At 49.4% G+C, this 115,343-nt stretch carries 92 protein-coding genes and 1 tRNA gene (1 of these 93 running past the window's edge); 55 read left to right on the plus strand and 38 right to left on the minus strand.

Features of this window, described 5'->3' with window-relative positions; translation table 11 throughout:
- The 7 genes from ABWW03_RS14895 to ABWW03_RS14925 all read left to right on the plus strand — a co-directional run.
- On the plus strand, nt 1–2,928 hold a 2,928-nt coding region (locus ABWW03_RS14895), incomplete at its 5' end, for an Ig-like domain-containing protein (protein WP_353409500.1).
- 109 nt (nt 2,929–3,037) lie between these two features.
- Nucleotides 3,038–3,235, plus strand: coding sequence for a Trm112 family protein (locus ABWW03_RS14900; protein WP_353409502.1), 198 nt, complete (start codon nt 3,038–3,040; stop codon nt 3,233–3,235).
- A gap of 38 nt (nt 3,236–3,273) precedes the next feature.
- Nucleotides 3,274–3,624 carry a histidine triad nucleotide-binding protein gene (locus ABWW03_RS14905; RefSeq protein ID WP_353409504.1) on the plus strand — a complete coding sequence of 117 codons (351 nt, stop codon included), beginning with the start codon at nt 3,274–3,276 and terminating at the stop codon, nt 3,622–3,624.
- Nucleotides 3,625–3,856: 232 nt separating this feature from the next.
- A complete protein-coding gene (gene alaS / locus ABWW03_RS14910) occupies nt 3,857–6,484 on the plus strand; it encodes an alanine--tRNA ligase (protein WP_353409506.1) in 2,628 nt (875 codons plus the stop codon).
- A 130-nt stretch (nt 6,485–6,614) separates the two neighbouring features.
- Nucleotides 6,615–7,850, plus strand: a complete 1,236-nt coding sequence (locus tag ABWW03_RS14915) for an aspartate kinase (RefSeq protein WP_353409508.1) — start codon at nt 6,615–6,617, stop codon at nt 7,848–7,850.
- A 215-nt stretch (nt 7,851–8,065) separates the two neighbouring features.
- Complete coding sequence (gene csrA, locus ABWW03_RS14920; protein ID WP_166843460.1) at nt 8,066–8,257, plus strand: carbon storage regulator CsrA; 192 nt, start codon at nt 8,066–8,068, stop codon at nt 8,255–8,257.
- A 165-nt stretch (nt 8,258–8,422) separates the two neighbouring features.
- Nucleotides 8,423–8,513 (plus strand) — tRNA-Ser (locus tag ABWW03_RS14925).
- Nucleotides 8,514–8,664: 151 nt separating this feature from the next.
- Here ABWW03_RS14925 and ABWW03_RS14930 read toward each other — a convergent pair.
- From ABWW03_RS14930 to ABWW03_RS14965, 8 genes are all read right to left on the minus strand, one after another.
- Entirely contained in the window at nt 8,665–9,942 is a 1,278-nt protein-coding gene (locus ABWW03_RS14930; RefSeq protein ID WP_353409511.1) for a glycerate kinase type-2 family protein, read from the minus strand.
- Nucleotides 9,943–9,987: 45 nt separating this feature from the next.
- A complete protein-coding gene (ubiM, locus tag ABWW03_RS14935) occupies nt 9,988–11,202 on the minus strand; it encodes a 5-demethoxyubiquinol-8 5-hydroxylase UbiM (RefSeq protein WP_353409513.1) in 1,215 nt (404 codons plus the stop codon).
- Between the two features lie 481 nt (nt 11,203–11,683).
- Nucleotides 11,684–11,911, minus strand: a complete 228-nt coding sequence (locus tag ABWW03_RS14940; protein WP_353409515.1) for a hypothetical protein — start codon at nt 11,909–11,911, stop codon at nt 11,684–11,686.
- 79 nt (nt 11,912–11,990) lie between these two features.
- The gene (locus ABWW03_RS14945; RefSeq protein ID WP_353409517.1) at nt 11,991–13,214 is read right to left on the minus strand and encodes a ribonucleotide-diphosphate reductase subunit beta; all 1,224 of its coding nucleotides are present in this window, start codon (nt 13,212–13,214) and stop codon (nt 11,991–11,993) included.
- A gap of 185 nt (nt 13,215–13,399) precedes the next feature.
- A complete protein-coding gene (locus ABWW03_RS14950; protein ID WP_353409519.1) occupies nt 13,400–16,282 on the minus strand; it encodes a ribonucleoside-diphosphate reductase subunit alpha in 2,883 nt (960 codons plus the stop codon).
- Nucleotides 16,283–17,222: 940 nt separating this feature from the next.
- Nucleotides 17,223–18,269, minus strand: coding sequence for an ABC transporter ATP-binding protein (locus ABWW03_RS14955; protein WP_353409521.1), 1,047 nt, complete (start codon nt 18,267–18,269; stop codon nt 17,223–17,225).
- A gap of 140 nt (nt 18,270–18,409) precedes the next feature.
- Nucleotides 18,410–19,318, minus strand: a complete 909-nt coding sequence (gene argF, locus ABWW03_RS14960; protein WP_353409523.1) for an ornithine carbamoyltransferase — start codon at nt 19,316–19,318, stop codon at nt 18,410–18,412.
- Between the two features lie 24 nt (nt 19,319–19,342).
- Entirely contained in the window at nt 19,343–20,509 is a 1,167-nt protein-coding gene (locus ABWW03_RS14965; protein WP_353409525.1) for an acetylornithine transaminase, read from the minus strand.
- Between the two features lie 292 nt (nt 20,510–20,801).
- On the opposite strand from ABWW03_RS14965, the gene grxD reads away from it, so the two are divergent.
- Complete coding sequence (gene grxD, locus ABWW03_RS14970; protein ID WP_353409527.1) at nt 20,802–21,134, plus strand: Grx4 family monothiol glutaredoxin; 333 nt, start codon at nt 20,802–20,804, stop codon at nt 21,132–21,134.
- Nucleotides 21,135–21,375: 241 nt separating this feature from the next.
- Nucleotides 21,376–21,729: a DUF805 domain-containing protein gene (locus ABWW03_RS14975; RefSeq protein ID WP_166843450.1), complete on the plus strand. Its 354-nt coding sequence runs from the start codon at nt 21,376–21,378 to the stop codon at nt 21,727–21,729.
- A gap of 61 nt (nt 21,730–21,790) precedes the next feature.
- On the opposite strand, the gene ABWW03_RS14980 is transcribed toward ABWW03_RS14975, so the two are convergent.
- From ABWW03_RS14980 to ABWW03_RS14995, 4 genes are all read right to left on the minus strand, one after another.
- A complete protein-coding gene (locus tag ABWW03_RS14980; protein WP_353409529.1) occupies nt 21,791–22,423 on the minus strand; it encodes a Tll0287-like domain-containing protein in 633 nt (210 codons plus the stop codon).
- A gap of 79 nt (nt 22,424–22,502) precedes the next feature.
- Nucleotides 22,503–24,335, minus strand: a complete 1,833-nt coding sequence (locus ABWW03_RS14985) for a putative bifunctional diguanylate cyclase/phosphodiesterase (protein WP_353409531.1) — start codon at nt 24,333–24,335, stop codon at nt 22,503–22,505.
- Between the two features lie 181 nt (nt 24,336–24,516).
- Complete coding sequence (gene bfr, locus ABWW03_RS14990; protein ID WP_353409533.1) at nt 24,517–24,984, minus strand: bacterioferritin; 468 nt, start codon at nt 24,982–24,984, stop codon at nt 24,517–24,519.
- Nucleotides 24,985–25,288: 304 nt separating this feature from the next.
- The gene (locus tag ABWW03_RS14995) at nt 25,289–25,498 is read right to left on the minus strand and encodes a bacterioferritin-associated ferredoxin (protein WP_353409535.1); all 210 of its coding nucleotides are present in this window, start codon (nt 25,496–25,498) and stop codon (nt 25,289–25,291) included.
- Nucleotides 25,499–25,819: 321 nt separating this feature from the next.
- Here ABWW03_RS14995 and ABWW03_RS15000 point away from each other — a divergent pair, with 321 nt between their 5' ends.
- From ABWW03_RS15000 to ABWW03_RS15015, 4 genes are all read left to right on the plus strand, one after another.
- Nucleotides 25,820–26,422 (plus strand): peroxiredoxin, encoded by a 603-nt coding sequence (locus ABWW03_RS15000; RefSeq protein WP_353409537.1) that lies wholly within the window; start codon nt 25,820–25,822, stop codon nt 26,420–26,422.
- A 393-nt stretch (nt 26,423–26,815) separates the two neighbouring features.
- The gene (locus tag ABWW03_RS15005; RefSeq protein WP_353409539.1) at nt 26,816–30,103 is read left to right on the plus strand and encodes a TonB-dependent receptor domain-containing protein; all 3,288 of its coding nucleotides are present in this window, start codon (nt 26,816–26,818) and stop codon (nt 30,101–30,103) included.
- Nucleotides 30,104–30,198: 95 nt separating this feature from the next.
- Nucleotides 30,199–32,163, plus strand: coding sequence for an alpha/beta hydrolase family protein (locus ABWW03_RS15010; RefSeq protein WP_353409541.1), 1,965 nt, complete (start codon nt 30,199–30,201; stop codon nt 32,161–32,163).
- Between the two features lie 110 nt (nt 32,164–32,273).
- Nucleotides 32,274–34,229: an alpha/beta hydrolase family protein gene (locus ABWW03_RS15015; protein WP_353409543.1), complete on the plus strand. Its 1,956-nt coding sequence runs from the start codon at nt 32,274–32,276 to the stop codon at nt 34,227–34,229.
- A 61-nt stretch (nt 34,230–34,290) separates the two neighbouring features.
- Here ABWW03_RS15015 and ABWW03_RS15020 read toward each other — a convergent pair whose 3' ends face one another.
- From ABWW03_RS15020 to pyrC, 3 genes are all read right to left on the minus strand, one after another.
- A complete protein-coding gene (locus ABWW03_RS15020) occupies nt 34,291–36,300 on the minus strand; it encodes a methyl-accepting chemotaxis protein (protein ID WP_353409545.1) in 2,010 nt (669 codons plus the stop codon).
- A gap of 298 nt (nt 36,301–36,598) precedes the next feature.
- The gene (gene rnt / locus ABWW03_RS15025) at nt 36,599–37,252 is read right to left on the minus strand and encodes a ribonuclease T (protein WP_353409869.1); all 654 of its coding nucleotides are present in this window, start codon (nt 37,250–37,252) and stop codon (nt 36,599–36,601) included.
- Between the two features lie 33 nt (nt 37,253–37,285).
- Complete coding sequence (gene pyrC / locus ABWW03_RS15030; RefSeq protein WP_353409547.1) at nt 37,286–38,320, minus strand: dihydroorotase; 1,035 nt, start codon at nt 38,318–38,320, stop codon at nt 37,286–37,288.
- 186 nt (nt 38,321–38,506) lie between these two features.
- On the opposite strand from pyrC, the gene ABWW03_RS15035 reads away from it, so the two are divergent.
- The 16 genes from ABWW03_RS15035 to pcaF all read left to right on the plus strand — a co-directional run bounded on the left by ABWW03_RS15035 (nt 38,507) and on the right by pcaF (nt 56,649).
- Nucleotides 38,507–39,436: a flagellar protein MotY gene (locus ABWW03_RS15035; protein ID WP_353409549.1), complete on the plus strand. Its 930-nt coding sequence runs from the start codon at nt 38,507–38,509 to the stop codon at nt 39,434–39,436.
- A 378-nt stretch (nt 39,437–39,814) separates the two neighbouring features.
- Nucleotides 39,815–41,038 (plus strand): argininosuccinate synthase, encoded by a 1,224-nt coding sequence (locus ABWW03_RS15040; RefSeq protein ID WP_353409551.1) that lies wholly within the window; start codon nt 39,815–39,817, stop codon nt 41,036–41,038.
- Nucleotides 41,039–41,314: 276 nt separating this feature from the next.
- Nucleotides 41,315–42,757, plus strand: coding sequence for a cytochrome-c oxidase, cbb3-type subunit I (ccoN, locus tag ABWW03_RS15045; protein ID WP_353409553.1), 1,443 nt, complete (start codon nt 41,315–41,317; stop codon nt 42,755–42,757).
- An 18-nt stretch (nt 42,758–42,775) separates the two neighbouring features.
- On the plus strand, nt 42,776–43,387 hold the full coding sequence (gene ccoO, locus ABWW03_RS15050; protein ID WP_353409555.1) for a cytochrome-c oxidase, cbb3-type subunit II: 612 nt from the start codon (nt 42,776–42,778) through the stop codon (nt 43,385–43,387).
- Nucleotides 43,388–43,404: 17 nt separating this feature from the next.
- A complete protein-coding gene (locus ABWW03_RS15055; protein WP_353409557.1) occupies nt 43,405–43,596 on the plus strand; it encodes a cbb3-type cytochrome oxidase subunit 3 in 192 nt (63 codons plus the stop codon).
- A gap of 15 nt (nt 43,597–43,611) precedes the next feature.
- Nucleotides 43,612–44,505 (plus strand): cytochrome-c oxidase, cbb3-type subunit III, encoded by an 894-nt coding sequence (gene ccoP, locus ABWW03_RS15060; RefSeq protein ID WP_353409871.1) that lies wholly within the window; start codon nt 43,612–43,614, stop codon nt 44,503–44,505.
- 407 nt (nt 44,506–44,912) lie between these two features.
- Complete coding sequence (gene ccoG / locus ABWW03_RS15065; RefSeq protein WP_353409559.1) at nt 44,913–46,343, plus strand: cytochrome c oxidase accessory protein CcoG; 1,431 nt, start codon at nt 44,913–44,915, stop codon at nt 46,341–46,343.
- 278 nt (nt 46,344–46,621) lie between these two features.
- The gene (locus ABWW03_RS15070) at nt 46,622–47,137 is read left to right on the plus strand and encodes a FixH family protein (protein WP_353409561.1); all 516 of its coding nucleotides are present in this window, start codon (nt 46,622–46,624) and stop codon (nt 47,135–47,137) included.
- Nucleotides 47,134–49,515, plus strand: coding sequence for a heavy metal translocating P-type ATPase (locus ABWW03_RS15075; RefSeq protein ID WP_353409563.1), 2,382 nt, complete (start codon nt 47,134–47,136; stop codon nt 49,513–49,515). The genes ABWW03_RS15070 and ABWW03_RS15075 overlap by 4 nt, the downstream gene beginning before the upstream one ends.
- A gap of 53 nt (nt 49,516–49,568) precedes the next feature.
- Nucleotides 49,569–49,799, plus strand: a complete 231-nt coding sequence (gene ccoS, locus ABWW03_RS15080; RefSeq protein ID WP_353409565.1) for a cbb3-type cytochrome oxidase assembly protein CcoS — start codon at nt 49,569–49,571, stop codon at nt 49,797–49,799.
- 6 nt (nt 49,800–49,805) lie between these two features.
- Nucleotides 49,806–50,648, plus strand: a complete 843-nt coding sequence (locus ABWW03_RS15085) for a sulfite exporter TauE/SafE family protein (RefSeq protein WP_353409567.1) — start codon at nt 49,806–49,808, stop codon at nt 50,646–50,648.
- Between the two features lie 421 nt (nt 50,649–51,069).
- Complete coding sequence (locus ABWW03_RS15090; RefSeq protein ID WP_353409569.1) at nt 51,070–52,650, plus strand: methyl-accepting chemotaxis protein; 1,581 nt, start codon at nt 51,070–51,072, stop codon at nt 52,648–52,650.
- A 370-nt stretch (nt 52,651–53,020) separates the two neighbouring features.
- Nucleotides 53,021–53,971 carry a helix-turn-helix domain-containing protein gene (locus ABWW03_RS15095; protein WP_353409571.1) on the plus strand — a complete coding sequence of 317 codons (951 nt, stop codon included), beginning with the start codon at nt 53,021–53,023 and terminating at the stop codon, nt 53,969–53,971.
- A gap of 179 nt (nt 53,972–54,150) precedes the next feature.
- Entirely contained in the window at nt 54,151–54,942 is a 792-nt protein-coding gene (paaG, locus tag ABWW03_RS15100; RefSeq protein ID WP_353409573.1) for a 2-(1,2-epoxy-1,2-dihydrophenyl)acetyl-CoA isomerase PaaG, read from the plus strand.
- Nucleotides 54,943–54,945: 3 nt separating this feature from the next.
- Complete coding sequence (gene paaI / locus ABWW03_RS15105) at nt 54,946–55,419, plus strand: hydroxyphenylacetyl-CoA thioesterase PaaI (protein ID WP_353409575.1); 474 nt, start codon at nt 54,946–54,948, stop codon at nt 55,417–55,419.
- 27 nt (nt 55,420–55,446) lie between these two features.
- Nucleotides 55,447–56,649 carry a 3-oxoadipyl-CoA thiolase gene (gene pcaF, locus ABWW03_RS15110; protein ID WP_353409577.1) on the plus strand — a complete coding sequence of 401 codons (1,203 nt, stop codon included), beginning with the start codon at nt 55,447–55,449 and terminating at the stop codon, nt 56,647–56,649.
- A gap of 49 nt (nt 56,650–56,698) precedes the next feature.
- Here pcaF and ABWW03_RS15115 read toward each other — a convergent pair whose 3' ends face one another.
- A complete protein-coding gene (locus ABWW03_RS15115) occupies nt 56,699–57,841 on the minus strand; it encodes a sterol desaturase family protein (protein ID WP_353409579.1) in 1,143 nt (380 codons plus the stop codon).
- 477 nt (nt 57,842–58,318) lie between these two features.
- On the opposite strand from ABWW03_RS15115, the gene paaA reads away from it, so the two are divergent.
- The 5 genes from paaA (at nt 58,319) to paaE (ending at nt 62,172) form a co-directional block, all read left to right on the plus strand.
- Nucleotides 58,319–59,284 (plus strand): 1,2-phenylacetyl-CoA epoxidase subunit PaaA, encoded by a 966-nt coding sequence (paaA, locus tag ABWW03_RS15120; RefSeq protein WP_353409581.1) that lies wholly within the window; start codon nt 58,319–58,321, stop codon nt 59,282–59,284.
- 48 nt (nt 59,285–59,332) lie between these two features.
- A complete protein-coding gene (gene paaB / locus ABWW03_RS15125) occupies nt 59,333–59,623 on the plus strand; it encodes a 1,2-phenylacetyl-CoA epoxidase subunit PaaB (protein WP_435372763.1) in 291 nt (96 codons plus the stop codon).
- A gap of 25 nt (nt 59,624–59,648) precedes the next feature.
- Nucleotides 59,649–60,416, plus strand: a complete 768-nt coding sequence (gene paaC, locus ABWW03_RS15130; RefSeq protein ID WP_353409583.1) for a 1,2-phenylacetyl-CoA epoxidase subunit PaaC — start codon at nt 59,649–59,651, stop codon at nt 60,414–60,416.
- A gap of 32 nt (nt 60,417–60,448) precedes the next feature.
- Complete coding sequence (gene paaD, locus ABWW03_RS15135) at nt 60,449–61,021, plus strand: 1,2-phenylacetyl-CoA epoxidase subunit PaaD (protein ID WP_353409585.1); 573 nt, start codon at nt 60,449–60,451, stop codon at nt 61,019–61,021.
- A 71-nt stretch (nt 61,022–61,092) separates the two neighbouring features.
- Nucleotides 61,093–62,172, plus strand: coding sequence for a 1,2-phenylacetyl-CoA epoxidase subunit PaaE (paaE, locus tag ABWW03_RS15140; protein WP_353409587.1), 1,080 nt, complete (start codon nt 61,093–61,095; stop codon nt 62,170–62,172).
- Between the two features lie 106 nt (nt 62,173–62,278).
- Here paaE and speB read toward each other — a convergent pair whose 3' ends face one another.
- Entirely contained in the window at nt 62,279–63,196 is a 918-nt protein-coding gene (gene speB, locus ABWW03_RS15145) for an agmatinase (RefSeq protein WP_353409589.1), read from the minus strand.
- A gap of 175 nt (nt 63,197–63,371) precedes the next feature.
- Between speB and ABWW03_RS15150 the strand changes: the two genes are divergently transcribed.
- Nucleotides 63,372–63,758 (plus strand): GFA family protein, encoded by a 387-nt coding sequence (locus ABWW03_RS15150; RefSeq protein ID WP_353409591.1) that lies wholly within the window; start codon nt 63,372–63,374, stop codon nt 63,756–63,758.
- 106 nt (nt 63,759–63,864) lie between these two features.
- Here ABWW03_RS15150 and cmoB read toward each other — a convergent pair whose 3' ends face one another.
- Together cmoB and cmoA are read right to left on the minus strand one after the other, a co-directional pair.
- A complete protein-coding gene (gene cmoB / locus ABWW03_RS15155) occupies nt 63,865–64,836 on the minus strand; it encodes a tRNA 5-methoxyuridine(34)/uridine 5-oxyacetic acid(34) synthase CmoB (RefSeq protein ID WP_353409593.1) in 972 nt (323 codons plus the stop codon).
- Nucleotides 64,833–65,543 carry a carboxy-S-adenosyl-L-methionine synthase CmoA gene (cmoA, locus tag ABWW03_RS15160; RefSeq protein ID WP_353409873.1) on the minus strand — a complete coding sequence of 237 codons (711 nt, stop codon included), beginning with the start codon at nt 65,541–65,543 and terminating at the stop codon, nt 64,833–64,835. Before cmoA ends, cmoB begins: the two co-directional genes overlap by 4 nt.
- A gap of 258 nt (nt 65,544–65,801) precedes the next feature.
- Here cmoA and ABWW03_RS15165 point away from each other — a divergent pair, with 258 nt between their 5' ends.
- The gene (locus ABWW03_RS15165) at nt 65,802–67,451 is read left to right on the plus strand and encodes a response regulator (protein WP_353409595.1); all 1,650 of its coding nucleotides are present in this window, start codon (nt 65,802–65,804) and stop codon (nt 67,449–67,451) included.
- A 34-nt stretch (nt 67,452–67,485) separates the two neighbouring features.
- Entirely contained in the window at nt 67,486–68,166 is a 681-nt protein-coding gene (locus ABWW03_RS15170; protein WP_353409597.1) for a sensor histidine kinase, read from the plus strand.
- Nucleotides 68,167–68,220: 54 nt separating this feature from the next.
- On the opposite strand, the gene ABWW03_RS15175 is transcribed toward ABWW03_RS15170, so the two are convergent.
- The 3 genes from ABWW03_RS15175 to ABWW03_RS15185 form a co-directional block, all read right to left on the minus strand.
- Complete coding sequence (locus ABWW03_RS15175) at nt 68,221–68,613, minus strand: acyl-CoA thioesterase (protein ID WP_353409599.1); 393 nt, start codon at nt 68,611–68,613, stop codon at nt 68,221–68,223.
- 63 nt (nt 68,614–68,676) lie between these two features.
- Nucleotides 68,677–71,598, minus strand: coding sequence for an insulinase family protein (locus tag ABWW03_RS15180; RefSeq protein WP_353409601.1), 2,922 nt, complete (start codon nt 71,596–71,598; stop codon nt 68,677–68,679).
- Between the two features lie 152 nt (nt 71,599–71,750).
- Nucleotides 71,751–72,380, minus strand: coding sequence for an arylesterase (locus tag ABWW03_RS15185; RefSeq protein WP_353409603.1), 630 nt, complete (start codon nt 72,378–72,380; stop codon nt 71,751–71,753).
- Nucleotides 72,381–72,569: 189 nt separating this feature from the next.
- Between ABWW03_RS15185 and ABWW03_RS15190 the strand changes: the two genes are divergently transcribed.
- The 4 genes from ABWW03_RS15190 to tsaA all read left to right on the plus strand — a co-directional run bounded on the left by ABWW03_RS15190 (nt 72,570) and on the right by tsaA (nt 77,465).
- Complete coding sequence (locus ABWW03_RS15190; protein ID WP_353409605.1) at nt 72,570–73,259, plus strand: ABC transporter ATP-binding protein; 690 nt, start codon at nt 72,570–72,572, stop codon at nt 73,257–73,259.
- A complete protein-coding gene (locus tag ABWW03_RS15195) occupies nt 73,253–75,742 on the plus strand; it encodes an ABC transporter permease (RefSeq protein WP_353409607.1) in 2,490 nt (829 codons plus the stop codon). Before ABWW03_RS15190 ends, ABWW03_RS15195 begins: the two co-directional genes overlap by 7 nt.
- Before the next feature lie 218 nt (nt 75,743–75,960).
- Nucleotides 75,961–76,677, plus strand: coding sequence for a glutathione S-transferase C-terminal domain-containing protein (locus ABWW03_RS15200; protein WP_353409609.1), 717 nt, complete (start codon nt 75,961–75,963; stop codon nt 76,675–76,677).
- A 44-nt stretch (nt 76,678–76,721) separates the two neighbouring features.
- Entirely contained in the window at nt 76,722–77,465 is a 744-nt protein-coding gene (tsaA, locus tag ABWW03_RS15205; RefSeq protein ID WP_353409611.1) for a tRNA (N6-threonylcarbamoyladenosine(37)-N6)-methyltransferase TrmO, read from the plus strand.
- A 45-nt stretch (nt 77,466–77,510) separates the two neighbouring features.
- On the opposite strand, the gene ABWW03_RS15210 is transcribed toward tsaA, so the two are convergent.
- Nucleotides 77,511–77,963, minus strand: a complete 453-nt coding sequence (locus tag ABWW03_RS15210) for a hypothetical protein (RefSeq protein ID WP_353409613.1) — start codon at nt 77,961–77,963, stop codon at nt 77,511–77,513.
- Nucleotides 77,964–78,127: 164 nt separating this feature from the next.
- Between ABWW03_RS15210 and ABWW03_RS15215 the strand changes: the two genes are divergently transcribed.
- The 8 genes from ABWW03_RS15215 (at nt 78,128) to ABWW03_RS15250 (ending at nt 89,282) form a co-directional block, all read left to right on the plus strand.
- Complete coding sequence (locus ABWW03_RS15215) at nt 78,128–80,107, plus strand: sensor domain-containing diguanylate cyclase (protein WP_353409615.1); 1,980 nt, start codon at nt 78,128–78,130, stop codon at nt 80,105–80,107.
- Nucleotides 80,108–80,343: 236 nt separating this feature from the next.
- Nucleotides 80,344–81,729 (plus strand): S41 family peptidase, encoded by a 1,386-nt coding sequence (locus ABWW03_RS15220; protein ID WP_353409617.1) that lies wholly within the window; start codon nt 80,344–80,346, stop codon nt 81,727–81,729.
- Between the two features lie 371 nt (nt 81,730–82,100).
- Entirely contained in the window at nt 82,101–83,375 is a 1,275-nt protein-coding gene (locus tag ABWW03_RS15225) for an imelysin family protein (protein ID WP_353409619.1), read from the plus strand.
- Nucleotides 83,375–84,805, plus strand: coding sequence for a di-heme oxidoredictase family protein (locus tag ABWW03_RS15230; RefSeq protein ID WP_353409621.1), 1,431 nt, complete (start codon nt 83,375–83,377; stop codon nt 84,803–84,805). The genes ABWW03_RS15225 and ABWW03_RS15230 overlap by 1 nt, the downstream gene beginning before the upstream one ends.
- An 18-nt stretch (nt 84,806–84,823) precedes the next feature.
- A complete protein-coding gene (locus tag ABWW03_RS15235) occupies nt 84,824–85,942 on the plus strand; it encodes an imelysin family protein (protein WP_353409623.1) in 1,119 nt (372 codons plus the stop codon).
- Nucleotides 85,929–87,065, plus strand: coding sequence for a DUF1513 domain-containing protein (locus tag ABWW03_RS15240; RefSeq protein WP_353409625.1), 1,137 nt, complete (start codon nt 85,929–85,931; stop codon nt 87,063–87,065). Before ABWW03_RS15235 ends, ABWW03_RS15240 begins: the two co-directional genes overlap by 14 nt.
- Nucleotides 87,066–87,109: 44 nt before the next feature.
- On the plus strand, nt 87,110–88,498 hold the full coding sequence (locus tag ABWW03_RS15245; RefSeq protein WP_353409627.1) for a multicopper oxidase family protein: 1,389 nt from the start codon (nt 87,110–87,112) through the stop codon (nt 88,496–88,498).
- A gap of 37 nt (nt 88,499–88,535) precedes the next feature.
- Nucleotides 88,536–89,282: a carbon-nitrogen hydrolase family protein gene (locus ABWW03_RS15250; RefSeq protein WP_353409629.1), complete on the plus strand. Its 747-nt coding sequence runs from the start codon at nt 88,536–88,538 to the stop codon at nt 89,280–89,282.
- 54 nt (nt 89,283–89,336) lie between these two features.
- Here ABWW03_RS15250 and ABWW03_RS15255 read toward each other — a convergent pair whose 3' ends face one another.
- The 13 genes from ABWW03_RS15255 to ABWW03_RS15315 form a co-directional block, all read right to left on the minus strand.
- Nucleotides 89,337–91,556 carry a TonB-dependent hemoglobin/transferrin/lactoferrin family receptor gene (locus ABWW03_RS15255; protein WP_353409631.1) on the minus strand — a complete coding sequence of 740 codons (2,220 nt, stop codon included), beginning with the start codon at nt 91,554–91,556 and terminating at the stop codon, nt 89,337–89,339.
- Between the two features lie 17 nt (nt 91,557–91,573).
- Nucleotides 91,574–93,073, minus strand: a complete 1,500-nt coding sequence (locus ABWW03_RS15260) for a DUF2271 domain-containing protein (protein WP_353409633.1) — start codon at nt 93,071–93,073, stop codon at nt 91,574–91,576.
- Nucleotides 93,074–93,115: 42 nt separating this feature from the next.
- A complete protein-coding gene (locus ABWW03_RS15265) occupies nt 93,116–94,117 on the minus strand; it encodes a hypothetical protein (RefSeq protein WP_353409635.1) in 1,002 nt (333 codons plus the stop codon).
- Between the two features lie 12 nt (nt 94,118–94,129).
- Nucleotides 94,130–94,930: a DUF4198 domain-containing protein gene (locus ABWW03_RS15270; RefSeq protein WP_353409637.1), complete on the minus strand. Its 801-nt coding sequence runs from the start codon at nt 94,928–94,930 to the stop codon at nt 94,130–94,132.
- Between the two features lie 149 nt (nt 94,931–95,079).
- A complete protein-coding gene (locus ABWW03_RS15275; protein WP_353409639.1) occupies nt 95,080–95,658 on the minus strand; it encodes a PepSY-associated TM helix domain-containing protein in 579 nt (192 codons plus the stop codon).
- 3 nt (nt 95,659–95,661) lie between these two features.
- Entirely contained in the window at nt 95,662–97,041 is a 1,380-nt protein-coding gene (locus ABWW03_RS15280) for a tetratricopeptide repeat protein (RefSeq protein WP_353409641.1), read from the minus strand.
- 8 nt (nt 97,042–97,049) lie between these two features.
- On the minus strand, nt 97,050–97,736 hold the full coding sequence (locus ABWW03_RS15285; RefSeq protein ID WP_353409643.1) for a hypothetical protein: 687 nt from the start codon (nt 97,734–97,736) through the stop codon (nt 97,050–97,052).
- Nucleotides 97,737–97,738: 2 nt separating this feature from the next.
- The gene (locus tag ABWW03_RS15290) at nt 97,739–98,149 is read right to left on the minus strand and encodes an ExbD/TolR family protein (protein WP_353409645.1); all 411 of its coding nucleotides are present in this window, start codon (nt 98,147–98,149) and stop codon (nt 97,739–97,741) included.
- A 4-nt stretch (nt 98,150–98,153) separates the two neighbouring features.
- On the minus strand, nt 98,154–98,537 hold the full coding sequence (locus ABWW03_RS15295; protein ID WP_353409647.1) for a MotA/TolQ/ExbB proton channel family protein: 384 nt from the start codon (nt 98,535–98,537) through the stop codon (nt 98,154–98,156).
- The gene (locus ABWW03_RS15300; protein ID WP_353409649.1) at nt 98,534–99,889 is read right to left on the minus strand and encodes a MotA/TolQ/ExbB proton channel family protein; all 1,356 of its coding nucleotides are present in this window, start codon (nt 99,887–99,889) and stop codon (nt 98,534–98,536) included. The genes ABWW03_RS15295 and ABWW03_RS15300 overlap by 4 nt, the downstream gene beginning before the upstream one ends.
- Nucleotides 99,886–100,656, minus strand: a complete 771-nt coding sequence (locus tag ABWW03_RS15305; RefSeq protein ID WP_353409651.1) for a DUF3450 family protein — start codon at nt 100,654–100,656, stop codon at nt 99,886–99,888. Before ABWW03_RS15305 ends, ABWW03_RS15300 begins: the two co-directional genes overlap by 4 nt.
- Nucleotides 100,653–101,138, minus strand: a complete 486-nt coding sequence (locus ABWW03_RS15310; protein ID WP_353409653.1) for a DUF2271 domain-containing protein — start codon at nt 101,136–101,138, stop codon at nt 100,653–100,655. Before ABWW03_RS15310 ends, ABWW03_RS15305 begins: the two co-directional genes overlap by 4 nt.
- A gap of 233 nt (nt 101,139–101,371) precedes the next feature.
- Nucleotides 101,372–103,258 carry a hypothetical protein gene (locus tag ABWW03_RS15315; RefSeq protein WP_353409655.1) on the minus strand — a complete coding sequence of 629 codons (1,887 nt, stop codon included), beginning with the start codon at nt 103,256–103,258 and terminating at the stop codon, nt 101,372–101,374.
- A 340-nt stretch (nt 103,259–103,598) separates the two neighbouring features.
- Here ABWW03_RS15315 and ABWW03_RS15320 point away from each other — a divergent pair, with 340 nt between their 5' ends.
- Nucleotides 103,599–105,545 carry a diguanylate cyclase gene (locus ABWW03_RS15320; RefSeq protein WP_353409657.1) on the plus strand — a complete coding sequence of 649 codons (1,947 nt, stop codon included), beginning with the start codon at nt 103,599–103,601 and terminating at the stop codon, nt 105,543–105,545.
- A gap of 36 nt (nt 105,546–105,581) precedes the next feature.
- Here the strand turns inward: ABWW03_RS15320 and ABWW03_RS15325 are convergent, their stop codons facing one another.
- Both ABWW03_RS15325 and ABWW03_RS15330 read right to left on the minus strand, forming a co-directional pair.
- Nucleotides 105,582–106,955: a class II fumarate hydratase gene (locus ABWW03_RS15325; protein WP_353409659.1), complete on the minus strand. Its 1,374-nt coding sequence runs from the start codon at nt 106,953–106,955 to the stop codon at nt 105,582–105,584.
- Nucleotides 106,952–107,356: a hypothetical protein gene (locus ABWW03_RS15330; RefSeq protein WP_353409661.1), complete on the minus strand. Its 405-nt coding sequence runs from the start codon at nt 107,354–107,356 to the stop codon at nt 106,952–106,954. Before ABWW03_RS15330 ends, ABWW03_RS15325 begins: the two co-directional genes overlap by 4 nt.
- A 285-nt stretch (nt 107,357–107,641) precedes the next feature.
- On the opposite strand from ABWW03_RS15330, the gene bacA reads away from it, so the two are divergent.
- The 5 genes from bacA to ABWW03_RS15355 all read left to right on the plus strand — a co-directional run.
- Entirely contained in the window at nt 107,642–108,271 is a 630-nt protein-coding gene (gene bacA, locus ABWW03_RS15335) for a biofilm formation regulator BacA (RefSeq protein ID WP_353409663.1), read from the plus strand.
- A 14-nt stretch (nt 108,272–108,285) separates the two neighbouring features.
- Nucleotides 108,286–108,972 carry a PspA/IM30 family protein gene (locus ABWW03_RS15340; RefSeq protein ID WP_353409665.1) on the plus strand — a complete coding sequence of 229 codons (687 nt, stop codon included), beginning with the start codon at nt 108,286–108,288 and terminating at the stop codon, nt 108,970–108,972.
- A 49-nt stretch (nt 108,973–109,021) separates the two neighbouring features.
- The gene (locus ABWW03_RS15345; RefSeq protein WP_353409667.1) at nt 109,022–109,720 is read left to right on the plus strand and encodes a DUF1449 domain-containing protein; all 699 of its coding nucleotides are present in this window, start codon (nt 109,022–109,024) and stop codon (nt 109,718–109,720) included.
- 40 nt (nt 109,721–109,760) lie between these two features.
- Nucleotides 109,761–111,707: a hypothetical protein gene (locus ABWW03_RS15350; protein ID WP_353409669.1), complete on the plus strand. Its 1,947-nt coding sequence runs from the start codon at nt 109,761–109,763 to the stop codon at nt 111,705–111,707.
- Nucleotides 111,708–111,833: 126 nt separating this feature from the next.
- On the plus strand, nt 111,834–115,343 hold the 5' portion of the coding sequence (locus ABWW03_RS15355; RefSeq protein WP_353409671.1) for a DNA repair ATPase. Its footprint extends 1,809 nt past the window's final position; the window shows 3,510 of its 5,319 coding nt (coding positions 1–3,510); the start codon lies at nt 111,834–111,836; the stop codon falls past the right edge of the window.

Genomic DNA, 115,343 nt, shown 5'->3' on the forward strand with positions numbered 1-115,343 from the left:
AGTATTACGGCGGCTGCACTCAACAATGCTTCAACCACCAACATTACTGTCAGCAACAGTAACGGTGTTCTAACCATCACCGATTACAACGCCGCCACCGGTGAGGTCACTTACAGCTACGATCCAAACGGAACATCAAAGGATCATAGTAGTGGTGAGGTCGTCGACAGCTTGGCTGTGATTGTCACGGACAGCGACGGCAGCACAGCAAACGGCACGCTGGATATTTTAATTACCGATACCGCACCGGTTGCCAATGCCGACACAGACACAACCGATGCCGATACCAATGCAACGGGTAATGTGAGAACCGATGTCGGCGGGGCCGATGTCGATGGTGCCGATGCCGCAGAAATTACGGGCGTTGTGGCGGGTACGCAAACAGGCGATATTACTGGTGGTGTAAACACCCCAATTGCCGGCAGCTTAGGTTCACTCACGATTCAAGCGGACGGTTCCTACACTTATACCCCAGGCGCGGGTGCAGCCGCCTTGGCCGAAGGTGCAACCGCGACGGACACCTTTAGCTACACCTTAAAAGATAACGATGGCAGTTTCTCAACCACCACCGTAACGATCACTGTGACCGGAACGACCGATGGTGCACCAACCGTAACCATCATCGACAACAACGCTGGCGCCACCGGTGACGAAAGTGTTGTTGAAGATGGCACACTCACTGGAAACACCTTTACGATTGCAGCACCGGACGGTTTGGGTTCACTCAGCATTGCGGGTCAAAGTATTACGGCGGCTGCACTCAACAATGCTTCAACAACCAACATTGCCATCAATGCGCCAGAAGGCGTGTTGACCATTACCGACTTTAACGCTTCAACAGGTGAGGTCACTTACAACTACGATCCAAACGGAACATCGAAGGATCATAGTAGTGGTGAGGTCGTCGACAGCTTGGCTGTGATTGTCACGGACAGTGATGGCACTACAGCAAACGGTACGCTGGATATTTTAATTACTGATACCGGACCAACAGCGAATGCTGATACTGAGACAACAGGGGAATCAACCCCGATCACTATCGACGTGCTCAACAACGATGATTTTGGCGCTGATGGTGCAGCTGGACTCAATGCGGGCGTTGTCTCGGCAACTGTAGATGCGGCTCAAGGCTCCGTTTCAATTGCTTCAAATGGAGAATTACAGTTTACGCCGGCTTCGGGGTTCACGGGTACTGCGACGGTGGCTTACACGATTCGTGATGGCGATGGAACGGAATCGAGCAGTACGGTTGAAGTCAATGTTATTGGTGTGAGCAGTGTCAGTAATGCAAATGCAGAAGAAGGTGAGGTGCTTGAACACACCGTAACCCTCACTGCTGCGACCACAGCAGATACCCTTATATCGTTTACGATTGGCGATGCAGCGGACAGTGCTGATGCATCCGATTACGATGCAGCCTCGTTGGTGTTCAGTAATGGGGTAACTTATGACGCTAGTAATAATCAAATTACAATTCCTGCAGGCGTGACAAGCTTTACCGTAACCGTGCCAAGCACCGAAGATCGCGATGTGGAATCTGATGAATCCTATACCTTGAATGTCGGGCAGGTTTCAGGAACAGGGACCATCGAAAATGAAGACGCTGATGTGATTATGGCGCCTACCACCCAGGTTTTGGATCCTCAGGATATCGGTTTGCAATCCTCCTACTTCGGTTATAACGACAATCGAACCGGCAGCAATTCGGATCCTCTGTTTAGTTCAAACGGTCAATTTCGTTGGCACAGCGATGATGGTATTGCGGGTGATGCCGGTGGCAATAACAATCGACTGGATCGAGTAATTGATGCCATTACCGTTATTGAGGGTCGGAATAATGACAGCAATTTAGTGGGTAGCGGGAATGCGGGCAGCGCGGCTGCGGCCGATGCTACTTTCATAGCAAATCGAGTCGAGTTTGGTTTCAGTTCCCCAGGTTCCAACTCAGTGGCTTTTGGTAATAGCTTGGGGACTAACCCCCATTTTGATGCCGGGGACACAATAAGCTCTGGAAACTTCAACGCCTTCCTGGCCGGAAATGCCTCCAATGTTACTGTGACAACCGGGGTAGCTCGCACTCGCAGCGCTGTTGTGAGAATGGTGGGGTATATTCATTTGCCTGCTGGTGATTACGATATTCGGATCAGGGCCGATGACGGGTATCGTGTTCTTCTGGACGGGCTCAACGCGGCCGAGGTAAATCATAACCAGGGGCCAACGACAGATGTGTATTCCGGTAATAGTGTCAGCGGTGGTTTGGTTCCGATCGAAGTGATTTATTGGGACCAGGGTGGTGCGGCGGTATTTCGTATCGAAATCAAACCCAATGGCTCCCCGAATTCATCTTATCAAACACTGGATACAGATGACTTTTTGATGTTGACGCCCGATCAAGCTGCCAACCTTCCCGACGATGCCAGTTTTTCACAGGATGCCAGTGGCAACTGGGTAGTGAGCTCAGGTTCCACTCATACGGGTGATGCAAACGATGAGGACATTACCGGTACCGCTTTTGCCGATACCATCATCGGCGGTGCAGGCGAAGATATTATGTTTGGTGGTGCTGGAGCGGATACATTTGTCTTCCGAAGTCAGGATGTTTCTGGCTCCAATGGTATTGATGTCGAACAGGATATTATCCGTGATTTTAATGCCAGTGAAGATATTCTGGATTTAAGCGATCTATTGAATACGGCGGAAAATTCTGGAAACCTGGATGGCTATCTGCATTTTGAATTGGATGCCGCTACGGGTGATATTCTTGTGCATATCAATGTTGAAGGTGATTCCAGTGCAAATACTCTCGAGACCAATAAAGTCGATCATGTGATTCGTATCGAAAATCCCGATGCAGCAGTCTTTACCGGAACGGATCAGCAAATCATCGACAACCTTTTAAACAACGGTGCGTTGGATACCTTGCTTTAGTGTTGAGGGTTTACCTTGGCGGGACGGGAGGGTATGTATCGCCTTGCTTTTGCTTTTTCTTGGGCCTTGCTACAATCTCGTCACCCTTTGAACCGCTGTGAAGAGCCCTATGTTAGATAAAAAACTCCTATCCATTCTGGTCTGCCCTGTTAGTAAAGGTCCGCTAGTGTATCGTGAAGAAGATCAGGAGCTGATTTGCTACGCCAGCGGCCTGGCTTACCCTGTACGTGATGGCATTCCCGTCATGTTGGAAGGGGAAGCTCGCGAGCTAAGCCTGGAAGAGCGCGAAGCTGGCAATAAACAGTAATTCTGCCAATTACGGCACAGCATAAGGAAACCAGAAACATGGCAGAAGAATCCATCTTTACCAAGATCATTAATGGCGATATTCCTTCGGATATTCTGTATGAGGATGATGACTGCATCTGCATTAAAGATATTTCGCCGCAAGCCCCCGTCCATGTATTGTTGATTCCACGCAAGCCGATCCCTCGATTGGTCGATGCCACGGCTGAAGACCAAGCCTTGTTAGGTCGTTTGATGTTGCGTACCGGAGATATTGCCCGTCAGCTCGGTATTGATGAGGCATTTCGCTTGGTTGTGAACAATGGTGCTGGGGCAGGGCAAACAGTTTTCCACCTTCATCTTCATTTGTTGGCCGGGAAAGAATTTACTGAAGGCGGTCTGGGTTTTTAATAGTCGTTCTCAATAGTGCGATGCCCATTTCTGGTATCGCACTCCTGTATCTTAAAAGTGCACCTTTTTGGTGCTTTTACCATCGCTCCAGTCGGTGGTAAGCCCCCCAATTTCCTGGCTTTCCGCGTTTTTAATACCCGTGTAATAGTCGACAAATGACGCTATAATTGCGGCCTTTTGACTACTATACATCCAGCTGGCCGCTGGATCCTATTGAACTGTGGAACGCCAAATGATGAAGAGCGCTGAAATACGCCAAGCATTTCTCAATTTTTTCCAATCCAAACAGCACCAAATTGTTGCGAGTAGCTCCTTGGTGCCTGGAAATGACCCAACCTTATTGTTCACTAATGCCGGAATGGTGCAATTTAAGGATGTTTTTCTTGGTGATGATCAGCGTAACTACAGCCGAGCAACCAGTTCACAGCGTTGTGTGCGCGCCGGTGGTAAACATAACGATCTGGAAAATGTGGGTTACACCGCTCGCCACCATACCTTTTTTGAGATGCTAGGTAACTTCAGCTTTGGCGACTATTTCAAGCGTGATGCGATCAGCTTTGCCTGGGAGTTTCTGACTTCGAAAGAGTGGTTGGGCATTCCCCAAGACAAACTGATGGTGACGGTGTACCAGGAAGATGATGAAGCATTTGATCTCTGGCACAAGGAGATGGGCGTGCCGGTCGAGAAAATTGTTCGCATTGGCGACAAGGGCGGCCGCTACCAATCGGATAATTTTTGGTCGATGGGCGATACCGGTCCTTGTGGCCCTTGTACTGAAATCTTTTATGATCACGGTGAAGGTATCTGGGGTGGCCCTCCGGGTAGCCCGGAGGAAGATGGCGACCGCTTTATCGAAATCTGGAACGTGGTTTTCATGCAGTTCAATCGCAGTGCCGATGGCACAATGACACCTCTGCCCAAGCCTTCCGTGGATACAGGTATGGGACTGGAACGTATTGCAGCAGTTATGCAAAACGTCCACAGCAATTATGAAATTGATCTGTTTCAATACCTTTTGCAGGCAACCGCAAATGCAACCCATACCGACGATATGGAAAACAAATCCCTGCGGGTGATTGCGGACCATATTCGTTCCTGCGCCTTTTTGATTGTGGATGGCGTTATTCCTTCCAATGAGGGGCGTGGTTATGTCTTGCGTCGTATAATTCGTCGCGCCATTCGTCATGGTCACAAGCTTGGACAGAAGCAAGCTTTCTTCCACAGCCTGGTACAGGCTCTAGTGGATCAAATGGGCGATGCCTACCCCGAGCTGAAACAACAGCAAGCGCAAATTGAAAAAGTGCTGCTTACGGAAGAACAGCAGTTTGAGAAAACGCTGGATAAAGGCATGGCGGTTCTTGAATCAGAGTTGTCTGATTTGACTTCGAAAGAAATTCCTGGCCAATTGGTTTTTGCCCTTTACGACACTTACGGTTTCCCGGTTGATCTCACTAATGATATCGCTCGCGAAAGGGAGATGAGTATCGACCTGGATGGTTATGAAACCTTGATGGAGCAGCAGCGCCAACGAGCACGCGCCGCGGGCTCTTTCAAAGTGGATTACAACGACAGTTTGACCATTGAGGGTGATACCGAGTTTACGGGTTACGGTGCTCTGGATGGGGCGAGCAAAGTCGTGGCGTTGTTTAAAGACGGTGAGGCTCTTGAGCAGTTACAAGCCGGGGACCGAGGTATTGTTGTACTTGATGCAACCCCTTTTTATGCCGAGTCGGGTGGTCAGGTGGGTGATCAGGGAGAGTTGCTCGTCAAGGGGGCTCGCTTCGTTGTTGAGGACTGTGCAAAGCAGGGTAATAACCATTTGCATATTGGTGAGCTGCTTGAAGGTAGCCTGTCGCTGGGTGATTCCGTCGATGCTACTGTGACTCCCGGAACACGCCAATCAACCACGCTAAACCACTCGGCAACGCATTTACTGCATGCCGCTCTACGCAAAGTATTAGGTGAGCATGTCACACAGAAAGGTTCTTTGGTTGACGCCGAGCGTTTGCGTTTTGATTTCTCGCATTTTGAAGCGGTTACTCCTGCTGAATTGAAAGCCATCGAAGCCATGGTGAATGAGCAAATTCGAGCGAACACCCAGGTTCAAACGGATGTTTGCGATATGGAAACGGCTAAAAACAAAGGCGCTATGGCCTTGTTTGGTGAAAAGTACGGCGACACTGTGCGCGTGTTGTCCATGGGAACGGAACAGTTTTCTGTCGAACTGTGTGGCGGTACTCATGTCGAACGTACGGGCGATATTGGCTTGTTCCGCATCACCTCTGAATCTGGCATTGCCGCTGGCGTGCGCCGTATCGAGGCGCTCACTGGTGAGGCCGCCATGCGGAATCTCGACGAGCAACAAACTCAGTTGCAGGACGCTGCCAAATTACTGAAGAGTAAGCCGGAAGAGCTGGTGAGCAAATTACAAGGATTGCTGGAGCAGCAAAAAAACCTGGAAAAAGACCTGAAAGCCGCGAAAGCGAAGCTGGCGAGTGCCGCTAGTGGCGATATGCTGAGTAAAGCGGTTGAGATTCAGGGGATTAAGGTCTTGGCTGTCCAGTTGAATGATGTGGAGCCCAAATCTCTGCGGGACAGTGTTGATCAGTTTAAGAATAAGCTGGGCAGCTCGATCATTATGGTCGCTGTGGTCGAGGGTGAAAAGATCTCCCTGGTTGCGGGGGTAAGCAAAGATTTGACTGATCGATTCAAAGCTGGGGACCTCATGAAACACGTTGCAAATCAGGTCGGTGGTAAGGGCGGTGGTCGCCCGGATATGGCTCAAGGCGGCGGCGATCAGCCTGAAAATCTGGATGCAGCTCTGGCTTCCGTGAATGCTTGGGTAGAAGAGAAAATTTAACGATAAAATTGTTTTAAAAGCGACCACTAAACTGGTTAACTTTTGCCAATTTTTAGTGTTTAATGGCCCGCTTTTGAAAAAGTAAGACAACCATAGCAAGCCGCTAAAAGCGGTAAGAAATAGCATAATTATGAGTTTAATTGTTCAGAAATATGGCGGTACCTCGGTGGGCTCGGTTGAGCGCATTAAGGCGGTGGCGGAAAAGGTCGCCAAATTCCGTCAGCAGGGCGACGATATCGTCGTGGTTGTCTCCGCTATGAGTGGAGAAACCAATCGACTGATTTCCCTGGCCCAAGAGATGCAGGAATCCCCAGACCCCCGGGAAATGGATGTTCTGGTTTCCACTGGCGAGCAGGTGACTATTGCCTTACTGTGCATGGCGCTGAAAAGTCTTGGTTGGGAAGCTCGATCGTATACGGGTGCTCAAGTGAAAATTACCACTGACAGTGCCCATACCAAGGCGCGGATTATGGATATCGATGAGGCGCCTATGCGTGCCGACCTCGATGCGGGTCGGGTAGTGGTGGTCGCTGGTTTCCAGGGCGTAGATGAGAATGGTTCTATTACCACCCTTGGGCGGGGAGGATCGGATACCACGGGAGTGGCATTGGCAGCGGCCTTAAAAGCGGATGAGTGTCAGATCTATACCGACGTTGATGGTGTCTATACCACAGACCCGCGGGTTGTCGATGGTGCTCGTCGTTTGAGCCGAATTACCTTTGAAGAAATGCTGGAAATGGCCAGTCTGGGCTCAAAGGTATTGCAAATCAGGGCGGTAGAATTTGCTGGTAAATACAATGTGCCACTGCGTGTGCTGCACAGCTTCCAGGAAGGCCCAGGAACATTAATTACTCTAGATGAGGAAGATAACGATATGGAGCAGCCCGTTGTTGCTGGTATTGCCTTTAACCGTGATGAGGCGAAATTGACGGTGCGTGGTGTGCCCGATATCCCAGGTGCCGCTTCCAAGTTATTGGCCCCCATTGGTGAAGCGAATATTGAAGTCGATGTTATCGTGCAAAATGTGGCGGCTGATGGCACCACAGATTTGACTTTTACTGTGCATCGTAATGATATGGATAAAGCTGCCGCTATCCTGCGTGAAGTCGCTGAATCCTTGCAGGCAAAAGAAGTGACATTTGACGACAAAATCGCTAAGGTATCTATAGTGGGAGTGGGCATGAGATCCCACGCCGGTGTGGCCTCCCTGATGTTTAATACCCTTGCAAATGAAGGGATTAACATCCAAATGATCACGACGTCTGAAATCAAAATTTCGGTGATCATTGAAGAGCGTTATTTAGAGCTTGCAGTGCGCAGTTTGCACTCAGCCTTTGATCTGGATAAAGAGCCAGAGGAAGAATGAGGATAGCTATGGATTTGTGAGTTTCTCGTGACAGCTGAACTTACAGTCCATCGCATAATCGAATTATAAAAGACCGCTCCGGGATATACTCGAGTTAACGAAAGCTCTGGAGAACCCCGGAACACAAGGTATGTGAGCCGTGTGGCGGTCAAAAGAATCATAGCGATGTAAAATCGAAGTGGTAAGGCCTGCCGGCAAATAACAGGAGAATCAAGATGTTAATTTTAACTCGCCGTATTGGTGAAACCTTGATGGTAGGTGACGATGTAACCGTCACTGTACTGGGTGTCAAGGGGAACCAGGTGCGAATAGGTGTGAATGCACCCAAAGAGGTAGCGGTACACCGTGAAGAGATCTACCAAAGAATCCAGCGCGAAAAGCAGGAGCCCAACGGGAACGTATCCTAGGGCGGAGCCAAGCGCTTATGCCTGGGCATGGATACTGGGTGTAAAAGATCTCTACAAAAGCGGGATAGGATCCCGCTTTTGCATTTCTGGGTCTAAATTTTTTAGAAAAAAATCAAAGTAAGTCTATGATTTCGTAAGGATTGTGGTATTATGCCGCCCTCGTTTGGAGAGGTGGCCGAGTGGCCGAAGGCGCTCCCCTGCTAAGGGAGTATACCCTAATCCGGTATCGAGGGTTCGAATCCCTCCCTCTCCGCCATATACAAAAAAACCCCAGTGCTTAGGTGCTGGGGTTTTTTTGTATATGGCGAGTAAGGGCTGTCGAAATTCACTTGATTCGAGTCATGCGGCGGGATTTTGGGAGTGACAGTGACGAGCTTGAATCAAAAGACGCTTCAATACTTTCTGTATCAGTGCTTCTCAGGTAAGACCAAAATGACCCTAAAGTCATTCACGTTGGTGTAGGTCGGCCCGCACAGCAATAGCCCACCAAAGCGTTTAAAAAAGCCATAGCTGTCATTGTTCTGAAGGTATTGCTGGGCTTCGGTTTTATTCTGAGCGAGCGTCTGAGGGCCGATTAGGGCGCCTGCATTGTCGCCACAGCCATCAATCCCATCGGTGTCAGCAGCCAAACCATAGATTCCGCTCTGGCCATCAAGGGCCAAGGCCAGGGCAAGCGCGTATTCGGTATTGGGGCCACCGCGCCCGTTGCCTTGGACATCCACTGTTGCTTCTCCGCCTGACAAAATCAGTTGAGGCTTTTGTGGGCGGCAAGCGGCGATGTTCAATGCCACCTGTGCATGTTCTCGAGCTAGATCTTGGGCGTCATCTTCCAGTTCGGAGCCGAGGTAATGCAGTTCAATATGAGAATGCTCTAGCTGGAATATTTGAGTAAATTCAGCAAAAGCCTGAGCAGGGCTGAGTAGAATATCGAAGTGGTTGTCAGCGAAACATGGATCGCCGGGTTTGGGGGTTTCGTTATGAGCATTGGACAAGTACTTCGCTACGCTGTCAGGAAGTTCGATGTTGAAGCGTTTCAAGATATCCAGAGCCTGAGCCTGGTGGCTTGGATCAGCGACAGTGGGGCCGGATGCAATGACATCGGCTTTGTCCCCCACCACATCCGATATCGCATATGTGTTCACTGTGGCAGGGTAGGCCAGTTTGGCCAACTGCCCGCCTTTTACATAGGAAATGTGTTTGCGTACACAGTTAATGTCTTCGATATTTGCACCGCTTAGCAGGAGTGCCTGACAAATGTGTCGTTTTTCTTCTGGCGCGATTCCACTCGCGGGATAACTGAATAACGAAGAGCCGCCACCGGAAAGCAGGCAGATTAATTGATCGTCTTTTTGCAAGCGTTGCGTTGCGTTGATGATGCTTTGAGCTGCGACCAATGAGCCTTGGTCGGGAAGTGGGTGAGCGGCAAAAAAAGTACGAAAGTGTTGGCAGTTGTTGTGTTCCCCTTGGCGGCAAAGCAATATTCCTTGCGCAGGAAACTCGCCATCAAAGCGTTTTAGTAGCTGTGTCTCACAGGCCTCTGCCAGTTGTACGGCGGCTTTCCCTATAGCGAGAATCAGTGTCTTTCCATGAGTTGAAATTGGCAGCTGAGGCAGGCGGTCCTCAAGCTGGCAACCTTGAATAAAACGGTTGAACAGTGATTCCAAAAAAAGGTCGGTTTGATCCATAAGAGCGAATACATTGGTCGAGGTGAGTGACCAATGTACCACAGATTACAGAAACCCTTGTGATTCGGCGTGACGAGTTAGGCGATGGCTAATCAATTTTTTAAAAGGACCAATGTGTGATGCCAACCCCAGTGCAGTTTTGCGTAGAATTTTAGCGCTTTGTCGTTCATCGTTGAACAGTTTTACGATCAAGTTGGTTGCCTCATAGATGGGCTTGGCCATCAGTTGGTGTTCGAGTGCATAGGATTTTAACACCCGTGGGTGAGCAATATTTCGCTGGTGTTTCTGAGCACGCTTAATATGTTTGGATAATATCTGGGCCGAGTGCAAACCCAAATTGAATCCATGTGCAGTGACGGGGTGCATGCCCACAGCGGCATCGCCTACTAATGCAAAACTTGACGACACAAAGTGATCGGCATAACTGCCAATTAATGGGTAGAAATAACGCTCTGAAGCCAAGGTCATATTACCGAGGCGTCCGTTGAGCATATTCATTGCGACATGGGTGAACGCTTGGGCATCCAGCTGCCGAAGCTCTTGCGCTTTTGCAGCATTCACGGTAATTACAATAGACGATTCATTTGGTCCTAGAGGCAGAATTGCGCAGGTATGGCCGTAATGAAAACACTCTTGAGCCGTGTGTTGATGATCCACTTCGTGTCGCATATTGCAAACTATCATTGTGCGGCCATAGTCTTTCATGCGTGCACCAATGCCCATCATTTTTCGGGTGCTGGAAAAACGACTGTCGGCAGCAACCAACAGACGACAACTCAATGTATTGTTTTCTGGGAGAATAAGTTGCACGCCATGCGATTGGGGCTCGACGGATTGCAATTCGGTGTTGGTGAACAGCTCAATGTTGCCTGAAGTGGATGCTTGTTCGAAAAGGCTTTTTCGCAAACGATGATTGGCAATTAAATAGCCCAGAGGTTCATCGGTAGGGTGTGGCTGTCGAAATTCCAATGCCAGGGGGGAGTGGCCATTTTCTACTCTGGCTTCGTTCAGAGGGTGAATGTGCTGTTCTTCGATGCGTGACCAAGCGCCCATGCCTTGCAATAGCTCTTTGGATGCATGATTCAGCGCGATGTCCCGACCATCCATTTGAGGTTGTGCCAATTGCTCGTGACTGAGAGTGTCAATGAGTGTAATTTTCAAACCGGTATCAGCCAGCATGCAGGCGAGGCTAAGGCCCGTAGGCCCGGCGCCCACAATGGCTATATCCGATTGCGGTGTGGCTCGTGAGTGTGTGCTCATGATTTGCCTTATGAGTGGCATTGGAGAGGAAAGACAGTAGCACAAGCTGTTGCTCCCGGAGCTGACCGGAATCAAAAGAATCGGCGTTGTTACTTCAGTGGAGAGAATGAGAGGCGCAAGTTTATGTATTGTATAAAGCGAGGTTTATGGAGTTGTGTGCTGAGTGTAATGCGATGGAAAATGAAGTGGGCCAGCGAGCGCTAGCCCGAATCCTTTCCCTAAAACCCGATCCAATCCTAATCCCTGATCGTTATGATCTTCCCTGCAGCCTTCCTTGTGTACGCTTCCCTTAACCCTGCTTGGTTGTCTGTGGGCTTCCTAGCCACATTTGCCCGCTGGCTTCACTGCCGGCTGCAAACGCATGTGAATTGTAGGGGCTTGGGGCGAGTTGATGCAAGCGTCATTGGTCGCTATAGGCTAGCGAAATGGAATGGTTTTTAAAGCCAAAATTTAATGGAAAAGAACCAGTTTCCAATTAAGGTTAGTGCAGGGTTCGCTTCTGATTTGAATTCGATTCGGTATGTTGAGCGCGACTCGCAGCCTCAGCTTTGGGGGGCACAGTTGGTTTTGTTGATGGTGCAGCGTGTTGGTTCTGATCCAAACTCATCTTGAGTCGACGTACCAGACCATTCATCACTTCAAGGGTTTGAGCAAGTTGGTCCAAGGCCATCAGTGTGGCTTCGCGTTGACTGTTTTTGTCGTTGCTCATACTGAATTCCTTGCATTGAACGGTCGTGAAGTAAAAAGATAAGTGGCTCGGCTTAATGCCGGAGCCACTGTCTGATTGATCAGTCCCAGGAGAGGGCGCCGGCCTGCTGGTACTCGGTGACTTTGGTTTCAAAGAAATTTTTCTCTTTGCGCAGGTCCATGATTTCGCTCATCCATGGGAATGGGTTTTCAATGCCTTTCCACAATTCTTTCAGGCCCAACTGGGTCAAGCGTCGATTGCCAATAAACTTGAGGTATTGCTCAATCATGTTGGCATTCATACCCAATACGCCGCGTGGAATCATATCGCGAGCGAATTCGCATTCCAGCATAACGGCTTCAGCAATCAGGCGAGTTGAAAGATCCTGCATGTCTTGGTCCCACAAATGTGGGTTTTCGATTTTGATCTGGTTGATCAGATCGATACCGAAGTTCAGGTGCATGGATTCGTCACGTAAAATATATTGGAACTGTTCGGCAACGCCCGTCATTTTATTTTGACGACCCATTTGCAGAATGGCCGCGAAACCACAGTAGAAGAAAATACCTTCAGCTCCGACGTAGTAGCTGATCAGGTTTTTCAAAAACTCTTTGTCAGCTTCTGGAGTACCGGTGGCAAAGTCAGGTTTGTTAATGACTTCAGTGTGCTTCAGGCTCCAGGCGGCTTTACGGGCAACGGAGGGCTGTTCACGGTACATGTTCCAAATTTCACCGTCATCCATTGCCAAGGATTCGATGCAGTACTGGTAGGCATGGGCGTGGATCAGTTCTTCACGGAATTGTAGGCCGATGTAGAAGCGACACTCTGGTGCGGTAATGTGCTTGTAGATCGACAGCAACAGATTATTGGCGACCACGGTGTCGGCGGTGGCAAAATAACCGAGACCCATTTTTACAATACGGCGCTCATCTTCGCTCAGACCGTTCGGGTCTTTCCACAATGCCAAATCGGCCGCCATAGAAATTTCCTGGGGCATCCAGTGGTTTTGCGAACCGTCCAGGTATTTTTGCCAGGCCCAATCGTATTTGATGGGGACAACCTGATTGACATCGCTGGTGGCGTTGATGATGCGCTTATCTTCGGCGCGCACACGAGCACCCGTCATCTCGAGATCTTTTAAACCGGCAGTAATTTCGTCGGCATCAAGATCGACACCGTTAAAAATATCGCTGGCTGCTGAAACCGTATTGCCGGCAGGGGGTTCAGTAACTGCAGGTGCTGCAGTACTGGGGGCCGCAGGTGCGGCTACGGTCGGATTAGTTGGCGTGTTGGCGTCTTCGCTGTAATCATCCCAACTTAACATAGAGTGATCCTTTAATGCTTGTATGTGCTCGTGTGGTCTTGTGTAAATGCGATCTTTTATATAGCGCTTGAGCTCTAAATCAGCCAATGGTGGTCATTGTTTCTTGTCGAACACAATGATCGCTGCGCTTGAAAGGTCTTGGGTAGGGGCCTTACGGCCCCTACCCAGACGCTCTCCCCCAAAACTTATTGGCAAGCCTCGCAATCTGGATCGTCCAGGGAGCAGGCTTTTGGTACTTCGGCTGGTCCGGCTGCAGCTGCAGGCTCAGAAACAGCGGCGGAAACCGCATTCATAGTGCCAGTGTCGATGGTGGACTTCTCGGCGCTGGTTGCTGCCAGAGCGCGCAAGTAATAGGTCGTTTTCAATCCGCTGAACCAAGCCATGCGGTAAGTGATATCGAGTTTTTTACCGTTTGCTTCAGCGATATACAGGTTTAAGCTCTGAGCCTGGTCGATCCATTTTTGGCGACGACTAGCCGCTTCAACAATCCAGCGTGGCTCGACTTCAAATGCGGTGGCGTACTTGGCTTTCAGATCGGCCGGGATGCGATCGATCTTCTGTACCGAACCTTCGTAGTATTTCAGATCATTGGTCATCACCTGATCCCAGAGGCCGCGTTCTTTCAGTTCGCGTACCAAGAATGGGTTTACCACAGTAAATTCACCGGACAAGTTCGACTTTACGTACAGGTTCTGATACGTCGGCTCGATTGACTGGGATACGCCGGTAATATTGGCGATGGTTGCAGTGGGTGCAATGGCCATGACGTTAGAGTTGCGCATGCCTTGCGCTTTAATTTTCTGGCGCAGGCCGTCCCAGTCCAAGGTCTGGCTGCGATCCATTTGCAGATATTTTTCGCCACGGTGTTGAGCCAGTAGTTCGATAGAATCGATTGGCAAAGTGCCCTGGCTCCAGAGTGAACCGTCAAATGTGGAGTAAGCACCACGTTCGGTGGCCAGATCACTGGAGGCTGAAATCGCGAAATAGCTGATGGCTTCCATAGAACGGTCTGCAAACTCAACCGCTTCTTTTGAGCCGTAGGCGATGCCTTGCTTGTACAGTGCATCCTGGAAGCCCATCAGGCCTAAACCAACAGGACGGTGACGCATATTGGAAGTGCGCGCCGTTTCCACTGAGTAGTAGTTAATGTCGATCACATTATCCAGCATGCGAACCGCAGTATCGATAGTGCTCTTCAGTTTGTCGGTGTCCAGTTTACCGTCAACAATGTGTTGAGCCAGGTTAACAGAACCCAGGTTACATACGGCAATTTCTTCGTTTGGTTTGGTGTTCAGGGTGATCTCTGTACACAAGTTGGAAGAGTGCACCACCCCAGCGTGTTGCTGAGGGCTGCGCAGGTTACAGCTGTCTTTAAAAGTGATCCATGGGTGGCCGGTTTCAAACAACATGCCCAGCATCTTGCGCCACAGATCTTCCGCTTTTACTTTGCGGAACAGTTTGATTTCACCGCGCTCTGCCATCGCTTCGTATTCGGTGTAACGCTCTTCGAACGCCGTACCGTAAATATCGTGCAGATCGGGTACATCATTTGGTGAGAACAGAGTCCACTCCTGACCTTCAAACACGCGCTTCATAAACAGATCGGGCACCCAGTTGGCGGTGTTCATGTCGTGGGTGCGGCGGCGGTCATCACCGGTATTTTTACGCAGTTCGACAAACTCTTCGATGTCCAAGTGCCAGGTTTCCAGATAAGCACAGACAGCGCCTTTACGCTTGCCACCCTGATTCACCGCTACAGCGGTATCGTTGGCAACTTTCAGGAAAGGAACAACGCCTTGGGATTTACCGTTGGTGCCTTTAATGTAAGCACCCAGTGAGCGAACCGGAGTCCAGTCATTGCCCAGACCACCAGCCCATTTGGATAGCATGGCGTTGTCCTGCATCGCCCCGTAAATACCATGCAGATCATCGGGAACCGAGGTGAGGTAGCAAGAAGAAAGTTGAGGGCGCAGGGTGCCAGCATTAAACAGAGTTGGTGTGGAACTCATGTAGTCAAAGGAAGACAGCAGGCGATAGAACTCAATAGCGCGCTCGTTTTTGTTTTCTTCTTCGACAGCCAGACCCATAGCAACACGCATGAAGAAGATCTGAGGCAGTTCAATGCGAGTGCCTTCCGTATGAATAAAGTAGCGGTCATACAAGGTTTGCAGGCCGAGGTAAGTAAATTGCGCATCGCGACTTGCGTCCAGTGCTTCCCCTAAAAGATCCAAGTCAAAGTCGCGCAGGGTAGGGGACAGCAAATCGAGCTCAATACCTTTGTCGATATAGGCGGGCAGGGCTTTTGCATAGAGTTCAGCCATATCAGCTTGCGTAGCAGATTCGGCGACATTCAGGTAAGACAGAGCTTCGCTGCGCAGTTTGTCCAGAAGCAGGCGAGCTGTGGCGAAGCTGTAATTCGGTTCCTGTTCTACCAGAGTACGGGCGGTGATGACCAGTGAGGTATTAACATCATCCAGAGAAACGCCGTCGTATAGGTTACGCATGGCCTCATCGAGAATGACCTTGGGCTCAACTTCTTCCAGACCAGCGCAGGCATCATTAACGATGGTGCGAATACGGGCGATGTTTAGAGACTCACTCTCGCCCTTGGCATTGATAACGCGAATGGCAGGGTAATCCGGATCAGCTTCTGGTTCGGCCTTGTCACCGCGCAAGCGAGCATGCTCTTCGCGGTACAGCACATAGTCACGGGCAACTTTCTGTTCGCCGGAGCGCATCAGGGCCAGCTCCACCTGATCCTGAATATCTTCAATATGCATCGTGCCACCGGAAGGCATACGACGTTTAAAAGTAGCACTGACTTGATGGGTCAAACTGGAAACGGTTTCGTGGATACGCGAAGACGCAGCTGCAGTGCCGCCTTCAACGGCCAGAAAGGCTTTGGTCATGGCGACAGCAATTTTGCTGTCGTCATAGGGCACAACAGTACCATTGCGTTTGATGACCCGTAATTGTCCTGGGGCCGTCGCCGAAACGGTCGAGCTGCTCGACTCCGTAGGTGCCGGAGCGGCTTGGCTGGATTCGTTTACTGAAGTGTCAGTTTGCATTTAGTTCTCCGCGATAAAGCTGCAAATTCTTGTTTGAAATTCTGGCCATTCTTTTTAGTGTGGGAATGGGCTACCACAGCATAAACTGCCAAAGCTGACTGGCAGCTTACTGTCCAAATTGTCTGGTATTTTTTTGATCGACAGATCAAAACGCTCTGAGTAAAAGCGTGGTTTGGTACCGGGCTGGTGACGGTCGTTCCACGACCATAGAGTTTGAACAACAGAAAAGGTGGCTCTCCAGAACGTCCTGTACTGTCGATTAGCCTGTCCATGTAAGAATAAGCTTGCCAAGCTGTTCATTGATTCTGTACTACCCCTGACCCTTCCATTTGCCAACACACGTGGTGTGCTGTGCGGTTATATGCATTTGCTCTATTGTTTATGCTCACATCGGATACTGATGGTGATCAATATGAATCACGAATGTGGGCACACCTCGGTTTATACCGAGTAAAGCCTTTACGTCTTTCCTTAACGTTGCTAATCCTGGTTATTATTCCGCTAGAGTCGTGTTTCACCAGATCCGAGCTTTCCTTCCGAACTCGTCTCCAGCCCTGATCACAGCGAGGTTTGTGATAATTACACTTGTGCTTTGTAGGGCTATGAAACACTAAAACCCCTACATCTAGGGGCTCAACGATCAATACACACAAGATAATGCGCTTGGCTCTGAAAAGCAATAGAAAGATTTTGGGGGTATGTTGTGGATAAGTTGTGATTTGATGACCGCGTCAGTGATTGCTAATCTCTCGGCCTAAGTAGCCCTAAGGGCTGCCAAGGGGGATGGCTTTATCCCGGGCTGGGGAAAAAATTTATACTTTCTCGGTATGAATTTTTGAAAATTTATAATGAAATCTTTGTTTATTCCAAAGCTGTCATTTGAACAAACATTGGCGCCGATAAACCTGTCGCGAAAGTCCGCGAAACAGCCTTGAATCTTTTAGAGCGTGAAAGCAATACCGTGATCGGCACTGAGTTCAATTGGCAGCTGTTCACCCAATTCGCAATCTATGTGGCTACCAAGTGCCGCTTCGACCGTGCTGCCTGTAGGTAGGCGCAGGGTGTATAGGTTAGCGGTACCGGTAAAGACTTTGTGAATGACTTCTGCTGGTTGGCCCTGATTCTTATTGGAGACAATATCATCCGGACGAAGCAATACATCGACTCGGGTACCACTGGGTTCGTTTAGGTTGCAGGGTACGGGACCCAGTTCCGTATCGATGTGCCCGGAATCATTGATGATGCCGGGCACAAAAGCTCCACGCCCAATAAAATTGGCGACAAAGCGGGTTTGAGGTTGATGGTACAGCTCGTAGGGGCTGGCCCACTGCTCGATTTTCCCTTGGTATACCACACCAATATGATCAGCAAACGCGAAGGCCTCCTCTTGATCATGGGTGACCAGGATGGCGGTGGTGCCTTGTTGCTTTAATATCTCCCGAACTTCCAGGGCAAGTTTTCGCCTCAATTCCACATCAAGATTAGAAAAGGGTTCATCAAGGAGCAACAGCTGGGGCTTCGGTGCCAGAGCTCGGGCCAGAGCAACGCGTTGTTGTTGACCGCCGGACAGCTCATGGGGGTAGCGTTCTGCCAGGCCGTGCAAGCTCACCAGTTCCAGCAGTCGATGCAGTTCGCCATCTTTGTACTGCTGACTTTCCCCGTTTAACCCAAAGCTGATGTTTTCGGCCACGGTCAGGTGGGGGAACAAGGCGTAGTCTTGAAACACCATGCCGATCTCACGTTTTTCCGGTGCCAGACTGTGGCCTGCTGTACTGATCTGTCGACCTGCAAGATTGATCTGACCTTCTGCTAGCGGGTGGAAGCCTGCGATGCTGCGTAAAACTGTGGTTTTGCCGCAGCCACTGGGTCCGAGCAGGCAGGCGATATCACCTTCTTGCATGGCAAATGAAAACCCGTCTACAACGGGTTTGTCGTGATGACCATTATAAAAACAGCGTAATTCGTCAACGTGTAGATGTTTGCTCAAGGTGTGTCCCAAAAGGTGTGGTCGTTTCAACCTGACAGAGGCCGCCGATTATAGACCGATTTTTCTATGGGCTAAACTCGGATGTGTGTGAAGAGGATTGGCAGAGGAGTTGTTGTCCTCTGCCAGGGAAACATTGCTTGCTAGCGTTGTGCCAGAAGGAATTCCATCAATGCTTTTTGAGCGTGTAGGCGGTTTTCAGCTTCATCCCAGACGACGGAGTCTTCGCGGTCAAGAATGGTGTTGCTGACTTCCAGGCCTCGATAGGCGGGCAAACAGTGCATCATCAAGGCGTCGTTGTTGGCCATGCTCATCAACGCTTCATTGACCTGATAGCCGGCGAATGCTTGTTCACGGGCGAGCTTCTCCTCTTCCTGGCCCATGGAAGCCCAAGTGTCGGTGACAACGAGATCGCTGCCTTTTACCGCTTGCTGTGGATCTCGGAACAACTCAACACGTTCCTGATTAGCTTGCATCAGCTCATGATCAGGCTCATAGCCTTCCGGGCAGGCAATGTTCAGCTTGAAATCAAACTGGCGGGCTGCATTGATGTAGGACTGACACATATTATTCCCGTCCCCAATCCAGCTGACGGTTTTGCCACTGATATCACCACGATGCTCCCAGTACGTTTGCATGTCGGCGAGCAACTGGCAGGGATGGTAACTGTCGGTCAGTGCATTAATGACCGGTACCGTCGAATTTTCTGCAAATGTTTCAACCGTTTCATGGCCAAAAGTTCGAATCATCACAATGTCGACCATGCGGGACAACACTCTGGCTGAATCAGCAATGGGTTCTCCGCGGCCGAGCTGAGTATCGTTGGATGACAAAAACAGGGCGCTTCCGCCCAGCTGGGCCATACCAGCCTCAAAGGACACTCGGGTTCGTGTGGATGACTTTTCAAAGATCATTCCCAGGACTTTTCCTGGTAGAGTTTCTTCCGAAACGTCTTGCTTGCGCAGGGCCTTCAATTCCACGGCGCGTTCGATAACTTGCTTTAGCTCAGCTGGGCTAAGATCCAAAAGCGTTAAAAAATGTCTTGGCTTCATGGTGATGTCTCTCCGCTGTGACCTCTACTGGAGGCCACGTACTAATTCGCTGACCGTGCTGATGATTTGCTCGATTTGCGCTTCGTTAATAATAAGGGGCGGTAGCAACCGAACGGTGTTGCCTGCAGTTACATTGATGATCAAACCTTTTTGCCAGGCTTGCTCGACCAGTTGAGTGCAACTTTGATTGAGTTCAATGCCGACCATCAAACCTTTGCCTCGGATGTCTTTGACTCCTTCACAGCCTTTGAGTGATTGCTTGAGTCCCTCAAGCAGCTGTTGGCTTCTGGCATTGACGTTATCGAGTAGACGGTCAGTTCGCAGTTCGGTAACCGTGGCCAGTGCTGTAGCGCAGACCAGAGGATTGCCACCGTAGGTAGAGCCGTGGGTGCCGGCCTGCAGCAGTTCTGCCGCGACACCGGAAGCAAGGCAGGCTCCAATCGGTACACCGTTGCCTAGGCCTTTCGCTGTGGTCAATACATCTGGGCGAATGTCGCTGTGCTGGAAAGCGAAATAGCGACCGGTGCGCGCGTTCCCTGTCTGAATTTCATCGAGCATCAGCAGGCAATCGTGCTGATCACAGACCTGTCGTAGCTGGGACAGATAATCGGCATCGGGTACCCGTACGCCACCTTCACCTTGTACCGGCTCAACCAAAACCGCGACCACATTTCCCTGTTGACATTGCTCCGCAACAGCAGCGGCGTCGTTATAGGGTACATGCTTAAAGCCTTCTACCAGAGGAGCAAAGCCCTGTCTTACCTTAGGATTGCCGGTGGCAGACAGGGTAGCCATGGTACGACCGTGGAAGCTGCCTTCGGTGACGATCACAACAGGGTTCGCAATGTCTTTTTTTCGGGCATACAGTCGCGAGATTTTGATCGCGGCCTCGTTGGCTTCGGCGCCGGAATTGGAAAAGAAGGCCTTTTCCATTCCACTGATATCACAGAGTGCTTGTGCCAGTTTTTGTTGCTTTTCAATATTGAACAGATTTGAAGTGTGCAACAGGGTTTGCGCTTGCTGGGTAATCGCTTGGGTGACCTGGGGGTGACAGTGCCCCAGCCCACACACAGCAATGCCACTGAGGGCATCCAGGTAGGTTTGTCCGGTATCGTCGAAGAGGTAACAGCCTTCGCCCCGGTTTAAACTATGGCTGCGCTCGCCATAGTTATTCATCAAATGTTGGCTCATGGTAGTAACTACTTGCTATGTTGCGCGAATGTTGTTGTTTTCAATGTTATATAAGCTGCCTAAAGCAGAATGACCAGCAATTCGCTGGCCAAGCCCTCCATCATAAAGGAAAGGCTATGTCAGCAAAAGGATTGAAATAACTGGTTTGTAGGGGGAGCTTTCAGGTAGAATACCGCAGCTTAGAGCTGGGGTATTACCCATGACCGTTCGTGCGATCGACCTAGTCCTGATTGGGACTCGCAGAGGGGACTCCAGCCGCATTACAACTAGACAGCGTTAAAAAGGTTAGCCCATGGATATTTTGGATACCATCAAACAGCAAATTGAAGAGAATACCGTACTGCTCTACATGAAGGGCTCTCCGAATGCACCTCAATGCGGATTTTCCATGAGAACCTCTCAGGCCGTTATGGCTTGCGGTCAGCGCTTCGCTTATGTTGATGTGTTGTCGAACCCGGAAATTCGCGAAAACCTGCCAAAGTACGCCCAGTGGCCAACGTTTCCCCAGTTGTGGGTGAATGGTGAGTTGATTGGTGGTTGTGACATCGTCACTGAAATGCACGACAACGGTGAGCTTAAACCCTTGTTGGAAGAAGCGGTTGCAGCTAATGGCGAGGACAGCTGATACGCTTCTATATGCGAGACATAAAGATAAACTGAAAAGCCGGCCATTGCGCCGGCTTTTTTGTTTTTATCAAGTGTCTAACGAATTTTGGTGGTGTTGCCTGATTTAATAATTAGGACTAACTACCAAGGTATTGTTTATCCCTTTTGCTGATGTATGATGTTTGCCTTGTTCATACTGAACAATACAAGAAAGTGCCTGAGGTGCGGGCGCTAATATATGCTGTCATTAGGAGGAAGGTATGGAATATTTTATGGATGCCATTAAGCGATATGCTGATTTTAGCGGTCGTGCAAGGCGTAAGCAGTACTGGATGTATATTCTGTTTTACATTATTTTTTCAATCGTAGTGTCGATTGTTGATAGTATTCTTGGTACAGCCTTTTTAGGGGCTATCTACGGTTTGGCCTTATTGGTTCCTTCTTTGGCGATAGGTGCACGCCGTCTGCATGACACTGGCCGCTCGGGTTGGTGGCAATTGCTTTACTTAATCCCGTTGATTGGTTTGATCGTCATGATTGTATTCCTGGTTCAGGATAGCCATCCGGACAATGAGTACGGCCCAAACCCAAAAGCGGGTGAAGCGGCAGCTTAATCCTTTCGGATTACTGTTAAATAAAAAAGCCGGCGTTTGCCGGCTTTTTTATGTCAGCAAGTCAGTGTCTATTCTTTTCATTCATCGACTCATCTAACCAGCTGCGGATAATAAAAGCGCCACGAATATCTCCGGCCCGATAACCTTGAGCCTGATCGTTTGGGTAGAGTGTCTTGAGAGTATCTAGAACTTCTGGGCTGAGTTGTTCGCCGTGGCAGTTTAAGCACAGGCCCTGAGTCGGGATAGGGCTCATGTATTCCAAAGCATAACGACCATTCAGATTAACGAACCGATAACGATAAGCGGGTTTGTGTCCTAGAGACGAGCTCTGATCAAAATCACGCAGCTGGATTTCTTGCCAGGGCGTCGCTTGATTGTTGGGGTTTCGGATTTTTAAGGACGTTCTGCCAGCACTGATAAGCTTCGATGGGTGTTGTTTTTGCAGGCGTGCAGAGATGTTCGGTGCAACGATTCGACACTGCTCAATGCCTCCGGATAACCCTCCATGCTTGATCGCATCCATCAATGTTTGCTTTAAACTGCTCGCAAGTTGTTTACTGACGGATTGGCTGAATTGAAGTTCTTCTTGCAGTTGATCTTCACTGAATTCGAGCTTGATCGGAGCAGGGCTGTGGGCTCCGATATGCAAGCTGAGGCAGAGCGACAGGCTGCCAATGCTGATTTGGCGAATCATGGGTGTATTCCTTTAACTCATTAAATTAGTATATTCTAATATACTAAGCCTTATATTAAAAGGAGATGCTCGTCTGTACTTATTTGGCTAGTTTAAAAACGGTAGGGCGTTTGGCGCTTTGTTCAAGCAGGGCCACAAACTCTTCTTCCGGCAGTGGCCGGCTCAATAAATAACCTTGGATCATCTGGCAGCTGTGTTGGCTCAACCATTGCAATTGCTGGGTTTCTTCGACACCTTCGGCGACCAATTGAAGTTGAAGCTTTTGGGCAAGGTCGACAATAAATTCGGTTACGGTTGGATTTTCCAACAGTTTGTCGACAAAAATTTTGTCTATTTTCAGTGTGTCCAAAGGCAGGTCTTCCAGCTGCCCCAGATTTGAGAAGCCAGTACCAAAATCATCCATGGCGATAGAAATGCCCATACCTCGTAACACTTGCAATTGATTTTTAATGTCTTCCCCGTGAGCCAGATAGCTTTCTGTGATCTCGATTTCAATTAGCTTAGGGTCGAGATTATTTTCACTGATGATGTCCTGCACCATATGCTGCAATGACACGCCATTTAACAGGCTGGTGGGAGAAAAGTTCGCAGCAATTTTAATCGGGATGCCTTTTTCCTGCATGCGTTTTCCAAGTAGCCAGGACTTCTCCATTATGACACGGTCCAGATCGGCAATCAGCTTGCACTCTTCAGCAAGTTTAATAAATTCGAAGGGGGAAATGTTTTCGCCTCGGTATTGCCAGCGGGCGAGCGCCTCAGCGCCGACGATATGATCTGGTTGTTTACAATCGTATTTGGGTTGAAAGTGAACCTGCAGAGTTTTGTCGGTGATTGCTTGGCGCAACCCTTGTTCCAGATCGTTACGTCGATTGACACTTTCTAAAATGGCATCGTTAATAAATGTGTGACTGAGTTGTTCTGATACCGCAAACTGTAATGCCGCCGATGCGGATTGCAGGCATTGACTAAAACTGTCTTTAGCGGCTTCGTTGAAGACCAGGCCGCAGTGAATACCCATGCTGACGTTATGCTTGTCAATGGATTCAATGCTGCGAATGTTTTCTTCCAGAGTCTTTATTAATTCGCTTAACTCTTCTTCTTCGCGTTCTGTAACGATGACAAATTCTTTTGCAAAGTTGCGTCCCAGAAAATCCTCAATGCCCACGGTGGATAGCATTTTTCGGCTGGCAATCCAAATTGCGCTGTCTCCCGCAGCAAAACCGTAAGTATCGTTAATTTGTTTAATACCATTCAGGGTAAAGAGTATCAGGTAGTAACTTTGTCCGCGGGCAGCCAGCGCGGCGGCGTGTTCATTGAGGCAGCGGCGGTTGGGCAGTTGTGACAATGGATCGCTGTTGGCTTGCACATAAAGCTTTCGGTTAAGTGCGTAAAGAGCGACGGCGCTAAGACTCAAGCTCAGTAAGAGATAAGCGATGAGATGAAAAATGATGAGATCCGCGTGTAAACCCGAGAGACCTACAGTCAGTAAAAAAAGTGCCGGTGCCCAGTGATACTCACTACGGCATTGCTTCGTAAGAATGGTCAGTGCAATACCGCTCATTGTGAGAGCAATGACGTAGGGCGTCCAACTCTCAGGGCTGAAAGCCAAGATCAAGGTGATTGTGGCGATTAAAATGACGGTTTTGGTTGTGTCGATGTACTTACGGTTTTGTAGATAGCTGGCGGCCAGGCAACCATTGGCAAGCCCCAAGGGTAGCTGCATAAAAAATGGGGTTATTGGGTAGAGTTGCGTGAAGAAGTAACTGGCAAAACTGACGCAAGAAGCGATCAATAGACGGCCAGATATGTCCTGTTGTTGTCGGCAGACAAGTAAAACGATCAGCAAGAGCCCGAATGCAGCCGCATTGCTTGCGTTTAAAAAGTGTTCCACCACCAGTTGATCTCCAATCATCGACGTAAGGAGCCGTCCTGGTTGGCTTACATCTTTTATCGTCCCTTGTCTTGAGTATAGTTAGTGATTATCTGTCTGCGATTGGGAAGACTGCAGTTGGTCGGAAAGTTGGTGTGAAGTGAGGGAGAGAATGACAAAGAGGAAGGGTACCCCCGTAGGAGAGGGCACCCTGATCAGGATATTAGGATGCCTTTGACTGAATGTAATTTTGCAATCCCATTTTATCGATCAGATCCAGCTGGGTTTCCAGCCAGTCAACGTGTTCTTCTTCCTCATGGAGGATTTTTTCCAGAAGGTCACGACTGACATAGTCTTGTACGGACTCGCAGTAAGCGATTGCTTCACGCAGATCGGGGATGGCTTGTAACTCCAAGCGCATATCGCATTTCAGCATCTCTTCGGTATTCTCGCCGATCATGAGTTTTCCGAGATCTTGCAGATTGGGGATGCCTTCCAGAAACAAGATGCGCTCGATGATGTCATCGGCGTGCTTCATCTCTTCGATGGACTCTTTATATTCGTGTTCGGCCAGCTCTTTGATGCCCCAGTCCTTAAACATGCGTGAATGTAAAAAGTACTGATTAATGGCAATCAGTTCATTGGCCAGAACCTGGTTCAAGTGCTCAATTACTTTGCTGTCGCCTCTCATGATGAATTTCCTGTCTTATCAAGGTTTAACACGATTTTGGTATTACACGGTTTTTGGGGTACCCATGGCGGGTAAGCCTTGCAAGTGTGGATCTCAGGTGCGGGCAAGTCAAGGGGTATTTCTTTCTAAGTGATTGATTTTAAAATAAAAATTAATGGTATTGAATATGATTATCAGGTGCTTTTAGCTTAGGGGAGTGGCTATTTCACTTTTTCCAGAGGGATTTACACGGAGTAACAGACTATCGCTTCGCCTTGAGCAAAGATGAAGAGGGTATGGATATGAAAAGAGTGGAAAGAAGAGCCTAACAGGCCGCGTAAAACAGGGATTCGCCGGCGTCGAGGTTACGTTGTTCAACCGTTTCCTGAACAATTTCCTTGGTCAGGATGCCACATTTACCGCACTGGGACATAACCCCTAACTGCTTGCGCACTTGGCGCACAGAGCTGGCACCTGCGCAAACCGCATCGCGGATTTGGCTATCGGTGATTCCTTTACAGAGGCATACGTACATGGGCAAATTCAGGGTTGTTGAACAATATGGGTGCTATGGTATTGTTAATGATAATGAGTGTCAATTGAATTCGCAGCTGAAGTTGATTTTCATCAAGAATATTGATGGGAGGCGCTATCGATACTATTAAAAAAAACAATGGGACAGGGAAAGCAGGGGGTGTATTATAGTTTTCAGCTATCACCCAATAGAGTGCTGATTGTTTTTTGCGCGAGGAGCCTCGCTGCAATCGCTTTTAATTGGTGTTGGCGCACGAGATTTTCAGGCTCAGCGTTTGCTGGGCCTTTTATATACCTGTTTCTTATTTAAGGGAGAACAAATATGGGCGTTTTAGTTGGTAAGCAAGCTCCAGACTTTACTGCAGCAGCCGTTTTGGGTTCTGGTGAAATCGTCGACAGTTACAACCTGGCCGAAGCCACTAAGGGCAAGAAAGCCGTTGTTTTCTTCTACCCACTGGACTTCACCTTTGTATGTCCTTCTGAATTGCTGGCCTTCGACCACCGTATCGAAGAGTTCCAAAAGCGCGGTGTTGAGGTGATTGGTGTTTCTATCGATTCTCACTTCTCTCACAACGCATGGCGCAACACTCCAGTAAACGAAGGTGGTATCGGTCCTGTTAAGTACACCTTGGTTGCTGATATGAATCACACGATCTGCCAGGCTTACGATGTTGAGTCTGAAGGTGGCATGGCTTTCCGTGGCTCTTTCCTGATCGACGAAGATGGCCTGGTACGTCACCAGGTAGTTAACGATCTGCCTCTGGGTCGTAATGTTGATGAGATGTTGCGTATGGTTGACGCTCTGGCGTTCCACCAGGAGCACGGTGAAGTATGTCCTGCTGGTTGGCAGGACGGTGATAAGGGCATGACCGCTTCTCCGGACGGTGTTGCTGCTTATCTGAGTGAGAATGCTGACAAGCTGTAATTGTTGTCACATTCGCTTCAAGAAAGGCCGCTTGCGACAGTAAGCGGCCTTTTTTATTGCCCGCATTTTGGGCTAGCTGGCGAATAATAACTCACCTTATTGTCTTATGGTGAAAATGGACTAAAAGGTGGTGTAAATGGCCAGTTTTGAAAGGTGAGGAGAGAGTTGCTACGAAACAATCATGATATAAATGATTGAAATGCCAATAAAATTCGGTGTTAACTTATATATGACGGTGTATATAGTAAAAAAGTTTCAAATTTTGAAATTTTATTGAGGGAGGGGTTTTTACTTTCGTTAACTTTACGTTAACCCTTTATGAAATTTTTGTCATGTGCAGGCAATGTGTTTTGTAAATGGGGGAATAAAAACTATAAACATTGGAGAGTATGTATGATCAACCGTCATAAGACCGCAAAGTGGCAGCGTAAGCCTCTGGCGGCCGGTGTATCTGTTGCAGCTCTGATCTCTGCGGTATCTTTCCCGGCTTATGCCCAGGAAATTACTCAGCAGCAGGTTGCAGCCGCAGACGAACAGGTAGAGCAAAGCTCAGGCCGTCTGGCAAAGAAAAGAGACATTGAAGAGGTTGTAGTAACGGGTTCTCGCCTTAAGCGTGATACCTTCAGCAGTGTATCCCCTTTGCAGGTAATTGACGCCGAAGGCGCCAAGGATGTGGGTTTGATTAACCCCGCCGATATTCTGCAATCTACCGGCGCCGCTGCCGGTCAGCAAATCGATTTGACCTTCTCTGGTTTCGTACTGGATAACGGCCCTGGTGCGACCACTGTCGACCTGCGTGGTCTGGGTGCAGGTCGTACTCTGGTTCTGTTGAATGGTCGCCGTTTGGCTCCAGCGGGTGTTGAGGGCGCGCCTTCTGCCCCTGACTTGAGTCTGGTTCCCTCCGGTCTGGTACAACAGTATGACTTGCTGCTGGATGGCGCATCTTCCATTTACGGTTCTGATGCGGTCGCTGGTGTGGCTAACATGATCCTGAAGAAGGATTTTGATGGTCTGGAAATCAGTGGCTTTTCGACTCAACCTGAGCACAGCAATGGTGAAGAAAACACCTTGACGGTAACTTGGGGTAAAAACTGGGACCGCGGCTTCATTGGTTTCGGTCTGGATTACTTCAATTCTGACTCCGTATCATTCGATGATCGTCCTTGGACTGAGGGTTGTGAGAAGCACCGCGAAATTGGCTTAGACGGCAATATTTACCAGGAAGAGCGTTTCTATACCGAAACTCTTGGAATGGAAACAACGGGTGGCTGTCTGGCGACTGAGCGACTGGTAGGTCGTGTATCTGTACCGAGTGCGGGTAGTATTTACTACACTCCTGGCAGCTCAAATGGCGGCTGGCCAAACTTTACCGAAACCGACCGTTTTGGTATTGGTATTGATATTGATGGCGACGGTGTTGCCGATACTTCCTATCAGGATTATGCCCTGAACGGCACCAACCAGGGTTACGCACACTTGTTCCCGGATCAAGAGCGTACCAACGCGATGTTCTACGGTGAGTACACCTTTGATGGTGATATGAACCTGACACCTTACTTTGAGACTCTGTACTCAAAGCGTGAAACTTCTATTCGTGGCCGTGAAGGTCAGTTGTTTCCAAGTGTTCCGGCCAATAACCCATTCAACCTGTGTAACCCTAATGGTGTGAATGGCGTTGATTGTGGTCTGGCTTATGATGAATTGCTGACTAACCCAGCGTTTGCTGAGCAAGTGCGTGCGCGCTTTGGTGGCACTCCGGCTGATTTCGGTCTCTTGGTAGGCCCAATTGGTCCAGCTGCATCGACTCCGATCGTATCGGTTCGTGGTGATCGAAACATCACCAACGTTGAGATTGAGCAGTTCCGCTTTGTTGGTGGTTTGCGTGGTGACTTGCCACAGTTCAATATCGGTACTCTGAATGATTGGACCTTTGATACTTACTGGTCGTTCAGCAAGTCTGAGGGTGATTCCAGTCGTCCTGGTATTCGTGCCGACCGTTTGAACCTGTCTTTGGCAACCACTATTGAAGATCCGAATAACCCAGGTCAGTTCATCTGTGGTGCGGATAATAATGGCGACGGTATTCCAGATGGTACCGACGGTTGTGTACCTGTGAACATGTTTGCACCGTCTCTGTATGTTCCTGGTGGTGTGGGTGATTTTGCGACTCAAGCTGAGCGCGATTACCTGTTCGACACTCGCGACTTTAAAACTGAGTACTATCAGTCAATCTTCTCAGCTTTCTTTACTGGTAACCTGTTTGAATTACCTGCGGGTAATGTGATCGCTGGTGTCGGTGCTGAAATTCGCTATGACCGCATCAAGTCAATTCCTGATGATGTGGCTCGTGACGGTTTGCTGGTGAGCTTCTTCTCTGATGGTGGTGCTACTGGTAGCAAGTACACTCGTGAATTGTACGGTGAGGTTGAATTACCATTGTTGGCCGACAAGTTCCTGGCCACTGAGTTAACGGCTAACGTATCTGCGCGTTACACCAAGGATCAGTTGTACGGAAGTGCTTCTACTTACTCCGGTAAGTTGGCTTACCGCCCAGTAGATTCTTTATTGCTGCGTGCGACTTTTGGTACTTCATACCGTGCGCCAAACCTGCGTGAAAACTTCTTGCAGGCGCAAACCGGCTTTAACGATGTATTTGACCCATGCTTGATTCCTGATGCTGCACTGGATCCAATCTCCGGTGGTTATAACCCATCTTTGGATACTCGTTCACCAGAAGTTTTGGCGAACTGTGCTGCACAAGGTGCGGATCCAACAACATTGTCAAACAATGGCTTCAATACTTACAGCGTTGAAATCGCTCGCGGTGGTAACCAGAACCTGGTGGAAGAAACTTCTGATTCTTATACCGTCGGTTTCAGCTTTGAGCAGCCATTTTTCGACGAGTTCGATCTGACTCTGGGTATGACTTACTACGATATTGACATCGACAACTCTATTATTGAGCCGACTGGTCAGTTCCTGGTGAATGATTGTTATACCACGAATACCGTAAGTACTTTCTGTGGCAACATCCGTCGTGGTGACGATGGTTTGATTGACTATCTTGATGCAGGCTTTATCAACCGTGATAACGAAACCGCTCGCGGTATCGACATCAACCTGTTGTGGAAGCAAACCATCACTATGTTCGATCTGCCTTTTGATGTAAGTGTTGATGCTCGTTTCAATCGTTTGATTGAGCGCTCAATTACTTTCACCAATGACGAAGGTCTGGAAGATTACGACAATGATGTAGGCGAGTTCGGTTTTGCAGAATGGCGTAGTAACACCGCTTTCCGTGTAGAGTATGGCGACTATCGCTTTACTTGGGCTGTGCGTTACGTTGGTTCTGTTGAGCAAGAGTCCGAAGGCATCGATGAGTTCAGTGATGTATTCGACACCAACGGTACCGGTTTCACCTCTGATACATGTGTGGGTGTAGCGAATGGCGGTACTGACTGTCGTGACGTTGGCTTCGCTGACAACTACTTCAAGCATGATGCGTCGTTCTACTACAATGGTGATGTTTGGACCATTGGTGGTGGTATCCGCAACGTATTTGATGAAGCGCCTCCGCAGGTAGACGGTAACGAAGTCTTTGCTCTGAACAACACTCCAATCGGTGTTGGTTATGATCTTCGAGGACGTACCTTCTTCTTCGAGCTGGGCCGTAAGTTCTAATTCGGCCTGAAAAAAGCCCGCATCAGCGGGCTTTTTTTTCCTTGCTATTTCTTTGTCTGCTCTTCTTAGGGCATAAAATAACAATGGTGTGATGTATGAAAACACTAAAATTGGCTCAGCTATTGATGCTGTCGGTTTTGGTTCTCGGTTCCTCGATCGTGAGTGCTGGGGATCCTTATCCACTGGATTACTTCGCCTTGCGCTCTGCGGTGTCTAATGTAGAGGTGTCTCCTGATGGAAAGCATGTCGCGATGCTGTCGAACCCATCAAAAGAAGGTGATCCGTTTATTGAGGTATACAAAACAGGCAACCTCAGCGCTAAACCTTTCCGATTAAATGCAGACCCCATGGAGATTGTGAGTATCTACTGGGCGTCTGATGACGTTATCGTTTTCCGCGCTCGCCAAAAAGTGCGTGATAAAATTGAAGGCTTTAACCAAGGTGTTTACGAATTTGTTCTGGCTTCTGTAGATATCAAAAAGAAGAAGATCAAAAAATACGAAGATATCGGTGCCGATATCGAAAATATTCTGCCGACCAAAAAGAACAAGGTGATTTACTCCTTTGTTCCCGGTAATTTTAAAGGTTCAAAGCTGTCTGAAGCGTTCCGCCCAAGGGCTTATTACGAGCTGAATTTGAAAACCGGCGGCAAGAGCCTGGTTGCTCGAGGTAAGATTGCTTTAGGGCAAATCGAAACTAACGGTAATGGTAAGCCATGGCTGGCTCGCGGATTTGATATCCAGAAAGGTGATTTGGTCTGGTATGCGCGAGTGAATGGTGAAGGCGATTGGGTTGAATTCCATCGTCAGCACGAAGACAGCTTTGAGGAATTCTCTGTTCAGGGCTTCGATACTGAAAACCCACATATCTATTTTGTTGTTGCCAACAATGGAAAGGACAAAGCAGGTCTTTGGGAGTTTGATGTCAATACGAAGAAGTTTGGTGAGCTGATTTACGCTCGCAAAGACGTCGATATTGCCGGGACGTTACCTCACAGTAATGCTTGGACACATCCCGATACTGAGGTTGCGGTAAGTTACACCACTGATCGTACCCATCGCGAGTTTTTCGACGGTCAGGAAGCCGCAGTTTATGAGCAGTTGCGTGGCATTGTGCCAAACGCTCAGTACATTCGCGTGAACAGCCGTTCTCGTGATGGTAATACTCTGACTGTTTACAATCAGGGCCCGCGTGACCCAGGTACTTATTATCTGTTGCACAAAGGTAAGTTCAGCAAAATCGGTAGCACTTACCCCTTGCTGAAAGCAGAAGAGTTGGCCGATGTTAAGTACATTAAGTACAAAGCTCGTGATGGCCGCACCATTCCAGCTTACATCACCATTCCAAATGGTAAGCCACCGTTTCCAGCGATTGTGATGCCTCACGGTGGTCCTTTTGTTGCTGAGGGTATTCGTTACGACGAGTGGGCACAGATGCTGGCGAACAACGGTTATCTGGTTCTTCAGCCTCAATATCGTGGTTCTAAAGGCTACGGTATGGAGCACTACATGACGGCATTTAACACCGAGGCTGGTGGCCAGGGTGGCTACAAAATGCAGGACGATAAAGATGACGGCATGATGTATCTGGTTGAGCAAGGCTTGGCTGATAAAGATCGTCTGGGCTTCTATGGTTGGTCCTACGGTGGTTACGCCGCTTTGATTGCTGCTGCTCGCACGCCTAACATCTATCAGTGTTCTATTGCGGGCGCGGCGGTATCGGATAACCAGTATCAGGTGAACTTCTATCGTGCGCGCATTCGCGGTGCGGGTGCTATTGAGCAGCTGCGTATGTGGGATGACAGTATTTCCCCTATTGAAGAAGTGGCGAAGGTGAATATTCCTTTGTTGGTAATCCATGGTTCTGTAGATCAGCGTGTACCACCGGCTCATGCGCATCGTTATATGGACGAAGTGAAAAAGTTAGGTAAAAAGGTGTCGTACATTGAGTTGGATGGCGCCGATCATTTCTCCAACACCTTGTTCTACAACCATCAGAAGCAATTGTATGAATCTATTATTGGCTTCTTGAAAAATGATTGCGGTCCGGGTGGCTTATAAGTCTTTGGATTCGGTTACATGAAAAGGGGCGTAAGCCCCTTTTTTTATGCCTGTATGATTGATAAAGTGATTGTATGAAAATCACTCGCTTAATGAGCAATGGAGGCTGTATGGTTAAGTATATTTCATGCATAGTGCTGCTGAGTGCAACTTGCTTGTGTTCGGTTTTTGCGTTGGCTAATCAACCTTATCCACTTGATTACTTTGCGTTACGCGAAGTGGTGATGGACGCTCGGCTTTCCCCTGACGGAAAGCGTCTTGCAGTATTAACCATTCCCTCAAAAGATGGCGATCCGGTTGTGGAAGTCTATAAAACCGGAAATATGTCCGCCAAGCCTTTCCGTATCAATGCTGACCCGATGGAAGTCCGGAATATTTACTGGGCAACGAACGACGATATTGTTATGCGTTTACGTCAAAAAGTGCGTGACAAAATTGAAGGCTTTAATCAGGGGGTTTTTGAATTCAAACTGGCATCGGTGAATATTAATAATAAGAAGTTCAAAGAGTACGAGCAAATTGGCGCTTCGATTGTGCACTTGTTGCCGAATAAGCCACGAAAAGTTATTTATTCCTTTATCCCTGGAGAGTTTGAAAACAATCGGCTTTCGGAACCTTTTCGGCCAACCGCGTATTATGAGCTGGATCTGAAAACGGGTAGAAAGCGTCTGATACTGCGAGGAAAAATTGCCTTAGGGCAGGTGGAGTTTGATAACAGCGGAAATCCCTGGTTGGCGCGCGGCTTTGATCTTAAAAAAGGGTATTACGTTTGGTATTACCGCCAGTCGGGCAGCTCCGACTGGACAGAGTTGTATCGCCTGAGTGAACACAGCTACGAGAATTTCGAGGTGGTGGGTTTTGATGTCAATAATCCCCATTTGTTTTTTGTTGTGGCAAACAATGGTCACGATAAAGAAGGTTTGTGGGAATTTGATTCAAACAAGAAAGCGTTTACAGAGCTAATTTATCGTCGCAATGATGTCGATGTGCGAGGGGTTCGTTTTCACAGCAATGATTGGACGTCAGGTGATGAGGTCGTTGCTGTCAGCTATGCGACGGATAAATTGCATTATGAATATTTTAATGCACAGGAAGCCGCAGTTTACCGGCAGTTAGAGGGGTTGGTTCCCAATGCTTACAATGTGAGAGTGTTGAGTCGGACCAAAGATAATCAATCCTTGATGATTTACAACACCGGCCCTCGAGATCCGGGCTCCTTTTACTTGTTGCATCGAGGTAAGTTTCAGAAAGTGGGCAGTGAGCAACCTTTACTTGAAGCAGAGAAGCTTGCCGATGTTAAATACATAAAATTTAAGTCTCGCGATGGACGTGATTTGGCAGCCTATGTAACTGTGCCCAATGGTAAGCCTCCTTTCCCCGCGATTGTATTGCCTCATGGCGGCCCGTTTGTGGATGAGCTTGTGATCTATGATGAGTGGGCGCAGATGCTGGCGAACAATGGATATATGGTTGTTCAGCCTCAGTATCGCGGTTCGTTTAACTATGGTATTGATTTCCATAAGTCGGCGTTTATTGAAGGCAGTGAGGCTGGCTTTAAAATGCAAGACGATAAGGATGATGCTGCGTTGGAACTGGTGAAGCGCGGCTGGGCAGAAAAAGATCGTCTGGCCATGTATGGATGGTCCTATGGAGGGTATGCAGCGCTGGTTGCGGCTTCGCGTACGCCACAGATTTATCAATGCAGTATTGCCGGTGCTGCCGTTGCGGACATGACCATGCAAGTGAATTATTATCGTTCGAGGTTGCGTGGTGTGCAGAAAGAGCGACAGCTGAAGTATCGCTTGGGAGCGATTAATCCCATAGATGAAACCAAAAAGGTGAATATTCCTTTGCTGATGATTCATGGTGATGTTGATCAGCGAGTGCCCGTAACTCATGCCGTGAAGTACCGAAAGGCAATTGATGATCAAGGCAAACCCTTCAAATATGTAGAGCTGAAAGGTGCAGATCATTTCTATGATACATTGGAGTATGAGCACCAAAAACTTCTATATGAGTCGATTATCTCATTCCTGAAGAATGAGTGTGGACCGGGTGGTTTATAATTCATTGCTTGATTGGGTATTTAAAAAGGCAGCTTTAGCTGCCTTTTTAAATACAGGAAGCTCAAAGGGAGGGGAGTGTAAAATTTTTCAAAACCTGGTTCAGTTTATGACTGTATTCCTCCACCAGTTGTGCGGCTTCGTCCGTTTCTCGCATATTGTTAATGGCTTGTTGGGTCTCGCAACGAATTCGTTCAATACTATCGTTCATGTTTTTTGCTGCAGCGTTCTGTTGTTCTGTGGCTGAGGCTATTTGAGTGTTCATGGAGTTGATTGTGCTCACCGACTGAGTGATGCTTTGAAGAGAATTGCTGGTGCTTTCAGCACTTGCGACGCTCTCATGGGTCTGCTGTTGCCCCTGTTTCATGACATTCACCGCTTGCAGTGCGCCATCTTTTAATTTCTCCAGAAGGGCATTGATTTCGCCCGTTGAGTCTCGAGTGCGACCGGCGAGTGTTCTCACTTCGTCTGCCACAACAGCGAATCCGCGCCCTTGTTCGCCTGCACGGGCTGCTTCAATCGCGGCATTTAGGGCAAGCAGATTGGTTTGCTCGGCGATGTCGTTGATCACTTGCACGATAGCGTCTACGCCTTTGGTGTCTTCTTCCAGAGTTTCGATGGTGATTGATGCCCCTTCAATCCGCCGGGCCAACATGTTGATGGAAGACATATTGTTTTCCATGATGGCGTAGCCATCGCGAGATTCCTGGTCGGCGGAATTTGCAGCCTCAGCGGCCATAGATGCACTTTGTGCCATGTTTTCTACGGTTCGAAACATTTCCGTCATGGCGGTAACAACTTGTTCACTGATCTTCTCCTGGTTCTCCATTCCCTCATTGGTTCTCATTGAGCTGTTGGCAAGTTGTTTTGCGGCGCAGGCCAGACTGCTGGTCGCGTTTTGTACTTCGTGTAACAGCTTGCGCAGGCTGTCGGCCATCGTGTTGGTGGCTTTGGCAAGGTCAACCAATTCATCATCGCCATTCATGTTTATATCCTGAAAATCTAAATTTCCGTTTGCGATGCTTTTATTGACAGCGAGTATTTGTTGTATTTTTCCGACAATAAACCGGCTCAAGCTGACTGCGATAAGCAATCCCAGAAAGAATGCAAGAATAGCAGCTGTGGCCAAAGTAACTCGTGAGAATCGGATGTTGTTGGCTAATGTGTCGACATCACTTTTCATTAATTGGTTTTGGTTGTCGCGCATCTTCCGTAAAGTTTCTTGAATGGCGATGGCCTTGGGGGCGGCCTTGCTGCCTAGCCAGTGGTTGGCTAAATTCCAGTTGGGCATCTGTCTCAATTCAATAATATGGTCCGCGCTGTTTTTGAATTGCAGTCGGCTTTCTTTGTAGCGTTCCCAATGGTGGGCATCTAATCGATTGCTTGAGTGATTAAGTGTCTCGAACAGTGTGTGGTTTTCTTGCCATTGATGGTGGTGCATGTCGAGATCGACCTGTCTACCGCTTTGCACAAAGGCGCGTAGACTCGCCATGCTTGAATGCAGGCTGCGAATACTGAGGCTGAGATTCTCGGTAATATGCGGACTTTGACCTGAGTGGATTGATGCCTGAGTCATTTGGGTCAAAGCATCGGCGCCCATGTTGACTGCAGGATGAGTGGTTGAATTCAGTTGCGCCAATGCAGGAATGTTACCATTGGTGTGGGCGATGGTTTCAATCTCTTGTTGAGCTTGGCGAAACGCTTCTATGGTGTTCTTCATGTGTTGGAGCCGTTGGACATTGCTGGGATCGGTCCAATGAGTTGAGAGTTGTTCCAGTTCAGACATGCTGCGGTCGATCAATGCCCAGCCATTGGCGCGGTCAGTTTTGAATTTTTGTGCTTTGGCCGTGTCGTTACCCAATATGATATACCCGCGTAAACCAGCAAGCGTGATGTTAATGCCGTTTTCCAACTTAAGCCCAGAAATGACCGTGGGTTTACGCAAATGATTCAGGCGCGATTCTATTTTGGCAATGTTGCTAATGTTGTAGAACAGGTAACCGTTACTGATCCCGGTTAAGATTAAAAGCACCGCAAAGCCCGCGAGCAGTTTCGCGTGAATTGATAAGCGCATATTGATCACCCTAATCTTTAAATTATGTTGTATTAATCACTATAGGATGGCTTTCGCTAATGAACAAAAAGCTGGCGATAAATTTTACTTTGCTTAGGCCATTAACTTAGGCCTTTTGACGTTCGCTTTTAAGGCGCAGTAATTTGCAGATTGTTGTCAAAAAAATAACTGCGTAAATACGACTGCCATATGGAGTGAGAAAGAAAGGGGGAGGAATCGGGTGCTAAAAGAAAGGAATTCGTGGGGCTAGGCTATCAGTCCAGGCGGCCACAGTGGCTGCCTGGATACCATCAAGAGATTAGCCATTTTCAGGCAGAGGCCAACCGCCCATGGATTGCCATTTGTTCACGATCAGACAAAACAGGTCTGCCGTTTTTTCAGCGTCATAAGCCGCGCTATGAGCTTGGCTGTTGCTGAATTCCATGCCTGCTGCGACACAGGCTTTCGCTAGTACGGTTTGCCCAAAGGCGAGACCGGCCAGTGTGGCGGTGTCGAAACATGAGAATGGGTGAAAGGGGTTGCGCTTAATCTGGCAACGATCGGCGGCGGCATTGATAAACCCAAGGTCGAAGTGGGCATTGTGTGCAACCATTACCGCTCGGGTGCAGCCATTGGCTTTCACCGCTTTGCGAATCGAGGAAAAAATTTCCGGTAGGGCAATCATTTCAGGTTGTGCATCTCGATCCGGACTGGATGGGTCGATGCCCGTAAAATCCAAAGCCGATTGCTCAATGTTGGCGCCCTCGAATGGATCCAAATGGCAGGCGAAAGTTTCATCGCGATGAAGTGTCCCGTCGTCATCCATGCGTAGGGTCACCGCGGCGACTTCTAGCAGGGCGTCGGTATGGGCGTTAAAACCGCCGGTCTCAACATCCACGATCACGGGTAAAAATCCGCGAAAGCGTTGTGCAAAAAGCGTTTTAATTTCCGGTGTTTCTTCGGCCGGGGTCATGACTGCCACACTTGCTCCTTAGTGAATCCGTTTTTATTGGGCTACACGCCAGCGTAGAGTTTCACCTGCGCGCAGGGGCACAAGGTCGCTGTCGCCAAAGTCCATGCTGTCGGGCACTGTCCAGTCTTCACGAACCAGGGTGATGGTATCGTCATGACGGGGCAAGCCATAGAAATCTGGGCCAAAGTGGCTCGCAAAACCTTCCAGCTTATCCAGAGCGTTGGCGTCTTCAAAGGCTTCCGCGTACAGCTCGATTGCCGCATAGGCGGTGTACGCTCCAGCGCAACCGCAGGCCGCTTCTTTGGCGTGTTTGGCGTGCGGGGCTGAATCAGTACCCAGGAAGAATTTTGGGCTGCCACTGCATGCAGCGGCAATCAAGGCGTCCTGATGACTGGAGCGCTTGAGAATTGGCAGGCAGTAGTAGTGCGGGCGAATACCACCGGCCAGCATATGGTTGCGATTGTAGAGTAAGTGGTGGGCGGTAATGGTCGCCGCCATGTTCTCGCCTGCGGCATTGACGAAGTCTGCGGCGTCTTTGGTGGTGATATGTTCCAGAACCATTTTCAGCTCCGGAAAATCTTTATTCAGCTGCTGCAAGGTTGAATCGATGAACCGTTGTTCGCGATCAAAGATGTCGATGCTGCTGTCTGTTACTTCGCCGTGCAGGCAAAAACGAATGCCGTGTTTTTGCATCGCTTCCAGTGCGGGATAGACGTTTTTAATGTCGGTCACGCCGGAATCGGAATTGGTTGTGGCTCCGGCTGGATAGAGCTTGCAGGCAACAACGCCGGCTTCTTTGGCTCGGGCGATATCTTCGGCACGGGTGTTGTCAGTGAGATAGAGCACCATCAAAGGATCGAAAGAAGAGCCTGCTGGGCGTGCTGCGAGGATACGTTCTTTGTAGGCCAGAGCTTGTTCAGCTCGAATCACCGGTGGAACCAGATTGGGCATGATAATGGCGCGTCCAAAATAACGGGCGGCATCAGGTACTGTATGCTCCAGAACTTGGCCATCACGTAGATGGATGTGCCAATCATCGGGGCGACAAATAGTAAGGCTTTGGCTCATGCAGGGTCCTTGTGTGCTCTTAGGCTGAATCAGGTCTCACAAATGGCAGTAATGTCTGCGCTGTGACGCGGCATCCTACCAAAATCAAGGCTAAAGCACATTAGCTAGATGCCGATATTCTTAGTCGAAGGCACCGAAATCGCTTATTAGCGAGCATTTTACGACATAGATTGTGAGGGTAGGGGTATGACAAGGCAGCAAGTAAAAATTATGCGCCGTTTGGACCTTGGTCTGCCAGCCTTGTGTTTATTGGTGTTTTTCTGTTTTCTCCTGGTGGGTCGAGCCGAGGCCATGCGTTACGAGGCCGGTTTTGATAAGGCTAATTGGGAGAGTGAATCTTCCATCTTTGAATGCCGCATGAGTCAGATGGTACCGGAGTATGGTCAGGTGGTGTTCTATCGGCGAGCTGGCGAGAAGCAGCAATTCTTTTTAGACACCAAAACCGTTTTCTTCAAGCGGGGCAAGGGGGCGCTGCAAATCACCGGTCCGGTCTGGAAGCCGCGGTCGGCCGTGCAGAATCTTGGCTATATCGATGTGGTGGAATCCAAGCGTCCTGTCACATTGGGCCCCAGGCTCTCTGAGCGCATCATGGCGGAGCTGGGCCGGGGGCAGCAGGTAGTGATTACCCGCAAGCCTTGGTATGGCGCGAAAGAATCGCTGTCCGTAGCGTTTAACTCTTTGAACTACCGCCCGGTTTACGACAATTATCTGAGCTGTGTTGCTGGCTTGTTGCCAGTTAATTTTGATCAGGTAGAGAGAACGACTCTGCATTTTGGCGGCTCGAGAGAAACCCTGAGTGCAGGGCAGAAGGCCTCCCTGGATCGCATTGTGATCTACGCGAAGGCCGATAATGAAGTCTCTACCTATTACATCGACGGCCATACCGATAGCCGAGGTATTATGGCGGAGAACCTTGAGTTGTCGAAAAAACGTGCAGAGCAGGTGGCTGACTATCTGCTGAGGGCCGGCTTGGATAAAAATAAAATTCAGGTGCGCTGGCATGGTGAGCGTTACCCGGTGGCTTCTAATCGCAGCGCCAAAGGGCGCGCAGCCAATCGGCGGGTTACGGTAAGACTGGAAAAGGGTGAGGCCTCTCTGGACGTCGCTTCGCGCTGAAATCTGATATTAAGCTGTTTCCCCTTCTGTTTTTCCGGCGCCGCAGGTGCTGGATGGAAACTTTTCTGTAAGCTTTGGTCTTCAATATGGCTTGCTGAGCATTCTTCTCGGTGGGCCCTATCCCATTTGTAGTAGAAGTTTTGCTCTAATGTATAGGGATATTTCTGTGAAATATTTATCCTCCTATGTATAATACGTGCGCCAAATTTTAGGTCAGATTTGCGCAAAATGCTTACTTTTAGACCATAATTTGGCCTGAGTTGAAGACTGCGAAACGAAATGGCGACCAACAGCCATCCGCCCGAGGGAAGAACCTGGGGCAATAATCGGCTTTGTAAGATGCAAGCCAGAATTATCGATCCATAGCGGGAGACAATTATGTCCTCAGTAAAGAAAGTTGTGTTGGCCTATTCCGGTGGTTTGGATACGTCCGTCATCGTACGTTGGTTGCAAGAGACCTATAACTGTGAGGTAGTGACCTTTACTGCCGACATCGGCCAGGGCGAAGAAGTGGAGCCGGCGCGAGCCAAGGCCGAAGCCCTGGGCGTGAAAGAAATCTATATTGACGATCTGCGCGAAGAATTTGCTCGCGATTTTGTCTTCCCGATGTTCCGTGCGAACACCATCTACGAAGGTGAGTACCTGCTGGGTACCTCGATTGCCCGTCCGCTGATTGCCAAGCGTTTGATCGAGATTGCAAATGAGACCGGTGCTGATGCGATCTCCCACGGTGCGACCGGTAAGGGTAATGACCAAGTACGCTTTGAGCTGGGTGCTTACGCACTGAAGCCGGGTATTCAGGTTATCGCCCCCTGGCGTGAGTGGGACCTGACCTCCCGCGAAACTCTGATGAAATACTGTGAAGAACACAATATCCCTGTGGACTTCGCCAGCAGTAAAAAGAAATCCCCGTATTCCATGGACGCTAACCTACTGCACATCTCCTATGAAGGTGGCAATTTGGAAGATCCATGGTGGGAAGCTAATGACGCCGAAATGTGGCGTTGGAGCGTTTCTCCAGAAGAGGCGCCAGATGAGCCTACCTATCTGGAATTGACCTACGAAAAAGGCGACATCGTTGCGATCAATGGCGAAGCCATGAGCCCGGCCACGGTTATTGAGTACCTGAACAAGGTCGGCGGTGAAAACGGTGTGGGTCGCCTTGATATCGTTGAAAACCGCTACGTCGGCATGAAATCCCGCGGTTGTTATGAAACTCCCGGTGGCACAATCATGCTGAAAGCGCACCGTGGCATCGAATCTCTGACATTGGATCGTGAAGCCGCTCACTTGAAAGACGAGCTGATGCCCAAGTATGCGGAATTGATTTACAACGGTTACTGGTGGAGCCCCGAGCGCAAAATGCTGCAAGCCGCCATTGATGAGTCCCAGCAGCATGTGAACGGTGATGTGCGTGTGAAGCTATACAAAGGCGGCGTATCTGTCGTCGGGCGTCGCAGTGCCGATAGCCTGTTCGATGAGGCGATCGCAACCTTTGAAGATGATGCAGGCGCCTATGACCAGAAGGACGCTGAGGGCTTTATTCGCTTAAATTCTCTGCGTTTACGAATTGCGGCCGATAAAGGTCGAAATAACTTATAAAAGCTGGCAACAGTGAATAATTAGCCCATACTCCATGGATGGAGTGGGATAGACCGCATTTAGCCTGCAGGCCATCTAGGAAGAAAATTGCTCGCCGGTAGCCGGTCTTTGTTGATCGTAATCAAGTGATATAAACCTGACATCGTAGATAATTTGCGGTGCATTGGGGTAATTAAAGAAGTATCCAGTGACAGCCTGAGTCCCCCCACGGTGAAACAGGACGTTGTTTGATCAAAAAAGAATCCTCAATTCTTAAAATCAATTAGGAAAGTCGCTATGAGTAGTAACTTGGCAACCGCTGGTGAGCAGCCGGCATACAACTACGATATAGTACGTAAATTCGCCGTGATGACCGTCGTTTGGGGCGTGGTCGGAATGTCGGTGGGCGTACTGATCGCGTCACAGCTAGCCTGGCCGCAGCTGAATGACATTATGCAACCGTTTACGCACTTTGGTCGCTTGCGCCCATTACACACCAATGCGGTTATTTTTGCGTTTGGTGGCTGTGCTCTGTTTGCAACCTCTTATTACGTAGTACAACGTACCTGTCAGGCACCTTTATGGGGTGGCTTTTTGGTACCGTTTACCTTTTGGGGTTGGCAGCTGGTGATTGTATTGGCCGCCGTGACGCTGCCATTGGGGATGACCTCTTCCAAAGAGTACGCTGAGTTGGAGTGGCCGATTGATATTCTGATCACGTTGGTCTGGGTGTCCTACGGTATTGTATTCTTCGGTACGATCATCAAACGAAAAACCTCCCACATCTATGTGGCGAACTGGTTCTTCGGTGCCTTTATTCTGACCGTAGCGATTCTGCACGTAGTGAACTCAGCGGCGATTCCTGTCACGTTGACCAAATCCTACTCGGCCTACGCCGGTGCGATGGATGCAATGATCCAGTGGTGGTACGGCCACAATGCGGTAGGCTTCTTCCTGACAGCGGGCTTCCTGGGTATCATGTATTACTTCGTACCGAAGCAGGCTGAGCGTCCGGTTTACTCCTATCGTCTTTCCATCATCCATTTCTGGGCCTTGATCTCTCTGTACATCTGGGCTGGTCCTCACCACTTGCACTACACGGCTTTGCCTGACTGGACTCAAGGTGTTGGTATGGTGATGTCCCTGATTCTGTTGGCTCCGTCCTGGGGTGGCATGATTAACGGCATCATGACCCTGTCTGGCGCATGGCACAAACTGCGCACTGACCCAACACTTCGCTTCTTGGTGGTTTCATTGTCTTTCTACGGTATGTCTACCTTTGAAGGTCCAATGATGTCTATCAAGACAGTAAACGCTTTGTCTCACTACACTGACTGGACAATTGGTCACGTACACTCCGGCGCGCTTGGCTGGGTTGCTATGGTGTCTATTGGCGCTTTGTATCACTTGATTCCTGCTTTGCTGGGTCGCAAGGATATGTGGAGTGTGAAGTTGGTGAATATGCACTTCTGGATGGCAACCATCGGTACTGTACTGTACATCGCCTCCATGTGGGTAAACGGCATTATGCAGGGCTTGATGTGGCGTGCATTCAATGCTGACGGCACCTTGACCTACAGCTTTGTAGAATCTGTAGAAGCCAGTTACCCCGGTCACTATGTTCGTGTACTGGGTGGCTTTATCTTCCTGCTGGGCATGTTTTTTATGGCGTATAACACCTACCGCACATTCCAAGCTGAATCTGAAAATGCAACGGCTGCACAGCCTCAGTCAGCGTAAGGTAGAGGAGAGATAACCGTGAAGAATCACGATAAAGTAGAAAAAAATATCGGCCTGATGATGATCCTGATGGTCGTGGCCATCAGTTTCGGTGCGCTGGTTGAAATCGTGCCTCAGTTCTTTAACAAAGCGACGACTGAGCCGATTGAAGGTCTGAAACCATACACTGCCTTGCAGCTGGAAGGTCGTGATATTTACATCCGTGAAGGTTGTAACGTATGTCACTCCCAGATGGTGCGCCCATTCCGCTCTGAGACCGAGCGTTATGGACACTATTCAGTGGCGGGTGAGTCGGTCTATGACCACCCATTCCTGTGGGGCTCTAAGCGTACCGGTCCAGACTTGGCCCGTGTTGGCGGTCGTTACTCTGATGAGTGGCATCGTGCACACTTGTACAACCCACGAAATGTAGTCCCTGAATCCAACATGCCTGCTTTCCCTTGGTTGTTTGACAATGTGTTAGATCACAAGGTCACACCTAAGAAAATGGAAGCATTGCGTGCCTTGGGTGTGCCTTACACCGATGCAGATATTGCAGGTGCTGAGGAAGCTGTAAAAGACAAAACCGAAATTCAAGCTTTGGTGGCGTATTTGCAGAACCTGGGTTTGTTGTTGAAACAGAAGCGTTAATAACTGGGTAAAGCGTTATGGATATTAACGATTGGCGTGGCATATCAACCGTCTTTTTGATGATTGTTTTTATTGCAACCTGGATTTGGTTGTGGAGTAGCAAGCGTAAGAAGGGATTTGATGAAGCTGCAAACTTACCGTTCGCTGACGAAGAGGAACATCAACAGTCGGCAACAGAAAAAGACGCTCGTTCCAGCAACGCTGAATAAAGGTATTTGAATATGTTGACTACATTTTGGAGTTGGTGGGTAATTTTACTGACCTTGACCAACTTAGTTTTGATCTGCTGGGTTCTGTTCGCGAACAAGAAAGTTGCTGTGAACGATGAAGACGATCCAGAAAACGAAACCACTGGCCACGTTTACGATGGCATTGAAGAGTATGACAACCCACTGCCCAAGTGGTGGTTCCAGATGTTTGTGATCACTCTGATTTTCGGTGCTATTTACTTTGCTTTGTACCCTGCGTTGGGTAACTGGAAAGGTTTCCTGGGCTGGACCTCTATCGGCCAGTGGGAAGCTGAAGTTGAAAAAGCCAATGTGAAATATTCCGAGACTTTTGGCCAGTATCAGGACATGTCTATCGAAGACATCGCTAACGATCCGAAAGCAATGAAGATCGGTACGCGTTTGTTCTCTAACAACTGTGCGGTCTGCCATGGCGCAGATGGTGGCGGTAACGTGGGCTTTCCGAACCTGACCGACAAAGATTGGTTGTACGGCGGTTCACCGGCTGAAATCGAAATGAGTATTACCCATGGTCGTAACGGTGCGATGCCACCTTGGGGTGATGTGATCGGTGAAGACGGTGTTGTTGCTGTGGCTGAATACGTTCTGAAAATGTCCGGCCAGGAGCATGATGACAGTAAAGTCGAGAAAGGTATGCAGGTTTACAATACGACCTGTGTGGCTTGTCATGGCCCGGATGGTACCGGTAACAAAATGTTGGGTGCGCCCAACTTGACCGACAGCATCTGGTTGTACGAAGGTACCGGAGAAGGCATTCGTCACTCGGTACGTAGTGGTCGTGCGAACGTTATGCCAGCTCAGGCTGACAAGCTTCGTGCCGACAAGATTCGTATGTTGACCGCGTATGTATACAGCTTGTCTCAAGATTAATTTTATTAATCGATAGCGAGCAAGGCGCCACCCTGAGTGATCAGTGTGGCGTTTTTTGTATCTGCAATCATTCAGTTAATACACAAGCTTGCCGATAGCGTAAAAATAACGGGGGAAAGGATTCGGGTTTTACTTGATCCAGTGCAAGCAAATGCATGTATATAAGCTAGTGTTAAAGTACCAAAAGGTTTAACATTCGCGCCATAAAGTCTGAGTCTGTGAACGGGAGAAAAAGCCCTTGGAGCACAGCTTTTACAATGGTGTCATTTCTATCAACCTTGGCGTCAAACCGGGCGATCAGGGCACAAGAACCGCTAAAGCGGCACGAGCGAATGATGAGAAGCATGTCAAAACATGCGACAGCCGTGATACCCGGATAAACCGGGTAAATCTGAAGAGGTCTCGTTGTGACTGATAAGATTCCTACCACTGAAGTGGATAGTAAACCCCAAAAGCAGTACATCGATCTGTACGCTGGATCGAATAAAATTTATACCCGTAAAGTTAAAGGCTTTTATCAGCGTCTGCGTCGATACACGGGTATTCCGTTGTTGCTAGGCTTCTTGTTGTTGCCCTGGTTTAACATTGAAGGGCGTCAGGCTGTGCTGTTTGATTTGCCCGAGCGAAAATTCCATATTCTTTGGACGACCTTTTGGCCACAGGATTTTATGCTGCTGGCTTGGTTGCTGATTATTGCGGCCTTCGCTTTGTTTACCGTTACCGTTCTGGTTGGGCGAGTGTGGTGTGGCTTTACTTGCCCGCAGACAGTTTGGACTCTGATGTACATATGGGCTGAGGACAAATGTGAAGGTGACCGCAATGCCCGTATAAAGCTCGATAAAGCGCCTTGGAGTTTTGAGAAAATCCGCAAGAAAGCGTCCAAGCATGGTTTGTGGTTGTTGATTGCTTTTGTCACCGGTTTTACGTTTATTGGCTATTTCTATGGCGCCAGGGATTTAATCGTTGATCTTTTTACTTTTGACGCGCATCCGGCCGGCGTTTTCTGGGTCTTCTTCTTTACCGCAGCCACCTATGGAAATGCGGGCTTCCTGCGTGAGCAGGTGTGCAAATACATGTGCCCGTATGCTCGATTCCAGTCGGTTATGTACGACCGCGACACCATGTTGGTCACTTACGATGAAGCCCGTGGTGAAACTCGAGGTAAACGAAAAGCTCGTGAAGATTACAAATCCAAAGGTTTGGGTGATTGTATTGATTGCGGGTGGTGCGTGCAGGTTTGCCCGGTAGACATTGATATTCGCGACGGTCTGCAGTACGAGTGTATTGACTGTGGTTTGTGTGTGGATGCCTGTGACAGTGTGATGGATCGCATGAAATATCCACGAGGCCTCATTCGTTTTACGACACAGGATGCCCTGGAAACCGGAGAAACCCATGTATTGCGTCCGCGCTTTATCGGGTACGTGGCAGCAGTTGTCGTCATGATTGGCTTGTTCGCCTATACCATTGGCACTCGCACGCCATTGAGCGTTGATGTGATTCGTGATCGTGGTGCAAAGTTGTTCCGTGAAACCCCGGAGTATATCGAAAACGTTTATATGGTAAAAATTAACAACATGGGGCGCGGCGAAAGCTATTTCAGCGTGGCGGTGCAATCCGATGAAACCGGCAGTGCGTCTAGCGACTACCGGATGAAGAAAAAATATCGGGCCTTCCTTGAAGAAGGAGAAATTTTCTCCTTGCCGGTAAGTGTGCGCATCGATCGTGACAAACTGGGCTCTTCCAAATCAACCATTTATTTTGTGGTTGAGGCTGAAGACGATCCATCGGTTCATGCGATCCAGAAAGCCAGCTTCATTGGGCCGAGCAACAACTGACGTATTTGTGATACAAGGGGCTGTCGCATCAAAGCTATAGCCCTGATTTCCCTCTGGAATAGGGTCGCTGACATGCGGCCCTATTGCATTCTGGGAGGGCTGAAAAGTTACGCAAAACTTCACCCATAAGGGAATACGATTCTACTTGATCCAGATACAGCACTTTCAGCGGGCTTCGTTTATAATGCCCGCACTTTTAGAGCTCTGTCGTGAGCCGCTGGGCCGAGTGCCCATATTCAATCTAGCCAGTAATATGCTTTTGTAATTAGGATGCTGTTATGCCTGCACCCATTGAAGATACTGTACCTTGGTACAAGCAGTTCTACCCTTGGTTTTTAATTGCTTTACCCGGTTCTGTCGTTATTGCCTGTGCCATCACCATTTATCTGGCCGTCAATGCCGACGATTCGGTGGTCAGTGATAACTACTACAAAGATGGTCTGATGATTAACCAACGTCTGGAGCAGGACGAAAGAGCCAAGGCTCTGGGTTTGGCTGCGCAGCTGGAGTTTGACCTGGAAGTGGGGGATATCCTGATGGACATTACCGGCCTGGTCCAAGACCCAGAGCAATTGCAGCTCGAAATCATTCACCCGACCAATCACGAGTTCGACCGTATTGTTGTGCTGCACCGTTTGCAGGGTAACCGTTATCGTGGTGATCTGGAGCATCAGCTAACCTTCCGCCAATATTTGCGCTTGTCCCCGGTGGGCGATATCAACGAAGTTGAGTGGCGTCTGAATGGTGACATCAACTTTAAAGATTCCAAAATTGCTACGCTGGGGGCCCAGTGAACCAGGCTGCTGAAGAGCGCTGTTATCACTGCCAGTTAGACATTCCCGCCGGTGCAGATTTCCCTGTAGAAATTGAAGGCACCCTACAGCCCATGTGTTGCGTGGGCTGCCAAGCTGTCGCCAGTGCCATCGTTAGTGGTGGCTTGGCTCAGTTCTATCAATACCGCAGTGAAAGCGCCGACCGACCCGATGAAGACAAGCAACAAAGTTGGGCGGTTTATGACTTGCCGGAGGTGCAGCAAGACTTTGTGCTTTCCATGGAGGGCGAGGAAAAACAAGCACAGTTACTGCTCGGTGGGATTACCTGTGCGGCTTGTGTCTGGCTTATTGAGCAACATGTTCAGCGCTTGCCTCAAGTCAGTAAGGTTCGAGTGAATTCCAGCACTCATCGTTGCTGGATCAGTTACGATGAATCCAAAGGAGCACTCAGCGAAATCTTTGCCAGCCTGAGCGACATTGGTTTTCGCCCCCAGCCGGCAACCGATGAAAACCAGAATCGACTGCTTGATGACGAAAATCGTAAAGCGCTGCGTCGTTTGAGCATTGCCGGTCTCGGCATGATGCAAGTGGGCATGGTTGCTATTGCTCTCTACGGCGGCGAAATGTTCGGTATCAGCGAACAGTGGCAGGGTTACTTGCGTTTTGTGAGTTGGTTGTTTGCCAGTCCTGTGGTTTTTTACAGTGCCGTGCCGTTTTATCAGGCTGCTTGGCGAGCCATTAAAACCCGCCATTTAGTGATGGACGTTCCTGTCTCCATCGCGATTCTTCTGGCGTATTTTGCCAGCGTTTGGGCAACGATCAGTAACGGACCCGATGTCTATTTTGACTCGGTGTCGATGTTTACATTTCTACTGCTCATTGGCCGTTATTTGGAAATGCGCGCTCGTCACCGTGCGGGCTTTGCCGCTGGTAATCTGGCGCAGCTCTTACCGCCTACCGCCCATCGTTGTGACGAAGACAAGAATATTGAAACCGTGCCACTGAAACTGATCAAACCCGGCGAGACAGTGATGGTGATGTCAGGGGAAACCATTCCCTGCGACGGTTATGTGTTGGAAGGTCGAAGCCAGGTTGATGAATCCCTGTTGACCGGCGAGTCCATGGCAGTAGCCAAAACCGTCGGGCAAACGGTTGCGGCGGGTACGGTGAATGGCGAAAGCCCGCTCTGGATTAAAGTCAGTGCTCTTGGGGATAACACCCGCTTGTCGTCTATCTCACGCCTGGTGGCACAAGCCGAGCAGGAAAAACCGGCCCAGGTAGCGATTGCCGATCGGGTTTCAGCGTATTTTGTGGCAGCGGTGCTTTTGATTGCCAGTGCGGTATTTCTATTCTGGTGGCAGCACAAACCCGAAGACGCCTTGTGGATTACTCTCTCAGTTCTGGTGGTGACTTGTCCTTGTGCCCTGTCTTTGGCAACGCCGGTCGCGCTCACCGCAGCGACCAACCGATTGCGCCGGCAAGGCCTGTTAATTGTCAAAGGGCATGTAATCGAAACACTGACGAAACTTGATCGCGCTGTTTTTGATAAAACCGGCACTTTGACGGAAGGGCAGCCAACTGTTGAAAAAGTCGTATGTCATGGTGAGCTTGAGAACGACGACGTGTTGTCTTTGGCTGCGGCCCTTGAGCGAGGCAACAGTCATCCCATTGCGAAAGCGTTTCGAGGTTTTGAGCAACATCTCGATGTGGGTGACGTACAATCCCATACCGGTGCGGGTGTTAGCGGAACTTGGAAGGGAAAAGAAGTACGCCTGGGGCGTGCGGCTTTTGTGCTGCCTGCCAGCACTCTTGATACGCGAGCGATTGTGCTGGCGGTGGACGGACAGCTGGTCGCCGAAATATTTTTAGCCGATGCTTTGAGGGCAAGTGCTGCGCCAGCATTGAACGCTTTGCAGGACGACAACATCCATATTGAATTATTGTCTGGCGATGCCACTGCGACGGTATGCCACATTGCGGAACAGCTCAATATTCGCGATGCTAGCGCTATGGTGTCTCCCGAAGAGAAACTGGCGAAAGTGCAGTCTTATCAGGAACACGGTGATATTGTCATGATGGTGGGCGACGGCATTAATGATGTCCCCGTGTTGTCGGGTGCGGATGTTTCTGTAGCGATGTCGGGCGCCAGTGATATTGCCCAAACCCATGCCGACAGTTTGTTGCTCAGTGGCGATTTACAGGCCTTACCCAGAGCCATTGAAAGTAGCTTTTTAGCTCGTAAAATAATTGCTCAAAACATGACTTGGGCGATTGCTTACAATGTGTTGGCATTGCCTCTGGCGGCCGCCGGCTGGGTTCCCCCATACGCTGCTGCGATTGGAATGTCAGCGAGCTCGTTGATCGTGGTACTGAATGCACTGCGTTTAAACAAAGCGTAATTTTGAAACAGCAACGCTTGGCCAGCGTTTTATAAATAGCTCCAGAGGTATCAATGGACAGTTTGTATATCCTAATCCCCATTGCGATTGTGTTTGTCATTATCGCCGCCAAAGTATTTTTCTGGGCGGTTGATAATCATCAGTTTGATGATCTGGACACCGAGGGGCAGCGCATCTTATTTGATGATGACGCACCTGCAAAGAAGCGCGACAGTGCATCGAAGACCTCAAACTCCAACTCGGCTGATGCCAAATACGACTCCAGCGATAACGAGTCTCCTTAGAATACTATGAGCGATTTACTTTCCCTGTGGCCGGTGTTTCTGGCGACATTCAGTGTGGGCCTGCTGGGCAGTGGTCATTGCCTGGGAATGTGCGGTGGTATTGCCTCGGCGTTGGGTTTTGCTATTGGGCCCGAACAGCAGGGCAAGCGAACCGCTATTCTGTTCAGCTATAACCTGGGACGTGTATCGAGTTATACCCTGTTGGGCACAGTGGCCGGGATTCTTGGCAATCAAATTGGCGCAGCGTCGGTGCTGAGGGTGATTGCGGGCGCATTATTAATTGCCATGGGCTTGTACCTCGCGAACTGGTGGCGTGGGCTGAGTTATCTGGAAAAGCTGGGTGGCGTTTTATGGCGGTACATTCAGCCAATTACCAAATCATTATTACCCGTTCAACGTCCAGGCCAGGCTGTTTTACTGGGTTTGGCTTGGGGGCTATTGCCTTGTGGCATGGTCTACAGTGCTTTGGCGTATTCTGTAGCACAGGGCAGTGCAATGGGTGGGGCAGTTGCCATGTTGGGTTTTGGCATGGGAACTCTCCCGGCGGTTGTCGCCAGCGGTTGGGCAGCTCAGGGCTTTAAATCCGTTTTTCAAAATACTTGGGTTCGTCGCCTGTTTGCCATCAGTATTATCGTTTTTGGTATTTGGACACTCTGGATGCCACTGTCACACAGTGGGCATGATGCACACGGGCATCACGGTGCCCCAAGTAAGAGCGACATGCATCATGAGGGTATGAACCATCAAAATATGAATCACGGTAATATGAACCATGAAAATATGAATCATGAAGGCATGAATCACGACAAAATGGGCCATTCCAACAGCACCGATGAGGAGACCCAATAGGTCAAATTTGACCTCATCACATGCACCTCTTTCAACACCGTTTAAACGGTGTTTCCTAGGCTTATTCCATCAAAAGCGAATATAAATCACCTACTTCATTTGCGGTTAAATTCGTTGTTCGACGCTGGAAGCGTGGCGCGCCATTCGTCGCCTTGTGCAACTTTTGACTTGTCAGGAATGACACCTTATACATCGTGTGGACTTTTAAGTCTTTGATTTTAAAAGAGTCTCTCTCTACGCAAAATGCGCTTTTGTACAAAAAAATGCAGCCGGAAATCGACGAAAAAAACTGTGCTACTTTGAGTAAAGAAGTTTTTTTTCTGCCGATAGCAGGGTTACGAGGTACTTAGGGATTTCAGGCACGGAGCGCTACAAAAATTAAAGTGATTGCAAATTGAAATGAGCGGGAAGTGACAGTGCCATGAGAAAAAATTTACCAGTCAATGATAATGAGATTGAATTGCTGGAATCGTCGAACATTCTTTCGACCACTGATTTCCAGGGAAAAATCCGTTACGTAAACGATGACTTTATTAAAATCAGTGGTTTCGAAAAAGACGAACTGATTGGTGAAGATCATAATATTGTTCGCCACCCCGATATGCCGCCAGCTGCTTTTGCCAGCCTTTGGGGCTCGTTGAAATCCAATCGATCTTGGAAAGGCATAGTGAAAAACCGTTGTAAGGACGGTAGCTATTATTGGGTCGATGCTTATGCCATTCCGATTGTGAACGGCGACGATATTGAATACCAATCGGTTCGCCAGAAGGCTAAACCTGAGGTTATTGCCCGGGCAAAAGAAACGTACAGCAAAATTAACGACGGTGGTGGCCTGCCGTTTTTTCTGTCGACTCGAATTCAAAATGTGTTGGCATTGAGTGCGGCGAGCTTGCTGTGTGCAGGACTATCTGCCGCGTTATTTCCCGTGTCCTTGGTACAAGCGGGCATGTTGGCAGTGATGATGTTTATTGCCTTTGCTGGAGGCTTATATCTCTGCAATAAACCTATCCTTAATGCGATTGATGAGTGCAATAAGGTATCAGACGATATTCTGGCGCGTTACATCTACACGGGACGTCAGGACGATGCGGGCGGGATTTCATTTGCGCTGCAAATGTTGCGTTCCGAAGCGTCTGGTCTCATTGGGCGTATGCAGGCTACCTCAAAAGATTTTCAACATAAATCCAGTTTTGTCAGCGACTTGCTGAAGCAGAGCAAAGAGGAAACGCGTAAACAGTTTTCAGAAACAGATTCGGTTGCTACCGCTGCAAATGAAATGAGTGCAAGCATTCAGGAAGTGGCCAGCAATGCTCAATTGGCTGCCGATTCTGCTGTCGGCGCCCGAGATTCGGCTCTGTCTGGAAAATCCGTCGTACAAGATACTCAAGCTTTGATTGAATCGTTCAAAAATGAAATGGAAAGTGTGTCTACTTCGCTCAACAAAGTGGAGCAGGACGGAAATAACATTAGCTCCATTTTAGATGTGATTAAAAACGTCGCCGAGCAAACCAATTTGCTTGCACTGAACGCGGCGATTGAAGCGGCGCGTGCCGGGGAAATGGGCCGAGGGTTTGCGGTCGTAGCCGAAGAAGTGCGTACATTGGCTAATCGTACCCAGGATTCTACAGCACAAATTGAATCGATGATTGTCGCATTACAGAGCAGTACCAAAGAGTCCGTCAGCATGATGGGGCAGGGTATTGCTCAGGCCAGCGAGTGTATGGAAAAAGCGACCCAGGCTGTGGATTCGCTGGAAGCCATTGAACGAGCAATCGACAGTATCAATGGCATGAACCAACAGATTTCCGCCGCGGTTGAACAACAATCCAATGTTTCTGATGATATCAGTCGCAGTGTGACCCATATCCGCGACAGTTCTGAAACCAATCTCCAGAGTGCCGAAACCTCGGACAGCGAAAGTCAGGAGATTGATCACTCAGCGAAAGGTCTACATTATCTATCCGAATTCTTCTGGGATAGAAATCGTCGCTTGAGTCGCTAAATTTAACGGCATAGCTTCGCTGTGTCGTTAGTGCCTGCCGTCATTATCAGGGCCTTTTAGGGTGTGAAAGCGCGAGGAAACGATATTTGCTTCGGCGAGTTTCCTCTGCCATTTGGGGGAGTCAGTGGTTAAACCCAGGACCCGGAGCGGTTCTGGGTTTGTCCATTTCCGGCCTTTCAATACCTAATCAACGGTGGCCGCTGTCATCGGTCTGTCATTCTTTTACCTGTAAAGTGACTAGACCTCCGAGCCTCATTCTGCCAGTATTGTGCCCAGACAATAAAACCTTTCCTGAGATAAAGGTCATGCCACTTTGTTGGGTATCACGCTGTAGATGCCTTATGAGTAGGTTCTAGCCCGAGATAGTCCTATGTCCACACATATTGAAGTTCTGGAATCGTTTGATAGCTTTCAAAGCCATGTGAGCAACACCTTTTTTGATATGAGTTGTGTGCCCGTGGAAAATGACAGCGGTCGCTTTCAGAGTCGGATTGAGGCCCGGGAAATGAGCAAGCTGGGCGTTGTGGACATCACCAGTAGTGCAATCAATGTCTTTCGTCGCAAAGCTCATATGTCGACGATTGAAACCCCCCAGTATTTAGTGAAATTCCAGACCTCTGGCGAAGGCCTGGTGCGTCAGCGAGGTCAAGAGGCTCATCTTAGGCCCGGCGATTTTGTCTTGTGCAGCAACACCGAACCCTACGAATTGCACTTTCCTGAGTTCTACCGCCAAATTGTGTTGGCAGTCCCCCAGGCCGCTCTGCAGCAGGCCGTACGAGAACCCGACAGCTTTCTCGGGCAACGCATGGCGGCCGACGTTGGCGCCAATGGGCTCCTGAGTCAAATGGTTCACAGTATGGGGCCCATGTTGGACAATATGGACCCACTGCTGGCTTCCAAGCTGGAAAACAATGTATTTGATTTGCTGGCCACCGCATTGGAGCATGGCCAGACCCGGCCCCGCATCGACAATGATGGTGTCAAAACAGAGCATTTGTTCCGAATTAAAGCCTTCATCCGAAAGCATCTGGGCGATTCCCGCCTATGCCCTGATTGGATTGCCAAGGCACACGATATCAGCACGCGTTATCTCCATATGCTGTTTAATGATGAGAATACTTCGGTATCTCGCTACATTCAGAGAGAGCGAGTGGAAGCTTGCAAGAACTGCTTCGACGACCCCGGTATGGACATCTACACCATTACTGAAATTGCCTTCCGTTGGGGGTTTAACGACGCCTCTCACTTTAATCGGGTGTTCAAGTCGGCCTATGGTATTACCCCTCGTCAGTATCGCCAACGCCACCACCTTCAGGGCTAATCCGTCAAAGTGAATTCGTGTACCGAGTACTGTTTTTGGTTAAAGTGATACGAGAAATCTATTTTTTCTATCTATTTTGTATCTTTATGTGTAATCTAAGTGCTTTGCAATCCGAGCAGACCGTTCGCTGAATTGGCGGTTTGGCCAGAGACATGCCCACAGAATAATGAGGAGTGATTATGAGCTTTGAAACCATTGAGTTCTCCATAAACAACGGTGTCGCGGTTTTGACGTTGAACCGTCCCGACAACCTCAACAGCTTCAATACCCAGATGCACGAGGAGGTACGGCAGGCGATTACGCAAGTGCGTACGGGTGGTGAAGCCCGTTGTCTGCTGATTACCGCCAATGGGCGTGGCTTTTGTGCGGGGCAGGATTTGGGAGATCGTTCGGTCTCTGCTGATGGTCAGATGCCAGATTTAGGTGATTCTGTAGAGAAAAACTACAACCCTCTGATTCGTTCAATTCACAATCTGGACATGCCAGTGGTGTGTGCCGTCAATGGTGTGGCGGCGGGCGCTGGTGCGAGTATTGCTCTGGCTTGCGACATTGTGTTGGCGGCGAAGAGCGCCAGCTTTATTCAGGCCTTCTGTAAAATCGGATTGATTCCGGATTCTGGGGGGACCTGGGCTTTACCTCGTTTGGTGGGTTTGGCGCGTGCAAAAGGCTTAGCCTTACTCGGCGATAAGTTGTCTGCTGAGCAAGCGGAAAAATGGGGGCTGATCTGGGAGTGCGTTGAGGATGCGGAGTTGATGGAAAAAGCCAACGCTTTGGCGACCCATTTTGCCAGTCAGCCCACGAAAGGTTTAGCCATGACCAAGCGCGCTTTGCGTGAGTCCACTTCGAACAGTTTGCACGAACAATTGGAACTGGAAAAAGAATATATGCGCATTGGTGGCCGCACGGAAGATTACAAAGAAGGCGTTGCGGCTTTTAAGGAAAAGCGCAAGCCAGAATTCAAAGGGCGTTAAGACATGGCTGAACAATACCGTGCAGCAGACGTCGCGCAAATGAGCCCGGAAGCATTGGCTCAGGCATCGGCTAATGCCTTGTTTGAGCGGGATATTGCTGCCCAGGATATGGGCATTGATATCGTTAGCGTAGGGCCTGGTCGAGCTGAATTGAGTATGACCGTTCAGAATCGCATGCTGAATGGGCATGCGACTTGCCATGGCGGTTATTTGTTTGCTCTGGCCGATACGGCCTTTGCCTACGCTTGCAACAGTCGTAATCAAAATACTGTGGCTGGCGGTTGCTCTATCGAATACCTCGCGCCGGGTCGTGAAGGTGATCGCTTAACCGCCGTGGCGGAAGAGCGTTCTCTTGCCGGCCGTACCGGTTGTTACGATATTTCTATTTATAATCAGGACGAAACTCTGCTCGCATTGTTTCGTGGTAAGTCTTACAAAATTCGCGGCGCGGTGATTGCTGGCAGTGACGCGGAATAAAAGCAATAGTTCTAGCTTGAGGAAATTATGAAAGACGCATTTATTTGTGACGCTATTCGAACCCCGATTGGTCGCTATGGTGGCAGCTTATCGAAAGTCCGTGCCGATGACTTGGGTGCAATTCCAATGAAGGCGTTGCTGGAGCGCAACCCCGGTGTTGACTGGACGCAATTGGATGAGGTGTTTTACGGCTGTGCGAACCAGGCGGGTGAAGACAACCGCAATGTTGCACGCATGTCGGCGTTATTGGCGGGCCTGCCCATTGAAGCGCCAGGTTCAACCATCAACCGATTGTGCGGCTCAGGCATGGATGCGGTTGGTATGGCCGCCCGCAGCATTAAAGCCGGCGAGGCGGACCTGATTGTTGCCGGTGGTGTTGAATCCATGTCTCGTGCTCCGATGGTGATGGGCAAAGCGGAAACGGCGTTTAGTCGCAATGCTGAAATATTCGATACCACAATCGGTTGGCGATTTGTGAACAAACAAATGAAGTCACAGTATGGCATCGATTCCATGCCGGAGACGGCCGAAAATGTTGCGGAAGATTTTAACGTTTCACGCGAAGATCAGGACAAGATGGCGCTGGCCAGTCAAATGAAAGCCGCTGCGGCACAGCGTGAAGGACGTTTTGACGATGAAATTGTTTCGGTCACCATTCCTCAGCGTAAAGGTGACCCGATTGTTGTCGACAAAGATGAGCATCCTCGCGAAACCAGTCTCGACGCGTTGGCGAAACTGCGTGCACCTTTCCGTGATGGTGGTAGTGTGACAGCGGGCAATGCCTCAGGTGTGAACGATGGTGCTTGCGCATTGCTGGTGGCGTCTGCTGAAGCCGTTGAACAGCATGGGCTGACTGCAAAAGCGAAAGTTGTCGCTATGGCGACCGCGGGTGTTGAGCCGCGCATTATGGGTATCGGTCCGGCACCTGCGTCCAAAAAAGTGTTGGCTAAAGCCGGCTTGAGCATTGATGACATGGATGTGATTGAGCTGAATGAAGCCTTTGCAGCTCAGGGCTTGGCCACTTTGCGTGAACTGGGTGTGGCAGATGATGATGCTCGAGTGAATCCAAATGGCGGAGCAATTGCATTGGGTCATCCTCTGGGGATGTCGGGTGCACGTCTGGTGACGACGGCAATGTATCAGTTGCATCGCACGGGCGGTCGCTACGCCTTGTGCACGATGTGCATTGGTGTGGGACAAGGCATCGCTTTGATCATCGAGCGAGTGTAATCGCGAGTAAGAAGCTCGTTACCGCGAGCTCCTTATGCTGAGGCTTGTATTACAATGTTAAGCTGTATTGCCAAAACAGATAGATGGGAAGGCAAGTCAACAGCCTGACACATTCTCTGTTCATTATCCCTTCTCGGTTCTCCAGTGATTTCCCTATCCAATACAAGTGCATGGCGAAACAACTGCTCATAATTGCATTGAAGGCCAGGCTTTGTTGATCCGCAACGGACAAAAAAGCCATCAAGCCTAAAATCACCATAAAAAATTGCAAAACAAAATACCACTGCAGCCATGGCTGTGGGTGAGCATCAAATTTTTGATAGTGCTCGTCACGCTTTTCCAAAGGGAAGCGGTCGTTAACATCCGCAGGGCGCCAACCCGTAGGCATAAACCAAATACGCAATTTGTCTCGCCAATGTGCGGTATACCAGCTGTCTCTGGCAAGTTGATGATAAAAAGCCACATTCGCCCAGATAGGGTTCCAGCTTCTCAAAGGCGTTGAAATTCCGTATCGCACAGGTTCATCTTCTAGCTCTTCCTGATAGCTGCCGAACAAGCGGTCCCAGATTATAAATACACCACCATAGTTTTTATCCATATAGCGTGGGTTGCAGCCGTGATGCACTCGGTGACTGGAGGGTGTGACCATAATGTTTTCAAGCCAGCCCAATTTAGGAATGTGGCGTGTGTGAATCCAGAACTGATACAACAGATCCAGCGTACCGGCAAAAATAAACACGTACAGCGGAATTCCGGCCAATGCCATCGGGACGTAAAACACCCAGCTGAAGACCCAGCTAAAACTGGTTTGGCGGAAAGAGGTGGCCAGATTGTACTCTTCACTTTGGTGGTGCACAGAGTGGGCGGCCCAGAGAATATTGCGTTCATGTCCCAGGCGATGATTCCAATAGTAGCAAACGTCATAGGCAATAAAACCCACAACCCATACCCACAGCGCAGAGCTGGGCAGTTCCTGCGGAGCAAATTGCAAGAAGAAGTTATAGATGGCGATGGTCATGAATTTGCTGAGCGTGTTACTGCTGATATTCAGCACTCCAGTGGAGAGGGTGTTGATGGTATCGGTGATTCGATACCAGTCCTTCTTTCGAAGTACCGTAGCAATAATCTCGATAAGAAAGAGCAGCATGAACAGAGGAATGCCCATGGCGAAGAGGTCGGGTGCTTGATCCATTGTGAGCCGTCTTTATTGTTTTCTTTTAGTGTACCTGAAGCGATTGGAAGGGCATTGGGTCAATAACGCTATTTTTTTGCTTTATCCATGCGGCCCTGATTTCCCTAAAGATATCGCTTGTCGGGCTTGACGACGTCGGGGCAGAGGTGGCGATGGTCGGGCTTCGGTGCTGCTTGGGAGATTGCTGAGTTGGTTGAATGGGCTGTTGTTTGGGTACTTTTGGTCAATGAAAGAGAGTCGAATTAAGAATAAGGGTGGGCTGCTTATTCTTAACTTATTGATTTTATTGGATAAAATGACCTTAAAATAAAATGATACACAAATATTGACTAAATCCTGCAAAAACGTATCATAAACGCATAAAGTAAATTCAGCTGGTGCATCTGCTCAGTCATTGTTTCAAGTGTGTTGTCTTTGAAGCAGGGTGGAGTGAATGACCAGGCTAACGCAGTGATAAGCCCAGGAGGAACGACAATAATGACTCCGCAAGATCAAGTCGTCGATATCGACGCATTGGAAAAAGAGTTTCAGGATCGCGTTGACGCCGAAAAGAAAATCGAGCCCAAAGATTGGATGCCTGAGGCTTACCGCCGTACGTTGATTCGTCAGATTTCCCAGCACGCCCACTCAGAGGTGGTCGGTCAGTTGCCGGAAGGTAACTGGATTACCCGTGCTCCATCCCTGCGCCGCAAAGCCATTTTATTGGCCAAGGTTCAGGACGAAGCGGGCCACGGTTTGTATTTGTACAGTGCGGCCGAAACTCTGGGTTCTTCTCGTGAGCAAATGATTGATGATCTGCATGCGGGTAAGGCGAAGTACTCCAGTATTTTCAACTATCCGACGTTGAGTTGGGCCGATGTACCGGCTATTGGTTGGCTGGTAGATGGGGCGGCGATCGTAAATCAGGTGGCCTTGTGTCGGACATCTTATGGGCCCTATTCTCGCGCAATGATTCGTGTCTGTAAGGAAGAAAGCTTCCATGCCCGTCAAGGTTTCGAAGGGATGCTGGCTCTGGCTCGTGGTAACGAGGCCCAGAAGAAGATGTGTCAGGATGCGATCAATCGCTATTGGTGGCCCGCCTTGATGATGTTTGGTCCTAGCGACGCCGAATCACCCAACTCTGCACAATCCATGAAGTGGAAAATCAAACGTTTTTCCAACGATGAGCTACGCCAGAAGTTCGTCGACCAGACTGTTCCCCAGATCGAATACTTGGGAATGGAAGTGCCTGATCCCGATTGCAAATGGAACGAAGAGCGTGGTCACTATGATATTGGTGAAATGCCATGGGATGAGTTCTTTGCCGTAGTTAAAGGCCATGGTCCTTGTAACCATGAACGTTTGCAGGCTCGCCAAAAAGCCCACGATGAAGGCAATTGGGTTCGTGAAGCTGCATTGGCTTATCAGAAGAAGCAAGCCAATAAAAAACAATCCGTCGCCTGAGCGATATAGCTGAAATTAGCGCCGAAGATGGCGACTGAAAGGAGAAGAATGATGGTTGATCAGTATTTACCACTGTGGGAAGTTTTTGTACGCAGCAAGCGTGGTATGGATCACAAGCATTGTGGCAGTGTTCACGCCGCTGATGCCGAGCAGGCTTTGCAATACGCTCGTGACGTTTATACCCGCCGTAGTGAAGGTAACAGCATTTGGGTGGTTGAGGCCAAGCATATTGTTGCCAGCCAGCCAGACGATCAAGAGGCGTTTTTCGAGCCAGCAGACGATAAGGTGTATCGCCATGCGACCTTCTACGATGTGCCTGCTGACGTAAAACACATGTAAGCCCGTTGATGATTAGGTAAACGCTATGAGTGATTTGACACAAAAAGAAGCTTTGTTCACCTACACCCTACGGTTGGCGGACAATGCTCTTATTCTGGGCCACCGTCTATCCGAGTGGTGTGGTCACGGCCCGTTTCTGGAAGAAGATATTGGTGTAATTAACACGGCTCTGGATTTACTGGGTCGCTGCCGCATGTTGTACAGCTATGCGGGTGAAGTCGAAGGTAAAGGTCGTGATGAAGATGAATTGGCTTTCCATCGTGATGAGCGTGAATTTACGAACTACTTGTTAATGGAACAGCCAAAAGGTGATTTTGCCTACACCACCATTCGCCAGTTTTATGCGGATGTCTGGAATCTGCATTTCTATACTGAACTGTGCAATTCCAAAGACGAAACCCTGGCGGCAATCGCCAAGAAAGTTGTGAAGGAGTGCCGTTATCACTTCCGCCACAACGCTGAGTGGGTGAAGCGCCTGGGTGACGGCACCGAAGACAGTCATCAACGCATGAGCGATGCTATTTCCGAAACGTCTCGTTTTGTAAATGAAATGTTTGAGATGGACAGCATTGATCAAATGATGGTGGATGCCGGTATTGGTGTTGATTTGAATGTGGTGAAAGAGAAGTGGATCGCCAGCGTTGATGATGTGTTCGCTGAAGCCACGTTGCAGCGTCCTGAACCTGAGTATGATCGCAGTGGGGGTCGCAAAGGTTTGCACACTGAGCAGTTAGGCTTTCTATTAGCCGAAATGCAATATGTACAGCGTTGTCATCCTGGCCTGCAGTGGTAGGCCAATAGCAACTGCATTTGCGGGAGCATGGTATGGACTATAACCCAGTAGGTAGCTTTATTAATGGCAACCTGATCAGCAGTGACCGGCCACCGATGTTAACGGTGGCCGAGGCACAAGCGATCGAGATGAGTGATATCGAGGAAGCCTTAAGTACGGTTGTCGATCCGGAAATTCCGGTGTTATCGGCGCGTGAACTGGGGGTGTTGCGTGATGTCGAGTGGCAGGGGGATACCCTCGTCACGACCATCACGCCAACCTATTCAGGTTGTCCTGCCATGGGACATTTTGAAGACGATATTCGAGTATGCCTGGAAAAATTGGGAATACCGAACATCAAAATTGATACTCGATTGTCTCCCGCCTGGACAAGTGATTGGCTCAGTGATGAAGCCAAACAAAAATTGCGAGACTACGGTATTGCGCCTCCAATGGAATCGACCAGTAGCCTGAAAGTGCTGTTGGGGCACGCGCCTGAGGTGAGTTGCCCCAAGTGTCAGTCTTCTGAGGTTCGGGAAGTCTCGCGGCACGGCTCTACCGCCTGCAAGGCCTTGTATCAATGTGATAGCTGCCAAGAGCCCTTTGATTATTTTAAATGTATCTAGCGCTTCGCTCCTGGCAAAGCACAATAATGAGCGGTGAACATTCATCGCCAATAAAAGACGAGTGATTAACCATGACCGACCATCATTTTCATGACCTAACGGTTGCCAAGATTCAGCAGGAAACCAGTGATGCGGTTTCCATTGTTTTTGATGTGCCTGGTGAGTTACAGGACCTGTATTTGACGTTTACCCAGGGGCAGCATCTGGTGATGAAAACCGATATCGAGGGCCAGGAAATTCGCCGTAACTATTCAATTTGCAGTGGCGTAAACGACGGCGAGTTGCGTGTTGGGATCAAAAAAATTGACGGTGGTTTGTTTTCGACCTTTGCCAACGATGAATTGAAAGAAGGCGACAGGCTGGCCGTCATGCCACCCGAAGGGAGCTTCAATACCCCTCTGGACCCATCCGCCCGTAAACACTACTTAGGTTTTGCAGCCGGCTCCGGTATTACGCCGATTCTCTCCATTTTGAAAACCACACTGGAAACTGAGCCAGACAGCGTGTTCACCTTGGTTTACGGTAACAAAAATGTCGCCAATATGATGTTCCGCGAAACCATTCTGGGCATTAAAAACCGATATCCGGAGCGTTTTCAGCTGCTGAATGTCTTGAGCCGTGAGGAGCAGGAATCCGAAATTCTGAACGGCCGTATCGACGCCGAAAAAGTGAATATGCTAGCGGATAAGGTATTGGATGTTGCCAGTGTAAACGAGGTCTATATTTGCGGTCCTCAGGATATGACTGAAGCGATTCGTGACACTTTACAAGCGCGTGGCATGGATAAAAAGAATATCCACTTCGAACTCTTTGGTGTTGCCCCCACAGCTGCCAAGAAAGTTGTTGTAAATCCAGAAGATGCCGGTCCCGTTCGTCAGGTGTCCGTTATCGTTGATGGCATGCAAACCAATCTGGAAGTGGCCGAAGGCGGTGTGAATATTCTGGACGCAGCCTTAGATGCCGGTGCCGATCTACCTTTCGCTTGTAAGGGTGGTGTGTGCTGTACTTGTCGCGCAAAAGTGGTCGAAGGTGAAGTGAAAATGGATGTGAATTACGCGCTGGAAGAGTGGGAAGTCGAAGAAGGCTTTGTGCTGACTTGCCAGTGCCACCCGGTAACTGAAAAAGTCGTAATCGATTTTGATGAGAAATAGTCCGCAATTCAATATCTTGCGTATCTCATAAAAAAGCCCGGCAATGCCGGGCTTTTTTATGATGTTTGTTTTGGCTTAGCGTCAGCGCAGTACCTGGGAAGCTGTCCTATCGCTTCGCGGCGATGACATGCAAGAGTTCCAACACAATGGTTGCGGCCGCCAGGGACGTAATTTCGGCATGATCATAGGCCGGCGCGACTTCCATGACATCCGCAGCAACAATATTCAGATCCTGAAGGCCACGTAAGATTTGCAGGGCTCTATCGGCCGTTAATCCACCGCTGACGGGAGTACCGGTACCCGGGGCAAAGGCCGGGTCCAGGCAATCGATATCAAAGCTCAGATAGACGGGCATATTCCCAACTCGCTGTTTGATTTCAGCCAATACCGTGTCTAGAGATTGCTCGTTGACCCACGAAGCATCAAGTACCTTGAAAGGGTGATCGTCATAGTTGTATTCAGTGCGTATGCCAACCTGAATGCTGTGATCGGTATCGATGAGTCCTTCCTTTGGTGCATGATAAAACATCGAACCATGGTTATATTTTGCATCGCTGACTTCATTGTCGGTATGGGCATCGAAGTGAAGGAGTGCCAGCTGGCCGTGGTGCTTCACCGCCGATCTCAACAAGGGCAGTGTTAAAAAGTGGTCCCCGCCCAGACTCAGCAATGTTTTGTCAGCTGATAGGATGGTATCGGCCATGTCAGTCAGCTCGGCGATCATGCTCTCGCTGTCGCCATCGGTAAAACACACATCTCCATAGTCCAAGCAGCGTAATTTGTCGCTTAGCTTAAATGTCCAAGGCCAACGTTTTTCTTCCCAGCGCAATTGGGCCGAGGCCTGGCGGATACCGTTTGGGCCATAACGAGTGCCAGAGCGACCGGACGTTGCCAAATCGTAGGGAATTCCCAGAATGACGGCATCTACGGCGTCGTCAAGTTCACGGCCGAGTGGCAAACCCATGAAACTGAAAATATTGGCGTAGGTATTCGGATCATTTCCGAAGTGATTGCTAAAGGACATAGACTCTATACACTCGTTCATTATGTAATTGTGAGTTTCACACCAGACCATCTAATACTTGGGTGATGCTCAGACATTAAGATTTTGAGATAAAACTGTCGATACCACCCTGGGGGTAGAGGGTTTGAGTTTACGCTCTGGGGTATCTCTTATCACGCTGAATATGGAGAAACAGATGGCTGGAGGAAGTTGTCTATGCAGAAAGGTTCAGTATCAAATATTGACTGAGCTGATAGAGGTGACGCATTGCCATTGCGTGACTTGCCGAAAGGCCCATGCATCGGCTTTTTCCAGTGTTGCAATGATTGATGTCGATGAGTTTTCCTTAATGGGAGAAGAACATCTGTCTTCCTATGAATCATCGCCGGGAAAACACCGTTATTTTTGTTCGAGCTGTGGAAGTCAAATTTATGCGAAACGTGATAATAAACATTATATCGTGTTGCGTTTAGGTACCCTTGATGAGCCTATCGATAATCGAGAGAAGGAGCATATATGGGTTTCCGAAAAGGCTCACTGGTATTCACTTGAACGTTCTCTACCGATGAAACCCGAGTTTTGAGTCGTCGATTTCTAATTCTTTGGGGGAGAAATGACTGAGCTGATGCGCAAACACGGGTGAAATACGCACAGGAGGCATGGCCTCCTGTGCCGTTGCAAAGATCGGTTTACACTTCAGCGATCAACACCGCCCGCCTGGGTGCGGGGTGACCTTCGGCGGTTTTGCTTTTATCTTCCGGGTCCAGAAATTCGTTCAAAGAGTGAAACAGCATCCAATCGGTGCTGCGCTGTTCTTCGCAGCTGGTGACGCTCTCATCGACCACTCTTGGGTTTTTAAAACCGCATTTTTTCATCCAGCTCAGCAGGGTGGCGGTGCTGGGAAGGAACCATACATTGTTCATCATGGCGTAGCGGCCTTCGGGAACTAAACATTCGCCCAGTGCGCCTTCGATCACCAGGGTTTCCAGCACCAGCTGGCCACCGGGTTTAAGTGTCGATTTGAGCTCGCGCAGATGATCCATAGGGGAGCGTCGGTGGTAGAGAACACCCATGCTGAAGGTGGTGTCAAATGCTTGCAGGTTGTCCGGCACCTCTTCGATACCAATAGGCAGCAGGTCCACAGGTGCCTGACCAATCAGCTTTTTCAACATGTAAAACTGCACAACGAAGCGTGGGGAAGGGTCGATGCCAATAACGCGGCTAGCGCCTTCACCTAGCATGCGCCAACAGTGATAGCCGTTGCCACAACCGACATCGAGCACACTGCGATTTTTCAGCGGTGCCAGATGCGGTAGTACACGATCCCATTTCCAATCTGAACGCCACTCGGTGTTAATAAAGGTATCAAACACCTGATATGGGCCTTTGCGCCAAGGAATGAGAGCTCGCAGTTGTGTTTCCAGAGCGGTCTGTGTCTCTGTATCGAGTTCACAGGCCTCACCAATGTGAACAGCATCCTTAAGGTTCAGGTACTGGGCTTGCACCTCAGGCATAGCTTCCATTGCCGCCTGCCATTTCGGCAAATCACCATAGCGTTGTTCATTCAAATGAGCGGCAATCTGTGTCGGCATCTGTTCCGCCCACTTAGCCAGAGGGCCTTCGGCTACGTCGTTTAATAGGTCTTGGTAGTACTCAATCATTTAATCGCAATCAAAGAAGCAAAGTTAAAACACTGGAACCAGACGTCGGCACTGCTGAATCCAGCTTCGCTTAATCGGCTTTTATGTTCGTCGAGGGTTTCGGGAATCAGTACGTTTTCAATGGCGCTGCGCTTTTGCGCAATTTCCAGATCGCTGTAACCATTCGCGCGTTTGAAATTGTGGTGCAGTTCCACCATAAGATCCTGGTGAGCCTGATTTTCAAACTGCACCTTTTCAGAAAGAATCAGCACACCGCCGGGCAGCAAACCTTCGTAGATCTTGGAGATTAACGCTGAGCGTTCCTCCTTGGGAATAAACTGCAGGGTGAAGTTGAGTACCACAACCGAGGCGCGCTTAATATTGCAGGCTTGCAGGTCCTGGCAACGCAGATCGACGGCCAGTTCGCTGCTGTCCGCTGCCATCACCTGGCGGCAGCGTTCGATCATTGCCTGAGAGTTGTCGACAGCGATGATTTCGCAATTGGCCGCTCGAATATGGTGGCGCATTGCCAGTGTGGCTGCCCCGAGGGAACAGCCCAAATCGTAGCAAAAACTGTCACTTTGAGCGTAGCGCTGAGCCAGGTCACCAATCATGCTGATGGTGGTGGCATAGCCGGGTACCGAGCGTTTGATCATATCCGGGAAGACATCCACGACTTTCTGATCAAATTGAAAGCCGGCGATGTTGGCCAGGGGTTCCGCAAAAATTTGGTCTGTTTGACCTTTTGCGGCATCCGCTTGTGTTGATAGGGGGTGATCTGACACCTGAAATTACCTTTTCAAAAGGCCAGATTGCAGTTTAGTCAGTCCTGGCCGATACATTAAGGATCGAGATTTTAGCGGTGAGGTAATCAAGTGACAAATCAAAAGGCAGATTTCTGTAAAAGTGCTATAACAATAGATAGAAAAATACAAAAACAGTCGCCTAAAGCGGACAATATTTGCTGATTTCAGAGTTATTCATTTATGTCCTACCCTAATTATGGCTCCCTGCGGATGTTGGTTGTCGATGATTTCGACAACTTCAGGGTGACCGTAGCGAAGCTAATGCAATCCCTGGGGGTTGCTGCGGTCGATATGGCTGTGAATGGCACTCAAGCGGTGCGAGCCTGTCGTGCCCGTCGTTATGATGTTGTGCTCTGTGATTTTAGTTTAGGTCAGGGCAAAAACGGTCAACAGGTCCTGGAAGAGCTTCACCAGGAAAAATACCTGTCCAAAACCAGTCTATTCGCCTTTGTTTCTGCTGAATCGAGCCGCAGTGTGGTACTGGCGGCCAATGAATTTGAGCCAGACGGCTATTTCACCAAACCCATCAATGCCAAAGCCCTGCAGCAGCGATTGGAACGTATGTTACTTCAACGCGATGCCATGCTGCCCGCTCTGAGAGCTCTGGACGACAATAGCCCGGAGGATGCGATTGCGCATCTGCAGGAGTTGATTACCACCGGTACGCGTTACACCACGGCTTGCCAGAAGCTGTTGGGGCAGTTGTATCTGGAAACCGAAAACTTTGAACTCGCCGAAATCCTCTATGAGGGTGTTCTCGAAGGTCGTCGGGTGGATTGGGCCGTAGTCGGTTTGGCCAAACTCAAGCAACTTCAGGGTATGTGGGACGAGTCCAGCAAAATGTTGCGCGAAATCATTCTGGAAAACCCTCTGTGTATGGCGGCCTACGATGTATTGATGAGCGATTATGAGCAGCGCGGCGACAGTATCGGTCTTCAGCAACTCTTACAAAAAGCGGTGAAGGTTTCCCCTCTGTCTCTGAAACGAAATCGCGAGCTGGCGTACATTGCACTGAAGAATAATGACCCGGCTGTTGCCGCAGGTGCCTTTCGCAAAACGGTCCGCTTGGGCACGAACTCCTGTAATGACGATATTGAACACCATTTGCAGTTCGGTCGGAGTGCAGCAGCAATATCCGGTGAAGAACAGGAAGAGAGTCGTGATTTCCTGAGAGACGCCCTGATTAATCTGGAAAGTCTGGATCGTCGTTTCGAGCTCAGTGAAGATGAAAAACTGCAATCCGGTCTGATTGAGTCCCGGATCTATCTCGCGCAGGGTAATACTAAAAAAGCCAAAGAGGTTCTTGCCCAAACCGAGAGTTACATGGGTGCCGATGGCCGACGCCAGGAATTTGAAACAGAACTGGACAGAGTGTACGCATTGTTTGATCTCGGAGAAAACACTCGGGCGAAACAGTGCTTGGGTGAATTGGTCCGTCTCTATGAAAACGATCAAAAAGCATTGGAAAAACTGGATGTGCTTCTGGATGAGCCTCTCAGCGAGGAAAATCGTGCGAAGGTGAAAGACATTAACCGCGAAGGCATCAGTTTTTACAAAAATCACCAATACGAAGATGCGATCAACTGTTTTGTGCAAGCACGGCAGTTGTTTCCGAATCATGTCGGCATCATGCTGAACCTGGTTCAGGCCTATACCGGTCATATAAAGGCCTTTGGGTTCAGTACTGAACGAATGCAACATTGCGAAAAAGTACTGCAGGCTGCCGAACAGAAAATTGATGTCGACAATCCGCAGTTTGAACGCTTCCGACAATTGCGTGATATTTGCCGTTCCATTAGCCAAGGTAGCCGTCGGGCGCCGATTGAATAATTAATGTAGGCCCACTGTGATACAAGAAATACACATGAGCAGCGATAATATTAGTTTTCCACAAGTTCTGGCAACGGGCGTTCAGGACATGAAAAGTTCTCTCAGCATGCTGTTAAGCTCGCTGGAGGTAATGAACGAACACAGCCAGAGCCTGGATGAAAATCAGCGCCAAGCTTATGCGAGCCTGCATTATGAAGCGGCTCGAATCAACACCGAACTGTTTCAGTTGCAGTTGCTGCATAAATTATCGAACCATGACTTGGTGCCCCAAATCGATGAGTATTACTTGATTGATACTTTACAGGAGCAGCTGGCGAACTGTGATTCTCTTTTAGAGATTCGAGGTGTCGAAGTGGATTTACAATGTGATGAAAATTTCAATTGGTATTTTGACAATGAGCTGATTTCTGCGGTGGTATACAAGACCTTGGTGAATTGCGCTCGCTACAGTAAAGGGCGGGTACAGCTTGTCGCGGAGGAGGATAGTGGTCAGTTGCTGATATCGATCTCAGACGATGGCAATGGTTACCCTAAGTTCATGTTGGATCAAGCGGAATTGAAACAATTGCCTGAACAGTTTAACAGTCCCCAACTGGATTATTTCTGCAGTCGAAGAGTTGCTGAACTGCATACCAAGCAAAACGAATGCGGTAGCTTAAGTATTGCCAATGGTGGTGCTTATGATGGCGGTTTATTTCAGCTGCGTTTACCTTAGTCGTTTCACTCAAGTTCACAAACAAAAAAGCTGCTCAGTGAGCAGCTTTTTTGTTTAGGCCATCTTGTGGGCGTCCAGCTGGGCTCGAATGTCTTCCGGAATGGGGCTGGCCTTTTGTTTTTCATAATCGAAATGAACCAGAACCGCTTTTCCTTTTGCGATGATTTCACCTTCTTGTTCAGCAATCTGAATTAATTCGAAGGATGAATTACCAATATGGCCGAGGCCGGTCTGAATGGTCACGCTTTTGCCAATAAAGGTTTGGGCGGTGTGATCAATTTCCTGGCGCGCTAAAATCAATGTCCACTTATGTACGTTCATATTCGGGTTGAAGATTTTGAATACGGGTGTGCGCGCGTCTTCAAACCAAATTGGAAAAATGGTGTTGCTGATATGACCAAGGGCGTCAGTCTCAGCGAAGCGAGGTTCCAGTTGATGGAGAAACATGGGGTTCATTCCTTAACGCAAAAGAGATGACTCTCGGGAGCAGGCTCCCGAGAGTGAATCAGATTACAGGTTGATAATGTCCAGGCCTAAAGTCTTGGCCGAAGTTTCGCCAGCAGGCGGACAAATCACCACGGTAGAGGCCAGTTCCGAACGCAAATAGGTTTTCGCAACACGTTGCAGGTCGGCAATGCTTACTTTGAGAATGCGCTGGCGGAAGTCTTCACGGATTTCTGGGCTGCGGCCATGCAACCTTGCGTGGAAGTCCTGTTTGGCTTCACCGGCCGGTGAGCTGGGTTTGTCGAGAGCACTGATGACACCGAGCACGGCTTCTTCCAAGGCTTGTTCATCGTGTTCTGTATTGGCCAACCACTCCAAGGCACCATCAAAATCACTGAGGGTTTCCTCAAGGCGTGGATCGCGGTAGGAGTAAAAACGGAAGGCGGCGATGTTATTATCCTGGCTTGCCCCTCCACCGTAAGCGCCTCCCTGTTCACGAATGGCACGGTGCAGATACCCATTACGTAGGAAGCCTCCGAGAACCGATAAGGCGGCGGCATCTGCGTGCCCAGAAGGAACGGTGGGGTAGGCTTTTGCGCAGAAGTTAACCTGTGTGTTGGTTGTCCAGGCTTGCTGAAGGCGCGTGTTTTGCTTAGGTAAGCTCAGCAGTTCACCTTCGGGGCTTTGTTGGTTTGGCCACAGTTCAGCGAGGTTATCACTCAGGGTTTGCAGAGATTCCTTGTCGCTGACCAGCAGATATTGCTTGCTGGAGGCCAGCACCACTCGGTGAATTTCCTGCAGTTGATTGGCGAATTCCAACAAGGCTTCCTCATTGGCAAAGCTATCATCCAAGGCTTTAATGGCTTGAATACCCGCCAGGCCGGTCAGGCGGTGGGTAAGCTGCGCACAGGGGCTGATGCCAGCACTGGCCGCTGTCATGGCCAGGCTGTGACCGCTGCCGGTAACACTTTGTTGCATACGAGCACGAGCATGGGCAACCAACTCCTGTAAGCGCTGTAATTCATCAAAGCGCACCTTGTGCAGAGTCTCCAGCATCAGTTCGCACAATGCCTGGTGATTACGTGTCAATGCTTTTGCCGACAAACTGATGTAGGCATTGATTTCCTGGCTGTCAGCGACAGTACCGCGCACACTGGAAAAGGCGGACATGGAGCCAACAATTTGCGACTGCTTCATTTGAGTTTGCAAATAATCCTGTTCGCCTACGCCCAGTTCGGTCAGAGCCATGCAGTAATAGGGCAGCAGAGGGATCAGTTCGTCGCTGAGCTGCGGTGTCTTGATAACGATTTGTTGGTACACCAAGCCATTGGTGCCGGCGGCATATCGGGTAAAGGGCAGCTCACCGAGTTGGTCATTTTCCGGTTCGGGATAATGACTGCTGGCGGGGACATCCGAGATGCCGACTTTAGGCAAGATGGACGCATCGTCTACTTGGTTTTGGCGTTCCAGAAGCGCCAAGCTCTGATCGATAATGGCCTGCTGTTCTTCTTCATTTAGCTGGGCTTTGAGAGTGGCGAGTTTTTGTTTCTCATCATTGAGCTGCTGCTGGGCCAGTTGAGGATCTGGCGACATGGTCAACGTGATGCGGTGTTGATTGTCTAACAGCAAACGGCGGGCCAACTGCTGAACAAAATCTGCTTCTTGCGCTTTCTCACGCAGTTCAGCAAGTGCGGGCTCCAAGTTTAGTAGGGCCAGCACATCGCCGCGATGTGTTGCTGCGGTCAGACCCGTGAGGATAAGTTGCAGTCCATAGGGATAGCTGTCACCACCGATTTCGCGTTGTTGTAACTCCAGTTGGTGAAGGGACGCTTCGATTTGTTCCTGTGGCAGCCCGTGTTCAGCCAGGTGTTCGAGAACACCCAGCACCAAAGCTTCCACCGCGTCGTTTTGTTCGGGATTACTGCCTTCGATGCCACAGCAAAAACTCAATTCAAATTGCGAATCGTCGAGACCACACAAGGGCGAAGGTGCACTACCCAAGTCCGTGGTTTCCAAAGCTTGTTGCAATGGTGATGCGCTGTTATCGAGTAAGAGACTGGACAGCAATTGGGCTTCTAACGTTGCGGCCAAGTCAGTACTTTTACCAAGCAGCCAACTCATCACTATGTGCGTTTTGTCTTTGGTGTCGGCGTCTTGATCGTCAAGAGGATAGTGTGCGTTGTACTGCTGTGGTTCATCGTAACGCTGTTCAGCGGGTACTGAGATGGTTTTATCCAGGGCCTCGAATCGACACAGTGCCTGGCGTTCGAATTTCTCCTGCAATTCTGTTACAGGGATATCTCCGAAGGTCATGAAAATGGCGTTGCTCGGATGGTAATGGCTTTTGTAAAACGCCTGCAGTTGTTCATAACTGAGTTCAGTAATTTCCGCAGGGTCACCACCGGAGTTGTAATGATACGTGGTGCTTGGGTATAGCTTCTCACAGAGTTTATGCCACAACTGTGAAGGGATAGAACTCATGGCCCCTTTCATTTCGTTGTAGACCACGCCTTTGTATACCAAGTCGCTGGCCGGATTTTCTGTGTCTTCAAATTCCAGGCGATGGCCTTCCTGGGCAAAATCCAGCGGATCGAGGCGTGAAAAAAAGACCGCATCCAGATAGACGTCGAGGAGGTTGTCAAAGTCCTTTCGGTTTTGGCTTGCAAAGGGGTAGGCGGTCCAGTCTGAACTGGTAAAGGCGTTCATGAAGGTATTGAGAGAGCGGCGAATCATCATAAAGAATGGATCGCGCACCGGGTATTTTTCGCTGCCGCACAGGGCCGTATGCTCTAAAATATGAGCAACACCGGTTGAATCTTCAGGAACGGTTCGCAGGGCCACCAAAAACACATTTTCACTATTATCGGCTTCGATATGAATGTGCTGCGCTCCGGTCACTTTGTGGCGGTACTCGTGGACCACGATGTTCAGGGAGTCGACCGCTTCACTGCGGATCATGTCAAAGCTCGGGTGTGGCGATTGGCTCATGCAAACCTCAATTATTTAGCGCCAGAAATTGGCGATATTCCATCAAAACACGCATTCTAGCGGTTTTGCTCGTTCAGGGGGAGTGGGGCGCCGTTTGGGGGGCAATTATGCAATCACAACGGCGGAGTTACAGAGTGAGGGCCTACAGGCCTTTACTCTTGGATCATGCGTTCGATCTCGGGCCAAGCCACCGCGAGCAGCTGATCCTGTGCATTGGCATTGGGGTGAATGCCGTCCTCTTGCATGGCGTCGGGCTTAACGGCAACGGACTCCAAAAAGGTGGGGATTAAGGTAATGTCATATTGTTCCGCCAGTGCGGGATAGGCTTCGCTGAACAAGCGGGTATAGCGCTTGCCGTAGTTGGGGGGAATCTGCATACCGATCAACAGTACGCCCGCGTTGGCCGTCTGGCTTTGCTCAATGATGCCGGCCAGATTAGCCTTCATTCGAGCGATGGGGTAACCGCGCAGGCCGTCATTCCCACCCAGCTCGACAATGACCCAGTCGGGCTGGTATTTGTCCAGTAAGGCTTCCAGGCGAGCAAGACCTCCGGCGGTGGTTTCTCCACTGATGCTGGCATTGACCGTATTGATGTTTTGCGCTGCTAATCGCTGGTTGAGCAGGGCGACCCAGCCCTCTTCGGGTTTCATGCCGTATGCAGCACTGATACTGTCCCCGAGGACCATCAGCGTTCGCTTGTCGGCGGAGCCGTTATCAGCATTTGCCGCAACACCGCTGAAGAGCAGGGCCAGGATCAGGTACATGTTGAGGGCTAACTTCATCTTATCTCGCTTGCTTGGCAATTAATCGGATTGGACTAGGCAGAGTTCTCATATTCTAGAATTATGTCCATATCCTAGCCAGTGCCTGTGGGTAAAGTAGTGTGAACAGTCTTGCCTGGGGTCAAACTGCTGCCAGAATACAATGAATCATTGTTAACCATACAAGACATAACATAAAGAGAATCGTTCATGCTAAAGGTCACTGAACTCGGTAAAGTCGTTAATACCGCTGCGGGGGATTTAGAAATCCTTCAGGAAATTTCCTTTCAATTGGCCAAGGGCGAAAGTCTGGCTATTGTGGGGGCTTCGGGCTCGGGTAAATCGACTTTATTGGGCATATTGGCCGGCCTGGACACGGCCAGTCATGGCGATGTGGAACTTGCTGGACAAAGCCTGAAAGCGCTTGATGAAGAGGGGCGAGCCGCGTTGCGAGCCGACAGCGTGGGCTTTGTGTTTCAGTCTTTCCAGCTCTTGCCGGGCCTAACCGCTCTGGAAAATGTCATGTTGCCCCTGGAATTACACGGCCATCAAGACGCCCGTCAACGTGCGGAAAAGTTTTTGCAACGTGTCGGCCTGGATCACCGTCTGGAACATTATCCCAAACAGCTGTCCGGAGGTGAGCAGCAACGTGTTGCTATCGCGCGCGCATTTGCCAATGAACCCACTATTTTATTCGCAGATGAACCCACGGGGAATCTCGATGCAAAAACCGGCGCCACGATTATTGAGTTGCTGTTTGAGTTGAATCAGGAGCAGGGTACAACCCTTGTGTTGGTTACCCATGAAGAACGTTTAGCTACGCGATGCCAGCGCCGCATTACTCTGGAAGCGGGACGCTTGGAGCAGGCCGTTGCCAATGTGGAAACCGCACCATGCTGAGTTTGAAACTGCTGTGGCGCAATTGGCGCAGCGGAGAACTGCGCTTATTAGCGGCGGCTCTTTTGTTGGCGGTCGCTGTGGTCAGTGCCATTGCGATTTTTACCCAGCGTTTAGAAGGCGCGCTGATTAAACAAAGTAATACCTTCTTGGGTGCTGATCGCGTGGTGCGTTCGTCTCGCAGTTTGCCGGTGGAGTGGTATGACAGCGCCGGCGAAGCGGGATTGAAGCAGGCGCAGACGCTTCTGTTCAACTCGATGACTTTCGCTGGCGACGCTATGTATCTGGCGTCTGTTAAGGCGGTCAGTGATGAGTACCCGTTATTGGGCGAGTTGGAAATCAGTGACGAAGCCTTTAATCATCGCAGTACAACATTGGAGCGCATTCAATCAGGCCCCCCTCGAGGAGAAGTGTGGGTAGATTCTCGTTTATTACCCTTATTGGACATTGAATTAGGCGAGCAGCTGTTTGTAGGCGAATCTGAGCTTTTGGTGAGCAAAGTTCTGGTACGTGAGCCGGACCGAGGCGACAGTCTGAGTCTGCTGGGCGCGCGTTTAATGATGCACATTGATGATGTGCCCGCTACCGAAGTGATTCAACCGGGTAGCCGCATTCGACACAATTGGCTGCTCTCTGGAGATGAGGCTCAACTGAGTGCTTTTTTAGAAACCTTGAAAAAAGAGTTCAGCCCCCACGAACGCATTATGGATTTGCAGGCTTCTCAACGAGGCTTGTCGAGCACTCTCGATCGTGGAAAACAATTTCTGGGTTTGGCCGCCATGATTGGACTGCTGTTGGCGGGCTTGGCCATTGCAATCGCGGCTCAGCAGTTTGCGCGCCGCCATACCGATCAGGTTGCCTTACTGAAAAGCCTGGGGGCGGGTGCCAATCATATTCGCAGTTTATACGCTAAGCAGCTGTTTATATTGGCTGTTGTGGCGTCGCTTGGTGGGCTGGCTTTGGGGGAAGTTCTGCAAAGAGCCATTGCTTCGATTGTCAGTTCGATGTATCCATTGGATTTGGCCTTTGCCGGCCTGTGGCCTTATAGCCTTGGATTGTTAACCGGACTGTTGTGTTTATTATGCTTTGCCCTGCCGCCACTTTGGCAGTTGCCAACGGTTCCACCAATCCGCGTTCTGCGTCGTGATATACACGTCGCAACCGTTTCTGGTTTCTGGCAAGCCGCACTGGGAATTGCCGCAGTGTTCATTCTCGTGGCGGTGTACAGCCAGAATTTGGTGCTGACAGCTGTTGTGATGTTGGGCTTTTTTGCGTTACTGGCATTAGCAGCAGGCATCGCATTGTTGATGTTAAAACTCGGACGTGTATGGGGCAGCCGCAGTGGTAGCAGCTGGCGTTTGGCTTGGGCCAGCCTGCTGCGTCACCGGGGACAAACCGTGGCGCAAATTCTGGTGTTTGCCACTGCCATTATGTTGCTGTTAGTGATTTTTGTGGTGCGTACCAGTTTGATTGAAGAGTGGCGATATAAGCTTCCTGACAATGCACCGAATCACTTCCTGGTGAATATTGCCCAAAATGAAGTAGAACCCGTACGGAAATTGTTTACCCAAGAAGAGTTGGATTTGCAGGGGTTATACCCGATGGTCCGAGCTCGTCTGACTGAAATTAATAACAGCGCACCCGATGAGTCCTTGAAGAAGCAAGTTGGGGTGTTGAACCGTGAAGCGAACCTGAGTTGGACGCCCACCTTGCCGGAGGATAATCGCTTATTGGAAGGCAAGTGGTGGCCAGAGATGAATCTTGATGGCCAAACCCATTACGTGTCGGTGGAACAGGAACTTGCTGAACGTCTGAATTTGAAACTGGGCGATCAGCTGACCTTCAGTGTAGGTGGCTTAAATCTGTCGGCTGAGATCAGTAGTATTCGCTCATTGAATTGGGACAGCATGCGCCCCAATTTTTATTTCCTGTTTTCTCCTGGCGCCTTAGACAGCTATTCGCCCACCTATTTAAGCAGTGTTTATATCCCGGCTGAGAAAAAGCCGCTTATTAATGATCTGCTTCGCCAGTCGCCGACGATTTTGGTGGTGGAGTTGGATCTGGTGATTGAACAGATTCAGAACCTGACTGCGCAGGTAAGTGACGGTGTGGAATTGGTGCTGATATTGGTGCTGTTAGCAGGTGTGATGGTGTTACTGGCTGCGGTGAATGCCAGCATGGATTATCGATTACAGGAAGCGGGTATTCTGCGAGCATTGGGCAGCAGTCGTCAGCGTATTCTGGGCAGTACGGCGTTGGAATTTATCTGCCTGGGGGCATTGGCAGGGTTTCTGGCGGTTATTGGAGCCGAACTCCTGCTGTTGGGTATGCAGCAATGGGTACTCGAAACACCGCTTCAGGCGCACCCCTTATTGTGGTTGGCAGGGCCAATCATTGGCGCCGTAATTGTCTGCGCAATGGGACTGTGGGCGAGTCGTAAAGTGGTTACTGTGCCACCCCTGCAAGTGCTGAGAGAATTGGCCTAATTGAGGTTGATTACGCCAACTGGCGCTGTGGATGATTTAAAAAGCCCGTGAAAACGGGCTTTTTTTGTAAGCCCGGATGAGGTCACGCTTGGTACACTTAATCCGCAACACAATTCTTGTTAAGCTACTGACAACTGCTGACAGGGCAGTACGGAACAATAGCCTTTCTTACTTTGAACAATGCAAGGCCTTCGGGCTGAGCACACAAGGATATGTCGATGATTAAACTCTATGGCTTTGGCCCTTCATTCGGAATGCCCGATCCGTCGTCTTTTGTATTGAAGGTGAACTGTTATATGCGCATGGCCAATATCGAATTTGAATCGGTGAACGGTCAGGAATACTTGCGTAAAGCGCCAAAAGGTAAGCTGCCCTATGTGGAATGGGATGGCCAGATTATTCCTGACTCCCAGGAGATTCTGAATGTACTTGATGAAAAATACGGTCGCCCCCTGGAGAAAGATCTCAATGCAGAGCAGCAGGCGCAATCTTATTTGCTGACTAAATCTCTGGATGAAAACCTTTATTGGTGTTTGGTGTATTCCCGTTGGGGACGTGAGGATGGTTGGGAAGTCACTAAAGACGCCTTGTTTTCATCTTTACCTGGACCGTTAAAATTGATTGTGCCATCCCTGGTTCGCCGAGGTGTTGTTAAAAAGCTGGAGCAGCATGGTATGGGCATGCACAGCGATGAAGAGATTCAGGCGATTGCGAAACAGTCCATCGATGCTCTGGCCGTTCTTTTGGGGGATAAGCCTTATTTCTTCGGTGATAAGCCAAGCAACTTGGATGCGACGGCCTTTGGTATCATCGTTCAGCTGACCCACTCAGATAATGATATTGTGATATCGCGTTTCGCGAAAGCGCACCAAAATCTGGTGGATTTCTGCGTGCGTATTGCCAACGCATATTATCCAGAAGAAATTAATGTGTAGTCAGATTAGCGTGAACACTTATATGATGTTGGGAATGACCGCTTGTGAGTATTGAGCTCGAATTTATTGCCCGAGTTCGCTCGCCTTATCTGGAAAAGTTTGGTATTCCCCGCCAGCCCGGTTTAGCGTCGGGCTTGCATTCTCGAATCGAATTGCTTGGGGAATATGCCCAGGCGGATTGTTTGCAGGGATTGGAACAATGCAGCCATATCTGGCTTCAGTTTGTTTTTCATGACAGCCTCGAGACTCGTTGGCGCCCTAAAGTTCGACCGCCCCGTTTGGGCGGGAATAAGGGTATGGGCGTGTTCGCAACCCGTTCACCGGTGCGGCCTAATCCCATAGGGTTATCGATAGCCAAAATCGAGCGCATTGATACAGAGCATGTCGCTATCGACGTGTCGGGCCTTGATCTCCTTGATGGAACCCCGATCCTTGATATCAAGCCCTATGTTCCCTATGTCGATATGCAGGGTGAAGCGGTTAATCAATTTGCGGAAGAAGCGCCAAGCGCGTTGAATGTGGTGTTCGAGAATGGAGCGCGTGAATTTTGTTCCCTTTGGGACACCCGCCAAACATCCGTTTTGGGATTGTCTGAATTAATCACTCAGGTACTGGCCCAAGATCCCAGGCCCGCTTACCAAAAGGGTAAAAGTGGTGCTCGCGAATATGGCATGACGCTCAGGCCGGATTTATCCGGCCCGGTTCTAAATATTCGTTGGGTCTACATCTCCACAGAAACGGGGCTTGAATCCCTGACCGTGATCTCCATCGCTGAAGTTCGGGTGTGATCAGTATTAATCGATAAGACTCACCCGCATCATCGAATAGCAGGCTTATCGCGCCGCAGTGGATAGATAACCCCACTGTTGCCAACTGCCAATGGCATAAACGCCACCGAAAGCGGTGCAAATCAATGAACTCCATATCCAGAACGGCTCTCGAAACTCGTCTTGTAGTATGGCCATGAGTAATACGGACAAACCACGCAAAAGGTAAATGGTGGTGATTACGACCAATGCCGTGCGCAACAGCGGCAAGGGAGGAATTTTCCCTGCTGCTGAGAGTGCGTAAAGACACCAGCTGAACAAAACCGTCGCAATTCCCAGAGTGATTAAGGTCGGTTTTATCTCACCGCGTTCGGCCATTTGGGCCATGGCTTCACCGGCCCCAAAAAAGCGATACCAGTCGGGACCACCGAGAATGATGGCGAGGTGCAAAAAAGCGGCTATCGCGCTGAGAGCGGCGGCGATAAGCAAGTAGGGGTTTGCGGGCAAAGCGGGCGTCATGGTTCATCCTTTATACTCGACTTTAATTGCCGCTAGCCTAGCGCTTTTTCAGGTATTTTCCTATTTTTGTTGTCTGCGCTGTACAGTGTGGATATTCCGACTAGAATGTGTAGGACATTTTTTTGGCCGCAGTGGTAGCAGGGCTTAATCATCCAAAGGGATTTATGAAGATTCGAAAGCCCCTAAGCACGTTGAGCATACTGTTGGCTTGTTTGTTTTTTGGCCAGTGTGTGTTGGCCAGTTGCCAGGAAATCCTTGAAGCGCCTTTCATCTCCAGCGCAAACGCTCAAGCATCATCTGAACCCGCTTCCTATCAAGCGGCGCTCATTGCTCCGTCCTGTCAGAATGACCAGATACGTGGACGTTGGCGCGGGGTTCCGGGGGTTCTGATTCCACCGTCCAAAATCGATGCACTCCCCACACGTTATCAAGACAAATTTGGCTGGTTCGAACTGCCGGGATATTGGTCCCTGGAGAGTCTGGGTATTACCGCTGAAGACCCTCAAGCTTATATTACATTGTGGACGGATATTGCCCTTCTCGGCAATCTGGCAAGTGGCGAGCGACTGGCGCTATGGCCAGGACGTTTTCAATCTGCCTACCGAATGTATGTTGATAATGGCAAAGGCGAGATTGTGAAAACCTATGACAACTTGTCTGAGTTTATTCCTGAATCTGGGCAGTTTATTGAGCGGCTACCCTCAGTGCGCGTCAGTGGCCGCCTTTTGGATGGTGCGTACACCCAGCTGCCCCGACTGTATCCAGGTGCCAAGGTCATTGTGCAGCTTTACAACGAAGACTATCGTACTGGAGGTGCTTCGCAGCCTCCGCTTCTGGGCAATGCCGATCAACTGTATCGCAGTGTCATGCAGCGCTGGTCCTGGCATATTCTGTTTTTGGGGGCCTGCTTACTGGTGGCCATTTATTCGGCGTCCCAGGCGGTGTTCAGTAAACGTCGTCGCCCTCTGTATCTGTTCTCGGTAATTATGTCTTTGGGGGCCGGGGTTCGTCTGTTAGTGACGGGCAGCCTGTTGGCTTATTTTATTCCAGGTTTGACGGTAGTGAGCCATTTCTATTTTACCTGGATCAGTTTTCTGGGATTACTGGCGATTTTTATTTACGGGCAGCCTTATGTTTTGCCCGAATTGTTTGAGCATAGGCAGAGGCTGAAAAAGCTGATCTATTTATTGGCGGTCCTTCCGCTGATTATTTTAGGAAGTATTCCCTTTTTGGGGTTGCATGAGTTTTTACTTCTCGGACATGGCCTGCGCTTATTGTACATCGTTGTAGCGATTCTTTACGTGGCTTTTCTGCTGTATCAGGCCTTCCGTTTTCCCTTCAAACAGTGGCTGACCTTTGCGGGTATTATGATGATCTTGATCAGTGGAACATCTGATGCTCTCTACTATCGCCGCAATACAGACCCTTATATTGAACTCTTTGCTATCGCGGTTTTCTTGTTTATCGCTTTTCAGGTGATGTATGTCAGTTGGGGGTATATGCGTTTGTTGATGCGTGAACGGGGCCTCAGTCTTCGATTACAGGAATTGAACGAAAATCTGGAGCAACAGGTAAAGTCCCGCACACAAGATCTTCAGGAAGCCAATCAGCGACTGGCCCTGGCGGCGACCACTGACGCTTTAACAGGCCTGCCCAATCGGCGAGCGTTCGACGAGCAAGTCGAACAGGAGCTCCAGCGAGCTCACCGTTATGGCAGCGAGTGTTGCCTGGCGATTGTCGACGCTGATTGGTTTAAAAGCGTCAACGATCGCTTTGGCCATGACTTCGGTGATCGGGTGTTGCAGTGTATGGGACAATTCTTTTCACAACGTTTACGAACAACGGATTTTGTGGCTCGCATTGGGGGTGAGGAATTCGCGGTTTTGCTTCCATCCACATCACTATTGTCGGCTCGAAAATTGATGGACGAACTGTGCCGTCGTTTCACAACCATTCATTTTTCTGAGCAGCCTGAATATCAAGTCAGTGTCAGCATTGGTTTGGCTCAGTGGCATTTCGATGAAAACTTTGCTGAGCTTTATCAACGTGCTGACCGAGCCCTATATCAAGCCAAACAAGAAGGGCGAGGGCGGGTTTGTCATAGTGAGAAGACCGCCAAAAACGGTACTATAGAAACACCTTGAGTGTTGAAATGTTCTCTCTCACTTACAACATGGAATCCATTAGCTCAGTTGCCGTGAGATTTGCAGAATTTTCATCTTGATTTTAAGCGATGTCTTTTTAGCCGGTTTATTCACAAATTGTATTCGTTTTTCTATACAGACTGATATTAAGTCAATACTATCGATCGTCGAATGGGCGCTCTGCTGACCCAATCAGCTTGGGTGTTTTGGAAATGTATTGATGGATTGATTTGACTATGGCCAGTTTGATAAAAAAAATTTACATAATAAAGCCTGTTTTTCTGTGTTTGCTATTGGTATCGATGAATTCAGCCTTAGGAAAGGGAACCAAAGACTTGGCTGGTCCGCCCGAAAATTTGTCGGATGAGGACAAGTTGTACGGTTTATCTTTATTTTGGAAGGAAGCCAGTTATAACTTTGCTTTTTTTGATCAGGTTCCAGGATTAGATTTTGATAATGCTTATAAACATTCAATTTCTAGGGTTCTAGCCACTCAGTCAACGTACGACTATTATCGGGAGCTGATGAGGCTGAATGCCATGTTGCGTGATGGGCATACGAATATATATCTTCCTGAAGGATTGTCTGAGAAGCATATCGATTGGCCAGCGGTAGAATTGACAGAGGCCAATAGAAAAGCCGTTGTCACCAGCGTGGACAAACGTCTGCAATACTTGGTTCCATTAGGATCTACTGTTGTTTCCGTCGATGGTATTGCAGTGGATCACTATCTGAAAACAACAATGATGCCTTATATCGCGAGTTCGACCGATCATATTCTGTGGAACGATGCTGTAAGAAGGGTGTTAGATGGGCTCCCTGAGAGTGAAATAAAGGTGGAGTTTAAAACTCCGTCAGGGGAAATTCAGGAGGTCGCGCTGAAACGCAATTCAAGAGGTAAAAAAATTGAAAAAGTAAGCCTGGAAATGCCGAGTTCGAATGGCGAGCTGTTTGAATTTAAGCGGCTGAAGGATGATATTGCGTATATGGCTTTGAATGGTTTTCATGATGAAAAGATTATCGAAGATTTTAAAAAGGCATACCGGGATATTCAGCAAGCAAAAGCACTGATTATTGATGTTAGATTTAATGGTGGTGGTAATTCCGATATCGCAGCTGAGATACTTGCTCACTTCGCTCAGAAAAAGTTAGAGGGGTCTACCTGGAAAACCCGAAAACACATTGCAGCATATAAGGCATGGGGTTTCTATAGCGATGAATATAAAGAGTATGCTGAGGATAGAGCGTGGTATTCGGGTTCGATGAGCTCTTTTGAAGCGAAGAAAGACAATCATATTGTTCCGACTTATGTGTTGACTGGCCGATATACAGCTTCAGCGGCAGAAGACTTTTTAATCTATGCCGATAAATTGGATCATTTCACGACCATCGGCGAGAAGACTTATGGCAGCACTGGCCAGCCAATATTTTTCGATTTACCCGGAGGAGGATCATTTAGAATTTGTACTAAACGTGATACCTACCCCGATGGCCGGGAGTTTGTAGGTTATGGAATTATTCCCGATGTAGAAATTCAAAGAACGCCTGATCATTTGCGCTCCGAAAGAGATATCGTGTTGGCTAAGGCCATTGAAGGTTTGCAACAGCGTATGAATCCATAGGCCCGTATTTTGTCTGCATACAAAAGTGAAGGCGGGAAGTGGATTAAGTGTGAACGACTACCCCAACAGTGCACTATGAATACATGAGTGTGGGCATAACTCTATTGGAAAGATCAACGCGATTGAGCTGTGGCATGGAGACCAGCTAAGAAGCATTACGTTGATCAAATAATGTACCCTCCCCGGTCGATATCTCCGACCGCGGCTAAATGCCGCAATCTATGTCATTGATAAGCATTTGCATTTAGTGTTAGCATTTCGCGCGCTATACGGCTGTTAGGCCTTTCGATAAAGACCGGCTCGAGAAGCCTGCTCGGTGGACTGGTATAGGAATACGGCCATTGATTCACGCCCTGTGTTAAGGAGTTTCCATGTTTTTCAAGTCCCGATGCGTCGTCGCGTTGAGCGTATGCGCCGCCTCATTGTTCAGTGCGCAAACCTTGGCGGAGAAGCCGTCTGCCGAATCTGTGGTACAACATTATTCTGATCTGGCTCACGCCATATACGAAGATTCACTGCTTACCGCTCAGCAGTTGCAAGTCGCTATTGATGAGTTTCTGTCCAAACCCAGTGCCGAAGGCCTGCTGTCTGCAAAAGCGGCGTGGAAAGCGGCACGTGTGCCATACCAGCAGTCTGAGGTGTTTCGTTTCGGTAATCCGGTGGTTGATGATTGGGAAGGGCAGTTGAATGCCTGGCCTTTAGATGAAGGGCTGATCGACTATGTTGAGCAGGGCAGTTATCAGGCTGAGCTGGGCAATGTGGGTGCGAATGCCAATATTATCGCCAATACGAGTTTGCAGCTGGGCGCGAATACTCTGGATACTCAAAAACTGACCCCTGAATTGCTTGCGTCTCTCAATGAACTGGGTGGTTCCGAGGCGAATGTGGCCACGGGCTATCATGCGATCGAATTTTTGCTGTGGGGGCAGGATTTGAATGGTACCGCACCGGGTGCCGGTAGTCGTCCTTTTACGGATTTTATTGCCGGTGACGCCTGCACCGGGGGAGCTTGTGAGCGCCGTCGAGAGTACCTGCGTGCCAGCAGCCAATTGTTGATCGATGATTTACAGTATATGGTCAAGCAATGGGATAAAACGGTTGCAGACAATTATCGGGCAGAGTTGCTGGCTATGTCTGCCAAGCGGGGCCTGAGTCGTATGTTGTTCGGGATGGGCAGCTTGTCTCTGGGGGAACTGGCCGGTGAACGCCTTAAGGTAGCACTAGAAGCCAACTCTCCAGAAGATGAACACGACTGCTTCAGTGACAACACTCATTATTCGCACTTCTATAATGGTTTGGGCATTCGCAATGTATACACTGGTGAATACCAGCGTAGCGATGGTCGTCGCTTGAGTGGACCGGGTATCATGGCGTTGTTGGTGACCAAAGACGAGACTCTCGCCAACAATGTACTTAGCAGTATGAACAAGAGCCAGGCAAGTCTACAGAAACTGGTGGACAGTGCGGAGCGCAAGGACTCGCCAGAAGCGTTTGATCAATTGATCGCAGAGGGCAATACCCGAGGCGCGAAGCTGATCAATGCATCGATTCAGGATCTGGTAGCACAAACACAACAAATCGAACTTGCCGCTAAATCTCTTGGTATTGATAACCTTAACCCTGATAACGCTGACCACGATTTTTAATGCACTATTTCTCTAAGATTGGTGGTGCCTGTTTTGGCACCACCGGCATGTCAATTTGCTCCATTCTCAGTGGGCTTGTATTGAGCCTGTGTTCTAATTCTGTCATTGCCGAAGAATTGAAACCCGATCGCAGCCGTGTGAGTCCTAAGGGCGTTCATTCTTTTTCTCAACCCGCAGCTAATATGCCGTTAATGCGTCGCTTGGATTTCAGCGTAGGGAACAGTTTTTTTCGCAATCCTTGGGTGGCTGCACCCGCGAGCACTGATGCTCGTGATGGCCTGGGGCCTTTGTTCAACACTAATGCGTGCCAGAACTGTCATATCAAAGATGGACGAGGTCACTTGCCGCACGGTGACAGCGATAATGCTGTGTCGTTGCTTTTGCGTTTGAATGTGGCGGGCGCGAAGGACATTCCCATGGATGCCCCGAATAAGGCCGATCCTATCTATGGTGGACAGTTGCAGGATTTCGCGTTACCCGGTTTGGCCGCGGAAGGGCAAATCAGTATTCGTTATGAAGAAAAAACAATTGAATTGGCGGATGGTAGCCAGCGGCAGTTACGCAAGCCGATATTTTCCATTCGTGATTTGGCCTATGGGCCTTTACATGAGCACACAACAATTTCTGCGCGTATTGCACCGGCTATGGTGGGTTTAGGTTTGCTGGAAGCTATCCCAAAGACTCGACTTAGGGCGTTGGCTGACCCTGAGGATCGCGATCAAGACGGTATTTCAGGGCGCATTAATGCTGTGTGGGACATTAAAAAACAAAGCCTCCAAGCGGGTCGTTTTGGCTGGAAAGCGGGACAGCCCAGTTTGGAACAGCAGAATGCGGGCGCGTTTAATGGCGATATGGGAATACGCTCCAGTCTTTTTCCCAATGAAAATTGCACCACCCGACAAAAAGCCTGCGCGGATATGGCTGAACGCGGCGATTTGAAGAAGCTGGAAGTGAGCGACAATATACTCGAGCAGATAACCTTTTATACACGTAATCTGGCCGTGCCCAAACGTCGTAAACCCAACGACAAAGAGGTTGTTGCGGGGGAAGCAATATTTGAACGATTGGGCTGTTCAGGCTGTCATACTCCGGAGCACAATACTGCAGAGGATTACCCTCTGTCCTGGTTGGCGGCAAGCCGTATCGCCCCGTACACGGATTTACTGCTTCACGACATGGGGCCGGAACTGGCCGATGACAGCCAGGAATTTATCGCGCAAGGTAATGAATGGCGAACCCCGCCACTTTGGGGGCTGGGGATGATTCGGGAAGTCAATGGTGTTGAAGCCTTGCTGCATGATGGCCGCGCACGTGATGCTGAAGAGGCGATTCTCTGGCACGGTGGTGAAGGTGCTCAAGCGAATGCTCGCTATCGACAGCTGAACAAATCAGAGCGCGAACAGTTACTGGCATTTTTGTACGATCTATAAAGGCAGCAGGAGTCGAAAGTGAGGCCTACAAAATATTTGCATAACGTGAACGCAAGACGGTGGTTTGCGTCGGGCGTGTTGGCGCTCGGTATTGTGTTGTCTGGCTGTACCGAAAAACCTCCCGAAGACACTTTCATTCATCGCGCCCTGAATGACTACATATTGCCCCTGCAAGGTAATATGGCCGAGCGCAGTAAGCATTTGGCCGAGCTCGTTACTGAGCAATGTCGAGGACTGGAGGGCAGTGAGGCTGGCGAACAGACTCTTGATCTTGAGTCCTTGCAAGCAGCTTGGCGTTTGTCGATGCGAGCGTGGGAACAATTGCAGGCCATTAACTATGGCCCTATCAACACCAAAAATTTAGCCTGGAAGTTTCAGTTCTGGCCCGACAGTAAAAACCTGCTTGCCAGAAAAATCCGCCCGCTATTGTCGAGTGAACAATCACTGACTCCTGAACAATTCAACAAGGCCAGCACCGTAGTGCAGGGCTTATCGGCGATTGAATATTTGCTTTTTGATCCGTCTCTGAACACGCAAAGAGTGTCGAGCAACCGCATGTGCGATTTGCTGAGTCTACAGAGTGATCAATTGCAGCGTCATAGCGCGAGCCTGTTGCAGGATTGGCAGGGCCGTTATGGCAAGCAGTTAAACCGCTATGGCCCAGAAAATGTTGACTTTCCAGACGCCAAAACGGTTGTCGCTCACATTGTCGATGGCCAACTATCTTTGTTGGAATCGGCGAGCAATAAAAAATTAGCGGATGCTCTGGGCAGCAAGCGTAAAAAAGCACGAGTTAACCCTTACCTGTTAGAATCGTGGCGGTCACAGAATTCGCGCCAGAACCTGCAGGCAAACCTGGCCAGTGTTGATCTGCTTTTTCATCGTGCCGGCCTCAAACGTTACCTCGAAAAAAGCGGGGCTGAGCCGCTCGCCAAAGAAATTGAATTGGCACTTCAGAAGGCCCAGGAACATTTGCGTGCAGATCACCGCAGCTTTTTTCAGAGTTTGCAGGCTGGGAATATCGACAATGCTGAGGCCAGCCAGCAAGCGCTGAGTGAATTGGCGGGCTTGTATAAACACCCGCTCCCCAAAGCGTTGGGAATTCAGTTAGGCTTCAACAATAATGACGGCGATTGATCGGCGAACTTTTCTTCTGGGCAGCGCCGGCTATAGTCTGGCCGCCTTGATGGCCTGTGCGCCTGAGACAGGGCATCAGGCGCGTCTATTAAGTGGTTTTCAAAGCCTGGGTAAGCAAGGGCGTAAATATGGAGTTGCGGCGATTGACCTCAATGGCAGATTACGTTTCAGTTTGACCTTGCCTCAGCGCTTGCACCAGATCATTACTTTACCCGCGAGTCATCCCGGGCAATCACGGGAATGTTTGGCCGTTGCCCGCCGCCCAGGTACTGAGCTTTATCATATCGATGTCGACCGGGGTCAATTACTGAATACGATTCGCTCCCCCGGCAATCGCCACTTTTTTGGGCATGCCAGTTGTGTGGAGCAAGGGGATTATATTGTTGTGCCCCAAAACCATCTCGATGAAAAGGCATCGAGTATAGGAATATATGATCGAAAAGAAGCTTGGGCTCTGATTGATGAAATTCCTTTGCCAACGGTTGGCCCTCACCAGCTTGAATGTCTGTCTGATGGAAAAACCCTTGTGGTCGCAATGGGAGGAATTCACACGCATCCTGAGAGCGGGCGAAAAAAACTCAATATCGACTCCATGCAATCTTCTCTACTGTATCTCGACAGTGGCAGCGGTAAAGTGCTCGACGACTTCCGTCCTCCCGATCCTAAGTTGAGTCTACGACATCTTGCAATAACGTCTGATGATCACGTTATTGTTGGCGCTCAATATCAAGGGGATGGTGAAACGATTTGGCCCCTAGCATACTCCCACAAAGGAGAAAGCTCATTGCAAGCTTTGTCGGCCTCACAGGAGGTCTGGCGGCTACACCAACAGTATATTGGTAGTGTCAGTGTTGAGGTGGGTGTGGAGAGTGCTCGCTTTGCGTATTTGAGTTCCCCTCGTGGCGGGGTGGTGAGTCGATGGGACTTGCACAGCGGTGAGTGTATTGAACATAGGGATATCCGCGACGCCTGCGGTGTGGCGTTTTCTAATGTACAGCACGGGTTTTTCATCAGTAATGGTGCCGGGCAGATGCTTAAATCTGAACAGAATACCGGTCAAGTCAAAGCCTTGGCCTACCAACAAGGTATCATTTGGGATAATCATCTGAGCTTTATCATGTAAGTCGATCAGGCAAGGCTCGAGGCCTTGGTGTTGGAATCCAATTTATGAAACGTCGAACGTTCTTATCCGCAAGCTTGTTAAGCACATTAGCGCTGACGGCCTGCGTACCCAGCCTTAAAGTTAAGCAGCGTGGCCCGTACGAGTATGAAATTCGTTTGCAGGCCGCTAATTTTGAATTGATTCCTGGTCGCCAAACGCCAGGTTTGGGTTTCAATGGCGAGTACCCGTCTCCCATGATTCGAGCGAAGCAGGGGCAACCTGTCATTATTGATGTCATAAATGAATTGGATGAGCCCACAACCATTCATTGGCACGGAATTCGTATTGATATCGCCATGGATGGCGTGCCGTTTTTAAGTCAAAAGCCCATCATGCCAGGCGAACATTTCCGCTATGAATTTACGCCGCCGGATGCGGGAACGTTCTGGTATCACCCACATATGAACAGTGTAGTGCAGTTGGGGAAAGGGTTGGTAGGACTGCTCGTGGTCGAAGAGGCGGACAACCCCCACTTTTCTCCGGATGACTATGCCGCTGATTTACCTTTAATGCTGAAGAATTGGCACTTGAACGAGGATGGCTCATTTAAGCCTTTGAGTATCCCCCGTTACGCCGCGCGTATGGGAACACCGGGTAACTATGAGACGGTCAACGGAATGAACCGACCCACCATGACGGTGCCGGCGAACGCCTGGGTGCGATTGCGATTTGCTAATGTCGACAACACCTTGGTATACACATTGAGAGTGAAGGATAGGCCTGCCTATATTGTGAGTATTGATGCGAACCCTCTACCCGAGGCTAAGCCCTTGAAGCACCACTCTATCGGTGCAGGTATGCGCGTGGATATAGCCATCAAAACACCCGCGGCGGGTGAAGAGGTTGTGATCGAGAATGGCAAAGGGCGCTTGTTTTTTGACTTTATGCGTTTGCGTTCGGAAGATCGCCCCTTGAAAAAAATCGCTGGAAGTACCGTACCTATGCCACCAGCCAATCCATTGTCAGAACCGGATTTGGATAAAGCTGAGAAACAGTTTTTTGTTTTCGAGTGGGAGGGTGCTGTAACCCCGGCAGATAGAGCGGGTAAAGGGAAGCATGCGTTCTGGACAATTAACCGTCGAGCCTGGGAAGGCATGAGCCCTGAAAACATTCCCGAGCCCTTGGCGAAGCTGGAACTGGGTAAGAGCTATATTTTCGACTTGAAAAACAATACCCCGCATAGGCATCCGATTCATATACACGGTGTGATGTTTAAAGTGATCAAATCGAATAAAAAGAAGATTGAACCTTTTTATACAGATACCGTATTAATGGAGAAAAACGAACGAGTGCAGATTGCTTTTGTAGCAGACAATCCCGGTCGCTGGATGTATCACTGTCATGTCATTGAGCATATGAAAACCGGATTGATGGGCTATATCGAAATAGCCTGATTGATAACATTGGCCAACAGGAGATAGGAGAGTTTTCATGAGAATTTGTGCGGCGCAGCTACAAAGTGTTCCTGGGGACTTGAACGGGAATATCCAGAAGCATCTGGAACTGATTGCGCTTGCGGCGCAAGAGAACGTTGATGTGATCTGTTTTCCTGAGCTGTCCTTGACGGCCTATGAGCCAACGATGGCCGCCGATCTTGCGTTTGACGCCGATAATGTCGAATTGCCGAGTATTCAGGCGCTAAGTGATCGCCACGGTATGCTGATTTATCTGGGGATGCCTTTGCGTTTCAAGATCGGGAATGGCCAAAGTGAACTGAGAATTTCCTTGTTGTGTTTTCAGGCTTTTAAACCGGTCCAGGTTTACTCCAAGCAGCTATTGCATAGCAGTGAACTGCCGTTTTTTGCTCCCGGCCGTAATGATTTGTATCTGGACTATGGTAATGAACGAATCGCTCCAGCGATATGTTATGAGTCCAAACAGTGCAGTCACAATGATGCGGCAGAGTCTGCAGGAGCGACTTTGTATATGGCCAGTGTAGCGAAGGATAAACCGAGTGTGATAGAGGTTCAGAATGGGCTCTATTCAAAACTGGCAAAACAGTCAGGCATGAAAGTCATGATGTCGAATTGCTATGGACCCAGCCACGATTTCATTGGGTATGGTCATTCCGCTATTTGGAATGAACAAGGGCACTGTGTCGCTCAAATGGGGGTGAACGGCGATGGCATTGTCGTGTTCGATACCATCAGTGGAAAAGGGTTTGTAAAACAGCCGTAAACGAAAAGTGGTAAAGCTCCCGTTCTATGACAGGAGCTTTACCGTGGGAATGACTTAGAAGCTGAAGTCAGCGCGCAGCGTAAAGTTTCGACCTGGCTCAGTGAAACGGGTAATGCCGTTGTCACGAACACCGATGCCCGGACGCAGGTCATCGCGACCAACAAAGCGAATGCTGTCCCAAATGTAGTATTCCTTGTCGGTAACATTGAATACACCGGCGCGCAGGGTTAACTGCTGATTCACTTTGTAAAAAGCCGTAATATCCAGAATGGCCGAGCTGTTACTGAGATAATCGCGTTCTTCGCGTTCACCATCGGCATTGGTGGAGTAGGCATCGTCAGCGTCTTTGGCTGAGGTGTAAGTCAATGTTGAGTTCACACCCCAATCTTCCTGATGGTAAGCAAAACCCAGTTTGGCACTGAATGGTTGAATGCTGGTGAGCGGATCACCGTTGTCCTGTTCACCTTCAGCATAGGCCGAGCTTGCAAAGGCGCTCATGCCTTGCGGCGCTCCGAGGGCTTTATGCAGATCCAAACTGGCGCTCAACTCCAAACCTTTGGTGTCTGCATCGCCCACATTCGCGGCAACCGAATAAATGTCTTCCTGACCCACGGAATTGACGCGAGTTCTGTCCTGGGATTCGATAAAATCCTGATACTGGTTGAAAAAACCGGTAATGCTGACGCGTCCGGCGTCAAAGCGAGTCTCGAAGGTCAATTCGTAGTTCGTGGCGGTTTCGACATCCAAGTCAGGGTTAGGGCCTGTACCCCAGTCATCCGCCGAACCGCTGCGAGTGTAGAGGTTCTCAACAGTGGGTGCGCGGAAGGCACGGCCGATTTTGGCAATAAGCTTGCTATCATCGCTGATTTTCTGGGTTAAGCCCAGGGCGCCACTGAAGAAGTCAAAATCTTGTTTGTTCAGACTGCTTCCCCCGATGGCGTCACTGTAGAACTCACTGGCTGTGGCATCGTACTTGTAGTCATCATAGCGAATGCCCACATCCAGTTGAGTGTTGTCGCTTAAGGTAATGCGGTCCAGAACAAAGAGATTGTAACTCTGAATCTCTGAATGGGGGACCAGGGCTTGCCGAGTACTCGGAATTGTTTCAGTGCTGCCCTCGGGGGTAAACAGGCGCGTTTCTTCGTTATCGACTTCTTTGTCCGTGTAAGCAAAGCCGTAGAACAATTGATGTTCCACATTGCCGCTCTGAATGCGTTTGTTGAAATCGAATTTGAACTGGGTTACTTCTTGATCGAAAACACGATTGTCAATACGGAACCCCACAACCGGAGGGCCGAAGAAACCAGGGATGTCGACCCCTTGGAGAGTCCTGGCTTCAAAGTCGATGTTTTGTCGGTCGATGCTCCATTCGATGCGATCAAAGAAGGTCGCGTTTACATCCATTTTATGGAAGAGGCCAATGCGTTGACGCTCGCGGGTATCGTCTCCTTGTCGGTTGATATACCACGGTCCGTTATAGGAACGCGCGTCGGTTTTGATTTCCTGAGTGTAGTCCTCAACAACCAAGCCAATGGTATTGTTGCTGCTGATATCGTAGTTGAGTTTGAACAGAATACTGTCGGTGTCGCGATCTTGAGGATCTGGACGCTCGCGCTGCCCGCCGTCAATATCGGGGCCAGCGGTGTGGTTTTCGGTTTCGTGTCCACTGCGCTTGGTCGCGATTAGTAAAGCTTCAAACTGAGCAGAGCGACCCGCGAGGGCCATACTGCCCATTGTGGTTTCACTGGCACTGTCGTAGGAGCTGCTGAAATCCAGGCCAAAATCATTGCCACTTTCTTTCAGGAAGTCATCGGCATCCTTGGTAACAAAGCGAACGGCCCCCCCAAGGGCGCCACTGCCTGATATTACGGAATCGGCCCCCTTGGTGATGCTGACCTGTTTAACCGTTTCCAGTTCCAATCCATTACGGCCACCTTTGAAGTAACCGTAGGCCTGACCACCTTCGTATTGCAGACTTTCACCTTGTTCAATACCATCAATCGACACCGCGATGCGATCATCCGCCACGCCGCGAATATTAAAACCGGTACCGCCCCAGCGGCCATCGCCAGCTTTGATGACAATGCCAGGTAGATCTCGAACCAGATCGTCCAGGTTGTTCACCATATTTTCTTCAATCTTCAGATTGGAGATGACTTCCTGATTTTCTTTGGTTTCGCCTTTCACTTTGGTCACATCCAGTTCCTGGACTTGAGCAAAGCTATTGCTGCTGGCCACAGCGATGGCCAACGCTAAAGTAGATTTTGTAAACATTTGTGTCTCCCCGTTGTTCAGTTGGCGGCTATGTCAGCCTTGCCAACCAAAGGTGATCTCAACTCCAGTTCTATAAACTGGATTTCTTTTTGGCCTTTCTCGGTGTGTTTTATTGGCTTTCCTAGCTCAAATGGAATGCTTATTTTTTCGTGTCCACCATGTTCTCTGGCGGCTTCTATAATTAACTGGTATTGGCCAGTGGCCACGGATTTGCCGAAATCATTCCGTCCTGACCATTGCAGCTGGTATTCACCTGATCGCCGAGTAGGGCGTGCCATGACGTCCAGCAAGGCCGGCGTTTTGCGTCCTTGTCGACGCCACCAAACGCTGTTTTCGCTCATCCAGCGTTCGCTGTCGCCTAACAAAAGTAGATTTTTGACTACGTTACGTTGTTCGTCTTCGATCCAAAGTGCCACATAGGGTTTGCGATAATTTCCGCTGCGGATTTTGGGCAGCGCGAAGCGGATGTTGGCTGAAGCCAGATTGCGTGCGGCGTTTTTGTTGTTCAGTGGATGCCAGCCGCTGCTTGGAAACTGTCGGCCATCTTCGCTGATTAACAACGCCTCGACAGTAGAATTTTGTTCAACCCAGTCGAGGGCCTTATCCAAGTCCATCGTGCTGAGGGCTGTGGCAATGGCGTCGGCCTCGGTGGCCGTTGATGCGATGACTACGGCGCTGTTCGGGAAATCTCGTGGCCAGCCATCGCGAGCTTGGAGAATATGGCTGAACTGTCGGCGACCAATTTGTCGATGGCGGGCTTTGTGACCACTATAGGCAATGGCCTGGTTGTTCAGATGAACGCTTCCCAGTGAATGCTGTTGACTGTCATCGAGTTGATTCGGGTCGGCGATGCGTATCGGCCAGGCCTCGCTTCCATCTTCTTGCCACTGGCGAATGTCACCGCCGATATCCAGTAGAAGCGCTTTGGCCGAGGGGGCTGCCATACGAGCTTGTGCCATCGCTTGATCGATAATATACCCTTTGGCAATCGCAGAAAATTCCCAGCTGAAATCTGAAGGGATGAGGCCGTTACTGAGAGCGTATTCGGAATACAGAGCCTTGCGGGCCAGGGCACGAATGACTTTTCGGTCAGGACGTTGCTGGTGCTTTTCGGCTTGATTCCAGGCGTCAATAACCTGACCCAGTCGGCAGCTGAACGCCATTGGTAACTCTTCTTGCCATTGTTGGCAAAGCGATACCATGGTTCTCATATCAGTGGACAGCTGGGAGCGAAGACCATTGCGAATCTGCATAAGTTCGCTCGTACTGTCATAGTTGCTGTACACCTTTTCCAAGCGACGAATCTCTTCCAGGGCGGCTTGTTCTGCGAGTTTGGCCTCTTGATTCGACGCATCGATGCGCAGATGCATAGACGTTCCCAAGACATTGTCATGGTGAACATCGACAACTTCCGCGTTGCCAGCCACGCCATGAAGCAGGGCACCAAGGCTCAGGAATGGGATGAGAATTTTGTTCACTGAAATCGCAACTGTGTTGATGAAGAGTGTTGGCGCCACAATGTGACGCCGTGAGTATTAGAGCCGTTTTGACAGTGAAAGCTAGTAACGGTCGCTTTGCACGGCGACTTTTTGGCCGACAGCGATGTCTTCTGATGAGATCACACCATCTTGATTTTTGTCCCAGCGATTAAAGATGCGCTTGCCTGAAATCTGCAGCTCATCGAAGGTCATGCGTTTGTCCTTGTTATCGTCCAGAACATCAAAACGAATATAGGTTTGCTTGATCGCTGCACGACGGGTTTTGGCGATTGCGGCATCGACTCGATCTTCGTACTCACCCAGATACTCATTTAAGGCGAGGTCGCCGCTTTTGTCTTGATCGGCCAGGTGGAACAATGAACGGCGTTCATTCACAAATTCGCCTTTGGTGATTTTGCTGTCTTCGTTAGCGTCGTAGAGGCTGAACATGCCTTTTTTACTGTGTGTGGTAGGCATACGAATCATTGAGCGGCGAGGCGCCTTCTTGTTGGCGTTTTTCTCATCGGATTGGGCAAGGCGTTTGCCCTTTTTCTGTTTCCATTTGTGCTCGGGTTTAGGATCTTTGTCATCAATAACGCCATCTTTGTTGCGGTCCCAACGTGCAAAGGTGCGTTCGCCTGAGGCTTCATACTCCGCCCAGGTCATGAGTTGGTCGTCATTTTTGTCGAGGGCCTTGAACCGCACAATGGTTTGCTTTACCTGACCTTTGCGATCTTTCTCAATGCGATCATCCAGACGACCTTCGTATTCGTAAACGTATTCTTCAGTATCCAGGGTGCCGTTTTTATTGCTGTCAACACCGTCGAAAAATGTACGGCGAGAATGGTTGTATTCCGTCCAGCTGAGAACGCCGTCTTTCGAGGCATCGTGATCTTCCAAAATGCGCGCCAGACGCTCTTCCGTCATGGGCATAGGGCGGTGGCCGCGATCGTCTTTGGCTGCCTTGCTGCGCTCGGCCTGGCTTAATCCCTTACTGCCCAGGTTTTGCTCGACAGTAGGTGTGGTTTGAGAGCAGGCACTGAGACTGGCAAGTGCAATGGCGATCGGTAGTAGTTTTTTCATGGCTATTCTCACTTAGATATTGTCAAACACTTGAACACTTAGGGTGGTGGTGTGGCTGAACGTAGGGACTTCCGAACCGTCAGGTGCGGGTCCGCGATAGCGTGCGCGAAGCAAGTATTTTCCTGCGGGCAGAGTCAGTGACGCGATGCCGTCTTGATTACCGGCAAAACTCATGGGCTTGCTTTTTTCTTGATCAGCTCGGTATACCAGAATCTCCTGATTTGGGAGGCCTTTGTTGTCCAGTAAAACTTTGAGCGAAAATACCTCGTCGGCGAACAACTCGGTGGGATTGTGCAATGGCAGAATTTGCAAACCTTTCGCTTCGACTTTTAAAGCGCCATTACTGGGTGCCTTGCGACTGACATAGGTGTCAGCGCGCGTGATGGATTGAAAGTGAAACTTCACTTTGGCGCCTTCGGGGGCTGGCTCTTTTGGATTCATGACGCGTTTTTCTTCGCCATCCAGATCGTAAATCAAGAAGGTGGCCCCGCGGCGTGCGCCTGTGGTAATGCGGTAGGTGCCTTCTTCGTTCAACTCGTGCTCCAGCACCACTCGGGTTTTCAGCTCGGTTAGGGTGTCCGGTTTGACGCGGTCACCTTTGGGCGTAGTGACCATAAAGTTGCCTTTGCTGAAGGCGGCCTCCGGAATAAAAAACGCTTCCGCAAAAGAGGCATCAAAGCTGGCCATTTTTCCCATCACGGGTTCAAAGCTGGTTGGCGCAATATAAGGCGTGTGGGCAGAACTCTGGGAAGCATTCAATGCTGCCAGAGATGCCAGTAACATGATGCGAGTCTTGCGGGGTAGGCCGAACATAGTCTGGTGCTCCGTGGTATTCAATGTTGTTACCGCCTGTAGTGGCGGCTCATTAAAGTTTGTGAATCTTAATGCAAATACAAATTATTCTCAATAATTGTTGAGGGAAATCCCCAATTCAATTCGACATTTCGGACTGTGTCCCTCCGTCAGCGGCTAAACAGGGCGATTGCGCACAGGACTGCTGTCAGGCATCCCAGATATAAGGCGGGTTTCAGGTATCGGCGATTGGGCAAAAGTAAAATCAAACCACTGATGGAAAACAACAGAATCAGGACTGAACTGACATCCAATAACAGCTTCCAGGCGAAACCGGTATGACGCCCTTTGTGTAAATCGTTCATCCAGGCCCAAACGCCAAAGTCGCTGCGGCTGGCGGTAATAAATCCGCTTTCCATTTCCAGCTCGCCGCTGGCAAAGCCTCCAGGCATTTGCGCGTCGAAAAATAAAACGTCGCCGTCATCTTCGATACTGAGTTGACTGAATCTTAAACCCAAGGCTTGTTCAATCTGCCCGATTTGGTCTGGGCTGAAATGCACACCTTGATTGGCATGATAGGCATTTAACTGAAGTTTAATTTCCTGTTCCTGAGCTTCGCCAACAAACCAACTGGGGTGATTCAGGGTAATGCCGGTGAAGGCAAAAAACAGCAGCAACAGCAGCAGTGCAACGGCGGCGTAGATATGGAGTAGTCGGGACCAGCGCCAAAGGGTTTTATTTACTTTCATGGTTTAACGTGTGTTTTCTTGTCGTATCAGTCGTTGAAGAATGTCCATGTTCGCGATTAGGTCCCTGCGGCTCGGATCGAGCGTGAGTATGTTCTGTAAGAAATTCTGCGCGGCTTTATAACGTTTTTGTAAGTAAGCTACTTGTGCGCGCTTCATCCAGGCGGCTTCTCGGTTTTTGTCGATGGATTCAGCTCGACTCAGAAGAATATCGGCGCGGCTCAATTGCCCCTGTTCAATTCGAAGCTGGGCCAGATCCAGAATTGCGTCTCCGTTGGTGGGGTTTTGCTGCAATGCTTGTTGCAACAACTGTGCTTGACGTTTGCGTTGTTTGTTATGGGCTGAAAAGCGAGCACGCTGTACATTCCAATGGCTGAGTTCAACGGCTAGAAAATGTTTGCTTTGGGCTTTGCTGGCCTGGATTAAGGTGGCGAGCTCACGCCAGTGACCGTGTGACACCAGCCATTCCAACATGGGTCCCAAATAGTTGTAATCTTTCAATAAACCCGAGCTCTGCTGGGCGATGTGGACAGCGCGAGCAATATTGCCCGCCTGGACGTTAAGCTGGGCCAGTAGCTGCAGATTTTTTGCTTGTCTTTCTCCCAGGCGATAGGCCATTTCCATTGCTGTCAGGGCGCGTTTGTGCTGCTCAGCGGAAATAGCGGCATTCGCTTTGTGCAGCCAGAGCTCGCGGTTGTTTGGGGTTTCATTCAATAATTCATCAATCAAGCTGCTCGCCTGTAAATGAGAACCAGACTGGCTCAGGGCCATTAACAGCCCTTTTTGCCAGTGTTCATTTTCAGGCTCGAGTGCGTAGGCTCTCTGGTATGCCGCAACCGAGCTGAACGCTGAATGTTCGCGTAAATTCAAATAGCCGAGTTGACCAAACAGATCTGCGCTGGCACCGCCTAACGCGATGGCTTTTGCCAGATGTTTGCGGGCCTTTTCAGCTTGGTTTTGACTCAAGGCTAAGCCAGCCAGAGATTGGCTCGCTAACAGGTAATCGCCATGCTGTTGGATGGACTGCAGATAGTCTGTTTCCGCCTGCTGGTATTGTTTGAGTTGGGTCAATACCTGAGCACGAACGTAGAGCAGGGCGGCACTGGGTTGGCTCGGCCATTGAGCTTTCAAGCGTCGCTCCGCTTGAGTGTATTGCTGTTTTTCGAGTAAGGGCCGTAGATCGTCGATAATCCTGAACTCGTCGCTATTCAGTGTCGGGTTACCATCGCCGCGAATGATCGGATTAAAACTCATTGCCCAATTGGGCTCTGGCAGGGAAATTTTGACGCTGGCGTTGGCGGCTGCACTCAGGGCTATTACGTAGACGCAAAAAACGGTGTGGCTGAACCATCGCAAGTATTGGGTCGAGGTTTTGACAAATAACATGTGGCGTCTCAGCTGTGTTCCAGTTCCAATGGCCAGATAAATTCGGCCTTTACCAATTTCCCATCCACCTTGGGTGGGGTGAATCGAGCTTGGCTGATGGCGTGCTTAAGGCTGGGTTTAAGCTCAGGGTATTTCAGCTGAGTAATTTTTTGCAGGTGAACTTGCCCCTGTTCATCGATCATCACCAAAAGTTTGACTTGAGCTCGGTTGACACCACGTTGATACAAACGATGTGGAAAACTTACCCGAATTGGTGTCAGCAGTTGGGGGCGGTGGTCCAATTGTTCCAACCCAAAAGCTTGCCAGTCCGGAGACCAGTCGAGGCTCAGATTAAGTTGGGTTAATTGATTTATCGGTGGTTTTTCAATGCGCATTTCATTGACTTTAACCTGCTGCGTGCTTGTCTTGAGCGTCAGGCCTTTGGTTTGAAAGGTGAAATCTAAGTCCTCCACGCTGTGGCTGTCTTGGGTGTGTTGCTGTGCCGGAGGAGGTGGAGGGGGCGGAAGCGTCACGGTGATTTGGCGAACCATCCAGTCCTTTTTCTCCGGAGTCTGATTGGATTGACTCCATTGCAAGAGTGCCAACAAAACAAGCAGGCTCAGGCCCGCGAATAAAACCGCTATTGCTCGACGAGTGAACGGCGAGAAGGCAAGCCCTAAGGGACGCTTTTGTCGCGTTGAGTGTATCGCGCTCATGATCAACTGCCTCGTCGAGTGGCTATATTGATCTGACTGGCGCCGGCCAGCTTGGCTTGATCAATAACATCCACTAGTAACTGTGCGGGTGTGTTTTTATCAGCCTGAATTACCAGGGCTTTCTGTTGCTTGGCCAATGCGTGGGCGAGGGTTGCACGAACGCCCGAGACGCCAATACTCGCGCCATCGTACATTACTTCTCCACTGGCGCTGATGGCGAGCAATACCATATTACGTTCAAGTTGCTCACTTGATACCGCCTTGGGTTTGTCCACCTCAATACCTGTTTCTTTGACAAAGACAGTAGTGACGATAAAAAAAATCAGCAGAATAAACACAACATCCAACAGTGGAGACAGATCGATATTGTTGCTGTGTTCTTGTTCGATACGCTGGCTCAGTCTCGATCGCATACGGTTAAGCCTCACTCGTGCAGTTGCTTCGCTCATTGGTGTGAGAGAGACGGCTTTTTATGTAGTGGTTCAGCAGATACCCTGGAACGGCGAGCAGCAGGCCCAGTTGTGTGGTTCCCAGTGCGGTACCGACTCCGCCAGCGATGAGAGTGTTGAAATCCACATGCTCGGTCGCCATATCGGCAAAGGTGTGCAACAAACCTATAATCGTTCCGAGCAAGCCTAAAAGTGGGAGCGCCGCCAGGCAGGCGTCGGAGAGCTGGCAGCGTGACAGTTGTTTTTCAATCTCAGGCTCAACACTGAGAAGACTGTCAAACAATAAGCTGTACGCCAGCAAACCCACCAATAGAATCGCCCAGAAAACCCATTGGTCAAGGTGGAAAATCATGCGGCTTTTGCCTCGTGATGTTCATCCGACCACTGGAGTTGGCTTAATTCGATGGCGAAGGCTTCCGCTTTGTTGTTTTGTCGACGTACCCAACGTTGCAAAAAAGCATGCAGTAGCAGCGCAGGAATAGCGACGACTAGCCCTAACTCGGTTGTGACCAGAGCTTCGGAGATACCGCTGGACACCGCGTTAGCATCACCTGATCCAAATATGGTCATCAGTTTAAACGTTTCAATCATGCCACTGACGGTACCAAGTAAACCCAGCAGCGGAGCTACCGCCGCGATGACAGCAATGGTGCTCAGCCATTTTTCCAAGCGCTGTTTGTGGGCCATCAGGCTATTGAATAAGCGATCTTCTCTCGGACCCAGTTGCTCTTCGGTCAGACAAATGGCCAGCAGCTGAGCCTGAATCCCGGGCAATTTCTGATGACTGAACAAGGCTTGTAACGGTTGGATGGCTTCGCGGTCGCCGCGTTGAAAGGCGGCTGAGGTGCGACGCCCAATCGCTGGAATCCATTTGGGCTGGCGCAAGAGTTGTATACTTTTGAGCAATGCGCAAGTGAGGGCGACTAAGCCGAACAGCAAAATGGGCAGAGCCCACACGCCTCCTTTGTATACGTGTTCGCTCAGGCTTTCTTCCCGTTGGGCCAGTTTAATGGCACGTTCCAGGCTTGGATCAACGTGCAATGTGCCGCGTCCTTGCTGTGCTTGTTGTTGCCAGTTGTCACGCTGTGAATCAGAGGCCGACAGAATGATTTCTGGAATGTTTTTATTGTTTAACCAGCCGGCCGATAACTCTGACACTGCCCAGCGAACCGGGCCAAGGCGCAGTACTTGAGCGTTTTGAAGTTGGCCGGAGGCGTTAATAATCTGTTGGTTTTTCCAGCGTGGGAGAAGAGCATTTTGTTGTTTCTGGGCTTGTTGTTCAAATCGTTCTAACAGAATATCGGTATCGTGAGTGTCGTTCAGATCCATACGCTCACCGAGATAATCCACCAACGCGTATGCTTGGTAGGCGTCTTGTTCCTGCCAGCTTTTTAAGCGGTCTTGCAGTTCTTGTAAGGCCAGGGTTTTTTCGTCGGCCAAGCGTTGAATGGTCGCCGCTTTATCTCGCAGATCTTCCACTTTTTTCTCAGCTTGATGAAGGCGTCCAGAATAGGAGCGTCGTTCGCTGGACTGTTTTTGCTGCAATGCAAGAAGTTGCTCTTGGGCGGTTTTAATGTCTCGCAATAAGCCTGCTTCCAGTTGGTTGTTTGACCAGCTGGTCGTGCTAAACAGGGCGAGTGCAAACAACGTAACAAGATTGGACGGCCGCGAATGCTGGCGAAACCATCGTTCGATGACCCTCATAGCGTATCTCCACTGAGAGAGAGGGTGATCGGTAAAATGGTGGCCTTTTCAGGGCGCCGAGTCGCGTCCATTAATGCCCTGAGTTCGTCAGACAGTGTATTGTCACTGTGCCATTGCCACTCATTGCTACCGGCTTCCCCATACCCGGCGTACTGGCCGTCGCGACTGAGATACCAACCGCGTGCGACACCAAGATAAATCTGGTCAACGAGAATCTCTTGCTCTCCATGGTTGGCGATGGGCATTAATGTTTGATGCAGGGTGACTTTTTCCTGAAAGCGATCAAAGCTCTTGTACATATCCAGATACAGGTCCAGGCGTTTACTTGGGTGATTCTCAAGTAGGGTGAGCTTGTTCAGGTTACCCTTCCAGTGTTCGGCCAAGGGGGCGGGCAAACGAGGCAATAACGTGTTGATATGGTGATGCGCCCGTTCAAGGGCCGCTTTCAATCGTTGCTGTCGAGATTCCAGAGTATTCTGTGCACTGGCTAACGCCTCGCGCTCGAGTTGAGCCTTACTTCTCAGTCCGGAGTGTTTATTCAGCTGCTTCTCCAGTTCCGTGCATTCAGTATTCAACAGTTCCAGGCGTTGATTCAGAACTTGTTTTTCTTCCTGCCAGGACAGACGCATATGTTCGCGTTGTTGCTCAACCGTCAGCCATTGTTGCATCAAGCCTTCCAGGCGTGAGGCGTGAGACTGCTGGGCGATGCTCTTGCTTTGAGAAATAAGGCTGAGAATCAGCAAGCCCGAGAGAAGCAGAGATTTCACGGTGTGGCCTCGATACTCAGTTGGCTCAATTCGCCTTCCAGCTTGAGTTCGCTCTTTTGGCCAAGGGGCCAGTCAAATGTTAGACATTTGGCGTTGTGGCCACCGTGTTCGCGTGCCACTTCGGCACAGAGCTTATAGTGTCCTGAGGGCAGGTCTTTGCCTTTGTTATCGAGCCCGTCCCACAACAAGGAATAAACACCCGGGCCTTTGGTGGCGCCGGTCACGCCATCAGCAGCGTGCTCATCTTTGCGCAGCACCCGTCGCCAGAAGTATTTAAGATCTTTCAGCCAACGCTCGTCTTCATACCATAGTTGAACCACTCGCTGAGGTTTGTTTTTGCTGTTGGCAATCCAAACCGCCGCGTAGGGACGTTCATAGTCACCGGCACTAATGTTGGGGAGCGTGATGTCGATCTTATAAGGCGCGGCCAAGGTGCTGCCGGCCCAGCAGAGCAGTGCAATCGATAAAGTGCGTTTATGCATAATATGATAATAAGATGGCAAATGAGAATCGTTATTATAATTATTTAAATTGATATGACCAGAACTTTATCATTCAATCGATTACAGCAGAGCATTGTTGGGTTTTGGGGGGCGATTGGGTGAGGGGTGAGGGGTGAGGGGTGAGGGAGAAACATTGGGCGCGGGCGCGGCTGCGATGGGCTTGTGCCGGTCAGCCAGCTGCGACCCCGCCAAGGCAGCAGCTGGCCTTTAGCTTATTCCGGTTTGTTGAGATCGTCTTCCTGACGCAAATATCCGGCCGCTTCTTCATCCTGTTTGGTCAGCGCAGGATTGCTTTGCATTGGGATTGCGCGGGATTGCTGGTTAATATCATGAATCTGCGAGGCATTGTGCAGGTCACGTTCACTGGTGATTGCTGCAATGGATTCCCGGTCTTTTAAGAAGCTGATGACATCCTGACGAATGCTGGCGAGCTCCTGGTCATTCTTATGCATTTCCAGAATGTAACGTGGGTGTTCGAGGTTGCGCATACCGCTGGCGGCGAACGTGCTGGAAACGATTCGACTCACAATTACCCAGGGCGTAATGCTCGATCGGACCAGAGTGTTTTCCGAGCGGGTGGAGTCGTGGATGCTGGTACCGGTTGAAATTTTCGACTCGGTGAACGTACCTTCTATTTTGACGTAAATCAGATGGCTTTCGAATTGCATTTCCGCGAAGAAGACATGGGCTGCATTGCTCAGTATGCGGGCGAAAGCGCGAATCAGTACGGCGGCGAGAAACACGTGTATGACCGATGCGGCCAAGCTGGAAAGCTCGCTTATCTGCTCATCCGTGAGCGCGGAACCCAAACGCTTAAAGCCAATATCGTTGATGTAGTTGTATAAATCGCCGACATTAAAGGCCAGCCAAACGGTCAGCAGGGAGGCGATTAGAAAGCCGATATTTCCGGTAATCAGGCTTAGCATGCGACTGCTGTTAAAGGCGGGACCGAGGTCCATGGCTTTAAATTTGGGTTGAACTTCCTGAATCATTTCACCAAAGAACTTGCCTTTACCCTCTACTTGTTCTTCCAGATTGGGTTCCAGTTCCTGATAAACCCGGTTGGGCACTTCTTTATACCGGCGATTGGCCATGACCAGATTGTCGAGATTGATGAAGATCTCATTGGGGTGGACGGATTCTTGCCAATTCTCGCGTAACTCGGATACCTCCGCCTTGGGGTCGCAGTAGGCCAGTCGTTTTTTCAGCATCATGCTGCAGAGAACACTGACTACAACTGCGGCAATGCTCACACCGAGTAGGTAAAACAGGGTGTTTGGCGCCGGCAGCCAAGCCAAAATTTCTTCCAGTTTCAGCAAGCTCCAGCCGCTGGTTTTCAGGGTAAAGGACAACGCCAGGCCAATAATTACTGGCAGCAGGATCGCGCCGGCAACGACCTTGGTCAGCTCTTTGCCGCCGAGGCTGGAGATACGTTTGTCGGCGGTGCGATTGATACCTTGGCCTGCGTTGCGCCAAACCAGAATGAGGTAAATGGTCAGCGCAATGGAATAGGCGGGAAACGCGAACTCACCAATATCGCCAGCAAAACCTGCCAAGGATACAAAAGCCGTCAGCGCGTAGGCGATCAGGGCTACCAGGGTTCGAACCCAGGCGCCGAACAGATGTTGAGCCATATTGCGCACAGGATAAGGCATGAAAATCAGCTTGGGGAAAATGCTGTGCATGAATCGAGCGACCAAACCTTCGGGTTCGACAAAGGTTGAGTTCTTGCGGCCGACCAACATTTCGGTCAGCCCCTGACGACTGTAGGCCAGGTAATCGTATTCTTCTTTGGCAGTGCTGGCTTCAGAATGGCTGAAGTTCTGGGCCAGTGAGGTTGGGTGATTTCGCCCAACAAAAAAACGCAGGGTCGCAATGATGCCGCTGGCGCAAAAGCGAATGCCGCTAGCGAGTAAAAACAAGCCAAACAAAACGAGTATCCAGCCGATACCGGCGTTCTCTTTGACGACAGACGCCGCCTGAAACAGCAGGAATACACCCATCGCCACCTCGGCCGCACCGCGCAGGGCCGTAACCGCCCCTTCTTTCTTAAAGGGGTTTCTGAGCCCCAGGTCTATCGAGCCATAATCAAAAGCCATTTTGACATCCTTAGCCTGCGTAAAAGAAAAATCGGGCTAAGTGTGCCTGAGAGGAAAGTGGGCGGCAAGCCTGATTGTTTTCAGGATGCTTGAGGGGTCCATGTGGGGTATCTGCGTGGGGAGGTTCAGTGTGGATTCAGGGCTTTTGACAGGTTGGATTGGTTAGAAAGTGTGGCTGAAAAGAGTCAGCACTAATGATTTGTAGCCATTTATTGGGCGTCTAGGCTTTGCCTCAATCCAGCTGTGTTAACGTAGTGCAGACCGACAGGGAGGCACGGATTAAATGGCTTAAACCGTATCCGCTTCTATCCGGAGTAATCGCTGTAAGGCCTGGTAGGACATGAGCCAAATAAGACGTTTAAAGCCCTTCATTTTTATGGTTCTACTGTGGGCGATTCCCTGTGCATCATTGCAGGCGAGTAATCAAACGCTGGACAATTTACTGCAGAAATTGGATAGCCAGCATTTTCTTCTCAGATCAAATTCAAGCACTAAATCTGAACTGGAAGTTTATCTGGGAACGATTCATCTCTATTCCCTGGCTGTGCAGGCGCAATTTTACCTGCATTATCAAGAGGCATTGGTTCACACGGAGCAACTGGAAGATTCCATTGCTGCCCGTGCGCGTTTATTGGAAATATCTGAACGCGTGGCTGTCCCGGGTTCCTATTTTCGCTACAGTAAAATGTTACTGGGTCTGGCCTATCTGAATCTTTCTCAAAGTGCGGATGCCAAAGCGGTTTTGAACTCCACGATTGCTGAGTCTGTTGATGCGGACGATTTTCAGGTTGCCTTTCATAGCTTTCTGACACTGGGGGATGTTTACTCAGGCGAGAAAAATTTCCCATTGGCTTTTGCGAACTACAAAGAAGCGCAGTCCATCATGCTTAAAGAATTACTGCCTCGGGAAGATGAGGCGCAATCATTCTTTTTGCAAGCTGAAATGAATTACCGTATTGGCTATGTATATCGCCATATGTGGCGAGATAAGGAGTCAATCGACTACTTTAAGCTGGCACTGAAATTTGATCGTCTTGTCGGAAATTCGAGGAATATCAAATACGATCTGAATCAGATTGCGGATGCGTATATCCGACTGGGAGATTTTAAACAATCGGAAAAGTACTTGCGGATGTTGGAGGCGCAGTTTAAAGAAGGTGGGTATCGCCATGAGGGTCGCCTGATGGATTTTTCCAGCTCCATGATTCTTCATTATGTCAAAATAGGTGAAGCGAGTAAGGCAAATAAGTACATCGACATTGCACGGTCTATAGAAAAGAACGTTCAAGGTGTGCCCGTCAAAATTCGCTATTACCTGGCTTATGCTGAGTATTTGAACGCCCAAGGTTTGTATGAGCAGGCGATTGAACAATGCAAGCTGGCGGAATCCATCGCCACAGAGTTGCCCAGGGGTGAATACCGTATTCGTCTGTTGAAGCTGAGTGCGGTAGCCAACTTCCAATTGGGTTTCCATAAAGAATCAGCAGAACTTTTTGAAAAAGTCTACCAGTCCTACCTCGAGCGCAGCGACCACATTCGTCTGATGACCGCTGAAGTGGAGAGGGCTCGATTTGACTTTGAATCCGAGGCTTTGAAAATCGAAAAGCTGACTCAGGATAACCATATGACCGAGTTGGCTCTTGAATCTGAAAAGGACAAGTTGCGCATATCGGTGTTGGTCATCAGTTTGTCCTTGTTGGCAATATGTTCACTGGTCGCGATGGTGTTGTACGCATCTCGGAATGAGAAGAAGCTCCGGTTTTTGGCCGACTATGACAGTTTGACCGGTGTGTTAAATCGTCGAGCGATTATCGAGCGGGGAGAGCGCGTGGCGAATACCTCAAGCTCTTTATCGCTATTGCTTATCGATGTGGATCACTTCAAGAGCATCAATGATAGCTTTGGCCACGCCAGGGGTGACCGTGTTCTTCAGTATATTGCGTTGGTGGCGTCAGGGTTTTGCGATGGAAAAATAAGCTTTGGTCGCCTTGGTGGCGAAGAGTTCTTGTTTGTTATTCGGGCTATGTCGGCATCTGACGTGTCTAGAATCGCAGAAGATTTTTCAGCGCTATTGAAATCAAAGCCTATCGATGGTGTTCCCGCGCCAACTGTCAGCATCGGCTTTGTTCATCAGTGTGAGGCACGAGGTGACTTCAAAGTTTTGCTTGAGAAGGCCGATGAGGCCTTGTATCAAGCGAAAAGTCGAGGTCGGGATTGCGTTGTTCGGTACCGACCTCCGACGGCCGGTCAGGAATCCAGCGTGTTGCTCAGAGCTTGGCGTTCATGAGCAGAGTGCCGAGTGTTCCAATGAGCGTCCCTTTGTTTACGACAGAGTCAGTTTCGCTGGATCGAGCAATTCCAGCAGTTTTTCCCGGCTTAGCTGAGTGTTTTCTTCCGCAACATCGATGATAGGGCGGCCTTCTTTGTAGGCTTGTTTGGCGATGTCAGCCGCCTTGAGGTAGCCAATAATCGGATTCAATGCCGTCACTAAAATTGGGTTTCGCGACAAGGTTTCCTGCAGCTTGTTTTCGTTCACGGTAAAGCTGTAAATGGCTTTGTCGGCCAACAGGCGGCTGCTGTTGCTCAATAAAGTGATACTCTGAAGCAGGTTATGCGCAATCAGTGGCAGCATGACATTCAACTCGAAATTTCCCGATTGACCTGCCACCGTAATAGTGGTGTCGTTGCCAATAACCTGCGCGGCTGCCATGGCCGTAGCTTCTGGTATAACCGGATTAACTTTGCCGGGCATAATTGAAGAGCCTGGTTGAAGAGCTTCCAATTCAATTTCACCCAAACCGGCGAGTGGCCCAGAGTTCATCCAGCGTAAATCGTTCGACACTTTTAGCAGCGATACGGCCGTAGATTTCAATTGGCCTGAGAGGGCGACAGCGATGTCTTGTGAGCCAATGTGAGCGAAGAAATTTTCTGCAGGTGTGAACGTGATGCCCAGGCGGGCACTTACTGTTGACGCAAAGGTATCAGCAAATTTGGGATGTGCATTGATACCTGTGCCGACGGCGGTGCCACCTTGAGCCAAGCTCTGGAGTAAAGGTTGTTGAGTGTTCAGCTGCGTAAGATTTTGTTCAATTTGGGTGGCCCAACTGTTTAAGCTCTGGCTCATGCGGACGGGCATGGCGTCCATGAGGTGGGTGCGGCCGGTTTTTACGTATTTGTGTAGCTGTTTAGCTTTGAGGCGAGTGACGCTTACCAGATGTTCCAGTGCGGGGAGTAATTCTTCATGAAGTCCAACCGCTGCACTGATATGAATTGCAGATGGGATTATGTCATTACTGCTTTGACCGTAATTGACATGATCGTTTGGTGAGATTTCCTCCCCGCAAAGTTCAGTGGCGATACTGGCGAGAACCTCATTGGCGTTCATGTTTGAGCTGGTGCCGGAGCCCGTCTGGAAAACATCGACAGGAAAATGAAGCATAAAATCGGGATCCCCCAATAGCTGATCGGCGGCATCAGAGATGGCATCAGCGTGTTTGGGGTTAATAGCGCCTAACTCTTTGTTGGCCAGCGCGGCAGCTGCTTTTGCGTTGAGTAAGGCGCGAATAAAGCGCTCTGGCATAATTTGGCCGCTGATGGGAAAGTTGTGAATGGCTCGCTGAGTTTGAGCTCGGTACAGGGCTTCGGCGGGGACTTCCAGTTCACCCATGCTGTCAGTTTCAATGCGCATATTTTTCATAGTGCTTCTCTCCTCGTTTGACTCAAGCCGTCTGCAACGTAGTGGCTGCAGAGGGCTAATTCCAGTCGCAGCTGTTGCCAGTGTATTCGATCCTGCTCGTTTTCGATCAGCTGGTGCAAGACGTGCAGGGGGCGGTAGATGTAGTCCAGGCACATGCAGCGCCATTGCGGATTAATCAGTTCGTCACTGATGGTATCGAGTAATAGATAGAATTGTTGTTCAAAATGATTTTGCTGTCTTCCTTTGTCACATCGTTGACAGGGTTTCAGTCCCCGACGATTCGCGCAACAGCTTTCAATGTGGAGCCATTTTTGAATCAAGTGCGGTGAATTTGGGGAATCCCCCGTGCGTATGAGTTGGCGCAACTCAATGATTTCCGGGATCTGGTTTGGGGTGTTCATTGTCGGCATTCTATTGTAATTAAACGGTAATGATTCTCATTGTATTTTATTTTGATAATAGTGCAATAGCTCCACTCAGGCACCGAGTACTGATTTCACTGCGCGGACACATAATGCGGCTACTCTGGTTCTGATCGGTGCTTGCTGTGTTTTTGTTGATTGAGGGTCATCCCCAAGGGGTTGTTTTCAATGGGTTTTTAAGTTTATGTCGAGTTTATTAAGAAAATGTTCAGTATTACATGTAATAAAATTGACTCATCACATGTAATGGGATATGTTTGACTTATGAAAGCGAAATCTTCAGCACATTATCAACGTGAATACCGCCGACGCTTGCGAGAGCAGGGCTTGGTAAAGAAGGAAGTGTGGATTCTTCCTGAGAACGCCAAACAGCTGGCTGATGTAGAAAAGCAGCTGCGCATGCCTGGGGGTAGGGTTCGATCTAAAGGAGTGATGAGTATGACAGATAAAGTGGAACGTTGGACAACGAGCAGCTTGTGTGAGGCGTTGGCAGAAACCGATCTTTTTGTCAGTGGGCAGGCCAAGCTGGAACTCATTGATGGCGTTGAGCCAACATTGCATATTGTCATGACGGAGTATGGCGATCTGCCTGTCTTCCTGACAGTCAGCGGTGAGCAAATTATCGTTGAGTCTGTGCTGTGGTCAGTGTCGGAAGTCAGTGATGTCGATGCTTTTAATAAAACTGTGTTGCAAACACACAAATATTTCCCGCTTTCGACCATCAGTTTGGATGCAAGAGTCGATGGAAGCGATTACTATCACATGTTTGGCGCATTGAGTGCGTCGTCAATTCTTCCCAATATTGTTTTCGAAATTGAAGTGTTGGCAAGTAATGTGATCCAGGCCACAGAGGCTTACAGTGAGTTTTTGTCCATTCCAGTTGAAGCGAGCTAAGCAAGGAGCAGGTGATGAATATTTGGTCAAAAATGATGACGGCCCTGCGTGGTGGTGTTAATGAAGCGGGTGAGGCTATCGTTGATAGTCAGGCGTTAAGAATCCTGGATCAGGAAGTTCGCGACGCATCCGAAGAATTAAAGCAATCCAAAGGCAGCTTGGCAGAAATCATGGCCAGGCAGAAGTTAGCTGAAGAAAAGGTTGCTCAGCTTCAAAAGCAGATTGATGAGCATGAAGGCTATGCGGTCAAAGCTTTGGAGAAGGGTGATGAGAGTCTGGCCCGGGAAGTGGCTGAAAAAATTGCCGGTCTTGAGAATCAGCAGTCCCAGGAAAAGGACTCTGCGAGTGGCTTTTCTGAGAGCGTTGATAAACTGCGTGCCGCAATTCAACAGAGCGAGCGCAATATAAAACGCCTTAAACAGCAGGTAGATACCGTCAAAGCGACGGAAAATGTTCAGCGGGCTCAGGCCGCCGTTGCCGAGCGCCACAGTGGTTCCAACTCCAAGATGAGGACGGCGATGGATTCTCTGGAGCGTATTAAAGAGAAACAGGCTCTAAAAGAGGCGCAAATGTCGGCCGCCAGTGAATTGGCGGAAGAAGATGTGGATGTTTCCCTGCAAACCAAGCTGGAAGAAGCGGGCATTGCCAGTACTGGAAACAGTGCTGATGATATTCTCGAACGACTTAAGAAAAAAACCTAACGATACAAAAACAACACAATACAGGCGCAAGGAATAAGGAGGTGCGGGAATGTTTGCAGTTTTACTCAGCGAGGGTATGGATCCCTTCTACCAGAATATTGCTTCATTTCCGACCGCATGTTTCACCTTCTTTCTTACCATAACCGTTCTGTATTGGTTGGTTGCCGTTCTCGGCTTTGTGGATATTGATATATTGGACTTCGATATCCCGGATGCCGATGCCAGTATGGATATAAACCCGGACAATGGATTGTCCACCCCTGATGTGCTTGCTGGCCTCATGCTTCGCTTTGGCTTAGTCGGCGTACCCGTAACAATTATTATGTCTTTAATTTCATTGTTCGGTTGGCTGGTCTGCTACTACATCGTTCATTTTTTATTTGGCGTGATTCCGGACGGGATATTGCGATACCTGGCAGGTATTCCTGTGCTTATCGGCTCATTGTATGTTGCCGTAATGATCACAGCCATATTGATTAAACCCCTAAGACCTCTGTTTCAAAAAGCTCAGCAGCAAACGGTAAAACATGTTCTGGGGCAAACCGCAATTGTGCGCACTTCCAAAGTCGACAAGGATTTTGGTGAGGTAGTATTGGAAGATGGTGGCGCAGGTTTGATACTGAAGGCCCGAGCGACGGGTGATGCAGTTTACTCCAAAGGTGATCGCGTTGTGCTTTTGGAACACTTGACAGAAAGCAATCTTTATCGAGTGGTATCTGAAGACGAATTTTCAGGTTCCCCGCAGTAAGAAACTCAAAATCTAAAAACATGGACATGGAGTAAGCGTAATGGCTGACTTATCTGTACTTATGCCAATCGTAACGGGTGTGGGCATATTCTTTATTGTGATCATGGGGCTGGCAGCATTGTTCAAGGCCTTTTATGTGAAGGTTGAACAGGGGACAGCGTTGATCGTGAACGATATGAGCTCCAGTCCTAAGGTGCATTTTACTGGAGCGCTGGTTTACCCGATTATCTATAAAAAGGAAATGATGAAAATTTCCTTGATTACTTTGGAGGTGGATCGTCGAGGCAAGGATGGCCTTATTTGTGCTGATAATATGCGCGCAGACATTACGGTTGCCTTTTATTTGCGAGTGAATGAGACGGCTGTTGATGTCTTGAAAGTTGCCAAATCCATCGGTGCAGGTCGCGCATCGGATAAAGATGCAGTAAACCAGCTGTTTAACGCAAAATTCTCTGAAGCGCTTAAAACGGTTGGTAAACAGATTGAATTCGTTGCTCTGTTTGAAAATCGCCAGGAATTCCGTGAAAAGATTATTCAGGTTATCGGTGATGACTTGAACGGTTATGTTCTGGAAGATGTAGCGATCGATTATCTGGAGCAAACTCCAAAGGCATCCTTGGATCCAAGTAATATTCTGGATGCCGAAGGTATTAAAAAGATCACTGAATTAACTGCTGCGCAAAATGTTCGCACCAATATTTTGGAGCGCGATGAAGAATTGGCAATTAAGAAAAAGAATGTTGAAACCGTAGAGGCGATGTTGGAGCTGGAGCGTCAGCAGGCGGATGCCGAAGCCAAGCAACAGCGTGAAGTCGCCACCATTCAAGCTCGCGAGGAAGCGGAAACCAAAAAAGTTCAGGAAGAGGAGCGCCGCAAGGCAGAAGCGACAACTATCCAGGTGGAGCAAGATCTCGCGGTTCAGACGGAAAATCAAAAGCGTGAAATCGAGGTGGCAGAACAGAATCGTCAACGTGCGGTTGCAATTGAAGAAGAAAAAGTTACCCGAGCACGAGATCTGGAAATCGTTTCCCGTGAACGCGAAGTTGAAATTCAGAAAATTGAAGCAGACAAGGCGATCGAAGTAGAGAAGAAGGAGATCGCTAACGTGATTCGTGAGCGTGTAGCGGTTGACAAGACTGTTGCCATCGAAGAAGAGCGCATTAAAGAAGTTCGGGAAGTCTCTGAAGCTGACCGAGCCAAGCAAACCCAAGTGCTGGCTGCCGAGGCCATCGCGGAAGAAGATAAAGTCAAACAAGTCAAAGCAGCGGAAGCTGAAGAGTTGTCTGCTAAGCATAAGTCAGTTGAGATCACCACCTTGGCACAGGCCGAATTGGATGCCGCGGCGAAAGAAGCCGAGGCTAAGAAAAAGTTGGCTGAAGGTGTTCAGGCTGAGCAAGCTGCACCCGGCTTGGCCGAAGCTAAGGTTCAAGCCGCTAAGGCAGATGCCTTGGAGAAAGAAGGTGTGGCTGAGGCTCAGGTGATCAAAGCGAAAGGTGACGCCGAAGCTGACGCTCTGTTGGGAACCGGTAAGGCAAGAGCTGATGTCACTGCCGCACAGGGTGACGCTGAAGCCCAATCGGCTCGTGATATTGGTCTGGCAAATGCTGAAGTAACGCGCGAGCAATTCAAAGCTGAGGCGGATGGCTTGGTAGACAAGTTCCAGGCAATGAACAGCATGAGTGAGGATGCACGTTCTCACGAAGAATATCGTATGGGCCTTGAAACCGCCCTTAAGGAAGCTCTGGCTTCGATTGAAGCCGGTAAAGAGATTGCCCGCGAAAATGCAGAAGTGTTGGCTGTCGCTCTACAGAAGGCGAAGATTGACATCGTAGGTGGTGAGGATCACTTCTTCGATAACTTTGCTAAATCCCTCTCCATTGGCAAGGCAGTTGATGGCCTGGCAGACAAGAGTGGCACCATTCAAGCTTTGTTACACCGGGTCATTGAAGGCAAAGCTGAGTCATCTAAAACCACTGAGGACGCTTAAGCTGCATTGCAAGGTGCAATGTAAAAGCCGATAACGAAGAGCAGAGGTGGTTTCGCCTCTTCGAAAAACTGCCCCAAGTCATATTGACGGCGGGCAGTGGTTTGAGCCACGCAGAAGGAAAGCCAGATGGTAGAGCAGGTGCAATCTACGGACCTTGTCGACAACGCGGTTGCGGAAGGCGGCGCTTATGAAATTATTAAAAAGCGTTTGCTGGACCAGGGGAAGCAGCTCGATGCCAAGATCCAAAAGCTGAATCAATCGAGACTGAACGAGTTTGGCAGTTCGGACATGAGCGTGGCCGCGCGGGTACGTGTACGTACCGAAAACAACTGCATCGCTCGAGATATTGTTCAAATTGGCGATCATTTACTGTTTGCATACAACGTTTTTCTTGGTCTCAAGAAGGAAACTAAAGTAGAAGATGTATTCGCTCTCTTTGATATCAAAGAGAGCGCTGAGGGCATAGAAATGGTGCCCGTGTCTTTGGACGGTAGTTTTCTCAGGGAAGCTTCCTTTCTCAGCGATTTTGAAGAATTGTATCGTTATTACAAGCATACCCGGCTGGTTCAGCTCATTGTTAAAGATGGCAAGTTGCTGGCGGGCTTTCAGATTGGTGAACGCCTGGAGGATGTGCGGGTTTTTCGCTGGTCCCTATCGCCCGATGGTAAGAACATCGAGTATATTGACAATCGAGGCGAACGCGATATCCAGTTGCCTCCGGCCTATGATTTTGAATGGATTGAAACTGATCGTGAAGACGCCGTTCATGGTCGACATCCCCACGTGAATATACTGGACACCATATTTGTTGAGACTGTCGGTGGCGACCTGACCATTAAAATTGAAAACAATACTGAAGATGGTCTGGGGATTTATCGGGAAACGGTTGAAGATAAAACACAGTCGCTGGACGATGCGCAAATCGCCTATGCCGCGGTTGGCAGTTTGATATTGTTGAAAGTGTTGCCTTATAGAGAGGAAGTCTGGCGTTACTTTATCTACAACACCCTGACGGAAGAGGTTTTGCGGATTGACGCCATTGGAGAATCCTGTGTGCAATTGCCAGAGGATCACGGCCTTATCTTTCCGGGCGGTTATTACCTCCAAACCGGCGAATTCAAGCGCTTTGATGAAGAAACCGAAGGCTTAACGTTCAAGCGGAAAATCCGATCACCCAATGGCGAAGACATGCTTTATGTGTTTTATCAGCCCGAGGATGGGGTGATTGGCCTGTTTTCCTACAATCTTATTGAAAAAGCCCTTCAAAACCCAATTTATGGCCATGGCTATGCCCTGGCAGAAAACGGTCGTTTGGTGATTTTCTCTGCCGAGGTGGAACCGATTCGCGTTCATCCCATGCAGATTTGGGATACGCCATTTGAGAGTGCTGAGTACGCCAGCAAGGCGCCAGCAAGCCAGAGTTTTTTGGGGCGTATCGGTAACGCTGAACTCGTTCGAGGCGTGTCCGACCTTTACAGCATTTGCCGAATGATCAACAACCAGGGGGTTTCCGCTCGTTTATACGAAGAATTGGAAAAGTCCGCAAAGAAGATTTTTGATGATCATTACTGGATTGAAGAATCTGAAACTGAGGGTATCGCTGAAGTTCTCAAGGACATTTCAGCAACGTCCGAACTGGTCATTGATGAGTTTGAAAAGGTTCAGAGTATTCAGCAACAATCTGCCAAGAGCATGTTGGAAGCGGAACAAAAGCAAGAGACTCTGCTGCAATCGGTGCGTCCCGAAAATTGGGATAACGCCGAAGAATTTGTGGATGCTTTGGCTCAGCTCCGCCGTCAACGCGGCCACCTGGTAACCCTGCGCAGTTTACGATACATCGATCTGGATAAAATTGGGGCACTTGACGATGACTTAAAAACCGTAGAAGCCAGTCTCACTGAGCGTACGGTCGCCTTTCTGTCGGATGAACAGGCGCTGGAGCCCTATGTACACAAAATTGATGACCTGAATAAGCGGGTAGATGAAGCGGACACTATTGCAACTCTGGAGCCGCTCATTGAAACGATTGAAAACACCGCAGAAGGACTCGATCTGCTTTCTGAGTTAATAGGTACATTGAAGGTGGATGATGCAACGGTTAGAACCCGGATTATCGACTCCATCTCAATGGTGTATTCGAAGCTGAACCAAAGTAAGGCCAGTGCCAAGCATAAACAGAAATCCCTGGGCTCATCCGAAGCGATCGCTCAATTCTCCGCACAGTTTAAGTTGTTTTCCCAGAGTATTACCAATGCGTTGGGCGTTTCCAATACACCGGAAAAATGCGATGAGCAACTGTCCCGTTTATTGGTGCAATTGGAAGAACTTGAAAGCCAATACAGTGAATACGATCAGTTCCTGGCGGATATCATGGATAAACGTGAGGAAATCTATGAGTCCTTTGAAGGTCATAAACAGCAGTTGCTTGACGCGAGGCAGCGCAAAGCGCAATCCGTCTCTGATGCTGCTGCCCGGATTTTGGGGAGTATCGAAAAACGTTCTTTAAAATTCACCGAGGCTGATGAGCTGAATACCTATTTCGCCTCGGACGCTCTTGTGATGAAAATTCGCGAACAGGTAGAGCAGCTACGCGAATTGGATGCCGCGGTCAAAGCCGACGATGTTGAAGCGAAACTGAAAGCGGTTCAAGAGCAGGCCCTACGTTCTCTGCGCGACAAAACCGATATTTATGAAGATGGCGGGAATGTCATTAAGCTGGGCCCAAGACACAAGTTTTCAGTAAACACCCAGGAACTGGATCTCACTATTATCCCCAGAGATGGAGATCTGAATATTCATCTGACAGGCACTGATTACTACGAGGCGATTGAGCATCCGGAGCTTATGGCGCTCAGGGAGTTCTGGGGAATGAGTCTGGAATCTGAAACCCCAGAAGTCTACCGAGCTGAGTACTTGGCGGCGTTGATTCTCGATGCAGCGAAACATCAGCAGAATACACTGTCCATGCCAACATTGACGGCAGCCCTGAACAAGGAAGGTGAGCTTGATCAACTGGTTCGTGAATTTGCTGGCCCACGTTACAAAGAAGGATATGAGAAGGGTGTTCATGATCATGATGCCGCTTTATTGTTACGGACTTTAATTCCGGCAATTGATAGTGCCGATTTGCTGTCGTTCGATCCATTAAGTCGCGCATTAGCGCAGGTGTTTTGGGCCAATATAAAAGGCTTAAGCCATAGCAGTCGTGGTGCCGAACTTGAAGACGTTCAGAAACAAGCGACTCTTTCGTACACCAGCTGGCCTGAACGAGCTCAATCGGCTCGTCAAATGGAGTCGGTATTTCGAAGCCGGGAAGCCATGGAGCTGCTGGCCGAAGAAGTGTCAGGCTCTATAAGCGCCTTTATCAAACAGCACCCTTTGCCTGTCAATGAGCTGGATATCCGCCGCGCTGCAGACTATTTGGTTGCTGAGTTGGGGCGTGATCGTATTGAGTTTATTGGCAGTAAATACGCAGTACGCCTGGCTGAAGAGCTCAAGCATTCAATGAGCGACGAAACCTGGCGCCGTTACCAGCTGGCGCTTGAAAAAATGATTGGCTGGCCAGCCGAACGTTGGAATTTAACAGCGGCCTGGTTGCAAGCTCTCATTGTTGAAAAGGAACTCGATTCTTTAGAG

This window comes from Pseudoteredinibacter isoporae, assembly GCF_040372805.1.
GTDB classification, from domain to species: domain Bacteria; phylum Pseudomonadota; class Gammaproteobacteria; order Pseudomonadales; family Cellvibrionaceae; genus Pseudoteredinibacter; species Pseudoteredinibacter isoporae_A.

Bases quoted from the DNA above. Each gene is read 5' to 3' on its own strand.
- ABWW03_RS14900 (WP_353409502.1), top strand. From the start codon at position 3,038: ATGTTAGATAAAAAACTCCTATCCATTCTGGTCTGCCCTGTTAGTAAA.
- ABWW03_RS14905 (WP_353409504.1), top strand. From the start codon at position 3,274: ATGGCAGAAGAATCCATCTTTACCAAGATCATTAATGGCGATATTCCT.
- alaS (WP_353409506.1), top strand. From the start codon at position 3,857: ATGATGAAGAGCGCTGAAATACGCCAAGCATTTCTCAATTTTTTCCAA.
- ABWW03_RS14915 (WP_353409508.1), top strand. From the start codon at position 6,615: ATGAGTTTAATTGTTCAGAAATATGGCGGTACCTCGGTGGGCTCGGTT.
- csrA (WP_166843460.1), top strand. From the start codon at position 8,066: ATGTTAATTTTAACTCGCCGTATTGGTGAAACCTTGATGGTAGGTGAC.
- ABWW03_RS14930 (WP_353409511.1), bottom strand. From the start codon at position 9,942: ATGGATCAAACCGACCTTTTTTTGGAATCACTGTTCAACCGTTTTATT.
- ubiM (WP_353409513.1), bottom strand. From the start codon at position 11,202: ATGAGCACACACTCACGAGCCACACCGCAATCGGATATAGCCATTGTG.
- ABWW03_RS14940 (WP_353409515.1), bottom strand. From the start codon at position 11,911: ATGAGCAACGACAAAAACAGTCAACGCGAAGCCACACTGATGGCCTTG.
- ABWW03_RS14945 (WP_353409517.1), bottom strand. From the start codon at position 13,214: ATGTTAAGTTGGGATGATTACAGCGAAGACGCCAACACGCCAACTAAT.
- ABWW03_RS14950 (WP_353409519.1), bottom strand. From the start codon at position 16,282: ATGCAAACTGACACTTCAGTAAACGAATCCAGCCAAGCCGCTCCGGCA.
- argF (WP_353409523.1), bottom strand. From the start codon at position 19,318: ATGAAGCCAAGACATTTTTTAACGCTTTTGGATCTTAGCCCAGCTGAG.
- ABWW03_RS14965 (WP_353409525.1), bottom strand. From the start codon at position 20,509: ATGAGCCAACATTTGATGAATAACTATGGCGAGCGCAGCCATAGTTTA.
- grxD (WP_353409527.1), top strand. From the start codon at position 20,802: ATGGATATTTTGGATACCATCAAACAGCAAATTGAAGAGAATACCGTA.
- ABWW03_RS14975 (WP_166843450.1), top strand. From the start codon at position 21,376: ATGGAATATTTTATGGATGCCATTAAGCGATATGCTGATTTTAGCGGT.
- ABWW03_RS14980 (WP_353409529.1), bottom strand. From the start codon at position 22,423: ATGATTCGCCAAATCAGCATTGGCAGCCTGTCGCTCTGCCTCAGCTTG.
- ABWW03_RS14985 (WP_353409531.1), bottom strand. From the start codon at position 24,335: ATGATTGGAGATCAACTGGTGGTGGAACACTTTTTAAACGCAAGCAAT.
- bfr (WP_353409533.1), bottom strand. From the start codon at position 24,984: ATGAGAGGCGACAGCAAAGTAATTGAGCACTTGAACCAGGTTCTGGCC.
- ABWW03_RS14995 (WP_353409535.1), bottom strand. From the start codon at position 25,498: ATGTACGTATGCCTCTGTAAAGGAATCACCGATAGCCAAATCCGCGAT.
- ABWW03_RS15000 (WP_353409537.1), top strand. From the start codon at position 25,820: ATGGGCGTTTTAGTTGGTAAGCAAGCTCCAGACTTTACTGCAGCAGCC.
- ABWW03_RS15005 (WP_353409539.1), top strand. From the start codon at position 26,816: ATGATCAACCGTCATAAGACCGCAAAGTGGCAGCGTAAGCCTCTGGCG.
- ABWW03_RS15010 (WP_353409541.1), top strand. From the start codon at position 30,199: ATGAAAACACTAAAATTGGCTCAGCTATTGATGCTGTCGGTTTTGGTT.
- ABWW03_RS15015 (WP_353409543.1), top strand. From the start codon at position 32,274: ATGGTTAAGTATATTTCATGCATAGTGCTGCTGAGTGCAACTTGCTTG.
- ABWW03_RS15020 (WP_353409545.1), bottom strand. From the start codon at position 36,300: ATGCGCTTATCAATTCACGCGAAACTGCTCGCGGGCTTTGCGGTGCTT.
- rnt (WP_353409869.1), bottom strand. From the start codon at position 37,252: ATGACCCCGGCCGAAGAAACACCGGAAATTAAAACGCTTTTTGCACAA.
- pyrC (WP_353409547.1), bottom strand. From the start codon at position 38,320: ATGAGCCAAAGCCTTACTATTTGTCGCCCCGATGATTGGCACATCCAT.
- ABWW03_RS15035 (WP_353409549.1), top strand. From the start codon at position 38,507: ATGACAAGGCAGCAAGTAAAAATTATGCGCCGTTTGGACCTTGGTCTG.
- ABWW03_RS15040 (WP_353409551.1), top strand. From the start codon at position 39,815: ATGTCCTCAGTAAAGAAAGTTGTGTTGGCCTATTCCGGTGGTTTGGAT.
- ccoN (WP_353409553.1), top strand. From the start codon at position 41,315: ATGAGTAGTAACTTGGCAACCGCTGGTGAGCAGCCGGCATACAACTAC.
- ABWW03_RS15055 (WP_353409557.1), top strand. From the start codon at position 43,405: ATGGATATTAACGATTGGCGTGGCATATCAACCGTCTTTTTGATGATT.
- ABWW03_RS15070 (WP_353409561.1), top strand. From the start codon at position 46,622: ATGCCTGCACCCATTGAAGATACTGTACCTTGGTACAAGCAGTTCTAC.
- ccoS (WP_353409565.1), top strand. From the start codon at position 49,569: ATGGACAGTTTGTATATCCTAATCCCCATTGCGATTGTGTTTGTCATT.
- ABWW03_RS15085 (WP_353409567.1), top strand. From the start codon at position 49,806: ATGAGCGATTTACTTTCCCTGTGGCCGGTGTTTCTGGCGACATTCAGT.
- ABWW03_RS15090 (WP_353409569.1), top strand. From the start codon at position 51,070: ATGAGAAAAAATTTACCAGTCAATGATAATGAGATTGAATTGCTGGAA.
- ABWW03_RS15095 (WP_353409571.1), top strand. From the start codon at position 53,021: ATGTCCACACATATTGAAGTTCTGGAATCGTTTGATAGCTTTCAAAGC.
- paaG (WP_353409573.1), top strand. From the start codon at position 54,151: ATGAGCTTTGAAACCATTGAGTTCTCCATAAACAACGGTGTCGCGGTT.
- paaI (WP_353409575.1), top strand. From the start codon at position 54,946: ATGGCTGAACAATACCGTGCAGCAGACGTCGCGCAAATGAGCCCGGAA.
- pcaF (WP_353409577.1), top strand. From the start codon at position 55,447: ATGAAAGACGCATTTATTTGTGACGCTATTCGAACCCCGATTGGTCGC.
- ABWW03_RS15115 (WP_353409579.1), bottom strand. From the start codon at position 57,841: ATGGATCAAGCACCCGACCTCTTCGCCATGGGCATTCCTCTGTTCATG.
- paaA (WP_353409581.1), top strand. From the start codon at position 58,319: ATGACTCCGCAAGATCAAGTCGTCGATATCGACGCATTGGAAAAAGAG.
- paaB (WP_435372763.1), top strand. From the start codon at position 59,333: ATGATGGTTGATCAGTATTTACCACTGTGGGAAGTTTTTGTACGCAGC.
- paaC (WP_353409583.1), top strand. From the start codon at position 59,649: ATGAGTGATTTGACACAAAAAGAAGCTTTGTTCACCTACACCCTACGG.
- paaD (WP_353409585.1), top strand. From the start codon at position 60,449: ATGGACTATAACCCAGTAGGTAGCTTTATTAATGGCAACCTGATCAGC.
- paaE (WP_353409587.1), top strand. From the start codon at position 61,093: ATGACCGACCATCATTTTCATGACCTAACGGTTGCCAAGATTCAGCAG.
- speB (WP_353409589.1), bottom strand. From the start codon at position 63,196: ATGTCCTTTAGCAATCACTTCGGAAATGATCCGAATACCTACGCCAAT.
- ABWW03_RS15150 (WP_353409591.1), top strand. From the start codon at position 63,372: ATGGCTGGAGGAAGTTGTCTATGCAGAAAGGTTCAGTATCAAATATTG.
- cmoB (WP_353409593.1), bottom strand. From the start codon at position 64,836: ATGATTGAGTACTACCAAGACCTATTAAACGACGTAGCCGAAGGCCCT.
- ABWW03_RS15165 (WP_353409595.1), top strand. From the start codon at position 65,802: ATGTCCTACCCTAATTATGGCTCCCTGCGGATGTTGGTTGTCGATGAT.
- ABWW03_RS15170 (WP_353409597.1), top strand. From the start codon at position 67,486: ATGAGCAGCGATAATATTAGTTTTCCACAAGTTCTGGCAACGGGCGTT.
- ABWW03_RS15175 (WP_353409599.1), bottom strand. From the start codon at position 68,613: ATGTTTCTCCATCAACTGGAACCTCGCTTCGCTGAGACTGACGCCCTT.
- ABWW03_RS15180 (WP_353409601.1), bottom strand. From the start codon at position 71,598: ATGAGCCAATCGCCACACCCGAGCTTTGACATGATCCGCAGTGAAGCG.
- ABWW03_RS15185 (WP_353409603.1), bottom strand. From the start codon at position 72,380: ATGAAGTTAGCCCTCAACATGTACCTGATCCTGGCCCTGCTCTTCAGC.
- ABWW03_RS15190 (WP_353409605.1), top strand. From the start codon at position 72,570: ATGCTAAAGGTCACTGAACTCGGTAAAGTCGTTAATACCGCTGCGGGG.
- ABWW03_RS15195 (WP_353409607.1), top strand. From the start codon at position 73,253: ATGCTGAGTTTGAAACTGCTGTGGCGCAATTGGCGCAGCGGAGAACTG.
- ABWW03_RS15200 (WP_353409609.1), top strand. From the start codon at position 75,961: ATGATTAAACTCTATGGCTTTGGCCCTTCATTCGGAATGCCCGATCCG.
- ABWW03_RS15210 (WP_353409613.1), bottom strand. From the start codon at position 77,963: ATGACGCCCGCTTTGCCCGCAAACCCCTACTTGCTTATCGCCGCCGCT.
- ABWW03_RS15215 (WP_353409615.1), top strand. From the start codon at position 78,128: ATGAAGATTCGAAAGCCCCTAAGCACGTTGAGCATACTGTTGGCTTGT.
- ABWW03_RS15220 (WP_353409617.1), top strand. From the start codon at position 80,344: ATGGCCAGTTTGATAAAAAAAATTTACATAATAAAGCCTGTTTTTCTG.
- ABWW03_RS15225 (WP_353409619.1), top strand. From the start codon at position 82,101: ATGTTTTTCAAGTCCCGATGCGTCGTCGCGTTGAGCGTATGCGCCGCC.
- ABWW03_RS15230 (WP_353409621.1), top strand. From the start codon at position 83,375: ATGCACTATTTCTCTAAGATTGGTGGTGCCTGTTTTGGCACCACCGGC.
- ABWW03_RS15240 (WP_353409625.1), top strand. From the start codon at position 85,929: ATGACGGCGATTGATCGGCGAACTTTTCTTCTGGGCAGCGCCGGCTAT.
- ABWW03_RS15245 (WP_353409627.1), top strand. From the start codon at position 87,110: ATGAAACGTCGAACGTTCTTATCCGCAAGCTTGTTAAGCACATTAGCG.
- ABWW03_RS15250 (WP_353409629.1), top strand. From the start codon at position 88,536: ATGAGAATTTGTGCGGCGCAGCTACAAAGTGTTCCTGGGGACTTGAAC.
- ABWW03_RS15255 (WP_353409631.1), bottom strand. From the start codon at position 91,556: ATGTTTACAAAATCTACTTTAGCGTTGGCCATCGCTGTGGCCAGCAGC.
- ABWW03_RS15265 (WP_353409635.1), bottom strand. From the start codon at position 94,117: ATGAAAAAACTACTACCGATCGCCATTGCACTTGCCAGTCTCAGTGCC.
- ABWW03_RS15270 (WP_353409637.1), bottom strand. From the start codon at position 94,930: ATGTTCGGCCTACCCCGCAAGACTCGCATCATGTTACTGGCATCTCTG.
- ABWW03_RS15275 (WP_353409639.1), bottom strand. From the start codon at position 95,658: ATGAAAGTAAATAAAACCCTTTGGCGCTGGTCCCGACTACTCCATATC.
- ABWW03_RS15280 (WP_353409641.1), bottom strand. From the start codon at position 97,041: ATGTTATTTGTCAAAACCTCGACCCAATACTTGCGATGGTTCAGCCAC.
- ABWW03_RS15285 (WP_353409643.1), bottom strand. From the start codon at position 97,736: ATGAGCGCGATACACTCAACGCGACAAAAGCGTCCCTTAGGGCTTGCC.
- ABWW03_RS15290 (WP_353409645.1), bottom strand. From the start codon at position 98,149: ATGCGATCGAGACTGAGCCAGCGTATCGAACAAGAACACAGCAACAAT.
- ABWW03_RS15295 (WP_353409647.1), bottom strand. From the start codon at position 98,537: ATGATTTTCCACCTTGACCAATGGGTTTTCTGGGCGATTCTATTGGTG.
- ABWW03_RS15300 (WP_353409649.1), bottom strand. From the start codon at position 99,889: ATGAGGGTCATCGAACGATGGTTTCGCCAGCATTCGCGGCCGTCCAAT.
- ABWW03_RS15310 (WP_353409653.1), bottom strand. From the start codon at position 101,138: ATGCATAAACGCACTTTATCGATTGCACTGCTCTGCTGGGCCGGCAGC.
- ABWW03_RS15315 (WP_353409655.1), bottom strand. From the start codon at position 103,258: ATGGCTTTTGATTATGGCTCGATAGACCTGGGGCTCAGAAACCCCTTT.
- ABWW03_RS15320 (WP_353409657.1), top strand. From the start codon at position 103,599: ATGAGCCAAATAAGACGTTTAAAGCCCTTCATTTTTATGGTTCTACTG.
- ABWW03_RS15325 (WP_353409659.1), bottom strand. From the start codon at position 106,955: ATGAAAAATATGCGCATTGAAACTGACAGCATGGGTGAACTGGAAGTC.
- ABWW03_RS15330 (WP_353409661.1), bottom strand. From the start codon at position 107,356: ATGAACACCCCAAACCAGATCCCGGAAATCATTGAGTTGCGCCAACTC.
- bacA (WP_353409663.1), top strand. From the start codon at position 107,642: ATGAAAGCGAAATCTTCAGCACATTATCAACGTGAATACCGCCGACGC.
- ABWW03_RS15340 (WP_353409665.1), top strand. From the start codon at position 108,286: ATGAATATTTGGTCAAAAATGATGACGGCCCTGCGTGGTGGTGTTAAT.
- ABWW03_RS15345 (WP_353409667.1), top strand. From the start codon at position 109,022: ATGTTTGCAGTTTTACTCAGCGAGGGTATGGATCCCTTCTACCAGAAT.
- ABWW03_RS15350 (WP_353409669.1), top strand. From the start codon at position 109,761: ATGGCTGACTTATCTGTACTTATGCCAATCGTAACGGGTGTGGGCATA.